The organism is Archangium violaceum, from assembly GCF_016887565.1.
GTDB lineage: Bacteria > Myxococcota > Myxococcia > Myxococcales > Myxococcaceae > Archangium > Archangium violaceum_B.
In genome coordinates, this window is record NZ_CP069396.1 from 8448010 (window position 1) to 8562798 (window position 114789).

Here is a 114789-nt window from a genome sequence, read left to right on the forward strand (position 1 = left end):
CGACTCGCCCGCCCACGCCCATGGCATCGGCCCCCACTTTCCAGGCACCTGACAGCTCCAGCGAAATGGGACCGTCTTTCACGGGCACGGGCTTGTGACTGCCCATCTTCATGCCGGGAAGAAGGGCCTTTGCGCCCCTACCTCCGAGGCGAATGCCCAATTGACCGGTCATGGTCTCGACAGCACCGGCCGGGCACGCCTGGGGCGCGGGCTCCTTACGAACCTGGGCACCGGGACAGGCCATGTTGGCGGCAGCGGCCACGGCGAACAGCACGTTGGCCCCAGTGGAGCCGTTGCCCTTCTTCTCTCGCTCCGCCTGTGAGCCGGGGGCCTTCTTCTTCATGCGAGTCGTTCCCGAGCTGAGCGTCATGGTGGTGACGGGCGCAGAGTAAATGCTCGCCCGAGCCCGTCGTGACGTGAGCGCCGAGACGTGAGCATGTCCGTCGTCCCCAAGAAGGAGGCGGAAGAGATGGACATGAAGGAGCAGGCGGAGAAGTTCCGGAAGGTGGTGCAAGAGCGGGGAGGAGTGGGCCCGAGAGCGCGCTACACGGAGGAGCAGAGACAGGAAGCGTTGGAGTACGTGCGAGCGCGCCAGCAGCAGGGGGCGAGCGTGGAGGAAGCGGCGAAGGAGTTGGGCATGAGCAGCTGGACGCTCAGCCGGTGGGGCAGCGCGGCGCGCCGAGCCACCCAGCAGCAGCCCGCGAGGGAGGCGCTGGTGCCCGTCGAGATAAAGGCCGAGCGTGCCCAGGCTCGAGGAAGGGGGCTGGTGGTGCACGGGCCGGGGGGAGTCCGGGTGGAGGGGCTGTCGCTGGAAGACGCGGTGCGGTTGCTGAGGGGGCTGCAGTGATTGGCTCCACGCGCAGGCTCGCGGTGTACGCCTACGGGCAGCCGTGCGACATGCGCAAGAGCTTCGATGCGCTGTGCGGGCTGGTGACGCAGGCGCTGGGGCGCGACTTCCTCTCGGGAGACGTCTTCCTCTTCGTCGGACGGGACAGGAAGAGGGCCAAGGCGCTCTTCTGGGACGGCACCGGGCTGTGCTTGTACGCCAAGCGGTTGGAGAAGGGACGCTTCGCCCCGCTGTGGCGGCGCGAGAGTGGCGCGCAGCCGCTTGAGCTGACGGTGTCGGAGCTGGCCCTGTTCCTGGAGGGCAGCGAGATGGTGGGGCGAGCGCCGCTGTCGCCCGAGCCGTACAAACTGGTGCCTCTCTTCCAAGCCCAGACAGTGCAGGGGGTGACTTCGTGAGTCACGCTGCACGGACTACTTGCGCGGGAGGGTGAAGCCATGTCACTACCGGGGGCATGAGCTTCCAGCTTACGACGGAGAAGGACGTGGAGAGGCTGCGCCAGGCGGCCCTGTTGCTGGAGGCGGAGAACAAGCGCCTGGTGGCGCGCGTGGTGGAGCTCACGCGCAAGCTGATGAGCGCGCGGGGCCAGGACGCCGAGGAATTGCAGTTGCGCTTGCAGGAGTTGGAGCGGCAGCTCGCGCAGCGCACCGGCGAGCTGTTTGGCCGCTCCAGCGAGAAGCGCCCCCGCGGCGAGCAGGACGAGGGGAAACAGGCCGGGCCGGCCGAGCCCGCGCGCGGCCACGGCCCGCGCACCCAGCCCACACTGCCACTGCTGGAGGAAGTGCACACGCTGGAGGAGCCAGACAAGCAGTGTCCCGAGTGCGGCGGGGCGCTGACGGAAATGAAGGGTTGCTACGAGGAGGCCGAGGAGGTGGACGTGGTGGAGCGGCGCTTCGTGCTGCGCCGCCACAAGCGACAGAAGTACCGCTGCGGGTGCGGCGGATGCGTGGAGACGGCCCTGGGCCCGCCCAAGCTTCAGCCCGGCGGGCGCTACTCGGTGGACTTCGCCGTGGAAGTGGCCGTGGCCAAGTACCTCGACCACATGCCGCTGGAGCGGCAGGTGAGAACCATGCAGCGCGAGGGGCTGGCGGTGGACAGCCAGACGCTTTGGGACCAGATAGACGCGCTGGCGCGGCTGCTGTCGCCCGCGCACGAGGCGCTGCACCAGGCGCTGCTGACGCGGGAGATTCTGGGGGGAGACGAGACGCGCTGGCCGCTGCTGGGCAGCAAGAGTCAGACGCGCTGGTACGCCTGGGCACTGTGCGCTCCTGACGCCGTGGTGTACCGGATACAGGAGGGCCGGGACGTGGAGGCCGCGCGCAACATGCTCAAGGACTTCCGTGGAGTCCTCATGACGGATGGGCTGAGCACATACGAGAGCGTGGCGGGCAAGAGCGCGGGCATATCTCTGGTGAACTGCTGGATGCACGCGCGGCGCAAATTCGTCGAGTGCGCGGAAGCCTTCCCCCAGGCGAACGAAGCCCTGGACATGATTGCCGAGCTGTACGCGGTGGAGCGCGAGTATAAGCAGGGGCCCGAGAACCTGGCGCGCCTGCTGGAACTGCGACAGCAGAAGAGCCGTCCCATTATCGAGCGGCTGCACCAGTGGGCGTGCGAGCAGCGCGTCCTGCCCCAGTCGGCGCTGGGCCAGGCAATCAAATACATGAGCAACCGGTGGACGGGGCTGACACGGTTTCTGACGGACCCGCGGGTGCCGCTGGACAATGGAGCCACCGAGCGTGCCATGCGCGGGCTGGCGGTGGGCCGCAAGAACCACTACGGCAGCCGGAGCCGGCGCGGCACCGAGGTGGCGGCCCTCTACTACAGCCTGATGGAGACGGCGAAGCTATGCGGGGTGGACCCCAAGCGCTACCTGCGAGAGGCCGCGCTGGCGGCCCTGCGCGGGGAAGCGCTCCCCCTGCCCAACCAACTCGCTCAGCCCGCCGAGGGCTGACGCGCTACGCTACTCATTCCCACCTGTCTCGAGCTGACCGGGCGCCGCGGTGCTTGTTGCACTGCGGTGAGCGCCCCCTCACGCCCTCCATTCGTCGTCAAGCTCTTCGACCACGGGGCTCGGCGAGCATTTACGGTGCAACAGGTGTCACGCTGGCTACCGGGCAAGGCCGTGGAACTGGTGGCGGACAGCGCTTACGCCTGCCGGGAGGTGCTGCGCCACTTGCCACAAGGTGTTGTTTTCGTGGGAGCCATGCGCGCGGATGCTTCGCTGCACCGTCCGCGCACACGCCCGTGCCGCTCGCCTGTCACCGGCCGACGGCTCACCCGGGACATCCCCCTGCCCAAGCCCGAGAAGCTCGCCCAGGACAAGAAATTCCCCTGGCTGTCCATGACGCTCACCCTGTATGGCAAGCCGACGCAGGTGCAATACAAGGAATTGGTGGCGCGCTGGTCGCATCCCGCTGGGAAGACACTGCTCAAAGTAGTCATCGTCCAAGTGCTTCGCGGAGAACTGCCTATACGCGTCTTTTTTTGCACGGACTCGAGCCGTACCGCTCGACAGGTCATTGAAAGCTATGCCTGCCGGTGGGGAATCGAGGTGCTCTTCCGCGACCTTAAGCAACTGCTGGGCTTCTCCTCCTCGCGAGCGCGCTCCCGCCTGGCGGTGCTGCGGACGGCTCCCTGGGTGGGAATGTGCTACACCCTGCTGGTCATCTGGTACATGGAACTGAAATGGGACACGACAGCCATGGGGCTGCCCGTGCGTCCCTGGTACCGAACCAAACACACTATCAGCTTCGCGGATATTCTTCGCATGGCTCAGCGCACCCTGGCCTCTGCGGACTGGGTCAACCCACGTCTCCTTCTCGCCAAGTCGGATGACCCCATTTCACTGTCTCGGCCGAAAGCCGCATGATTGAGCGGCTCGTTAGCCCAAAAATGGCGAAAGTCGAGTCTGACGGTAAGTTCGACTTCCTCCGTACCACCGACGCCTACAAACGCGCGATGGACTGCGCACGCGACCGCTTCAGCTGGTCCAAGCAGACGTTCTGAAGGAGGGGCCGGAGGGGGAGAGCCCACCGCCAGTGGCAGCGGTGGGGCGGAGCCCAAGAAGACTCGGATGCCAGCCGCCCTACCCGCTCCATCTTCCGAAATCCGAGGGCGTCGGTGGGTATCAGCTCCTGAGCCCGGGAATTCATCCCGGCCACAGCCAGGAGTCCCGAATGGTCTTCCTCCCCATCATCGCCAACAACCTCGGCAAGATCGCCGCCGCGGCTGCAACCACCTTGGGCATCGTGGGTTACGTCAACCGCGACCGGCTCGGCCGCTGGCTCTCGGACGAAGAGCCCGACGCGAAGGAGCGGAAGCAGGGGCACCTCCAGGACGCGGGCGTGCTCGAGACGGCCGAGTCGATCAAGAACCTCCATGGCCAGCTGGCCCCGGACGAGCTGGACAGGAAGCACACGGAGCTCTTGGAGAAGCTCACCGCGATGAACACCAAGACGATGAGCGACTTCAGGGTGCTCATCAACGAGGCGCAGTCGGAGGTCATCACCTCCATGGCCGAGTTCGAGGGCCAGCTCGACGCCCAGCGCAGCGAGACGCGGGCGCTCGGCGAGGAGCTGCGTGAGGCCGTGGCAGACCTGGCGCGCCGACAGGACGCGGTGGAGCAATTTCTCCACGGAAAGGACCAGGGAGAGGTCTTCGCTGTGCCCGGGCGCCAGCGCACCGCCACTACGACTCCGAGCAAGCCGGAAGAGACCGGCAAGAAGCCCTCCCCGAACGGCAGGCGGAGGGGCAACGGGAGCACCGCGCCCGAGACGCGTGCCCCCTGACACGCTCCCCCGCTCTCTCGCAGCTGCATGCCGGTGATGGCCCACGAGCCCCCGGCATTTTTTGGCCTCCGCAGCCCGTGCAGCTGCGGTGCCGCGAAGCATCACCAGCCCAGTGCGACATCACACAACGCGCCGCTCTCCGTGAACCGGCACACCAGCTCGTTGCGGCCCTTCTTCCCGTGCGCCACGGGGGTCTGCCGCTCTACCGACAGCAGCGCTTTGACAGTGGGTGAGCCGCACATCTCCGGCAACATGGTGAGGTGCCGCAGCAACGAGCGCGACTCCACGCCTCGCCCTACAAGATGACCCATTACAGCGTGTCGCGGTTGAAGATGGCCAGGGAGTGCCATATCAGCCCGTCTCGGCCATAGAAGAACAGGATGAGACAGTAAGGACTGTCTGACGGCTCATCCGGATGGGGCGTCCACGCTAGCCGGAGACCATCCAGAACCCTCGGACCCACGTCCGGAGAGTAGTTTTGGCACTCCGCTGCGAGTGCGTCTGTCGGGTCGAGTCGCCGGAGATCCCGCCACTCACCGGCTGGACTGGAGAGAAGTGTCCTCAGAACTTCCTGATGGCGCTTCATGCCAACGATGTCGCCAGAAACGAGTTCCAGCACCACCTCCAGACTCATGGGTTCCATATCACCTCCCGAAGAGAGACTTGAATGCATTGAACTCGTGCTCGGTAGCCAGCCGGAGAACACCACTTTGGACTCTACTCCTGTGCGCAGCCGCGCTGCGCCCAGCTACAGTCGTAACGTGCGTACCGTTCTGCTCGAAGATGTGTTCTCGACCGTTCGGACCCCGAACGACGAATCTGCCGTTCTCCGACTGAATGAAGACATCGGCAGGGCGAGCGTTCCTCGCATCGTTGAACGCTGTCCCGACAGGCCGGCCTTCCATCTGTCGCTGCCGGGCATGCTCGGACTTCGATGGCCCGTTCACCGTCATGGCCACGATATTGGCGGGAAGGACGACACTGAAGGTGCCCTCGGCCACGGCGACCTTCACCTTGTCCGCCTCCTGCACGGCCGTCAGCACGTCTCGGATGCCGGCATGGGACTCGAGTGCACCGGCGGCTTTCGCGAAGCCCGGCAGCTTCGGAGCCTTGGACACGAGCGCCGCCGTCTTCCCCACCGCCGCCGTGCCCAGCAGGAGGAGAATCCGCACGCTGTTGGGCCCGATGACCTTGCCGAAGCGGTCTCCCGCCTCGCGCAGCTCCGCGAACGTGCTGGCCTCCGCCGCCTCCTCCCATAGCTTGAACCAGGCCCGTACCAGGTCGAAGAGCTCCCAGCCCAGGTAGCCCCACATGAGCAGGGCCAGTGCAGCAGCGACACCTTTAGAAACGGGCTCGGGTGCCGAAACCAAGGCGAGATATCCAATGATGGTGAGGCTCAGCGTCGTCCACAGCTGCGTCGTGGAGAACATGGAGCGCAGCTCCGCGTCCCGGGCCTCCAGTGCCGCATTCACGGAGAGCGCCAGGGCGAGGTCGCGCTTGTCCTCGCCGCTCAGGCCCGGCCCGTCCTTGAACAACTCGAGGCAGTCGCCCGGCGTGCCATTCCGCTCGCAGAAGCTCCCGTAGGACCGCGCCAGGGGCGTGCGCCACTCCTCGCCCGTGAGCGGGAAGGAGGCCAGCGCCAGCTTCCGGTGGAGGTAGAGCGGGAAACTGGAGCCGGCCACCCGCAGCGGCATGTTCAGCACCAGGGTGGCGAGGGCTTCGTTAAGCTCGAAGTCGCTCACCTGCACTGCCCCGAATCGGGTGGGCAGGGAGACGTGAACCAGCGCGTCCGCGGCCTCGCCCTCCTCCACCTCCTCAGCTTCCGTTTCAGCCGTGGAAAGCCGGGCATCCTCATGGAAACGGGGTGTCGGTGGCCGGTAGGACGAACCCACCAGCAGGCCGCCCCGAGGAACACTCGTGGCGCACGCTGCGTGGAGGAAGAGGAGGATGAGGGCCCAAGTACCCAACCAGGGGCGCTGCCGCGTGCCTGCCGGGCGCGAACCAACAAGACGGGTGAACATGCCGCACCTCCGATCAAGGTGACTGGCCCCAGGATTACAGGAGGGTCCGACAGGCACGACAATCCATCAGGTGGGTGAAGGTATTGACGACGTGAAGGATAGGACCCCGCGCCATGAAATGAGCCGAGCGGGATGGTCGCCGACGGCTCCACCACCGCTCACGGCTGCGTGCCGGGACTCACCACTGCTGGGAGTTGCTCATCGCACGATCCTGCCCTTTGCGGTAGAGGGAGCCTCATGGACGAAAAGCAGCGACACGCGCTGGGGGACGCGGCCCGAGCTGCTCGCCTCCGGCTGGGCCTCACGCAGGCGGAAGTAGCCAAGAAGGTTCGCCTGAAGTCCGGGGTCTATGGCCGGGTCGAGCGCGGCGCGATGGTACCGAGCGTGCCGACACTTCGGCGGATCTGCGAGACCCTGGGCATCTCCTCAGACGTGCTCCTGTCCCTGGGGACTCGAGCCCACGAGGTGACGACACCGGCCCCTCCGCCCGCGGCTGGCGAGCACCCGGAGCTCAGCCGCATCATCCACATCTTGCAGGAGTGGCCGCCGGAGCGGTTGGCGCTCCTGCGCAAACTGCTGGAGACGGCCGACACCCACCTCGCGGACGAGGGCTAACGGGCCTCGGGCGGCACGAGGCTACGCGCCACGTAACCGACAGTCGAGAGCTGCTTGTCGTCCAACTGGCGCAGGGTGCGGAGCAGGCGGCGCAGTCGCGGCGACTCTTCCGAGGTGGGCTCGGGCTCCTTCAACCAGGCCGTCGCCTCGCGGCCATTGAGATTCAGGACGGCGTTGGCATCTACCCGGAGAGCCACGCACAGCCGCCGCAGACTGGGGACACTCGGGGTCAGGTTGCCCCTCTCTACCCGCCCGTAGACCTCAGTGGCGACGCCCACGCGCTCGGCTACGTCCGCCTGGGTCAGCTCGGCCTTGAGCCGGGCCTCTCGCAGGGCCGCGCCCAGGTGAACGGTCAACTTCTTCTTCGTCAGGTGGTTGCTCTTCTTCATGGTCACTCGCTCCGGTCCGTCTTCTCCTCCTCCGTGACTTCCTCCTCGGCCGTGGCTTCCTCCTCGGGGGTAGGCAGTACGCCCCTCTCGATGGGAAAAGCGCGCGTCTCCTGAGGGGCGGGCTTCTCGCGCATGAGGGCTCGCAGTTCCGCCGCTGCCCTGGCGCGTCCGAACCGCTTGCCCTGGATGCTCAGCCACGCGCACAGCTCGTCCCTCATCTCACCGCCCGTCTGGTAGCGCTCGTCCGGATTGCCGCGCAGGGCCTTGTGCAGGATGAGTTTGAGCGGCTCGGGCACCTTCCGGGCCACGCGCTCCACATTTTCCGGGCCGAAGCTCAGGACGCGGTCGGCCAGCTCCCCCACGCTCGTCCAGGAGGGACGCTCGGCGCGCACGCGGGCGTTGTACCGGTTTGCTTCCGGAGTCTCGCGGAACGGCAGCCTCTCGTCCGGTGAGTCCAGCGGGTACTGGCCCGACAGCATCTCCAGCAGCACCATGCCCAGCGAGTAGAGGTCGGCCCGCCCATCGGGCTCCTGGTGGCGCATCACCTCGGGAGCGGCATAGTCCAACTCCGCGCGCAGCACCTTGGAGGGTGTGTCCAGCCGTCCGACCATCCGCGAGTACGCCACCCCGAAGTCGGTGAGCTTCACCCGGCCGCTGGACTCCAGCCGGATGCTCATGGGGCTCACCGCCCGGTGGACAACGTGCAGCGGTCGGCCCTCCTCGTCCTGGCTGTTCCAGGCGTAGTGGAGCGCGTCGGCCACCTGGGCGGCGATGTAGACGGCATGGGCCGGTGCGAGCGTCTTGCCCAACAGCAGCGCCGTCTCCATGGCCGTCGCCAGGAAGAGGCCCGGGGAGTGCTCCATCACCACGTAGGGCTCGCCCTGGTGCTCCGCCAGCTCGTACACCTGGGCGATACCGGGGTGCTGCAACCGGGTAGCAAGCCGAACCTCCTCTACGGCCCGCTGGCGGCGCTCCTCCTCGGGGGGCATCTGCACCCGCTTGAGGATGACGAGGCACGGAACGCTCTCCCCGAGCAAGGAGGTGCGCCGAGCGATGGCCATGGGGTCATGTGCGTCCGCCAGCGGGGCGACGAAGGTGTAGCGGTACTCGGGCCCCTCGAAGAGAAGACCGTCAAGACCTGTGGGGTGGATGGGGAAGCTGTCGCTGCTTGATGGCTCTTTCACGAAGATACCTCCTGAACCTTTCAGGCACTCAGATTCAAAAATGAGTTCCTTTCAGGTAACACAGGAGACCATCGAAAGAAAGCACCGGCCAACCAAGCAGGTCAGCGCCCAGACTCAACCTGCTGGAGCGGGGGAGCTTCTACGGGAACGTCACGCCGCCGAGGGCGAGGCCCTCAGCTCCGGCCTCTGCCGCCCACAGTTTGAGCGTGAAGGTACCCCGGGCCTCGCTCTCCGCCGCGTTCAGCTCGACCACGATGCGTTTCGACTTCCTCGGCGGGATGGGCTCCAGGGGCCACACCGTCAGCCCCGTCAGCTCCTCGTGCTTGGAGCCCACCAGGGCCGCTCCCGAGGGCGTCCAGGTCACCGTTCCCCAGTTGAACAGCTCCATCTCCACGGCCACTCGTCCCCGCCCATCAGGTCCAACGGCCCGGTAGCTGATGACCTTCCATGCGGCGAGGGGATCCCCTGGGCGCGAGGTGACGGCCTTGAGCTCCCGGGCGACAACGCCCTTCTTGCCGAGCCATCGGTTGACGATGAGCCCCATGAGCCCACCCTGCCCACTGCACTCGGCCTGGAGACGCGCCTTCTCCTCCCGGCACTGCTGGGCCTCGGCTCGTGCCTGCTGCTCGCCCTGCCGGAGGGAGGCCACGGTACGCTCGTGGCGCGATACCTCTACCTGGCGCTCCGCCTGGGATGGGTGGACCACCAGCACGAAGGTGGCACTCGGTGGCGCCGCGCCGTCCTCGAAATAGACCGTCACCGGCACGCGCTCCCCATCGTGCAGCGCCTCCGAGGCCACGAGCGTCAGGGTGTCGTCCACCAGCTTCACCCGGCGGAACCGCTCCTGCCCCTCGACCTCCACGCTCGCGAGCTTCGCGTCGAAGAACAGCGTGAGGGACAACTCCGGCCGGATGCACACCTCCGGCGTCTTGCTGGGGGTGTCCGCCGTCAGCTCGATGTAGCGCGTCCCCGCTTCGCAGGTGGGGAGCGGCGCCCGCTCGGTAGCCTCGACGGGTGCGGTGAACAGGGCCAGCCCGAGCAGGGCGGTGGAGGACAAGGTGAACACGGAGCGGGAACCTCCAGGAAGAGACCGGAGACGTGGGCCTCTAACACACCTTCCTGCCCGGTAATGCGCGAGCCGCCTGGGCTTCCAGCCCGCCAAGCCCCGGGATGGCGCTACTCGAACCGCTCCACCGTCTTCACCTCTACGCGGGGGTGGACCTTGATGGCGCCACCGTCAGATTCGATCTCAAGTCCGCGCTCCTCGTCGAACTGGCCGATCAACTCCATGCAGACGGTGAACCTGTCCCCGGTGGGCGTGACGGCCTGGGTGATGCGTCCGTAGACGCGCTTCTCCCCGATGCAGAGCTGTCCGGTGAGGTGGGTGCCACTCGGCAGTGCCGTGCGCCCACCCCGGCCCATGGCATCGGTTCCCACGTCCCAGTCGCCAGCCAGCTCAACGGAGATGGGGCCCGCCTTCACGGGGACGGGCTCGGAACTGCCATGCTTCTCACCGGGCATGCCGGCACCGTGTCTCTCTCCAAGGCGGAGGCCGAGCTGGCGAGTCATGGTTTCAACGGCACCGGCTGGGCATACCTGAGGCGCGGGCTCCTTGCGGACCTGGGCGCCGGGACAGGCCAGGTTGGCGGCAGCGGCCACGGCGAGCAACACGTTGTTCCCGGTGGAGCCGTTGCCCTTCTTCTCCTTCTCCGCCTGTGAGCCGGGGGCCTTCTTCTTCATGCGCGTTGTTCCCGAGCTGAGCGTCACGGTGGTGACGGGCGCAGGGGTGTCCGCCCTCGGAGGCGCTGCGCCTGCGTCAGCTTCGGGCGGCTTCCACGGGGGCGCCACTTCATGGACGTACGTAGCCCATGGCGTCGGGCCATCGGGTGAGAATTCCGCAGGTACAGGGGGCGTCAACACCGGCTGGCCTGGAGTCGGTGTGGAAGGCGGCGGCTGGAGTTGGCCGAGGAGATGAGCCAGCCCCAACCCCACCACCGCAAGCCCCACCACGGCCATCAGGACAGGAGCGGCCCGCCTCACTCGGGTGCGAAGCGTGGGGACGGTTGCCGCGGTGGGCGGCTCGGGTGGGGCGGGAGCCACGGTGGGAGGAGCGGGTGGCTCAGGTGAGGCGGGAGCGACTACGGGAGGAGCGGGCGGCTCAGGTGGGGCGGGAGCGACTACGAGAGAAGCAGGCGGCCTGCCCCGCTTGGGCTTTTGCCGGATCCACCTGCGCAGCCACGCCTGGCTGTCGTAGCCCAACAGCTCTGGCGCGTCCTCGGTGGTGCGTCCGTCCACCGTCCAGCCGTAGCACAACGGCATCTCCCAGCGGCGGGGGTCCGCCTTCGCCTCCTCCAGCAGCTTCTCCAGCGCCACGCACAACGCCTCGTCATCCGGTACGCGGGCGTTCGCCTTGGCCAGCAGGCGCAGACACAGCTCACTCAAAGGCCGGGGTACGCGGGAGTTGCGCACGTGCGGCGGCTTGGGGTTGCCCGCGAGAATCTCCCCCATCAGCTCGTCGTCCGGGCCGTTGAAAGGGTACACGTCGACGGCGAGCACGTAGAGGATGACGCCCAGGGCGTACAGCTCGTCTGTCACCGCGTAGTCGTAGCTCTCCCCCCGCTTTCGGTTTTCGCGCAGGAAGAAGGACACGGCTTCGGGGCTGCGGTAGCGGAGGTTGGCCGGGGCCAGGGCTCCTGTAACGCGCGGAGCGCCCGGCATGGCACCGGCTCCAAAGTCCACCAGCACCGGCCCTCCGTTCCCATCGCGAACTAAGACATTGTCCCCCTTCAAGTCGCGGTGCTTCACATCCTTGGCGTGGACCGCCATCAACGCCCGAGCGAGCGGCAGCAGCTTCTCCACCAGCTCGCGGGCGCACGGATTGTTGTCCCTCGCCCACTGATAGAGCGTCACTCCCGGCACGTACTCCATGACGAGCACCAGGTACTCTGGCTTCTCCTCCGGCCATTTGAAGTGACTCAGCAGCTTCACCACGTTGGGGAACTCGTGACGGAGCATGATGAACAGCTCCCGCCAGCCCCATTCCCCGACGCTCTCCAGGTGGATGAACTTGAGGGCACACGGGCTGCCGTCACGCCACGAGAGGAACACCTTGCCGAAGCCCCCAGCTCCCAGCTTCTTCTCGATGCGATAGCCGCCCACCACCATGTCCGGCCGCACCACGTCCTCCAACGTGGGCTTCATGGTGCCGCTCCAGCGGGAGCACGGGCCCGTGACGGTAGGAGTTCGATCATGCGTTCAACCTCGGGAGTGGGGAAGCTACCAGAACCATGCGCCTCCCGTGCCTGAGGACGTGTCCGGCCCCGGCTGTTAGGTGCCTAGCTGGCCGGGGCGGCGGCTACCGCCCTGCGAGCACAATGCCCTGGGGTGACGTGAGCGCCCCTTGTGCCAAGAGGCAGGCGTCGTCCACAGCGCCCGCTTTCTTTTGGGGGCCGTGCTGGATCATGCAGTGAAGTCCCTCCTCCAAGAGCACAAACACCATCAGGGCAATGCTTCGAATCTCCATTCCCGAGCCATTCGCGCGACCTTGCACTTTCAACACCGGCCTCGGAGAGCGATCTCCGGGGCCGGTGCGTTTCTCCCCCACGTTTCCGTGACCTTCGCCGCTCGACGAGCCCGCCGCGCGCGTGGACCTCGTTCGCGCAGAGAGCGCCGTGGGCGAGAAGGAGCGCGCACGACGAGGGCGTTCTGGGCGGCGTTCGCGCTCTCTGTCCTCCGGGGATAGAGAAGCCGAGAGCGTTCAACAGCGGAGGGCCTTCGGGCAGGACGGAGCCGTTGATGGTTAACTGGCCACTGGGCGAACGCGGGCGAAGCGGGAGGGCGCCGCCTCGTGCTCGCTGTTGATCGCCGGGTCACCAGGGAGGCGCCGGCTCCCGCCCGCAGAACCGCCTGGCGGGCGTTCAAGCCCTAGTCGTTCGCGAGGTCATGCTGAGCCGCCCGGCGATGGGATGAAGCCCCGCCGCCCCTGATCGTTCCCGGTGAACAGCACTACGTTCACGTCACCGATGGCGCCGTCGCTGGGGAGTTGCCTACGGTTCTCGATGATGATGACCTGCGCATCTCCGAAGGACGACTTCACGCTGTCCCAGAAGTGTTTCTTGATGTCCTGCGGGAACTCGGTCTCACCGGCATCCGGCTTCTCGTACACGATCAGCGGCGAGTCGATGAGCACGAGGTTGGGGAACGGCCTCTCCTCTCGAACGCAGTACCGAAGCAACGCGAGGTTGAATGCCGCGCGGAAGATCGCTCGGACACCCTTTCCATGCGTTCGCCGCGCTCGACCGGAGATGACGACGTCCTGGTCCTTCTCGCTGAAGGTGACGCGATCGAGGTTCGGGTAGCGCCACTCACGAAGAAGCGACTCCACCTCCTTGCTGAACGGCTCGGCTTGACCGGTGCTGACGGTGGATGCCGGACCTTCGGCGCGCTCCCTCTTCTGCGGGGTGTTGGCCTCTGCCAGGAGGCCTTCCAGTTCCTGCACACGTTCAAGAAGCTCCAGGGCCTTCTTGCACGCATCACGGCGTGCGCGGATGTCGTCGACCTTCTTGGCGGCGACGTCCACGCGTTGCTCAAGTACGGTCTTCAGTTCCGCCGCGACCGCATCGAACTCGCCTTGGAGCACATCCCGCTCGCTCGTCAGTTGCTCCACCTCGGCGGCGGTGGTCGCGCGCGTCGACTGGAGGTCCTGGAGGAGCCTGATGGTCTTGGCGGATTCGGCCTTACAAGCCTGGGAAACATCCGCAGGTGCGAGTCGCTCCATCCGATGTGAATTGTCGTGGTGTTCCGCCTGCGCACCGCACATCGGGCACCGCTCCTCCTTGAGCTGGTCGAGCCTCACGCCGGCCTCGGAGATCGCCTCCAGACGTCGCAAGTCGGACGCGTACTGCTCATGGAGGAGGTCGAATCGCTTCTGCAGCTCCGAGAGCACGTTGAGCTTCGATTCGGATGCTCGCAGCCGCTGCCATGCACCACGGCGCTTCGCCTCCAACGGGGAAGCATTCTTCTGTTCCGCGTCCCGTTCCGCCATTGCCTGCTGGAGGGCCGCCTCAAGTCGGGCGAGCCGATCGCGCTCGTCGAGGAGGCTTCCCACCTCGCCGACATCGGCCAACCCCTCGCGGGCTTTCTGCAGCAGCACCTCGAGGACCTCGGCCTTTCCCTCTTTCCGCCCCTTCGCGACCTTCGGGTCCTCCTTCGCGATGACCGAAGAGTCATCCGTGCCCGTCAGCAGAAGGCGGAAGACACCGCTCTCAACGGTCTTGTGAATGACCTGCCCACTCAGGACCGGCGACGTCTCCTTGATGACGGTTTCTTCGTCGATGAGGATGAGTGGCGCGATGTCCCGGAAGCTCAGCGGGCGCGTTGTCCCCTGCTTGTTGATGCGGACCTTCTTGCTGCCGAGCCCGGACAACTCAAGGAGGAACTGCGAGACCGTGTCCTCTTTGCCGCCTTGGTGCTTCGCCGCGAGGATGCGATCCGGCTCGCCCTGCGTCGTGAGGCGGATGTCTCCTCCGCGAATGCTTCGCTCGAGCGTGAAGATGCGCTTGTCGTGGTTCGACTCGATCTCGAGGATGACGGTCGTGTAGCGCTCGACCTCGGGGATTTCCTTGGGCGGCTCACCGCTGCCCAACGCATAGTCGATGCATTGGGCGATGAAGCTCTTCCCGGAGTCTGAAGGCCCCGCGATCACGTTCAGCCCTCGCGTGAACGCCACCTCGGCGGCCGGCAAACCGGGCCCGGTGAGAACAAGTCGTCGAAGGGCAAAGCCGAACTTCACGACGCCTCCTCTTCCCAGAGCACGGACTCCATCGTGAACTCGGCGCCCCACGTGCCGATGCGCTCACGAACCACTGCGTCGAGCTCGGCGTCGTCGAGCAGTCCGTAGCTATCGACGAGCCAGTCAGCCCTTGCCCGCAGGCCCGTGACGTACTCGGTGCTGAGGGCGTCGAGGAAACCTGCGGACTTGTCCGTGGCCGTGAAGAAGATGCCGCCATCCTGATAGACGCGCTCGATGAGGCCTCGGCTCTGGTAGAGGAGTAGCCCCTCTTGGAGCACGCCGCGCCGCACGAAGATCTCGCCGCCGCGATGAGGGGTCTGCGGGTGAAGGCCTGCAGGGCCGCCGGGCATGTCATCCGAGTGCACGCTCAAGTAGTCAAACACCACGAGGCGTTCGAGCGAGTACGAGGCCGGGTACGCGGCGGTGAGGATGCACAGCGCACGGAGCCCGAGTTCTACCGGCCCGTTGAACAGCGCGACGTCCTTGAGCGGCTTCTCCGACGTCACTTCACCCACCGAACCTTTCCGTCGTTCGCGAGTTGGTGGCAGATGCCGCCACGATCCCGGACGTGAATTCGAGTGTGAAGGGGGTGGGCTGCCAGCGGCAGAATGCGCGCCGTCTTCACCACAGCCACGACACGCCGGTATCCATCGACGTGGACATCGCGCACGTCGTCCTTGATGCCTGCGTGAACCTCGTCTTGAAGCTTCTCGAACTCGCCCGGAGGCAATGTGTCGCGCGAGAATGTGCGCAAGGACTCGGCGCTGTAGAACTCGACGCGGGAATCGGCGAAGTGCTCCCGAAGGTCATCGCGCGCAGCGAGGTCGTCGACGTCGTTCACGTCCTGCTTCAGATGATCGCCGTACGCCCGCAGGAGTTCGCGCACGAAGACTGACTCAGTCGCCCCAGGCAAGACTGGAGGCGTGAGGGGGGCGGGGCGAAGCGGAAGTCCGCCGCCAAACCGAGCCGCGTGCCACCGGGTCTTCGCGTGCCCGTCGATGATCCGCAGTACCGGCGTGGCTTCGAAGATGGAGAAGTCGAGGCTCGCGATGTGCGCCTTCATCGCTGCGTCGCAGTCGACCTCCTCAGTATTGGTGATCCCCTCACGACAGTATTCATCCCAGTTCTTCAGGAGCCCATCGCGAAGGTCGTCAGCCTTCTTCAGCAGGTTCGACAACTTCGTGCCAGCCCCCTGCGGCGCGATGAAGCGGTATCGGCGCGGATAGGTGTAGTCGCCTCGCTTCGTGTAATAAGCGAGCTTCCCCAGCTCGACCCAGATGTCCGTGGGCTTGAGCGACTCCTTGTAGTGCTTGCACTGGTAGTTGTCCCACGCCCCGTTCCCGCCCTTCACGGTCGCAATGACGTCTCGGCCCATGTCGCCGGCGCCACCACACCGCTCGACGAGCTCGTACTCATCGCGAAGCGAGTCGACCCACTCGTGGACGAAGACCTCCCACTGCGACGCGCTGAACAGCTTGATGCGGTCCTCGGGATGGACCGGCAGACCCGACGCCACGACGTCAGCAGCCAGTCCAGGCGGCGGCGTCGGCGGCTGCGGGATCGGAGCGGGCGGCGGAATCTTTTTCAAGCAGTGACCTCCGAATCGTCGAGGTGCAGCACCTCGATGAACCGCGCGAGGTGCGTCGTCGTCTCCGCGTCCTCGGGCGTGAGCAGGATCGGCTTGAACTTCGGGTCGTAGCTGACCGGCGACAGGCGAGCCCCCGTCGGCGTCAGTTCCCAGCGCTTGAACGTGAAGCCGCCGAGGCGTGGATCGTCCGGGTCCTCGCGGCGCACGAGGAGGTACTCGCCGGGCGCCGGAGCGGGCGCGCCAGCCGGGCCAATATGCTGCCAGAGGCACCACGCGCCGTCCGGCGCGACGCGGTTCATCGAATTGCCAACGACCCTGGCGACGAAGAGCCCAGGCCGCTTCGCCTTCCTGGCCTCGAGGTAGACGCGGCCGAGCTCTTCCGGGTCTTGGCCCTCGGAGAACGCCGTGGCGGCGGCCTTCAGGTCGTAGACCAGCACGGCCACACCCGTCGGCTCGCTGGCAATGGCCATCTTCTTCTGCTTGGCGGCCGACCCGCGCGACTGCCAGTACTTGTCGACCTGCGGGCTCACAAACCGGTAGTCGATGCCGAGCGTCGCGAAGTAGCGCTCAGCGAGCACGAGCTTGCGCCCCTCGTTGAGGAAGCGGAGCTTGTTGAGGTCGTCGCCACCCTTCGTCTCGCGCACCAATTCGAGCGAAATCGGCGCTCCCTTCTCGTGCCGGAGCACGCCCCAGTCCGGGTTGTAGTTGCCGATGATGCGCGGCAGCCCGATGCGGAAGCGCGGCGGGAACTTGAAGTAGACGACGAGGTTCTCCTCATCGGGTCGAAGATGCTCGTTGACGAACTTGCGCTCGACGTCCGAGTCGACCTGGACCTTGTCGTAGAGCGAGGTCGGCCCGCCGTCGATCAGCTCGCGCTGCACCTGGTCCAGCTCCGGCGGGAAAGCCAGTTCGATCGGCCCGATGTCGTCTTCGCGCGTGCCGGTATCTCGGAAGCGAAGCCGGTCGACGATATGGTCCTTCACCGTGTCGCCGACGATGCGCACGAAGGTGTTGGCCCAGCCTTCTGGGTGCGCGTGGAGCGTCACTTTTTGCTCCTGGCTTACGCCCTGGAAGATTCGCCAGAGCGTGGCGCGAGTCAGGAACGTCTCCTCGGCGGCGCGCCCGAAGAAGTCGGGGATCGGTTGGTCGACGTGTGCGGCCGCGACCTCGCGGGTGGGGTTGTTGTCGAGGCGGGTGCCGGAGAAGTGGTGGGTCTCGCTCTCGCTGATCTGCACCTCGTTCGTGAAGCGGACGCGCATCTCGCCGAGGTGGCGACCGATCTCCATCACCTTGAAACCACGCAGGTGCGGGTTGTGCGTCACCTGCGCGAGGTCCGTGTCCACTTTGACATTGACGATCTTCTCTTCGGCCGGGACGAGTCCGAGGTGCAGCTCCTCTGCCTCCGACGACAGCTCGCGGATGCGGAGCTGCGCGCCGTCGGTCCCGATCGCCTTCACGAACTCCAGCGTGTACTCGACGACAACAAAGCGCCCCTTCGTGACGGCCAGCATCGGCTTCGGAAAGGGCGTCGACGCCGGGTCATTGAGCCGGTCCGTTGCCTCCTTGATGAGCGCCTCGGTGTCGATGTCGATCGTGTACTCGAGGCGCTGGCAGAGCTTGTCCCAGAACTGCTTGAACTCGGCGTTCTGCGCGAGCGTATCGCGGCGCTTCGCGACGGCCTTCCCGGGCCGCGTCGGGGCCGGAGGCGCTTGATCGCCCGCCTCGCGGTACTCGGTCTGCAGCGTGCGGACGTAGGTCTCGTAGCTCTCGTTGGCGATGACGGTGAGCACGTTGAGCGCCGGATCGGTGAGCCGCTCGCCCTTCTGGTTCACACAGAGGCGCAGGCCGCGCCCGATCTCCTGGCGCTTCTTCATCACGCTCACCGTCTGGTTGAGCGTGCAGATCTGGAAGACGTTCGGGTTGTCCCAGCCCTCGCGCAGCGCAGAATGCGCGAAGATGAAGGCGACCTTGCTGCCCGGGTCCTTCTCGTTGGGGAACGAGAGCAAGACCTCCTTCTTGCGCATGATGAGCTCGAAGGCCTCCTTGGCCTCCTTCGAGTCCTCGCCCACCTCGTCGAGGAAGACCTCCTCCTCGGCGCCACCCTTCTTCTTCTTGGTCGTCTTGGCGAAGTAGGCCTCGCGGACCTCCTCGGCATCGAAGTGCTTGAAGTCAGGCTCCTTCTTCTTCAGCGCGTTGAAGCACTCGTCGAAGAGGTTCTTGATGCGCGGCGTGTCGCCCGTGTAGTTCGCGACGCGGTCGATGAAAAAGAGCGAGAGCACCTTTACGCCGTGCTTCTTCAGCTCGCGCTGGCGCGCGAAGTGACTCTTGATCGTCTCCTCGATCTGGAGCTTCCACGCCTGCTCTGACGACCCCTGAAGGTCGTCCTCGGTGGTGAGCATGCGCCCGCCGTCGCCGCCGCCATCCAGCTCGATGGCGGCGGGAAGCCCTTCGCCAGCGGCGCGGATGTTCGCGACCTTGAGCCCCTCGTGCTCAGGAAGCTTCGTCTGCTTGAAGATGCTCTCGCCCTGTTTGAAGGTCAGTTCCTTCGCGCGGGTCTCGTTGTTCCTCTCGAGGCACAGCGCGCGCACCTTGGCCACGGGCTTGGCCCCGCTGCGGGTCACGTCGAGCAAGCGCAACGTCGACTTGCCAGAGATGCCAAGCTCCGCGATGCCCGTGACCTGTACGTGCTTAACGAGACCGAGCCGGAAGGCCTGCACGGGCGTGAGCCGGTAGACAGGGTTTGGCTGGTCGTCGGCCTTGTGGGTCGCCGAGTAGCGCAGCACGAAGAGCGGGCGCAGCGTGCGGATCGCCTCCTTCGACTTCTCCGAGCCCATGTTCTGCGGCTCGTCGAGGATGACGATGGGGCGCGTGCGCTGAATCCACTGGTACGGCTTCAGCTCGCTGATGACGCTGTCGTTCGCCTTGTAGAGGTTGTTGCTCGCGCGGCTGAATGACTGAAGCGTCATGATGAGCAGCGACGGGAACACGTCGCGCGCGAAGGCCGGGACGATGCCGGGCTTCCCGCCGTCATAGACACGGCGCGAGAAGTTCGTGGTGCCGAAGAGGGCCTTGAAATGGTCCCTCATGTCGTCGAACGCTTTCTTAACGCCCTCGAGGATGGCGACCGAGGGCACCACGACGATGAACTTCGTGAAGCCGTAGCGCCGATGCAGCTCGAGCATCGTGCGCAGGTAGACGTAGGTCTTGCCGGTGCCCGTCTCCATCTCGATGGTGAAGTGCGGGCATGAGTGAGCATCGACACTGACGCCGTCGAGCATCACGCCGTCATCGCGCGTGAGGCGACCGACGGCGAGCGAGGCCTCGGGCTGTTCGGCGTTGTGGGCGTTCTGGATGCGGCGGAGGTTCTCCTCGATGAGGTCGTCGGCGAGGTCGTCCCACTCATCGGCGTTGCCAATGATGTCCTCGATGTTGAGGAACGACGCGGCGGCGCGCTTGTCGAGGCCATCGAAGAGTTCGGCGACGTTGTTCACCGCCGCGAGCTGGTGCGGGAGGTCCGCCTGGAAGGTGAAGAAGCTCATGCGCGCGCCACCTCAGAGGACCTTGAACGTGGAGTCGGCGAGCTTCAGCGCGTCGTAGAACCGGGCCTTGGCGACGTCGGTGAGCGCTTCGTCACGGCAGACGAAGATGTGGTTCTTCTTGTCGCGGAGCGCGTCGAGGAGGTCGTCGTCGACCTTCGGGTCGAGGCAGAGGAGCAGCGGCTGCGGCACGCGCGGGTTCTCGAAGCGCCAGAGCGTGTTGGCCGAGTCCTGCGGCACCTGCTCGCGCTTGGCGTCGAGCGGAAACCCGAGGAGCAACAGCACCTCGGTGAAGAGGTCGGCGGGCTGAATGTGCGCGAGCTTCTCCTTGAACATCGCGAGCTGCCCCTTCTCGAGCTGTTCGGCGGCGAGGTGCAGGGGGCGCGCGAGCGCGGGCGAATCCTCCTTGAAGACCCGGAAGCCGAGATCGCCCTTCACGCCCTCGGCCTTCATCGCGGTCGAGGCGCGGCGCAGGCGCTCGCAGGTGATTTGGTCGATGGTCTGGTAGTCGGACCCATCTACGCCCTCCGGAACTTGCACGAGGATGAAGCGCCGGGTGCCGCCGTCTTCGGCGTTGTGTTGGAAGACTGCATCGCCGGTGGTGCCCGAACCGGCGAAGAAGTCCAAGATGATGTCGTCGCCGCTGCTGACGTGCTCGATGATACGGCGGATTAGCTGTACGGGCTTGGGGTTGTCGAAGACTTTCCCTGGAACTCGGACGGCAAGGTCCCGTGTGCCATCGTCGGTGTTGCCGGCGTACTTGTGGTCCCAGAAGTTGATGGGCGTGAGTCCACGACTCTCGGATAGAAACATCTTGATGCTGGGCACGGCCGAACGTCCGTCTTTGCCCCAGTAGAGCAATCCCTCGCTCTGAAGGCGCTGAAACTCCTCCTTCGAGCGGCGCCATGCGTTCTTGGTAGGGAGCGTGGTTTCTCCTGTCGTGGGGTTCACGAGCGGGTAGCAAAGGTTGGGGCGTTCGTCTGGCGTCGCAGGATTCAGAAAGGACGCGCCTTTCCAAGGCCCTCGTGGATCGTTATCCGGGTTGGTGTATCGCGCGTCCGCCTCATCGCTTCTTGGGAGCAAGTTGACTGTGAACGCGTCTGAGCGCGCGTACACGAGGATGTGCTCAACAACCGTCGTGAAATCCACGGTGTTGTTGCTCCGCGTGTACCTCTTCTGCCAAATGACGTCCGTCTTGAAGTTCTCGGCGCCGAAGATCTCGTCCATGAGGTGGCGAAGGTTGTGTACCTCGTGGTCGTCGATCGAAATGAAGATCGCTCCGTCGTCGCGCAGGAGGCTACGAGCCACCCGTAGCCGTGGGTACATGAAGTTCAGCCAGTTCGAGTGGAATCGCCCGCTCGTCTGCGGGTTCGACACGAGCCGGCCATGGAGATCCGCCTGCCGCGTGTCTTGCAGGTACAGCTCCTCGTCAACGGCAAAGTTGTCTTTGTAGATGAAGTCGTTGCCGGTGTTGTACGGCGGGTCGATGTAGATGAGCTTGATCGAGCTCGCGTAGCTCTTCTGCAGCGCGAGCAGCACCTGCAGGTTGTCGCCGACGATCACCATGTTGCCGGTGGTGTCTTCGTCGACGCCCGCCTTGGGCACCGGGCGCAGCGTCACGTGCGGCGGCTGGTTGGCGAGCCTGCGCGCCTGCTGCTTGCCGGGCCATCTGAGGCCGTAGTGCTCGGTGTCAGGAGCGTCGCTCGCGCTGTCCTCAAGGACCTCACGCAGACGCTCGACGTTCACTCGGCCGTCCGTGAACACCTCGGGAAACAGATCGCGGAGCACTTCGAGGCGCTCTTCGCTGCTCGGACGACGTTCGATCTTCTCAGGCTTCATGCGCTCGTTCCCTCGTCTTCCACATCGATGCGCGCGGTCGCGGTCACGCCGCTATCGCGCCAATCCTGTTTCTCGGCGTCGCCGCCGAAGTCGGCGCTCGCGTCGCGCAGCGCCTGGTCAGCCCGCCCCGGCGACTGCGCGCGCACGAGCTGGCGGTACGAGGCGCAACCGAAGCGCGCGTCGCAGTTCAGGCACACGTCCTGTGCGAAGGGCACCTTGCCATCGGGTCGCGATGATGCCTTCAGCACTTCGAGGCTGGGCGGGCTGAATTTGCGGTCCTCGATGAGGTCGACGACGCGCCCGAAGCTCTCCATCACCTCGGCGACGACGTTGCCATCCACGGGCACCTCGAGCACAGGAGCCCACGCCTCCATCGCGGCCTGGATCTTCGCGGGCTCCCCGGCGCGCAGCGCGCGGTAGAGGGGCCTCGTCGGGCGCGTGGCGATCACCGCGACCTTGTCGAGCTGCCTACCACGCAGCCCCTTCCAGATGTGCGCGTAGACGTTGAGCTGGCGGTAGTGCGGCTCGACGTGATCGCGCGCGGCGTCGGCGTCGAGGTACGTCTTCAGGTCGTACATGACCGTCGACGAGCCGTCCTCGACGATGTCGACCACGCCCTCGAGCGTGTACTGGCGACCGGCGGGGCTCGTCTGCTCGGGCAACACGAGCCGCACTTCGGTCTCCTCGACCTGCGCGGCGAGCTCGCGCAGGCGGCGGTAGTAGAGCAGCACCTGCTGACGCGCGGACTCCTTAATGAACGGCGCGAGCGACCTGCCGCTCTCCTCGCGCAGTCGCTCGAAGTTCGCCTCGAAGGCCTCCATCAGGAAGCGCTCGTCGTCGGTCAGCGGCATCTCCCAGCTCATGCCGCACCTCCTGCCTGCTGCGCGGCCTTCTTCGCCTTGCGGGCCGCGATCATCCGGTGGTGCAAATCTTCGAGCGTCGCGTGGACGAGGCTGCCGAAGAACATCGTCTGCGTGCGGCTCGCCGCGAAGCCGTAGCGCTCGAACAGCATGTACTGGCGAGGGCACCGCTGGTACGCGAGGTAATCGCTCGTGTAGCTGAAGCGGCGCACGGCGGCGTCGGGCTCTTGCTTCGCCTTCGGCACGGAGCGCACGTCGAAGCCGGCGATGGGCGCGGCGGTGCGCATCAGCTCGTGAAACTCGGCGTCGACCTTCTGGCCCTGGCCCTTCGGATGCGCGAGGACAAGGAGGTTCTGTGCGCGAGAGAGCGCCACGTAGAACATCCGCATCGCGTCGAAGCCAGGCATGCGGTCGAGCGGCTCGCCACCGGGTGGGAGGAACGGGCGCACCAGCTCCTCGACCTTGCGGGCGCGACGCTGCGTGCGCGCGCTGCCGAGGACAACGACCGGGAACTCCAGCCCCTTGCTCTGGTGGATGGTGAGGAACGGAATGCGACCGCGCGGGAACGGATCTTCGGCGTCCTCGTACTCGCCTTCGCCCATGCGGAAGAGGGCAAACAGGAAGGCTTGGTAGAAGCCCCGCTGAAGCATCTCAGTCGCGAGGCCCTGACCGGTGATGAGCGGCGGGAACGTGTCAACGTAGCGCGCGAGCAACTGGCTGGTCAGCGCGAGGTTGCAAACCGGCGCCTCGTCGGTGCCGCCGTCGGCGAGGTCGATCATCTCGCGGAAGCGCTGGAACCCGAGGAAGCGGTAGAAGAGATCGAGCAAGCCCCAGTCGGCCGTCGTCGCCCGGTTGATGACGTTGCGGAGGCTGAGCGGGTTGTTCTCGGCGAGGCGCTCCTTGTAGAGCTTCTCGAGGCCCGCACCGCCGAGCGCGCGCCGCGCGTCCGCCGAGAGTCCCGCTGCGTTGAGGAGCGGGCGCTTGTGCGTCACGGGATCGTAGGCAGCGTCCTCACTCCAGCCCGCCTGTTCGAGCACCGCCTTCAGCGCGGCGTAGTCCCGCTTGATGGCGTTCAGTTCCGAGACGCGTTGGTCGACGAAGTCGCGCAGCGTGGGGTCGCTCGCCATGAGCGCGTCGGCGACCGTCGTGGCGCTGTCGAGCCAGGAGTGGAACTCGCCGTACTCACCACGGTCGAACGCCTCGTTGCGCGGCGGGCGCCCCAGCACGCGCGTGAGGAGCCCGATGATGAGCGTCGGCTCGTCGGCCTCCAGGAAGCGCTTGGCGCGCGGCGCGTAGACGCGGAGGCCCACGCGACCAAGCGCCTCTTCGAAGCGCTCGACGATGGTGCTCTTGAGCGTGGGGAACAGGAACGCGATCTGGTTCGGGTCGGCGACGACCTTCTCGTCGATGAGCCGACGGCACAGGGTCGCGATCTCGTCGACCAGCTCGACGGGATTGCTCGGAGCAGTCGCCACGACCGAGACGCCGTCGTCGGTGCTGTGGGCGCGCACGCCCTTGTCGTGCAGGCGGAACTGCCCGCCACCCGGCCGGGACCAGTCGTGCTCGGTGACGAACGACGTGTAGGCCTGCACGATGCCGCGCCGGGAGCGGTAGTTGATTCCGAGTTCGATGCGGCGCGGCTCGACGCCGAGCACGCTCGCACAACGCTTGGGGAACTCGACGAAGTTCTCGACCGTCGCGCCGCGAAATCGATAGAGCGCTTGGTCATCGTCACCGACGACGCAGACGTTCTTCGAGCCGCCCGCGAGGCGGAAGAAGATGCGCTCCTGGATGGCGTTCGTGTCCTGGTACTCGTCGACGATGACGTGCTTGAACCGGTGCATCGTGCCGTCGTTTGCGAGCAGGGCGCGGTACGCCGCACGCTGAAGGAGCGAGAGGTCGACGCGATTCTTGCCGAGCCGGTCGCGGTAGAGCTGGTACAGACGGAAGAGCGATGCGTACTCGGTGGGCGCCTTCTCGAGGATCTCCTTCGGGTCGAGGTCTTCCTCTGAAAGCCGGTTGAATAGCGACTGGAGGTTCACCACCGCCTTGTGGCGGCTTGCCGACGCGGGCGGGTCGAACTGCGCGTTCAAGGTCTCGCGGAACGCGGGCCGCTCGCCCTCGAAGCCGAGCTGCTTTATGGCCTCGGACCAGAACGAGCCCTGGGCCAGCGTGAAGTACTGATCCAGCTCGTCGAGCACGGCGGGCGCGGAGGAGCGCTCGCGGTCGGCCACGAAGGTGCGGTCCTGAAGCAGGCGGTGGCAGAGCGAGTGGACCGTGCCCACGTACATGCCGGAGAGGTCGTAGGGCTTGCCGGTCTGCTCACTGGCGAGACCGAGCAGCGACACGAGCCCGTCCTGGAGCTGCTTCGCGGCCTTCTCGGTGAAGGTGCTGAGGAAGATCGACTCCGGCGAGACGCGGTGGAACACGATCATGTTCACGACGCGCCAAAGGAGGACGCGCGTCTTGCCGGAGCCCGGACCAGCGACGAGGAAGAGCGGGCCATCGAGGTGCTCGATGGCGTGGCGCTGGCTCTCATTCGGCGAGAAGCCCACACGGGCAAAGAGGGACTCGATCACTTCCGGACCCCCTTTGGCCGCCGTGGCCCCTCGGTCTTCTTGGTGGTCCTCGCGACCTGCGAGGCCATCCACTCCTCGATGTCGGCACGCCGGAACCGCCACTGCCCGCGCACCTTGAACGCCGGGATCTCCCCCTTCTGGGCCATCGTGTAGACGGTCTTGTCCGCGACCTTCAGCAACTGGGCGATCTCGGGCAGTGTGAGAATCTCGTCCTGCATCGGGACCAAGCTCCACCTGGGTAACGGTTGGCAGATGTTGCCAGCCGGCGCCAAGGTACACCAAGTGCGCTTGAGCCAGCAACGCCTCTGGCAGGGAGCTTCGTCGCCAGCTGGTGGCGAATCAGCCCAGGTGGCCCATGATCTCCCTCGCCCTCAACACCGGCCTGCGCATCGGCGAGCTGGCCGCGCGCTCCTGGGACTGCGTGGACATGGCCTCCGGGCGGCTGCTGGTGAAGCGCAACGTCTTCCGGGTGCACCTCGGCACTCCGAAGGGCGGGCGCGAGCGAGAGGTGCCGCTCAACGAGCGGGCGCTGAAGGCCCTACGGGACTACCCCCGGCGCATCGACACGCCATGGGTGTTCCCCCAGCGGGACGGCGGCTTCATCCGCAATCCCCAGCACACCTGCGCGGAGGCCATCCTCCGGAACGCGGAGCGGGCGGGCATCCGGCCCATCGGGTGGCACACGCTGCGCCACACCTTCGCGAGCCACCTCGCCATGCGTGGGGTGCCGCTCAAGGCCATCCAGGAGCTGATGGGGCACGCCACCATCGAGATGACGATGCGCTACGCACACCTGAGCCCGGACGTGAAGAAGGACGCGGTGCGGGCCCTCGACGTGCGCCCCAACGGCACATTGACGGCACATATACAGGAGGCGTAGCCCGGAAAATGAAAAAGCCCCCGAGTCACTTGGACTCGGAGGCTCTTTCGGAGTGCCCAGGGCGGGATTCGAACCCGCACACCTTTCGGCGCCACCCCCTCAAGATGGTGTGTCTACCAGTTCCACCACCTGGGCTTTTCCTCCGCGGCCCCTACCGCCGTGCCGCGTCGGCAACTTCGACGCGGCCTCTAGTACCACGAACCGCGCCTTGTGCAACATTGATTTTTAACCGCATCGCCATCCGGCTTCTTCCGCCGGATGGCCGCCCGCCTGGCTACGGAGCGGGAGGGGCCGCCGGAGTCTCCGCCGGCCGCGGCGTCTCCACCGTGCTCGGCGTACCCGGGGCGTTCTGCTGCGCGGGAGCCGCACCCGAGGAAGGCGCCGCCTCCTGCGGATTGGCCGGAGGAATCTGGCCCGCCGGAGGTGCCCCGCTGCCAGGCTGCGCCGTGCCCTGCTGCGGCACCGCCGGCGCCTGCTGCTGCGCCGCCGGCTGCGCCACCGAGCCCGCCGCCACCGAGGTGCGCATGCCCACGAAGGACAGGCCCAGCGACGTCAGGAAGAACAGCGCCGCGCAGATGCCCGTCACCTTGCTCAGGAAGGTCGTCGCACCGCGCCCACCGAATGCACTCGTCGCCGCACCGCCACCCAGGGCAGAGCCCATGCCCGCGTCCTTCCCGGGCTGCAACAGGATGACGAAGATCATGAACACGCACAGGAGGACGTGCACGATCGTCACGAAGGTCAACATGCTTTAAACTCTTCTTTCCGGTCCTGGATGAAAGGCCGCGCAGCCTAACCGAACGGCCCTGGCGGTGACAATCTTCCTGCGATCAGACCCCGCCCCGGATGATCGCCAAGAAGTCCGCCGCCTTCAGGCTCGCCCCACCCACCAGCGCCCCGTCCACGTCCGCCTGCCCCATCAGCTCCGCCGCGTTGTCCGGCTTCACGCTCCCGCCGTACTGGATGCGCACCTGCTCCGCCGTGCCCCGGTCGTACAGCCGGCCGAGCTGCTCGCGCAGGGCCCGGTGCACCTCCTGCGCCTGGGCGCTCGTGGCCGTCCGGCCCGTCCCAATGGCCCACACCGGCTCGTACGCCAGCACGAAGCCCGCCACCTCGGCCGCCGAAAAGCCCTTCAGCGCCCCCGCCACCTGCCGCTCCACCACCTCCAGGGTACGGTTGGCCTCGCGCTCGGCCAGCGTCTCGCCCACGCAGATGATGGGCTTCATCCCCGCGCCCAGCACCGCCTTCGTGCGCTTGTTCACCGTCTCGTCCGTCTCGCCGAAGTACTGCCGGCGCTCCGAGTGGCCGAGGATGACGTAGGCGCACCCCACGTCCTTCAGCATCGCCGCGGACACCTCGCCGGTGTACGCGCCGCTGGCCTCCCAGTGGCAGTTCTGGGCCGCCAGCTTCAGGGGGGAGCCCTCCAGCTCCTTCGCCACCGCCTGCAGCGAGACGAAGGGAGGCGCCAGGGCGATCTCCACCCGGTCTCCCGGAATCGAGGCCACCAGCCCCTTCAGCTCGCGCACCAGCGCGAGCCCCTCGGGGATGGTCTTGTTCATCTTCCAGTTACCGGCGATGAGCTTGCGTCGCGCCTGTGCCGCCATAGGACTCCCTCCCTGGGTGTTGTGTGCGGGGGACTACTTGGTCTCGAGCGCCTTCACGCCCGGCAGCTCACGGCCCTCGAGGAACTCCAGCGAGGCGCCGCCGCCCGTGGACACGTGGCTCAGCTTGCTGGCCATCCCCATCTCGTTGACGGCCGCCGCGCTGTCTCCGCCGCCCACGATGGTGATCGCGTCCTTGTTGATGGCCATGGACTCGGCCACCGAGCGCGTGCCCGCGGCGTACTTCTCCACCTCGAACATGCCCATGGGCCCGTTCCACACCACCGTCTTCGCGCTGCGGATGTGCTCGGAGTACATGGCCCGCGTCTTGGGGCCGATGTCCAGGCCCATCAGGTCGGCGGGAATGGCCCGATCCGCCACCTCGCGCGCCTCGCCCTTGTCCGAGGGCTCGGTGCTGCAGACGTGGTCGACGGGCAGCACCAGCGAGGTCTTCAGCCGCTGCGCCGCCTCCAGCATGCGCGTGGCCAGCGACAGCTTGTCCTCCTCCACGCGGCTCTTGCCCACTTCGATGCCCTGCGCCTTGAGGAAGGTGTAGGCCATGGCGCCACCGATGAGCAGCGCGTCCACCTTGGGCAGCAGGCTCTCGATGACCTTGATCTTGTCGCTCACCTTGGCGCCGCCCAGGATGGCCACGAAGGGCTTGGCCGGGTTCTTCAGCGCGCCGCCCAGGTACTCCAGCTCCTTGCGCATCAGCATGCCGGCGCCCTTCTCCTTCACGAAGGGCACCATGCCCGCGGTGGAGGCATGGGCGCGGTGCGCGGTGCCGAAGGCGTCGTTGATGTAGACGTCGGCGAAGGAGGCCAGCTCGCGAGCGAAGGTCTCGTCGTTGCCCTCCTCCTCCTTGTGGAAGCGCAGGTTCTCGAGCATGAGCACCTGCCCGTCCTTCAGGTCCTTCACCAGCTTGCGCACGCCGTCACCCACGCAGTCGTCGGCGAGGATGACCTCGTGCTTGGGGCCGAGCAGTTCGATGAGCCGGTTGGCCACCGGCTCCAGCGAGAACTTCGGCTCGGGCCCCTTGGGGCGCCCGAGGTGGGAGGCCAGAATCACCTTTCCGCCCATCTCCAGCGCACGCCGGATGGTCGGCAGCGCCTCGCGGATACGGGTGTCATCGGTGATGCGCTTGCCCTCCAGGGGAACGTTGAAGTCCACCCGGATGAAGACGCGCTTTCCGGTCAGTTGCATGTCGTCGATGTAGCGGATCATCTCGGTCCTCCCACTCGGAACGCGAACTGCGACTAGAAGCCCTTGGACACGAGGAACTTCACCGTATCCACCATGCGGTTGGAGAAGCCCCACTCGTTGTCGTACCAGGCCATCACCTTGAGCAGGTTGTCGCCCACGATCATGGTGTTGGTGGAGTCGAAGATGGAGGAGTGCGGGTTGCCGTTGTAGTCGACGGAGACGGTCTGCTCGTCGTTGTACTGGAGGATGCCCTTGAGGGGGCCCTCGGCGGCGGCCTTGAACGCGGCGTTGACGGCGTCGGCGGTGACGGGCTTGCTGGTCACCACGCTCAGGTCCACCAGGGACACGTTCGGGGTCGGCACGCGCACCGAAATGCCGTGCATCTTGCCCTTGAGGGCCGGCAGCACCTCACCGATGGCCTTGGCGGCACCCGTGGAGGAGGGAATCATCGACAGCGCGGCGGCGCGGGCGCGGCGCAGATCCTTGTGCGTGAGATCCAGGATGCGCTGGTCGTTGGTGTAGCTGTGGATGGTGGTCATCACGCCCTTCTCGATGCCGAAGTTCTCCAGCAGCACCTTGCTCACCGGCGCCAGGCAGTTGGTGGTGCACGAGGCGTTGGAGAGGATGTGGTGCTTCTTCGGATCGTACTGGTCGTGGTTGATGCCGTAGGCGATCGTCAGGTCCGGGCCCTTGGCCGGCGCGGAGATGATGACCTTCTTGGCGCCCGCGGCCATGTGCTTCTCGGCACCCTCGCGTTCCGTGAAGCGGCCGGTGCACTCGAGCACCACGTCCACGCCCATGGACTTCCAGGGCAGCGCGGTCGGCTCCTTCTGGGCGGTGACGGCGATCTCCTTGCCGTCGATGACGATGCCCTTGTCCGAGGCCTTCACGCTCCCCGGCCACATGCGGTGCACGGAGTCGTACTTGAAGAGGTGCGCCAGTGCGGCCGGCTCGTCGAGGTCGTTGATGGCGACGATCTCGATGTTCTCCTTGCGGCTCAGCGCGGCGCGCAGCACGCAACGACCGATGCGACCAAACCCGTTGATGGCAATCCTGGTGGCCATGTCACAGTCTCCTTGGATGATGAAAAGCGCACGACGGGCCGTACGCCCTCCCGCCGTGGGAAAGGGCGGCCGACCGTAGGCATGTGACGCTCGCGAGTCAACGCTCAGTGAAGCCCGAACGACGATGCGCGCGCCGCAGATGAACAATCAGGAGCAGCAACAGAGATGAAATGGACGCGGTTCCCCCGCTCGCCCGGCAGCCGCAGCCGGTCTCCGCGTTGACATAGGAATCAGGAATCCGGTCCAGCGAGCAGGGTGCGCCGGAGCCCACCAGCGTGGCCGGTGCCCCCGGAGGCAGGAGCTCCTCCCCCTCGGGCGGCGTGGGAGCCGAGGCCAGCACGCCCGCCCGGGCGAGGAAGGTGCCCATGAGGTAGGTGCGACGCGCGGGACTCACGAGGCCCTCGAAGGGCATCCCCAGGAAGAGCACGTGCCCCCCCGCCGTCGAGGCCACGCCCGCGGCGGAGCCCGTCCCCGCATAGCCCAGCACGGGAGCGCCCCCTTCCAAGGGGATGAGGGCATCCGGCACTCCCACTGGATAGGAGCCCCGCAGCCCGTCATCGAGCAGCGAGCCGGCGAGGCCCGGGAACCATCTGTCCGAGAGCCCGTTCACCAGGAGGGCCGACGCGCTACAGCCAGGCAGGGCGCGGAGGAACTCGGTGAGGAAGGACTGGTCCGCCGGACCGCCCGCGGCGAGCGCGGACGCCACATGGCTGCCCGAGAGCAGCAGGTGCCCGCCTCCGGCGACGAAGGTGCGCATCAGCGCCTGCTCGGCGGCGTCGGGACCCGCGCCCCCCACCCCACCCCGCCCGGTGAACCAGTCCAACACCCGGTAGCCCACGGGCGTGAAGAGACCCGCGGAGAGCGCCTCGCTGGTCGCTCCGTCGAACGCCACCCCGAGCTGCGACACCGCGTCCCCGTGACGCCGCAGGGCCGTTCCGTCGTTCATGGACTCCAGCAGCGCGCGCAAGGGCGAGCCCAGGTCATACACCGAGAGGTTCTCGGCGCGCGCCAGTGACGAATCCAGGCGGCGGAAGGCGTTGACCACGAGCACCTGCGCGCTCCCGCCCGCCTCCGGCACGCGCACGCCCACCACGTCCGAGGGGAACGACTCGCCTCCGGCGTTGAAGGCAGCCACGCGGAAGTAGCGCGTGGCTCTCGGCGACAGGGAGAGGGAGAAGGTGGTGGAGTCCGTCTCGGTGCCCTCGTCCCAGGCCAGCCCGTCCGCGCTCTGGTAGAGGCGGTAGCCGGTGGCCGGGAACTTCGCGGGCACGTTGCCATCCGGGTCCGGAGGCACCACCCACTTCACCTCGACCTTGCCGCTCCCCGCGTTGCGCGCCACCAGGGCGGGAGGGGCCTCGGGAGGCAGTTGCACCGCCACGCCGTCGCGCACGGCGAAGTACTTGATGATGCCCTGGAGGAAGGCGCGCGCGGCGATCCGCCGGAAGGCGGGCTCCTTGAGCCGCGCGGCGTCCAGCGCGTTGTCGTGGTAGGCCACCTCCATCAGCACGGAGGGGAACTCCGGGTTGTGCCTCGGGTTCACCTCGCCCAGGTTGGCCGAGCGCAGGTTGCGCACCCGCCAGGCGGGCTCGACCTCCCGCTGCAGGTCCGCCTTCAGCTCGTCCAGCAGACTCTGCGCGAGTACCTCGCTGCCGGGCACCCCGGTGAAGTTGTACGTGCCGTCCACGGGATTGGGGCCGTAGACGTAGGCCTCGGTGCCACGCACGGTGCCGTTGCTGGAGGCGTTGGTGTGCCAGGCGACGTAGATGGCGTCCTCACCCTCCTCGTGCAGCCAGGAGGCGAAGCGCGGGCGCGCGGAGACGTCGTCGTTGCGCTCGTTGGAGAGCGCGTTGGTTCCCGAGGGCGCGAACACATCGGGCGGCGCACCGCTGAACTGGGTGTGGTAGCGCGCACACTCCTCGGCGCGGGCCCGCGGCAGGGCACCCAGGGCGGCGTCACCGATGGCGCCACTGCCTCCACCGAAGCGCACCGCGTCCAGGGAGATGCTGCCCGCTTCCGCCGAGTCGTTGAGCGCCACCACCGAGGCCGTCTCGGGGTGCTGGCCCGCCCGGAAGTAGAAGCGGCCCAGCATCAGCCACGTCCCGCCGTGGCGGCGCTGGTTCACCCGGAAATGGCTCTCGCCCCCCGCGTGCCTCACCATGTAGTGCGCATCCGTGACACGGCCCGGGTCCGCGCCATACGAGACGTACACGTGGTAGTAGCCGTCGGCCGGAATCGAGGGCGCCCAGGTGGCACGCGCGGTGGCCGTGGACGCGGCCGTCAGCACCCGGTGGTCTCCGAGCTGGAAGGGCCGCACCGCGTTCCCCATGGGCGAGGGCGGCGGACCCCAGCCGGAATTGGGGCTGGCGGTGGAGAAGAGCTCCGCGGCCCCCTCCTCCGAGTAGCCCTCCCGGCCGTTGTCGACGATGGCCATGTGCGGATTGAGGTCCGACTCGCGCACGGGAATCACCGTGGCGCCCGCCCCCATCAGCATCGGCATCAGGTACTGGTCGAGCGTCTCGAGGGACACCAGGTCCTCGACGACGTCGTTCGTGTTGCCGCGCTGGGTCGCCCACCGGCCCAGGGGCGCGCTGCGGTAGAAGCCGTGCCCCGGGCTCAGGTAGATCGTCTTTCCCGACAGCGCCCCGGTACGCACCCGCGTCTGTGGCAGACCCGAGAGCGCGGAGACCCCGCCCGGCGGGTCCTCCCGCCGCACCAGGGGCGGCTCCGAGGAACGCCACCGCGTCTCGTGGGGCCTCGGGCCCGGCAACGGCACATAGACGGCATCTGGGGACTCCAGGCCGCAAGCATGGGAGAAGGAATCATCCTCCTGTGCGAGGACCCTGCTCGGCAGGCAGAGCAGGGAGACCAGCGCGCAGGCGGTGGCACGTACGTGAGCAGGAAGGGCCATGAGGGGGCGGACGTTAGGCCTCGGCGCGAGGGCACGGCAATCAATCCGTGGTGCCCGCCTGCTCTCCCGCTAACCTGTCCACGATGAGTTCCCCGGCCCTCTCCCCCCAGCCTCCGCCTCCTTCCGAGAAGAAGACGCCGCCGTCCTATCCGCCTCGCGGGGGCTCCGGCATGCTCGCTTCCTTGTGCCATGCGTGGAACGGGCTCATCCACACCGTCGTCCACCAGCGGAACATGCGCGTCCACCTCGTCTCCGCGCTGCTCGTGGGCCTGGTGGGCAGCGGCATCGAGCTGGGGCTCGCCGAGAAGGTGACGCTCATCTTCTGCGTCCTCCTCATCTTCTTCGCGGAGATCCTCAACAGCGCCCTCGAGCACCTGGTGGACCTCGCCACCCGGCACTTCGACGAGAAGGCCCGCCTCACCAAGGACGCGGCCGCCGCGGGTGTCTTGGTGCTCGCCGTGGGCACCGTCGTCATCTTCGCCGCCATCCTCGTCCACAACTGGGAGACGGTGATCAACAGCGGACCGCAGATCGCCCGGCAGGTCGCGCTCGGGTTGCCTCTGGCCCTGTGCGTGATGGTGCTGGTGATGCCAAGGCCGCGCTCCGCCTGGGTCGACAGGGTGGCCTTCGTGGGAGGTGCCGTCCTGCTCGGAGCGCTCGCGCCACGCACCGCCAGCTCCGTCTTCACCGCCATGGACGCGGGCCTGCTCATCGTCGCCGGAGCCGCCGCCCGCCAGCGCCGCCGCGAACAGCCGAGGAGCTGAAACGAAAAAACCGGCCCTCGGGCCGGTCTTCCTTGCTTGCCGCCTAGGGGCGCTCGAGCCCCGGGACCTGCCCGGAACCCGTCCGCCCGCTAGGGACGGGGCCATTCTAACGCCTCAGGCCTCCTGCCGGAAGTCCTGCCGGGCATCCGTCGGCTGGACGACACCTTTGTCGACTCCCTTGAGGTCCTCCGTTACCAGGTCCAGCAGTTCGGTGGCCATGCCGATGATCTGCATCGGGGTGTAGCCGCTGGCGCGCAGCTGGTTGAAGAAGGTGCGTGCAAGGATTCGAGTGCCCTGCTTGTCAGTACTCAAGGACGTGTCCTCCGGAAGCGGTGGGACCGCGTAATCACTGGGGTGTAGCTCTTCAACCCCCGTGCCAGCCGTCACCTTCCAGACGAATTCCCCATGACTCTCGGGGAGTTGAGAGAGTCTGGGGCCTCGTGGCACCTCCCGGAGATGCGAAGGGCCCTTCGCACCTCCCAAGAATCCCCGGGGGACCGCATGAGCGGGGTGCATCGTCAAGTTCGCACCCACCCTCCCCTCGGGTGTTCAACAGCTTGCATTTCAGGGCTCGGACGGCGCACATACGCGCCCCCTTTCCCCTGCTTCAGGAGAAGAGAGCAGCGCATGGCGTATCGGGTGAACAACATCGGGCTGTGGTTGGACGAGCCGGAAGAGCTGCTCGGCCAGCGCGCGGCCGAGAAGCTGGGCGTGACTCGGTCGGACCTGGCGTCCGTGCGAGTGGTGCGCGCGGTGCTGGACGCGCGCAAGAAAGGCAGTCCTCGCTACATCTATACGCTGGAGGTGGAAGTGGCTCCGGGGCGCAAGCTCGGGCGCATACCTCCGGACGTGAGCGAGACGCCGCCGCCTCCCGAGCCTCCCGAGCGCGTGAAGCCGCCGGAGCGCATGCCGCTCATCATCGGCACCGGGCCCGCCGGCCTCTTCTGCGCCCTGGGCCTGCTGGAACGCGGCGTTCGCACCATCCTCCTCGAGCGTGGCAAGGAAGTCGTGTCGCGGCGGAAAGATGTGGCGAAGCTGATGCGGGACGGCTCGTTGGATCCGGAGAGCAACATGAACTTCGGAGAGGGTGGGGCCGGCGCTTATACCGATGGGAAGTTGTCCACGCGCATCAACCACCCGATGGTGCGCAAGGTCATCGAGACGTTCGCCCGGTGCGGCGCGCCGGACCACATCCTCATCGAGGGCAAGCCGCACATCGGCTCGGACCTGCTGCCGGGCGCGGTGGCCACGCTGCGCGACGAGCTCATCGCCGGGGGCTGCCAGGTGCTCTTCGAGCACAAGGTGGAGGAGGTGCTCTACCGGGACGGCCGGGTCGCGGGCCTGAGGCTCACGGACGGGCGCACGCTGGAGAGCGACCGGGTGGTGCTCGCCCCGGGCAACTCGGCTCGCGAGCTCTATGAGCGCTTCGCCGCGGACGGGCGCGTGGTCATCGAGCCCAAGCCCTTCGCCCTCGGCTTCCGGGCCGAGCACCCCCAGGGGCTCATCAACTCCATCCAGTACGGGAGCGCGGCGAAGAACCCGAAGCTGCCCCCGGCCGACTACAAGCTGGCGGAGAACCTGGAGGTGGATGGGGAGGTGCGCGGCATCTACTCGTTCTGCATGTGCCCGGGCGGCATCGTGGTGCCCACGCCCACCCAGGACGGGCTGCAGTGCACCAACGGCATGAGCAACTCGCGTCGGAATGCGAAGTACGCCAACGCGGGCATCGTCGTGACCGTGTCCGTGCAGGACTTCGAGCGCGAGGGCTTCCGCGGGCCGCTCGCGGGCCTCGAATTCCAGCGCCACTGGGAGGCCAAGGCGTACGAGCTGGGTGGCGGGAAGTTCTTCGCTCCCGCTCAGACGATTCCGGACTACCTGGCCGGGCGCGTGAAGAAGGACCCGGGTGGCACGAGCTACCGGCCGGGGCTGGCGCATACGGATTTGAACAAGCTCTTCCCGCCGAGCCTCACGCAGTCGCTGAAGCAGGCACTGAAGGCGTTCGACCGGAAGATGCGCGGCTTCATCAGCGACGAGGGCAAGCTCATCGGCATCGAGAGCCGCACCAGCTCGCCGGTGCGCATCACGCGCGGCGAGGACATGCAGTCCGTGTCGATGCGGGGGCTCTACCCCGCGGGCGAGGGCTGTGGCTACGCGGGCGGTATCGTCTCCTCGGCCATTGATGGACTGCGCGTGGCGGAGCAGATTGCGCGCGAACTCGCCTGAAACACGGGAGGGCGCCATGCGCTACCGCGTACGCACGCCGGACGGAGAGCTGGGATACTCCACCCTGAGGGACATCGAGGTGGCGTACACCCAGGGTCTGGTGGGCCCCGAGGACGAAGTGCTCGAGGAGGGCCACACCACGTGGCGCAAGGCCTCGAGCATCCCGACGCTCGCCCGGGCCCGGCCCCCCGCGAAGGGGCTGTCCAATCGGGGTCAGTGGGTGGGAGTCGGCGTCGCGGTCGTGCTGGGCATCTGTGCACTGGTGCTCATCACGAGTGACTCCGCGACCCGGCGGGGATTGGGCTTCGTCCTGGCACTGGCGACGGGCGTGGTGCTCATGAGGGTGACGACCAAGGCCTTCAAGCGACCAGGACCACCGAGAGGCTGAGTAGTGGCACAGGGAGCAGGGTGACGACCCTCACCCCGTCCCTCTCCCAGGGGGAGAGGGTCCAACCTGGTTCCTCACCGTGCATGCCCCCTCTCCCCCTGGGAGAGGGCTGGGGTGAGGGTCTTCCCTCCCCCGCTCCCCTGCCCTCCGACGGAGCATCCTCCCCCTCCCCGCACCCGGCCCCCACCGACCGCATGTTCCCCTCCAAGGAAGCACACGGCGCGTGGCCGGAGACTCGGCCCACGCACAGGGGAGGATGGCCTTGCTCAACACCTACCTTTCCCGCGAGGCGGCGCGAAGGCTGAAGCACGGGGCGCCCTGGGTCCGCCGGGAGGACATCGTCTCGATGGAAGGCACTCCCTCCGTGGGAGAGGCCGTGCAGCTCCGGGACGAGGACGGACACGTGCTGGGTCTGGCGGACGTGGACCTCGAGTCCTCCTACGCGGTGCGCCGGCTGGGGCTGCCCGAAGAATCCGCGGAGGGCCTCATCCCCCGCCACGTGCGCCACGCCTTCGAGCGCCGCGCGCGCATGGTGGATGACCCGCGCTTCTGCCGCACCATCAATGACGACGGCGACGCCCTCCCCGGCCTCATCGTGGACCGCTACGACACGCACCTCGTCGTCCAGACGCTCACGCGGGCCATGGACGCGCGCCTCCCGGAAATCACCCGCGCCCTCGTGGAGGTGGGCGGGGCCGAGTCCGTACTGCTGCGCAACGACACCGCCCGGCGTCGGCAGCTCGGCCTGCCCGTGCAGCGGCCCCATGCCCTGTACGGCAACCCGCCGCGCTGGAGCCGCGTGCTGGAGATGGGGGCCCGCTTCACGGTGGACCTCACCTATGGCCCGGGCGTGGGCTACCCGTACGACCAGCGCGAGCTGCGCCGCTTCATCTCCCGCCTGTCCCAGGGCGCCCGGGTGCTGGATCCGAGCTGCCACGTGGGAGGACTCTTCGTCCACGCGGGCCGCCATGGTGCCCGCTCCATCCTCGCCTTCGACGCCGACGCGGACACGGCGGACCTCGCCCGGGAGAACGGCGAGGCCAACGGGCTGCTGGGCCGGCTCCAGGTGCAACGCGGCGACGCGCTCTCCGTGCTGCGCGGCCTGCACGACACCTTCGACCTGGTGCTGCTGGACACCCCGGAAGCCTCTTCCTCCGAGACCTTCATCGAGCAGGTGCGCCTGGGCCTGCACGCCACCCGCCACGGCGGCTATCTCCTCCTCGTCGGCTACCACCCGCCCCTGGCCACCGGCAGCTTCGATGAGCTGGTGGCCGCGGCGTGCGAATTCGAGGGGCGCGTGGGCTTCCGCTTCGCCCGGCTCGGCCTGCCGCCGGACCACCCCACCCTGGTGGGCTTCCCCGGCACGGACTACCTGTCGGGCATCGCTCTCGAGGTGAGCTGAGCCACTACTTCTTCGTGGCGTACTTGCGCACGGCCCGGAGCACGTCCGGCACGGACGTCTTGTTCGCCCGGTCGGCGATCCACCGGGGCAGCGAGCCTCCCGGGTCCGTGTAGAGGTAGTACGTGACGAAGGTCTTCTTCCCCTCCTCGCGTGGCTCCAGCAACCAGTAGCCTTTGTTGAGTTTCACACGTACCACCCCCTCGCGCTCGGGGGGCAGCCCCTCCGTGGCCAGCGTCCACGTCGTCTTCAGGAAGCCCTTGCCGTCCTTCCAGTCCGACTCGTCGACGATCCGGATGATGAAGTCGCGCTTGTCCACCAGCGGCGCGTTCACCAGGCAATGGAACACGATGACCTTCCCGTCCTGCTCCGAGGACAGCACGCGGCTCTCCTCGGTGTAGGGCATCGTCTTCTTGTAGTTCGGGTAGTCACGGATGACCCGCCACACGTCCTGGGGCGGGGCATCCACCAGGGCGGTGGCCTTCACCTCGGCCACCGAGCCCCCCTCGGGGGTACGGGCCAGCACGGTGATGCCGTCATCACGGGTCACCTGTTGCCAGGCCGGTTCACCGGCGCCAGCCAGCAGGACGAGCAGGGGCAGAGCGGGAAGGAGGGACATGAATCCCATCCTAACCGCCCGGGTGGTGCTAGTGTCGCCCGCCGAGATGACGACCGACAATCAGGCCGACAATTCCCCCAACGCCTCCCCCGCCGGCGCACCCGAGGAGATGGTGCGCAAGGTCTATGCGAAGGACCTCCGGGAGAAGGACCAGGTCAATACCGTCTTCCGCGTCACGAAGAAGGACCGCGTCACCGCGCGCAGCGGCAAGGTGTTCCTCTCCGTGGTCCTCGTGGACAAGAGCGGAGAGATCGACGCCCGCGTCTTCGACAAGGTCGAGACGATCGAACCGGCGTTCAACATCGGTGACTACGTGCTCGTCCGTGGCAATGTCATTGGTTTCCACGGCAAGTCGCAGGTGGTCATCGAGTCGCTCGAGAGACTGGACCCCGAGCCGCTCGATCCCAAGGAGTTCGAGCCCCCGGCCGCCCCCCCCACGCCTGCCGCGCGCGAGGAGCAGCCCGCGCCCAAGGCCGCCGCTCCCGCCCGCGAGCCCCGTGAGGTCCGCGAGGAGCAGGCCGCGCCCCGCGAGGGCAAGGAAGGCCACGGCGGCGCCCGCGCCGTCGGGCAGATCCGGGAGATCGTCACCGAACGCGTGAACGATCCGAACGTGAAGGCCCTGCTGCTCGCCTTCCTGGACGATCCGCAGATCGCCGCGGGCCTGCCCAACGCCCCGGCCGCCAAGGGCGTCCACCACGCCTACCGCGGCGGACTGGCCGACCACCTGCTCTCCGTGATGCGGCTGACGCTCCGCGTGGCGGACCACTACCCCATGGCGGACCGCGACTTGCTGCTCGCCGGCGCCCTGCTCCACGACGTGATGAAGGTCGCGGAGATCTCCCCGGAGAAGGGCTTCGACTACACCGACGAGGGCAAGCTGGTGGGCCATCTCGTCATGACGGCGCAGAAGATTCGCGAGAAGTCGCTCGCCATCCCCAACTTCCCCCCGCTGCTCGAGCAGCACCTCACCCACCTCGTCCTCGCGCACCATGGGCGCCTGGAGTACGGCTCGCCCAAGCTGCCGATGACTCTCGAGGCGCACATCGTCCACGCGCTGGACTCGCTGGACTCGCGAATCGCCTCCTGGGTCGAGGCGATGCAGCGCGACCCCAACGAGCGGTGGACGGAGAACCTGCGCCTCTACGACCGCCAGCTGTGGAAGGGCCCGGCGCCCACGCAGCGCGGCCGAGCGCCGGTGGAGACGCGCCGCAAGAAGGACAAGGAGAAGAAGCCCAAGGAGCGGCCGGAGAAGACGGGCGCCCCCGCGGGCGACGGCCAGCAGGCCCAGCGTCCCGAGAGGCCGGAGCGTCCCGAGCGGGCGGACAGGCCGCCTCGCGAGCCCAGGCCGCCTCGCGAGCAGCGTGAGGCCCGCGAGCAGCGTGAGCCGCGCGAGCAGCGTGAGCCACGCGAGCCCAAGCCGCCTCGCGACCCGGTGAACGTTCCCAAGGAGCTGACGTTCAAGCCCTTCAGTGTGCTGACGGCAACGAAGTCGGAGCCCGCCGCCAGACCCGAGGAGGGCTCGGACACGGAAGGCTGACATGGCGAAGAAGCTGGGCGAGCGCCTCGTCGAAGCGGGGCTGGTCACCACCGAGTCCATCGCGAAGGCATTGGAGCACCAGAAGATCACCGGCCACCGGCTGGGGGACTGTCTGGTGGAGATCGGCCTGCTCCAGGAAGCGGCGCTGCTGCGCTTCCTGGCGGCCGAGTTCCAGACGCGCTTCGTCTCCGCGGAGAAGCTGTCGAAGGCGAAGATTCCGACGGAGGTGCTGGACAAGGTGCCGGTGCGGCTGGCGGAGGCGCAGAACGTGCTTCCGCTGGCCATCGATCCGGAGCGCAAGCTCTTGTCGGTGGTGGCCGCCGAGCCGCAGAACAAGAAGTTGATGGACGAGATCGCCCTGGTGACGGGCATGTCCGAGGTCTACGCATACGTGGGCCTGCGCAGCACCATCGCCGCCGCCATCCGCAAGCACTACTACGGCGACCCCACGGCCTTCGCCTCGCTGGAGGCGGGCTCCCAGCAGCTGCGAGCGGACGTGTCCGCCATGGCCAACGCCTACGAGAACACCTCGGGGACGAACCCGAAGACCAGCCTCCAGCTCCGCCTGGAGACGGACGCCCGGGCGCGGCTGGGCCGCCAGGGTACGCAGGTGCGGCACAACACCGCTCGCGGAGAGACCCCGCTGACCTCTCGCGGGGCGGTGTCTGACAAGGACTACATCGAGACGCTGAACATCCTGGTGACGATGCTGGAGCGGGATCGCAAGCACCACCGGGGACACTCGGCGCAGCTGGCGCGGCAGGCGGCGGTGGTGGGCCGGCGCCTGGGAATGCCGCCCAGGGACGTGATGGCGTTGACCATCGCGGGCTACCTGCACGACCTGGGCAAGCCAGCCGAGCACCACTTCTGCCTGGCCAACAACGCGGTGAACCCGGAGTGGATGGCCGAGGCCAAGCGCTTCTGCCGGCTCCCCTCCAAGCTCTTCGAGACGGTGAACCTGCCGGTGCAGGCCAACACCATGCTCGCGCAGCTCTACGAGGCCTATGACGGCTCGGGAGTCCCGCAGGGGGCCAAGGGCGACGACATCACCCTCGGCGCGCGCATCCTGGCGGCGGTGGACAGCTTCCTGGAGCTGACGAAGAACCCCACCAATGCGTACGGGAAGGCGCTGACCAAGGAGCAGGCGCTGGAGCACCTGCGGGACAACTCGGGCAAGCTGTACGACCCGGTGGTGGCGGACATCGTCATGCAGGTGCAGAGCGGCGAGCTGCTGCGCCACCGCATCGCGAACGACGGGCGACAGGTGCTCATCGTGGAGCCCGAGGAGGGCACGCGGACGGACCTGCTGGACTCGGTGCACCGGCTGGGACTGGTGGTGGACTCGCTGTCGTCCCTGGACGGGGCGTATGACGCGCTGGTGAACCAGGACTGCGACGTGCTGGTGGTGGGGCTGAAGTTCGGGCTGGAGGAGGTGCTGGGACTGCTGCAGGCGGTGCGCGTCTCGCCCGAGAACGCGGGCCTGCCGGTGGTGGTGCTCGGAGACCCGGACCCGGGCACGCGCGAGCGGCTGATGATGGGCGGAGCCACGGCGGTGGTGCCTCCCGCGGAGCCGGACGCTGCGGCGAAGACGGTCCGCACGCTCTACGACGAGCGCATCCAGCACAACGGTCCGGCGCGCATGGTGCGCGGCAGCCTGGACGAGATGCCCGCACCGGAGCTGCTGAAGCTGCTCGGCTCGGGGAAGAAGTCCGGACGGCTGTACCTCAAGTACCACGCGCACGAGGGCTTCCTGCACCTGGAGCAGGGGCGCGTCGTCTTCGCCACCATCGCGGGACAGAACGGCGAGCAGGCCTTGCAGACCCTGCTGGGCTTGCTGCAGGCCGACTTCCGCTACGACCCGGACTCGCTGCTGCTGGACGTGCCGCAGCTGGACAAGGATCTGATGGTGCTCGCCCAGCAGGCCGCGATGCGCAGGCCGTCCATCTCCACGCCCTCGGTGCCCTCGGCCAGCCAGGGCTGACGCCGTCTCAGACGGAGAAGCCGAACAGCGCCGCCGCGTTGGCCGTCGTCACCTCGGCAGCCTGGTCGAGGGACACGCCCTTGAGCTCGGCGATCTTCTTCGCCGTCTCGACGACGTACGAGGGCTCGTTCTTCTTGCCTCGGTAGGGCACCGGCGCCAGGTACGGGCTGTCCGTCTCCACCATCAGCCGGTCCAGCGGCGCGAAGCGCACGGCGTCCTGGAGCGCCTCGGTCTTCTTGTAGGTGACGACACCGGACAGGGACAGCAGGAAGCCCAGATCCAGGTAGCGCCGGGCCGCGTCCGTGTCCCCGGTGAAGCAGTGGATGACACCCCGGCGGACGCCCTCCTCCTTCAGGATGGCCTCGCAATCGAGGTGCGCGTCCTGTCCCCGCGTCGACTCGCGCACGTGCACCACCAGCGGCTTGTCCAGGCGCTTCGCCAGCGCGCACTGCATCCGGAACACCCGGGCCTGAATCTCCCGGGGCGAGTGGTCGTAGTAGTAGTCGAGCCCCGCCTCGCCCACGGCGTGGATCTCCGGGCGGGCACAGGTGCGCTCCAGGTGCTCGATATCCGCCTCGGTGGCCCGGGCCGCCTCGTGCGGATGGATGCCGAGCGTGGGCGTGAGGAAGCCCGGGTGCGCGGCGGCGACATCCAGGGCGATGCCCCAGTCACCCGGGCCCTGGAACTGGCCGACGATGACGGCATGCACCAGCCCGGCGGCACGGGCGCGATCCAGCGCGGCCGTCACATGCGCGGAGTCGGCACGGTCGAAGTGGCAGTGGGAATCAACGAGCCTCATGACATCTCCTCGATGAGCTCGGTGAGCTCGGCACGGGCCTCCTGGGAGAACGAGGGCAGCACCGCCCGGACGCGGTCGCGGCCCTCGGGGACGCCGAGCACCCAGAGGCCCTCGGCGGCATCGAGCCGGAAGTCCTCGGGGACTCCGGGCTCGTCGAGCAGGGCGAGCAGCCACGGCAGGGCCTTCGGGTCTCCCAGGCGCCCCAGGCCGCGCGCGGCGGCTCCCCGGCAGTCATCCTTCGGGTCGGAGATGATGGTGTGCAGGCGCTCCAGCGCACCCGGGGCCTTCACCTCGCCACACAACTCCACGGCGAGGGCCCGGTCCTGGGCCCAGCTCCACCGCCGCCGCCGGCTGCGCTCCAGGAGCCAGGTGGCCCCCTCGGCGTCTCCCAGCTTCGCGAGCACGCCAGCGGCCTGCGTCCGGTCGAAAGCGGGCAACATCCACCGGTGGAACAGGCGCTGGACGGCGGGCAGCGCGCGCGTGTCCCCCAGCTCGGCGAGCGCCCCGAGCGCGCGGAAGCGGAGCAGGTCCTCGTCGAGCGCCTGGATGAGCACATCCAGGCCCGAGGGATGCTTGAGGGCGGCCATGCCGCGAGCGGCCTCGAAGCGGACCTCGAAGACGGGGTCCTCGAGGGCCTGGGCCAGCGTCCCCCGGTACTCGGGCCGGGCGATGTCCGCCAGCCGGCCCGCGGCCTCCAGGCGCACCAGACTCTCCTCGTCGGCGAGCCGCGTGGCGAGGAAACGGGGCAGCTCGTCGGCGGAGAGCACCACGGTGGCCAGGCCCACGGCGGTGCGGCGCACGGCCACCTGCTTGTCGGAGAGCAGTTGCGAGAGCACCGAGGAGAACTCGGGCGCGCGCGAGGCGTCCTCCGCGGCGAGGTGGAAGAGGAGCTCCGCCGCCTCGGCGCGGACACCCGGGTGCCTCCCGTTCTCGAGGGCGAGGAGGGCCCGGTCTCGTTCAGCGCGCCAGTCCGTCACGCTCACGCCACCCCGGAGCCGGGAGGCAGGTCCCCCGGATCCACCAGCGACAGGCCCTTGCCCTCGGCCTTGGCGGCCAGGAGCATCCCGCGCGATTCGATTCCCCGCAGCATGCGCGGCTTGAGGTTGGCCACCACCACCACCTTGCGCCCCACCACCTGCTCCGGCGCGTAGTGCTCGGCGATGCCGGCGCAGATGGTGCGCGGCTGCGCCTCACCGACGTCCACGGTGAGTTTGAGCAGCTTGTCCGCCTTGGGCACGCGCTCGGCGGCGAGCACCTGACCCACCCGGAGCGCCACCTTGGTGAAGTCGGTGATGTCGATCTCCCCCGGCGCGCCCTCGGCGGGCTTCGCCTCCGCGGCGGCGGCCCCCTCGGCGGGCTTGGGCTCGGCGGCCTTCTTCTCGGCCTTGGCGCCCTTGCCCTCCTTCTTGGCCTCCTTGGTTTCCTTGGCCGGCTCGGCGGCGGTGGGCGCCTGTTCGACGATGGCGTTGACGCGCTCCTCCTCCAGGCGGGGCAGGAGCGGCTCGGGGTTGCCCACGGGCCGGCTGCGGTCGAGCAGCGGGTAGCGCGCGGTGGCGAGCGCCTCGAAGGTGAGGGGCGGCGCGTTGAGCTGCGCGAAGAGCTTCTCCGTCACCCGGGGGATGACCGGCGTGAGCAGCGCGCCCAGCAGGTAGGCCACCTCGGCGGCGTCGCTCAGGTCGGCGCGAGCGGCCTCGGCATCGGTCTTCACCTTGGCCCAGGGCGCCGCGGTCTGGAGGAAGCCGTTCGCGGACTGGGAGATCTCCGTGATGATGCGGATGGCATTGCGGAACTCGAGCTTCTCGAAGGCCTCGCGGACCTCGGGGACACGGGCCAGCGCGGCCTCCACGAGCGCCTTGCCGGGACCCTCCTTCGAGGCGGGAGCGAGCCGCTTCTCCAGCGCCGCGCCCGCGAGCATGGACAGGCTGCGGTTGGCCAGGTTGCCGATGTTGTTCACCAGCTCGCCGTTCACCCGGAGGCGGAAGTCCTTGAGGCTCAGGTCGAGGTCCTCGACCCCGGGGCCGAGCGTGGCCGCGTAGAAGTAGCGCAGGTAGCTCGGGTCCAGGTGATTCAGGTAGGAGCGCACGGCGATGAGCGTGCCGCGGCTCTTGGACATCTTCTCGCCGTTCACCGTGAGGTGGCCGTGCACCTTCACGCTCTCGGGCCGCTTGAGGCCGGCCACCTTGAGCACGGCGGGCCAGAAGAGCGCGTGGAAGTAGACGATGTCCTTGCCGATGAAGTGGATGACGCGGGCGTCGCTGTCCTCGGCCCAGAAATCCAGGGCGCTCTTCGCCTTGCCCGTCGTCGTCGCCCACTTCTCCGTGGTGGCGATGTACCCGATGGGCGCATCCAGCCAGACGTAGAAGTACTTGTCCGTCTCACCCGGGATGGCGAAGCCGAAGTACGGACCATCGCGGCTGATGTCCCAGTCCGCCAGACCGGACTCGAAGAAGCCCTGCAACTGGGTGGCGAGACCGGGGTGGAGGAAGCCGGGCTTGCGCAGCGTCTCCTGGAGGAAGTCCGCGTGGCGCGACAGCTTGAAGAAGAGGTGCGAGGACTTGCGGCGCACCGGCGGCGTGCTGCACAGGGCGCACCGGGGCTCGATCAGGTCCGTGGGGCTGTAGGCCTTGCCGCACTTCTCGCAGGCGTCACCGTACTGGTCCGGCGCCTTGCAGTTGGGACAGGTGCCCTTGATGAAGCGGTCCGGGAGGAAGCGCTTGTCCTTCTCGCAGTAGGCCTGCTCGATGTCGCGCTTCTCGATGTCCCCGTGCTCCTTCAGCTTGCCGTAGATGTACTCGGCGTAGTGCTTGTTCTCGGGCGAGTTGGTCGAGTGGAAGTAGTCGACGCTGATGCCGAGCTCGCGGAAGTCCGCCTGGTGCGAGTCGTACCAGCGGGCGACGAACTCCTCGGGCTTGAGCCCCTGCTTCGCGGCGTTGATCTCGATGGGAGTGCCGTGGGTGTCGTCGGCGCAGAAGTAGACGACGTCCTTGCCGCAGGAGCGCAGGAACCGCACGTAGATGTCGGTCTGGACGTACTCGACGGCATGGCCGATGTGGATGGGGCCGTTGGCATACGGCAGCGCGCTGGTGACGAGGATTCTCTCCGCCATGGGTTCTCCTGAGGGGCGGCGGACATTAGCCGCTCGGAGGGCTCCGGTCATCGAGAAGAAACGAAGGAAGGCGACAGGTGCATGGGGGCCCCGGAGCTGTTATCGACCCCACACGATGTGCACCCTCGTCATCCTCCGCCACGTCCACCCCGAGTGGCCGCTCGTCCTGGCCGCCAATCGAGACGAGATCCTCGCCCGGCCAGCCGTCGGTCCCCAGGTGCTGGCCACCTCCCCCCGGGTCGTCGGAGGACGTGACCTGGAACGCCAGGGAACGTGGATGGGAGTGACGGACGGTGGACTCTTCGTGGGACTGACGAACCAGCGGGGTTCCGCGAACCTGACGAAGGCCCCTCGCTCCCGGGGCGAGGTGGTCCTGCGCGCGCTACAAGCCGGCAGCGTGGAGGGGGTCGAGCGCTACCTCGCGGGGCTGCACCCCGGGGAGTACAACCCCTTCAACCTCCTCTACGGCAACACCGAGGTGCTCCGGGTGGCCTATGCCCGCCCGGACGCGGAGCGGCTGACCCCGGAGGACGTGCCGCCGGGTGTCCACGTGCTGCCCAACGACGTGCTCGACAGCCCGGCCCTGCCGAAGGTGGCGCGGGCGCGGAAGCTCGCGGAGGCGGCGGCGAGGAAGCCCTGGCCGGAGTCCGTCCGGGCGCTCCAGGCGATGCTGGCGGACCACGTGCTGCCAGAGCGGGCACCGGCGGTCCTCCCCGAGGAGGAGGCCATCCCGGAGATCCACGAGCGCATCCGCCAGTACCAGGCGCTGTGCATCCACACGCCGGGGTATGGGACGCGCTCGTCGGCCATCGTCGCGCTGGCGCCCGGCCGGGTGGCCCACTACCTGGCGAGCGATGTCGCCTCGTGTCAGGGCACGTACCGGGACGTCACCTCGCTGCTCTACCCCGGGTAGCGGCTGGAGTTGGAGCCGGTGTGAGCCCCTCGCCACCTTGCGTTCCCCACCGGGAGCGTGCGGTCCTGGGGACGCGTCCACACTCCGACGCGGGGGAGTTCATCATGAACAGCAGTGCACGCAGGTACAGGCATGCCGTGGTCATCGGCGGCAGCATGGCGGGTCTGGTGAACGCCCGGGTGCTGGCGGACCACTTCGAGAAGGTGACGGTGCTCGACCGGGATGAGCGGCCCGAGGGCCCGGAGCCGCGCAAGGGCGTTCCGCAGGGGCGGCACCTCCACGTCCTGCTGGAAGCTGGCAAGCGCGTACTGGACGGACTCTTCCCCGGCCTCATCCGGGAGCTGCAGCGGGAGGAGGGCATCAAGGTCGTCGACCCGTGCAGGGATGCCGTCTGGCAGCACTTCGGGGTGTGGAAGGCACGAGCCGACAGCGGCATCGAGATGGTGCTGTGCACCCGTCCCTTCCTGGAGTGGAACGTCTTCCAGCGGGTGAAGGCCCTGCCGAACGTGGAGTTCCGGGAGCGCGTCACCGTCGAGGAGCTGCTCACGGACGCGGCGAGGGGGTGCGTCACCGGCGTGAAGGTGAAGGGGCCGGGCGGCGAGGAGACGCTGGAAGCGGACCTGGTGGTGGACGCGAGCGGCCGGGGCACGCGAGCCCCGAGGTGGCTGGAGGAGCTGGGCTACGGCAAGCCGGAGGAGGAGAAGGTCGGCATCGATCTGGCCTACGCGAGCCGGCTCTACAAGCGGCCAAAGGGCTTCCGGGACGAGTGGAAGCTGCTGGTGCAGTACCCGCGCTCGCCGGAGGGATGGCGGGCGGGGCTCATCTCGAGCGTGGAGAACGATCGGTGGATCGTCAGCGTGAACGGGTACTTCGGAGACCACCCGCCCGCGGATGAGGCGGGGTTCCTGGAGTTCGCCCGCTCGCTGCCGAGGCCGGGCCTCTACGACTACCTCCAGGACGCCGAGCCGCTGACGGCCCCCGTCACGCACAAGATTCCGACGAGCCGGTGGCTGCACTACGAGCGGCTGCCGCGCTTTCCCGAGCGGTTCATCGTCACGGGCGACGCGGTATGCGCCTACAACCCGATCTTCGGACAGGGGATGACGATCGCCACCCTGGAGGCGAAGCTGCTGGGGGAGTGCCTCTCCGAGCAGGAGCGGCGCGCGCCGGGAGAGCTGCGCGGGCTGGCGGACCGGTTCCGCCAGAGGGTGCCGGGGATCGTCTTCGTCCCCTGGTTCATGACCTCCACCATGGACAAGCACTACCCGCAGGCCACGGGGGAGCGGTCGCCGGGCCTCGGGGCGCTGCAATGGTTCTTCTGCCGGCTGATCGAACAGACCTCGGTGGACGCGGCGGCCTACCACCGGTTCCTGAGGGTGCTGCACATGCGCGACGGGATGGAGGCGATGCTGAAGCCGGGGATGGCGCTGCCGCTGCTCGCCTACGCGGTGAAGAGCCTGTTCGTTCCCCTCCCCCAGCGGGCCAACGTGGACCGGATGCCGACGCTCCGAGCATGAGGGCGAGCGGACCCTTTGTCAGGAATATCCGGGCCCTTTCGTCCCTGATGGCAGCTGCCCGGCCGGAGATGCCGAACACGCACTGGTAATCGCCTGTAAAGCGAGAGCGGTTCGAATCCGCCCAAGGCCTGGAAAGGTCACCCAAAAAACGGCTTCTCCACTCGGGCAGCACCCTTTTCCCCGCGGAATGGGGGCCTGGATCCAGGGGTTGGATCGTCAACCCGCGGACATGGGGGCTCTTTTCAGAGGGCCCCCCCTAGGCATCCGCCAGGAAATGTGTCACACGGCAATGGCCGCACTCCCGTTGGGATCGGCATCCGGCTGAACTCATGAAGCCGGACAAGAAAGAAGACGAGTAGAGTAATGGCAATCGGTACCGTGAAGTGGTTCAACGACGCGAAGGGCTTCGGTTTCATCACGCAGGACGGCGGGGGCGAGGACCTCTTCTGCCACCACACTGCGATCCAGACCGAGGGCTTCCGCAGCCTGCAGGAAGGCCAGCGGGTTGAGTTCGACGTCGCCCGTGGCCCCAAGGGCCTCCAGGCGCAGAACGTTCGCCCGGTCTGACGCGCTCTCGCGTCTGAACCCGCAGTAACACGGCTCAGCCTCTTCGTGAGGCTGAGCCTTTTTTTGTTTTCCGCTCCCTACCCCACCAGGCGCTCGAGCGACCTGGAGGCATCGAGGGCACGCTGGAGATCGGCCCAGAGGTCCTCGGGGTTCTCCAGGCCCACGCTGACGCGGAGCATTCCCTCGGAGATGCCGCTGGACTCGCGGGCCCGCGCGTCCACCACGCGATGCGTGAGGCTCGCGGGGTGCTGGATGAGGGTGTCCACGGAGCCGAGACTCACCGCGGGGGTGAGCAGCTCCAGCCGCTCCATCACCCGGGCCGCCGCGCGCCCTCCTCCGGCCAGTTCGAAGGAGATGAGACAACCGGGTCCCCGCATCTGCCGGCCGATGAGCCCCTCGGGATCGCCCCCGGCGAGCCCCGGGTACCAGGTGCGGGACACGGCGGGATGCGAGGCCAGACGCTCCGCGAGGAACGTGGCCCCCCGCTGCGCCTCCCGGACGCGGACGGGGAGCGTCGCGAGGCCCCGGTGCAGCATGTAGCCCGCCTCGGGGTGGAGCACACCGCCGGTGGCGATGCGCACCTGGCGCAGCCGCGCCGCCCAGGCCGCGTTCGTGGCCACCACGCCGCCCATGACGTCACCGTGCCCGCCGAGGAACTTGGTCGCGCTGTGCAGCACCATGGCGGCGCCGTGCGCGAGCGGGTTCTGGAGGACGGGCGTGGCGAAGGTGGAGTCCACCAGCACCGGGACGTTACCGGCCTGGGCCACCACCCGCGCGATGTCGATGAGCGCCAGCGTGGGGTTGGCCGGGGTCTCGATGACGACGAGCGCCGTGTCCGGACGCAGGGCCTGGGCGACGTGATGGGGATGCGTCCAGGTGACCTCCAGCCCCAGCAGGCCGCTGTCCAGCAGGTGGTCCGTGCCACCGTAGACGGGACGGCAGGCCACCACGTGCGTGCCGCCCTGGCGCGCCGCGAGCAGCACCGCCGTCAGCGCGGCCATGCCCGAACCGAAGGCCACCGCCTCCTCGGCGCCCTCCAGCGCGGCGAGGGCCTTCTCGAAACGGACCACGGTGGGGTTGTGCAGCCGGGCGTAGATGGGGTTGTCGCGCAGGGGACCGCCCTGGGCGAGGGCGTCGAAGCACTCGCCGATGCCCCCGAGGCTGCCCACGGGATAGGTCGTGGAGAGATCGATCGGCGGCGCATGGACGCCCAGAGAGGACAGATCCTCACGGCCGGAGTGGACCGCACGCGTTTCGAAGCCGAGCTGCTTCATCCGAATTTCCTCCCGCGAACAGGGTGGAAAAAGGAATACGCTTCCGTGCATGGAAGGGACATCGAATAGGCTGCGGAAGACCCCGGCGGAAGCGGAGCTGGACCGAATCGACTTCGCCATCCTGGAGGCCTTGCAGAAGAATGCTCGGCTCTCGAACAAGGAGCTGGCCGCCGAGGTGGGGCTGGCGCAGTCGAGCTGCCTGGCGCGGGTGGCCCGGCTCCGGGAGACCGGCGTGCTCAAATCGTTCCACGCCGAGGTGGACGCGCGAGCGGTGGGGATTGGCCTCCAGGCGATGATCGCCGTGCGGCTCCGGCAACACTCACGGGAGCTGGTGGAGGAGTTCCGCCGCCACGCGCTCTCGCTGCCCCAGGTGCTGGCCGTCTACCACGTGGCCGGAGCGAACGACTTCCTCCTGCACGTCGCGGTGCGGGACGCGGACCACCTGAGGGACCTGGGCATGGACGCCTTCACCACCCGGCCCGAGGTGGCTCACCTGGAGACGTCGCTCATCTTCGAGTACGTCCGCAGTCCCGGAATGCCCCTCTACGAGCCCACGGAGGCCCGGCGGGCCCCGGCGAGGAAACCCGAGGCCCTCAAGCGGCCCCGCAGACCGTCCAGAGCAACCGCTCGATGACGAGCTTGCCGCTCGCGGAGGACTTGAGCGACAGGTCCGCCTCGGCGCACGCCACCAGCGCGTCGAGCAGCTCCCGCCGCTTGTAGCGCGCCGCGCCCTGCATCGCGAGGAAGGCCGCGTAGGGGTGAGGGGCCTTGCCCTTCGCCGCCTTGGCCTCCTCCTCCACCCGGGGGAACACGCGCGCCTTGAAGTCCGGGAACGAGCGCGGCACCGAGCCTCCCGCGTACTTCTCCAGCCGCTCGTGGTTCTCCAGCATGCCGCGCGTGATGGAGGCCACCGCGCCCAGCAGTTGCAACCCGTGCACGCCCTGCCCCATCGCGTCCATCGTGTAGGCCAGCGCCGCCTTGAAGTCGCGGTTCTGCAGCGCCTCGGACAGCTCGAAGAACTCCTCCTCGCGCGTGTGCGCCACCAGCAGCGCCACGTCCGAGGACTCGATGGTGTTGCCCTCCGCGTACGTGGCCAGCTTCTCCAGCTCGGACTGCAACAGCCGCACGTTGCCGCCGATGCGCTCCTTGAGCTGCGCCGCCGCGCCCTTGCCCAGCTTCTTCTTGAAGGGCCGCAGGAACTCCTCGGCCAGCGGCTCTATCTCCAGGTCCTTGTGGCGCGCCGCCACCTTGCGCTCGACCACCCGCCCCTTGTCCGCCGCGAGCTTCACCAGCGGGTTCTTCGAATCCACCTCCGAGGCCGCCATCACCAGCGCATGCCCCGGTGGGACACCCTTCTGGAACAGGTCCAGCAGCGCGCTCGTGTCACCCTCGGGCGCGGTGATGCGCTCCTCGCGGCAGAACGCGGCCACCTCCTTGAGGAAGACCAGGTCCGCCTCGGCGAGGTCGACGTTCAGCTCCTCCTTCCACTGCTCCACCGACGGGGCCCCGCGCGCTCCCGGATCGATCTGGTCCGCGCCCCACCCGGCCCGCGCCGCCAGCGCCAGCAGCCGCCGCGCGCCCTCCTTGCGCTTGCCCGCCTTCCACGCCTCGCGCGCCTTGCCCAGCGCGTCCCCCCTCCCCTTCTTCGGCGCGAGGAACTCCGGGTCCCTCACCAGCACCACCTTGCGCCCGGGGAAGAGGGGCAGCGTGGCCAGCTCCTGCGCCACCTCGCGCGGCGAGCCCGCGTCCAGCACCGCGAAGTTCAACCCCGCCGAGGCGTCCGGCAACAGCACCTTCACCAGCTCGTCCGCGCCCCGGCGCACCAGGTACTCCTCGCCCCATAGCAGGTAGAGCGGCTGCACCTTGCCGGCCTTCGCCTCGTCCAGCACGTCCTCGATGTCCGCGCTCATCGCCCCTCCAGCAGCTCGATGAGCATCCGCTCGAGCTGAAGCCTCGGCGCCCCATTGCGCTCCACGATGATGGCCTTCGTCTTCTCCAGCAGCGCGTGCCGCCGGTGCAGCGTGGACTCGTGCGTACGCTCCGCCACCTCGCGCGCCAGCGTCTCCAGATCCCTGTTGGCCAGACGCTCCACGCCCGCTCCCGCCAGCGCCACGTCCCGCGTCCACAGGGACAGGATGGAGAGCGCCTGCTCGGCCAGCTCACGCGTGGCGCCGAACGTCTCGGCCCAGCGCAGCAGGGCGCCCATGTCGCCGGGCTTCAGGGCCTCGAAACCGCTGATGACCTCCTTGCGCGCCGCGAGTGCGTCGACATCCAACGCCATCGCGCGCCCCAGACTGCCGCCCGCCATCACCGCCGCGAGCTCCGCCGTCTGGGGGTCCAACTTGCGCTCCTTCTGGAGACGCTCGGAGATGAGCGCCACGGGGAGCGGGCCGAAGTACACCTTGCTGCACCGGCTGCGGATGGTGGGCAGCAGCTTGTCCGGTGCCGAGGCCAGGAGGATGAGCGTGGTGTCCGAGGGCGGCTCCTCGAGCGTCTTGAGGAACGCGTTCTGGGCCTGCTGATTCAGCGTGTGCGCATCGACCACGATGGCGACCTTGCGCTTGGACTCAAGGCCGCGCAGGGAGATGCGCTCCAGCAGGCCGCGGATCTGCTCCACGCGGATCTCCCGGCTGGGCGTGCCACTGAAGTCCGAGCGCCCCGCGAGGCCGCGCTCCACGCGCTCGGCATCCGGCATGAGCCAGGTGACATCGGGGTGGGAGCCCTTGGCGATGCGGGAGCACCCGTCACAGGAACCACACCCTTCGTTGGGCTTCTCCGGGCAGGTGAGCGCCTGGGCGAGCCCGATGGCGGCGAGCTCCTTGCCGACGCCCTCGGGTCCGGCGAAGAGGTAGGCATGGTGCACCGAGCCACTGCGAAGCGCCGCCTGGAGCGCATCAATGGCGCGAGGCTGTCCGACGACCGAGGCCAACGTCATGGCGCGTGTATCCCCGCTCGGGCCGCACCCGTCAACCACTCATGGGGTAGCCCATCCCTCTCCCGCCGGGAGAGGGTCGGGGTGAGGGTACCTCGCCTCCCAGGTTGACCCCGTGTATGCCCCCTCTCCCTCTGGGAGAGGGCTGGGGTGAGGGTCATCACCTTCTCCCCCGAGCCCCCTTCGTCCCACTCCGTGCCCGAGCTGTCTTCTGTCCCACGGAGCAAGCGGGAAGCAACTTGCACCGGGAGCAATTCTCCGGAACGGGCTGGGTGGGGCACACGCCGCTCATGCCGTAGTGACACAGGGCGAAGTCGAAGCGGACGGGGTCCTCGGCATCGAGCGCGCGCAGGGAAGCGGTCACCTCCTCGGCGGTGCGCCAGCTCAGGTCGTTTCGGCGCGTCAGTCCAAGGTGCTTCGAGATGCGCCCGATGTGCGTATCCAGGGGGATGAGGAGCGCGGAGGGGCGAACGGTCTTCCAGACCCCGAGGTCCACGCCATCCGGCCCGCGAACCATCCACCGGAGGAAGAGATTCAACCGCTTGGCGGCGCCGGGTCCGAGGGGCGAGGGCAACAGGTGATGCAACCCGCGCTCGGGCCCGAGCGCCTCGCGCAGGGGCGCCATGGGCACCTCCCGCAGGGCCGAGGTGAACGCATCCAGCGCCCCATGCCAGGAGCCACGGGCCTCGAGACCCCGGACGAAGAGCGCCTCCAAACTACCGTGCTCGCGCAGAGCGCGCCCCATGCCCAGCAGCAGCACGGCGACATCCGTCCCCACGTTGAAGCGATAAACGAACCCCTGGAGCAATTCACGCGCACGAGGCACGTCCAACGCACGAACGAACGCCGCTGGGGACGAGCCCATGCGCTGGAGCAGTGCGTCCACCTTGGGCCGGAAGAGGTCCGCGCGCCCGTACGCCAGCGCCGCCGCCAGCAGTGCGCTCACCTCGATATCCCGCGGGTCGCGGTAGCGGTGGGGAAACTCGAGCGGGTCGAAGGCGATCCGCGCCCGGCTGTCGGTCGATGCCAGGAAGGCATCCAGGCACGGGCGCAGGCGCTCGGCCTCTCTGGGGCTCAGCCCTGTGTGTTCTCGCGTTCGCCGGGGCATGGTTCAGGAGACTCCGTAGCCTGGAGGAACCGGTTCCGCCACGGAGTTCATCCCCGAGGAGCGCCCGGAGGACAGAACCTCCGGGGTAGACGCTCCCCCTGGACCGACCTCACGGGATGACGGAGGGAACACCGTACCGCGACTGGATGAGCCGGGCCGGACCCGACGGAGGAATCACGACCACCATGAGGCGGTCGTACTCGGTATCGGGGATGGGCTGGATACGAAGCCCGGCGAGCGCCTCGATCAACGAGGGGAGCGTGTTGCTGTGCTCCACCACCAGGACGGTCCTTCCCTGGTGCTGGGAGAGGATCTCCCGGGCCACCTCCGAGGCATGCGCCTGTGCGCCCGTCTTGATCTCCCGCACGGTCACGGGCACTCCTACCTGGTCCGCCAGCGGCTGGGCCGTGTCACGCGTCCGGCGATACTGGGTGGCGTAGATGGCGCTCACGCCCGCGTTGCCGGCCACCTGGAGCAGCGCCTCCGCGCGCTGCTGTCCGGCCGGAGTGAGGGCCGGATCATCCCCGCCCTCGGTGGCCTTCTCCGCGTGCCGGACCAGCACCACGACGGTGGACGCGCTCGGCGGAGACGAGGGCTCGACCCGCGAGCTCGTGGAGTGAGCGCCGGTGCAGGCGGCCAGCGGCAGCAGGCAGGCCAGAAGCAGGAGACGGGGAGTGGTGGTGCGCATGCGAGGACTCCTGGGAAGCAGGGTGGACGCGCCGAGGATATCCGGGCCTTCTTCCGACCGTTGCGCAACCGGACGGCCTGAGAAGCGAGCATTCATTGCCGTCCGCGGACGCCATGCGCATGTGATGGAGTGGACGGCCGGCAGGCCCCTTCTCCACTCCGAGGGCCTCATGCACGAAAGCCCCCCGCTGGCTTCCTCTTCATCTCACTCGCTCCTGGAGGAAGCAGGGGTGGCGGTGGGTCCGACCCCCCAACAACTCTCCCTGTTGGGGCCGGGCGCTCACCTCTGCCTCATCTACGAACGAGTCGAGGAGGAGGTGGCGGCGCTGGTGCCCTACTTGCGGATGGGGCTCGAGCAGGGTCAGCGATGCATCTACGCCCTGGACGAGCACATCGCGGACGAGGTGGCCGCGGTGCTCGAGGCGCACGGAGTGGACGTGGAGGGCGAGCGGGCACGCAAGGCCCTCATCTTCCTCACCCAGCGCGACGCCTTCCTCCAATGGGGGGAGTTCGTCCCGGAGCGGATGATCGATTTCCTCCATCACCTGGAGGAGCAGGCGCTGGCGGAGGGCTTCACGGGGCTGCGCACCTCCGGGGAGATGACGTGGACGCTGCACTCGAAACCGGGCTGCGAGAACCTCATCCGCTACGAGTCGCAGCTCAACCGCTACTACACGACGACCTTCCACTCGCTGACCATCTGCCAGTACCACCGGAGCCGCTTCCGGCCGGAGATCATCCGCGACGTGATGCGCACCCACCCGCGGGTCCTCATCGGCGACGAGGTGTTCGACAACCTCTACTACGAAACACCGGAGATGGTGTTGGGAGAGGAGTCGGCGGCTCGGCGCGTGGAGTGGATGATGGGGCAGCTCAAGCGGATGAGGGCGGCCGAGCGCACGCTGGTGAAGCTGGGGACGCAGGTGGAGAGACAGGCGGAGGAGAACGCGCGGCTGTACGAGGAGGCGCGAGAGGCGGTGCGGGTCCGGGACGATTTCCTCTCGGTGGCCTCACACGAGCTGAAGACGCCGCTGACACCGCTCAACCTGCGGTTGCAGGCGTTGCGGCGCGAGGCGGAGACGAATGCCACCGACTTCGTACCCCGTGAGCGCGTGGTGCGCATCGTGGAAGGCGCCGAGCAGCAACTGCGCAAGCTGACCTCGCTGGTGGACGACCTGCTGGACGTGTCGCGGTTGGTGGCGGGCAAGCTTCAGCTGAACTGGCAGGCCGTGGACCTGGCCGAGGTGGCTCGGGAGGTGGTGGCCCGCTTCGCGCAGCAGAGCGAGAAGGTGGGTTGTGAGATGGAGGTGCTCGCCGAGACGCCGGTGTTCGGGCAGTGGGATCGGCTGCGGTTGGATCAGGTGATGACGAACCTGCTGTCCAACGCGCTGAAGTACGGCGCGGGCCGGCCCGTGCGTGTGCGGGTCGAGGCGGGGCTCGAATGGGCCGTCCTGGAGGTGCGGGACGAGGGAATTGGCATCGCGCCCGAGCACCTGACGCGCATCTTCGGCAAGTTCGAACGGGCCGTCTCGGGGCGCCATTACGGCGGGCTGGGCCTGGGGCTCTACATCACGAACCAGCTGGTGGAGGCCATGGGAGGCCGCATCCAGGTGGAGAGCCAGCCGGGGCGAGGCTCCACGTTCCGCGTGGAGCTGCCTCGCCGGCCCGCGCACACCGCGTGAATCAACCCGCGTCCACCCGATACCCTCACCCTGTCCCTCTCCCGGAGGGAGAGGGGGGGTTGGGTTGGGTTCAGCGCGTAAGCTCTCGCACCGCGTGACCCAGCTCCGGCAGGATGAGCTTGCGTAAACCCAGCTTCACCGCCTTCGGCGAGCCCGGCAGCGCGAAGAGGATCATCCCCTCGTACGTCCCCGCTGTCGCTCGCGACATCATCGCCGCGCTGCCGATCTCCTCGAACGACAGCATCCGGAACAGCTCGCCGAAGCCCGGCAGCGTCTTCTCGAACAGCCCCTGCAGCGTCTCCACCGTGCTGTCCCGGCGGCTGATCCCCGTCCCGCCGTTGAAGATCACCGCCCGCGCCCCCGCCTCCCGCGCCTCCTTCAGCGTCGCGCGGATCGCCTCGGGCTCGTCCTTGATGACCTTGTAGCCACTCACCGAGTGCCCCTCGGCCTCCAGCAGCTCGCGCAGCACCCGCCCGCTCTCGTCCGTCGACGCGTCCCGGCTGTCCGAGCACGTCACCACGAACGCACTCACGTGCACCGGCGCGTGCGCCTTGTGCTCCCCCACCGTCCCCGACCCGTGCTCGTGACCGTGGTGATGCTCGTGGCCGTGCTCGTGCCCGTGGTCATGGTGGGGATGACCATGGTCATGGCCGTGCCCATGATGGTGGTGGTGTCCGTGGTCATGACCGTGCCCGTGGTCATGGTCGTCGTGATCGTGTCCCTCGTGTGCCATCCCGCTCCTCCTGACTACAGGTCCTTCTCGGGCAGCTCGACCACCAGCTCCCCGTCCGCGTCGACCTCGAGCTCCACCGTGGGCTGGTCGTCGCACACGCCTGGCGAGGTCTCGTTCTTGCCCGTGTCCATGTCGAAGCCGACCTCGTGGCAGGGACAGACCACCATGTTCCCTTCCAGACGGCCACCGGACAGCAGGCAGCCCGCGTGGTTGCACCAGTCGTCGAGCCCCTTGTAGCGCCCGTTGATCCTGGCAATGCACAGGCTGCGCTTACCCACCTCGTAGCCCCGCATCTCCTTTTCGGCGAAGTCCGCCGGTCCGAGCTTGATCTTCATCGGTTGCGTCTCTCGTGGTTCCCTGGAGCCAATACCTGGGCGTCCTTGTATCCCGACCCGGCTACCCCCGGGGAGGTCTTGCGCGTGAAACTCGCGTTTCCGCTCGCCTGCACCCTCGTTCCATGGGCATTAATTTCCCCCCGTGACGCTCGCCGACAAAGCCACCGTGGTCCAGGTCCTCCGGGACATCTCCCTCCTCCTCCAGATGAAGGGTGAGAACCCCTTCCGCAGTCGCGCCTACGACACCGCCGCCGACCGCATCGCCGGCCTCTCCGAAGATCTCGGCGCCCTCGTCCGCGAGGGCCGCCTGAAGGAACTGCCGGGAATCGGACAGGCGATCGCCGACAAGGTCTCCGAGCTGCTCACCACCGGCAAGCTCGCCTACCTCGACGCGCTGCGTGCCGAGTTCCCCCCGGGCGTCCTGGAGCTCGTCCAGGTGCCCGACCTCGGTCCGAAGAAGGCCCTGGTCCTCGCCCGCCAGTTGGGGGTGGACGGCGTGGACGCGCTGGAGAAGGCGTGCCGCGAGGGCCGCGTCCGTCAGCTCCCGGGCTTCGGCGAGAAGAGCGAGGCGAAGATCCTCGCCGGCGTCGAGCTGTTCCGGCGGACCCGGACGCCCCGGCGGCTGCTCGGGGAGGTGCTGCCCGTGGCGGAGAAGTTGCTCGAGTCCATCAAGGCCACCCCCGGCGTCGTCCGCGCGAGCGTCGGAGGCAGCCTGCGCCGGCGGGCCGAGACCGTCGGGGACGTGGACCTCATCGCCTCCGCGCCCGATGCGAGCGCGGTGTTCGATGCCTTCTCCCGCTCGCCCGAGGTGGCTCACATCATCGGCCGCGGCGAGAGCAAGTGCTCGGTGCGGCTGCACGAGAAGGACCTCCAGGTGGACCTGCGCGTCCTCCCGGACGAGGACTTCGCCACCGCCCTGCACCACTTCACCGGCTCCAAGGCCCACCACGTGCGGCTGCGCGGGCTCGCCCATGAGCGCGGGCTGAAGATCTCCGAGTGGGGCCTCCACCGCGACGATGGCTCCAAGGTGCCCGTGCCCGACGAGGCCACCCTCTACCGGCTGCTCGGCATGCAGTACATCCCCCCCGAGCTGCGCGAGGACACCGGGGAGATCGAAGCCGCGCTCGCGGGCCGGCTGCCCGAGGACCTGGTCACGCTGGAGGACGTCCAGGGCGCCGTGCACGCGCACAGCACCTGGTCCGATGGGAAGAACTCGCTCGAGGAGATGGCGCGGGCGGCCCAGGCGCTCGGCCTGAAGTTCCTCACCGTCACCGAGCACAGTCAGGCGGCCATCTACGCCGGGGGTCTCAAGGAGGACGACCTGCGCCGCCAGTGGGACGAGATCGACCGCGTCAACGACACCGTCAAGGGCGTCCGGCTCCTCAAGGGCATCGAGGTGGACATCCTGGAGAGTGGCGCGCTCGACTATTCGGACGGCATCCTCGAGCGGCTCGAGGTCGTCATCGGCTCCATCCACGTGCGTCACTCCATGGACGAGGAGCAGATGACGCAGCGGCTGCTGAAGGCCTTCGACAACCCGCACCTGCACATCCTCGGGCACCCCACCGGCCGCCTCCTCCAGAATCGCGACCCCTACCCCGTGCGAATGGAGGCGGTGCTCGACAAGGCCGCCGAGCGCGGCGTGGTGGTGGAGGTCAACGGCAAGCCGGAGCGGTTGGACCTGAAGACGGAGCACGTGCGCCAGGCGCTCCAGCGCGGCGTGAAGCTGGTGGTGAGCGCCGACGCGCACAAGGCCTCGGACCTGCGCAACCTCGCCTTCGCCGTGGCCACCGCGCGCCGGGGCTGGGCTCGCAAGGGCGACATCCTCAACACCCTCCCCGCCGAGCAGTTCATCTCCACCCTCCGGAAGCTTCGCGCCGCCTGACGCGGGCCGGTACCGGTGCTAGGCTCGCGGCGCCTTGCCGCGTCCCCTGCTCGCCCTCGTCCTCGTCCTGCTCGCCACCGGTGCCTCCGCCGAGGATCGCCCCTCCCGCGCCGATCTGCAGAAGGCGCTGAGGCTGTACGAGCGCTCCGTGGTGCGGGTGCGAGGGCCTCGCGAGGCCGGCCCCGGCGTCATCGTGGGCACCGAGGGACAGGTGCTCACCTCCGTGCGCCATGTGAGCCTGGAGGCCGCCCAGGTGGAGTACGACGGGCGGACGTTGCCGGCCACGGTGGTGCTCGCCAACGGGTACCTGAAGGTGGCCGTCGTCGCCGCCCCTGCCGGTGAGTACCCAGCCGCTCCCGTGCGGGTGGCCACCGGGAGCCCCGTCGGCCAGTGGCTCATCGGCATCATCCCGGGGCGGGGCAAGCAGAAGGAGCGGCCGTCATCGGCCCTGGCGCGCAAGGCTCCCGCCCCCTTCTTCGACGTGGACCTGGCACTCCCGCCGGGCAGCCCGCTCTTCGACACCCAGGGCCGGCTGGTGGCCGTCTCCGTGCAACGTCGGGGACGCGGTTGCCGGGCGCTGCCCCTGGATGTCGTCAAACAGCAGCTCGCCACGAAGGTGGCCGCACCGTGAGCACCGCCTCCTCGGCCGCCCCCTGGCGCCCCAACGCCGTGCAGGAGGCAGTGGGCCTCTGGGCCCTGGGCTTCCTGGGCATCATCGTCGCCTTCCTCCTCTTCGGCGGCTCCGGCATCCCCAAGCTGGTGGCCACCGTGGGCTTCCTCTACCTGCCGCTCATCCCCATGCGCTGGCGCGGGGAGGACTACCGGGACTACGGGCTCAGCCCGCGCACCTGGCGCCAGGACGTGCGCCTCTTCCTGGGCATGAGCCTGGTGGTGTTCCCCCTCTTCTTCGGGGCCTTCGTCCTCTGGACGCAGGTGATTCTGCCGAACCTGCCCCTGGAGCTGGCGCGCCTGCTGGCTCCCTTCCGGGGCGCGGCGCACTTCACCCCACGGCTCCCGCCCCGCTTCGGCGAGTGGGTGGTGGATCAGCTCTTCGTGGTGGCCCTGCCGGAGGAGTTCTTCTACCGGGGCTACATGCAGGCCCGCCTGCGCGACGCATGGCCCCAGGGACGGCGCTTCCTCGGCGTCCGGCTGGGGCCGGCCTTCTGGCTCACGGCGGTGCTCTTCGCGCTCGGCCACCTGGCCATCTTCCAGGTGTGGCGCCTGTCCGTCTTCTTCCCCGCCCTGCTCTTCGGCTGGATGCGCGAGCGCACCGGCAGCGTGGTGGGCGCCGCCCTCTTCCACGCCGCCTCCAACCTCTTCGTGCGCTTCCTCGAGGTGTCCTTCTTCGGGGTGTGAGCGGCTACGGCGTGAGGTGCCGCACCTGGAGGTCCGAGCCCACCACCAGCGTGGTTCCCTCGGCCAGCTCCACCCAGCCCGTCGGGCGGGTGAGGTGCGTGGCCACCACCACCGAGCGCCTGCGCCGGTGCGCCGCCACTCCGGGCTGCGTCTCGGGCGAGCTGGGCGTAATCCCGCACACCTCGCAGCGATCCGTGCCCTCCAGGCGCGTGTAGTACAGCGGCTGGGCGCCCACCCGGGTGGCCACCAGGACGTAGCCGTTGGTGGCCAGCAGGTTCACCGTGGAGACGCGCGCGGCCCCCGCCTTCACCGAGGCCTTCGACAGCGCCTGGGCCGTGTCCGCCAGCAGCCGGCCCGCCACCTCGGCCCCCAGCCTCGGGTCATCCGCGTGCCCCGTGGCCCACAGCCGCTCGAGGAAGAGCGCGAAGGCCACCTCGCTTTCCGTCTCTCCGCGGATCTGCCGCTGGAGGAAGTCCGGCACGCCGGCCAGCAGCCCCGCGCGGATGCTGGGGAAGTCCTGGATGCTCCCCTGGTGGGCGAACAGCCAGCGGCGCGAGCGGAACGGCTGCGTGTTCTCCTCCAGCGACAGCCCCACGGGCAGCCGCCGCGCGTGGAAGAGCAGCGCCTCGGACTCGTCGCGAGGGGCGAGCGAGTCCAGGCTCAGGTTCGCGTCCCCGGGGAAGCGCCTCAGCAGGACGTCGTCCTGGGCATAGGCGCCAATGCCCACGGCATTCGAGCGTCCCTCCCCCTGGAGAGCCACCTGCCCTTCCAGCCGATGCAGCTCGCACCGCATCAAGTTCGGGTCGGACGTCAAGACGGCCAGGGCAACGGACATGCGGATGAACCCCCTTGTTCAATCCATAGATAATGACGGCCCCCCGCCCCCTCAAGCCAGTTCCCGGCCCGCCGGAAGTCACTCCAACCCCTTGAAACGACTGGGGTTTACACACACGGAACGTTTGACAGCCCCGGTGCGAGGTGCCTAACATCCCGGCGCCTCCCGGAGGGTCCAGTATTGGACGACCCTCCCCTGGCTCACCGGAGACGGAATGTCGGACGACATCGCGATCGGCATCGACCTGGGCACGTCCACCTCGTGCGTATCCGTGGTGCACGAGGGTCAGCCGTTCGTCATCCCCAACGAATGGGGTGAGACGACCCATGCCTCGTGCGTGTCCTTCCTCGAGGACGGCTCGGTGCTGGTGGGCAACGCGGCCAAGCGCAACATCATCACCAACGCCGAGTCCACGGTGTACTCGGCCAAGCGTCTCATCGGGCGCTACTTCTTCTCCGACGAGGTGAAGAAGGCGCAGGCGGTGATGCCGTACCGCATCGTCGAGGGCGACAACAACTCGGTGCGCATCGCCGTGCGAGGGCAGACGTACTCGCTGCCGGAGATTTCGGCGCTCGTCCTCAAGGAGATGAAGGCCATCGCGGAGACGTACCTGGGCCGCGAGGTGCACAAGGCCGTCATCACCGTGCCGGCCTACTTCAACGACAACCAGCGTCAGGCCACCAAGGACGCGGGCCGCATCGCCGGGCTGGAGGTGCTGCGCATCCTCAACGAGCCCACCGCGGCGGCGCTGGCCTACGGCTTCGGCCGCGACGTCAACCAGCGCGTGGTGGTGTACGACCTGGGCGGCGGTACCTTCGACGTCTCCATCCTGGAGATCGGCAAGGACGTCTTCGAGGTGCTCTCCACCGCCGGTGACACGTACCTGGGCGGCGACGACTTCGACGACCGCATCATGACGTGGCTGGCCGACGACTTCCTCAAGCGCACGCGGCTGGACCTGAGGCAGAACAAGTTCTGTCTGCAGATGCTCAAGGACGCGGCCGAGCGGGCGAAGATCGACGTGGGCGGCACCGGCGTGGCGGACGTGAACTGCCAGGGCATCTGCCAGGACGCCAGCGGCCAGGTGTTGGATCTGACGGCGAAGCTCACGCAGGACCAGTTCAACCGGATGGTGATGGACCTGGTGCAGCGCACCTTCAAGGTGTGCGACGAGGCCCTGCAGTCCGCGCGCATGACGGCGGCGGACATCGACGCGGTCATCCTGGTGGGTGGCCCCACGCGCCTGCCCATCATCCGCAACTCGGTGCGCCACTACTTCCAGAAGGAGCCCAAGGAAGGCATCAACCCGGACCAGGTGGTCGCCATGGGCGCGGCGCTCCAGGCCAACGCGCTGCAGGACTCGGCCACCGAGACCTTCCTGGTGGACGTGACGCCGCTGTCGCTGCGCATCGGCACGGTGGGCGGCTACACCGAGAAGATCATCGACAAGAACACCCCGGTGCCCATCGACCGCTCGAAGACCTTCACCACCAGCCGCGACGGCCAGGAGAAGGTGAAGATCCGCGTGTACCAGGGCGAGTCCAACCGCGCCGACGAGTGCGAGATGCTGGGCGAGTTCGAGTTCTCCGGCTTCCGCATCGGCTACCGGGGCGAGGTGAAGATCGACGTGACGTTCGAGATCAACACCGACGGCATGGTGAACGTGTCGGCGATGGACCAGGAGACGGGGCAGAAGACGTCCACCACCCTCACCATGTCCTCGGGCATGTCGGAGGCGGACATCCAGCGCTCCATCCAGGCCAACAAGCAGACGCAACTCGCGGGGCACGGCAACAACGACCTGCCCGCCGTCGCCAGTGGGAGACGGAGATAGGCCCGCACGATGTCCCAGCCTCCCCAGAACGGTGCCGGTAAACCTCCCGCTCCACCCGTAGCGTCCCAGCCCGCCACGCCAGCGAGCTCCCGGGCCACTCCGGCGGCCCCCTCGCCCGCCGTGCCCCAGGCTCGCCCGCCCGTCACCGGGACCGCGCCGGCCGTGCCCCCCGTGCGGCCCTCGGTGCCCGGCACCGCCGCTCAGCCCCCGGCGCGTCCGCCCGCGGCGCCCGGCACGCCTCCGGCGAGCGCCAGCGGCGTCCGCCCGGCCGCGCCTCCGCCTCCGCCCGCGACGCCTGGCGCGCCCACGCCGGGAGTGCGTCCGCCTCCCCCGCCGCCCGCCGAGACCGTGCCCTTCGGCGTCCGCCAGGCGGCAACTCCGGGAGTGCCACCACGTCCGCCCGGAACGCCCTCGGGGACGCGCCCCACCGCCAGCTCACTCCCGAGCGTTTCGCCCGTACGCCGTCCTCCGTCCGGCTCCGTCCCGGTGGTGCCGCCAGCCCCGCCCGTGACGGGCGCTCCGCCCCCCGCGCCGGCCGCGGCCACGCCGCCCCGCCCGCCCACGCTGGCCCCGGGCGCTGTGCCTCCCAGCACCCCTCCGGCCTCGGGGACGCGTCCGCTCGTCCGGCCCACCACGTCCCTGCCGGCCGTGGCGCCCGCGGGTACCGTGCCCGTGCGTCCTCCCTCCGGGCCCAGGGTGGCTCCACCGCCGCCGCCCGCCGCCGCGCTTCAGCCCCCGCCCCCGCCCATCCCCTCCATCGCGCCCGTGGCTCCCGCCATCGCGCCGCTCGTGCCCTCGGTGGCGCCCGTGGCTCCCGCCATCCCGCCCGCGGTGGCTTCGACGCCTCGCTCCGGGGCCACACCCGCCGTCCCGCCCGCGGCCCCCGGCTCGCCGCCTCCCCCTCCCCCTCCGGCCACCGCCAAGGGCGTGGAGCTCGACGCTGCCCAGATGGCCGCGCTCACGGAGCGCTGCGCCCGGCTCGACCAGATGGACTACTTCGAGGTCCTCATGGTGGAGCGGACGGCCACCCCCGCGGACATCAAGAAGGCCTTCTACCGGGAGAGCCGCGGGTACCACCCGGACCGCTACTTCCACCTGCAGAACAAGGAGCTCAAGGAGCGGGTCAACGAGCTCTACAAGCGCGTCACCGAGGCCTACTACGTGCTCAGGGACGACGCGAAGCGCCGGCAGTACACGGCGGACATCTCGGGCCCCGAGCGCGCCCAGAAGCTGCGCTTCACCGAGTCCTCCGAGGCCGAGACGCGCGCCGCCTCCAAGCGTCAGGTGGAGGAACAGATTGGCGTGCACCCCAAGGGGCGCCAGTTCTACCAGACGGGCGCGGCGGACGCGGACGCGGGCCGCTGGGCCTCGGCCGAGCGCAACCTGAAGATGGCGCTCACCTATGAGCCAGCCAACACCCGCTACAAGGAGAAGCTGGCCGAGGTGCAGAAGGTTCTGCAAGAAGAGGCGCGCAAGCAGGGAGACGCCTTCAAGATCCGCTGACGGACACCCGGCGAGCGGGGGAGCCCATGACCATCGATCTCATCATCCTGGGGCTGGTGCTCTTCTTCGCCGTGGTGGGCGCCCTCACGGGCGGCGCGAAGCAGATCGCCAACATGGTGGCGCTGGCGGTGGCGTGGTTCGTCTCACGCAAGCTGGGCCCGTTCGTGGGGCCGAAGCTGGCGGAGGCGCTCGGCGGCGTGCCGCTGCTCTTCGGCGTGGTGGTCGGCTCGCTGCTCATCTTCATCGGGGTGCTGGTGGCGGTCCGCTACGCGCTCACGTCCCTGCTGCAGCGGCTCTTCGGCGCCAGGAACCCGGAGAACCGGGGCGTGGACGGCGCCATCGGCTTCGTGCTCGGCGGAGCGAAGGTGGCGGCCATCTCCTACATCGTGCTCAGCGCGCTCGTCTTCGTCGAGCAGAACGTGGTGGTGGCGGGCAAGCGCCTGGGCGTGTCCCCCAAGGACTCGCTGAGCTTCGGGCTGGCGCGGCGCTACAACCTCTTCGAGATGACCCAGTTCGCCGCGGTGAAGGACCTGGTCGCGGTGAGCCAGGCGGCGACGAACCCGGAGAAGGCCCGGCGCATGTCGGACGACCCGGCCTTCAAGTCGCTGAAGCAGGACCCGCGCTTCCAGCGGGCCCTGTCGGACAAGCGCCTGCGCGAGGCCATGGAGCGAGGCGACACGCAGGCGGTGCTGCGCAGCAACCTCGTCCTCCAGCTCCTGCAGGATCCCCAGTTCGTGGCCCGGCTCGGGGCCGCGGCGCGGGCCTCCGAGCACGAGTGAGCCCCGGGCTCAGACGCCCAGGCTGGCGCCCGCCTCCAGCCCCGACAGACGGGCCCGGACGAAGCCATCGTCCACGGTGATGTCGCGGCGGCGGTGCTCCGGGGCCTCGAACATCACGTCCGCCATGACGTGCTCGAGGATGGAGCGCAGACCGCGAGCCCCCAGGCCCTTGTCCACGGAGAAGCGCACCACCTCGCGCAGGGCGCCCTCGGTGATCTCCAGCTCGATGCCGTCGAGCCCCAGCAGCTCCCGGAACTCCCGGACGATGGAGTCCGGGGGCTCGGTGAGCACGCGCAGCAGCTCCGGCTCGCCGAGCAGATCCAACTGCACCACCACCGGCAGGCGTCCGAGGAACTCGGCGAGCATGCCGAAGTCCACCAGTTGCTTGGTGGTGATGCGCCGGCGCACCTTGGAGGGCTCCTGGGCGCCGAAGCCCAGGGGCCGAGAGTCGACGTTGCCGCCGTACTCGTGCAGGTCGGAGAAGGTGCCCGCGCAGATGAAGAGGATGTCCCGGGTGTCGATGGGCACGAAGTCACCGCGATTCCACGCCTGGGTGACATTCATGGGGACGAAGACCTCGCGGCCCTCGAGCAGCTTGAGGAGCGCTTGCTGAACTCCCTCGCCGCCGATGTCCCGGCTGCCCGCCCCGTTGCGGGCGCCCTGGGAGCGCCGGGCGATCTTGTCCACCTCGTCGATGAAGATGATGCCCCGCTGGGTGTCCTCGACGGAGTGGTTGGCCTTGAAGAGCAGGTCGGCCACCATCACCTCCACGTCCTTCCCGTAGTACCCGGCCTCCGTGTACTCGGTGGCGTCCACGGTGGTGAACGGCACGGAGAGGATCTCCGCCAGGTTGCGGGCGATGTGGGTCTTCCCGCTTCCCGTCGGCCCGATGAGCAGGATGTTGGACTTCTTGAGCAGCGAGGTGCGTCGCATCCGGCGCGCCTGGACGCGCTTGAGATGGTTGTGGGCCGCGATGGCCACGGCCCGCTTGGCCGCGTCCTGCCCGATGACGTACCTGTCGAGCCGCTCGTAAATCTCCCTCGGGGTCATCAACGGCGAGTCCCTGCGTGCGGATGACTCCATGTACCCTCCCCTTGGCTCCATACGGGCTCTCGGACCTCCTTGGGGGAAGGGTAGGAATCCGATGGAGGACAGCCCACCCACGGCGCAGAGAAGGGGGGAGCCGCTGGGGCCGTTCGCCTGCCTGCCCCTCAACCAGGAGTTGAATGGCGGGGGGATTCCCGATACTTCCCGCGTCAATCGTTGTTGCAGCAAGTCCACCCATAGACCGGGAGAGCAGGAACGCCGATGCCACCGAACACCCCTCCGCACCGCTGGACCATCGCCGACGCCCAAGAGACGTACGGTATCCGCAACTGGGGCTCGCCCTACTTCGGCGTCAACGAGAAGGGTCACGTGTGCGTCCACCCGGACGGTCCCTCGGCTCCGAACATGGACCTGAAGGAGCTGGTGGACGAGGTGCGGCGCCGGGGTATCGGCCTGCCGTTGCTGATCCGTTTCACGGACGTGCTGCGCCACCGGGTGATCCACCTGAACCAGGCGTTCCGCAAGGCCATCGCCGAGCACAACTACAAGGGCCTGTACCAGGGCGTCTACCCCATCAAGGTGAACCAGCACCGGTACGTGGCGGAGACCATCGTCGAGACCGGCAAGCAGTTCGGCTACGGCCTGGAGGCCGGGAGCAAGCCGGAGCTGCTGGCGGTGATGGCGCTGCTGGACCAGGAAGACGCGCTCGTCATCTGCAACGGCTACAAGGACGAGGAGTACGTCGAGACGGCGCTGCGCTTCTCGCGCCTGGGCCGCAAGGTGATTCTCGTGGTGGAGAAGCCCTCGGAGCTGCCGCTCATCGCCGAGGTGGCGCGCAAGACGGGCATCCAGCCGCGGCTGGGCATGCGGGTGAAGCTGTCCACCCGCGGGGCCGGCAAATGGGAGGCCTCGGGCGGAGACCGCTCCAAGTTCGGCCTGTCCTCCTCGGAGCTGATGAGCGCCATCGGCTTCATGAAGGAGACGGGACTGCTGCCGTGCTTCGAGCTGCTGCACTTCCACCTGGGAAGCCAGATCTCCAACATCCGCAACGTGAAGAACGCGTTGCGCGAGGTGGGCCGCTTCTACGTGGAGGTGGCGCGCCTGGGGGCTCCGCTGAAGTACCTGGACGTGGGCGGCGGCCTGGGCGTGGACTATGACGGCTCGCAGACGAACTTCACCTCGTCCATGAACTACACCACGGAGGAGTACGCCAACGACGTGGTGTTCTCCGTGATGGAGGCGTGTGACAGCGCGGGTGTGGCGCACCCCAACCTGGTGTCCGAGTCGGGCCGCGCCGTGGTGGCGCACCACGCGGTGCTGGTGGTGGACGTGCTGGGCACCAGCGAGTTCGATCCGGTGAGCGTGCCGGAGAAGGCGGACGACAAGGCGCCCTCGGTGGTGCGCAACCTGATGGCCACCTTCAAGGACGTGACGAACAAGAACCTGCTGGAGGCCTACCACGACGCCCAGGACTACAAGGAAGAGACCCTGACGCTCTTCTCCCTGGGACACCTGTCGCTGGAGCAGCGGGTGATGGCGGAGAACATCTTCTGGGCGCTCTGCCACAAGATCATGCGGATCGCGCGTGAGTCGGGCGAGGTCCCCGAGGAGCTCGAGGCGCTGGAGAAGCAGCTGTCGGACACCTACTTCTGCAACTTCTCGGTGTTCCAGTCGCTGCCGGACTCCTGGGCGATCGACCAGCTCTTCCCCATCATGCCCATCCACCGGCTCAACGAGCGGCCGTCGCGGCAGGCGGTGCTGGCGGACATCACGTGTGACTCGGACGGGAAGATCGACCACTTCATCGACAAGCGCGAGGTGAAGGACGCACTCGAGCTCCACCCGCTCAACAACGATGACTACTACCTGGGCATCTTCCTGGTGGGCGCGTACCAGGAGATCCTGGGAGACCTGCACAACCTCTTCGGAGACACGCACGCGGTGCAGGTGTCGCTGGCGCCGAACGGGGGTTACCTGATCGACCACGTGGTGGAGGGCGACACGGTGACCGAGGTGCTCAACTACGTGAGCTACAACAAGGACGACCTGGTGGCGAAGCTGCGCAAGTCCACCGAGGTGGCGCTGCGCAACGGCCGGCTGACGCTGGACGAGTCGCGCCAGCTGCTGCGTTTGTACGAGGAAGGCCTGACGGGCTACACGTACCTGGAGCGCGAGGTGGACGCGTCCTTCGTCGCGGGCCACGGGCAGCAGCTGCGCCTGGTGCCGCAGGACGCGGGCGCTCCCGGCGGCAAGGCCCCCGTGCCGCCCACCGGCACCTGAGCCAGACGTAGCGCACAACAGCTGTAGCGAGAGCCCCGGGCACCCTCAGGTGTCGCGGGGCTTTCTCTTGGAACGCGAGGGGCCGAATTCGGGCAATCCACGGAATATCAGTTTAAGGTGTCGAGCATGACCCGACCCCTCTTCCGCCGAACAGGATTCGCCTTCCCCGGGCCCGCGCTGCTCTTGCTGCTCTGGAGCCTGCTGCCCGGCTTCCTTCCCACCGCATCCGCCGCCACCGGAGATGGCAACCCCTCCGACACCAACATCGTGTACGTCGGGCGATGGGACAAGAGCGTCGCCAACGCCTACAAGAGCTACTGGTCGGGCGCCTACTTCCGGGTCAACTTCACGGGTACGAGCGTGCGGCTCCGGCTCGCCGCGGCCGCCCACCTGCATTTCAGCATCGATGGCAGGCCCGACGTCGACCTTCCCGGCGCCACCGGGACCGTCAATCTGACGCCCACGCCGCTGGCCGCGGGGGTCCACACCCTGCGGGTCGCCGTCCACTCCGAGTTCGATGTCATGCAGTTCCAGGGACTGGTGCTGGACGCCGGGGCGACCACACAGGCGCCCGCTGCCCGGGCCCATCGCATCGAGTTCATCGGGGACTCCATCACCGCGGGCTGCTGCGCGCTGAGCGAGTGGGCCCTGAGTGATTACGCGTGGCGCGTGGGGGAGATCCTCAACGCCGACCACACGCAGATCGCCTACTCCGGAATCTGTCTGCAGAACGGAGTCAAATGCTCCTCTCCGAACAGCCTCGGGATGAGCCAGCAATACTTCAAGCTGCAGACCGTGGACTATCCGTCCTCGCCCGCGTGGGACTTCAGCCGGTACCAGCCCGATGCCGTGGTCATCAACCTGGGCACCAACGACCACAACTTCGGAGTCTCCGACGCCACCTTCCAGGCCACCTACACCACGTTCCTGCAGGACCTCCGGGCGCGCTACCCCAGTGCCTGGCTCTTCGCGGTGCGCCCCTTCGGCGGGTACAAGGCCGCGTCCACGGTAGCGGCCGTCAATACCCGCATCTCCGCGGGAGACACCCGCCTGGCCTACGTGGACACCACGGGCTGGGTCACGGTCGGCACCTCGGACTACAGCCCTAACGACAACCTCCACCCGTCCGACAGTGGCCATGTGAAGATCGCCAACCTTCTGGCGCCGTTCATCGCCAAGACGGTCCGATGGGATGTCCCCTTCTCGGATGACTTCACGGATGGCAACGCCAATGGCTGGCAGACCTACGGGGGCGCCTGGTCCGTCTCCAGTGGCAAGCTGACCGTCGCGGCCAACCCGGGGGCCAAGGCCGTGGCCTACGGCCCCCAGTTCTCCAACTTCACCTACGACGCCGATGTCTCCCCGGGAGCCACTGGCAACGCGGGACTGGTGTTCCGCGCCAGCCGGTTGGCGATCGGCCCGGATGCCTATCAGGGCTATTACGCCGGCATCAATGCCAACACCGTGGTCCTGGGCCGGGCGGATGGCGGCTGGACCGTCCTGTCGGCCGTGGCGATTCCCACCTCCACGAATCCCACGCGGCATCTGCGCGTGGTGGCCGTGGGCTCCTCCTTGAAGGTCTACGTCGATGACATGGTGACGCCCCGCATCTCCGTGACGGATGCCACCTTCGTGTCCGGAGCGGTGGGCGTCAGGACCTTCGAGGCTCAGGCCACGTTCGACAACCTGTCGGTCCGCGCCCCCTCCCGCTTCGAGTCCTCCTTCCAGGGCTATTTCATTCGCCACCAGGACTCACGGGGGAAGATCAGCAACTTCATCTCGCCCGCGGAAGACGCGGAGTGGAGGCTCGTCCCGGGTCTGGCGAACGCCTCGGCGATCTCCATCGAGTCCGTGAACTACCCCGGCTACTACCTGCGGCACCGCGACGGCCAGATCTGGATGGACGCCAACAACGGCACGGCGCTGTTCCAGGCGGATGCGACCTGGTGGAAGCGCGCCGGACTGGCGGACAGCACGCGGATCTCCTTCGAGACCTACAACTTCCCGGGCAGCTACATGCGGCATCGCGGCGGCCTGCTCTACTCGGAGCCCATCTCCACGAGCCTGGATCGCAGCGACGCGACGTTCCGCGAGTATTGAGCGGGAAACACGCGTCAACACGGGCTGCTCGGACACCCGGGCGTCTTCGCCACCAAGACGGACTGCGACTACACCGAGTACAACTGGCCGCATGGGAGTGATCGGCCCACCCGCTCCCGCCAACTCCACGCCGTAATCGCCCCCTGAGCTCATCATCGAGGGACTCGAGCTGACGCGCTACAGTTCCACGCGCAGCAGGAAGAGGCGGCCGCGGCTCGCCGTGACGCGTGTCCCTCCCAGCTCGGCCTCACCCCACACCGTGCCGAGCACGAGGAGCGCGCCGTCCGGCAGCGGCGCCACCTGGGCCACCCTGACGCCCGACTGGCCCTCGCCGCCCACCGCATGCAAACGATGAGTCGCGAGCAGCTCCGTGGTGGCGGAGCGCCGCCGGAGGATGCTGCCCGTCCCCGCCTCATCGCCCGAGAGCGTCACCACCTCCGCCGAAGGCGAGACCCAAAGGATGCGCTCGCCGCGTGGAAGCACCGCCACACTGTCCTCCCGTCCATCCACGTTCCCATGCAGCAGCAGGGGCGCGCAGGGGCTCTCCGTCGAGGGAACGCACTGCACCGGCTTGCCCGCGAAGGTGCTCTCTCCTCCGAAGACCCGAACGAGGGCGAGGTAGTCTCCCGATCGGGTGAAGAGCAGGGGCTCGAAGTACCCTGACAATCCCTTCAGCCCCCCGGAGGCCCGCGGAGTGCCGTCGGGCCCGAGCTGTCTCCACGCCGCATGGCGCCCTTCCGGATCCGACCACGGGGACGAGCCTCCCGCCAGCGCCGTGCCATCTTCCCGCGTCACCTGTCCCGACACGACGATGCCCAGGCTCGGTGCCTGTTTCCGGAAGACGAGTGAGCCCTCGGCGTCGTAACGCAGCACCCCCGCGGGTGGATTTTCATGGACGCAGTACCCTTCGAGCACCGTCACGCTGCCCGAGGCATCCAGGCTCAACGGGCCCGCATCGCACATCGCGTCCTGTCCCCAGAGGGGACGCCCGTCCGGCGCGTAACGCACCAGCAGGTGATTGCTCCTCAGAGGAGAGCTCCCCAGGTCCCCGCCATTCTGCTGGTGGGCCCACAGGAGCACGTCGCCTCCGGAGGTGATGGCGAGCTGCCCCCCGTACCAACCGGCTCCCGTGGTGACAGTCCGGGTCCACACGGGCTTCCCCTGGGGCGTGTACCGGCCCAGGTGGAAGCTGCGAACGGTCTCGGGGTCGGCGAGCCCCGCGGTGAGGGCGAAGCCGCCATCTGGGGCCACCGCCAGACTGTTGCCGAAGTACCCTTCGGGACTGAGCCTCAGCTCAGTCGTGCCGCGCAGTTCGAAAGCTTGGAGCTGGTCACTCCCCTCCACGGGGGGTGAAGGCTGGGGCTCTGGAGAGGAGGGCTGCTCCTCGAAATCCCGCTCCAGCACCTCCGGGCCCTCCGTTCGCGAACAAGCGAGCAGTCCCATCAGCGCGAGGCTCGCGAGCGAGCCGGACCCCCGTGCTCTTCCCCACCTGACCGCCATCGTGCGCCTCCCTGGTGCGTGCGAGACGCTGGGCATCCCCCTGGGTGGCGACAACCTCCGACCGCACGGCGTGTCACGGAGGGCACACCGGGCCGGGTCGGGCTACGGCCGTCTGGCGTGACGGCGGTCCAAGCCAGGTGGGGTAAGTCCTTTCAGGAGGGAGGTCCCGGTCGCGCTCGGGAGCAACTGGTCTGACAGTCAGACCAGTTCGTCCGGAGCGCGCCCGGAAGGTGCCCCATCCTTTCCTGCAAGAGCACCCCTGAAAGAACTGACTCCAGCTGGCTCAGTGCGCGCTCTCCTGGATCTCGGACGAGAGGGTCGGGAGGCCGCCCGGCTGGGTCAGCTCATTCATTCCCCGCCCCAGGTCTTCGCCCAACCGCTCGATGTGCCCGGCGGAGAGGAGCCGCCGCACGAGGGGAAAGAGCATGGAGCGCTCCTCGGCGACGTGCGCTTCGACGGAGGCGCGGAGTTGGACCAGGGCGGGCTCGAACTGCATGTCGCTGACGTCGAGGTGGATCAGCTGCGAGATCAACGCCTTGGCCTCGCCATGGTCATCATAGGCGTGATGAACCAGCTCATCCGTCTCGGCCAGCTTCACCTCCGGGTAGAAGTACCGCTCTTCCAACTGCGTATGCAGGGTGAGCAGCCAGGCGAGACGGTGGAACAGCTGGGCTCGCTCTTCCCCTTTCGCCACCGACACCTGCTGGAAAAGCAGCTCGGCTTCCTCGTGCTGCCGCGTCAAGAGCTCGATCGGGTCCATACCCGGGAGGCTCCGCATCGGAGCGGGGGCGGGCAAGCCGCTCATCCCTGAATGCTGGGCTGCCGGGCTGCCGTGGCCACAGCTCCCCGTCAGCCGTGTTTTACCTCCACCGGGGCGAGCGGCGTACCCTGCGCCGAGAGCCGCTCCTCCAGCCGGTTGCGGATGTAGTCCACGTGCAGGCGCAGGTCGTAGAACTCGTCCATGTAGCTCAGCGGCACCTTCACCCCGCCAATCTCATGATCGAGCTGCTCGAGGAGCTGCAGATCCTTGCGCACCTGCTCGGGGTCGGGCACGCCGCGCAGGCGCTCATCGATGACCCGCAGCCGCGCGTACCAGCGGTAGATGCGCGAGCGAATGCTCCAGCGATACACCGGCGGGGTGAGCCGCAACAGCGGCACCAGCACCACGAAGAGAGGGACGAGCAGGACGACGAACCGGTTGATGAGCGCCGCGAGCCAGAAGGGCAGCACGCGCCGCAAGAAGTCCGGGCCGTGCGTCAGGTAGTACCGCGACTGCTCGTTGACGGGCAGCTCGGTGAGCGTGTCATTGGGGAACGTCCCGGGCTCGCTGAGCAGATCCCCTCCCCGGTGGATCTGGACCGCGGCCTCGGCCAGCAACGCGACCACGGCGGGATGCACGTTCTTGCGCGCCACCAGCACCGCCGCGGGCGCCACCATCCGCACGTCCCGTTCCGGCAGGTTGTGCGCCAGATCCAACGAGCCGGGGTGCAACGTGACGGGAGACAGATAGCGGAACCGGCGAGCGTAGGAGTGGGCCTGCTCGAAGCTCATCAACCGCACCCCGGGCGTGGCCAGCAGCTCGGTGAGGAAGTGCGCGGTGGGCCCCACGACGAAGAGGGCCGCGTCGACCGACCCCTCACGCAGCGCCGCCACGGCCTTGTCCCCGCCCATGTCGACGAGCGTGGTGCCGGACTTCTCGCCCAGCGCTCCGCCCGCTTTCAGCAGCTCCAGGGCCAACGGCCGCACGCCACTGCCCTCCGCTCCGACCGCGATGCGCTTGCCCGCCAATTGGTCGATCCGTCCCAGTCCGGGCTCTCCCCGGTAGAACACCCACACCGGCTCCAGGTACAGGCTCGCCAGCGAGACCAGTCCCCGCCGGCGCTCCTTGTCGACGGGAGCCGTTCCACCCTGGACGATGGCGACATCGACACCGGAGTCCGGATCGCCCAGCAGCGCGTAGTTCTCGAGCGAGCCGGCCGTCTCCCGGACGACGAGCTCGATCCCCGCTGCCGCGAAGTGCTCGGCGTACTGCTGGGCCACCGCGTGGTACATGCCGCTGGCGGAACCGGTGGCGATGACGACCTTCCTGGGCGGAGCCGGTTCGACGAACTGCCACGTCACGGCCACCACCACCGCGAACACCACGGCCACCAGCGCGGCCACGCGCACCATGTCCAGACGCGACATCAGTGTCCGAGGACTCACGCTACGTTCTCCCTGCACAGACCCTCCTTCGGCTCCGGCCATTCTAGCGTGCGGGGCCCACCCATCTCCTGGGACTGGTCGCCCGACTGCATGGGAGGCAACTCCTCGGGAAGGAAGGAGCGCGCTGCTCATCACCCGACGGCTCGAAGTGACGTCCTCCTCACAGGGCGCGGTTCCAGGCGACAACGTGGAGCGCGAACCCCGGCTCCGAGCGACACACTCCCCTGCTTGGTACAATCGTCGCCGCAAGCATCCCGAGGAAAGCGCGACACATGGCTCGCAACATAAAGTGGGGGCTGTTGGCGATCGGCCTGGCCCTGGCTGGCTGCGGTGGAAGTGGAAACACCGGGACGGACGGAGGAAGCAACACGGACGGCGGTGGCAACTCCGGAACGAACGGTGGGGGGAGTCCCAGCGGCGACATCGGGGCCTCCCCTTCCATCCCCTGGATCAACGGCTATTCGGCCTTCGATGACACCTTCGACGCGTTCGATGCCACGCGTTGGCGCCGCTCGGACAACTGGGCCAGCAGCGAGGATTTCAACGCGGGCTGGCGCGAGGACCACGTGCGCTTCTCGGGTGGGAAGCTGGAGCTGCGGCTCGACGACCAGCCGTGCTCCACGGGAGGTGGGTGCTCTGGCCGGCCCTATGCCTCGGGCGAGTTCGCCTCCACCCGCTTCCACGGTTACGGGCGCTACGAGGTGCGGATGAGGCCCGCGCACGCCTCGGGCACGTTGACGGCGTTCGCCATCACCACGGGCCCGTTCGAGTGGACGCGCTGGGATGAGATCGACATCGCCTTCGTCGGGCTCAACACCCGCCGCTTCCAGGCGAGCTACATCACCGACGGGCAGCGGCGTGACACGGGCATCGACCTGCCCTTCGACGCCGCGGACGACTTCCACACCTACGGCATCGAGTGGACGCGCGAGGCCATCCATTGGTACGTCGACGGCAAGCGCGTCCACACCGAGACGGGGACTCGCGGACCCCTGCCCTCGCAGCCCGGAAGAATCCTCGTGAACTTCTGGCCCGGCGTCGGCCCCGCGACCGAGTCCTGGATGGGCCACTTCACCTACCCGGGAACGCCGCTGGCCTCCGTCTACGACGAGCTCCGCTACGGCCCGGCCGCGCCGACCGAGCTGCTGGAGGACTTCGAGACCTCCGGGCTCTGGAAGCAGGACGACCCGGGGGCCCAGATGAGTACCTGGCACCAGGAGGGACATCAGGGGCAGGCGCTCGTGATGAGCTACTGGGTCAAGGACTCATCGCACCCGAACGTCGCGCGCACCTTCGACACGCCCCGGGACTGGCGCGGAGCGCGCCATCTGAACTTCTGGTTCCGAGGCACCAACACCCAGGACCCCTTCCGTCTGGAGCTGCGCGACAACGGCGGCGGACTCGCGACGGCGGAGCGCTTCGAGTACCGCTTCCGGGATGACTTCGTCGGGTGGAAGTGGGTGAGCGTGCCCCTGAGCGCCTTCACCCGGCGGACGGACTGGCAGCCTGCGGGCGCGCCCAACGACGGGCTCACCCTGTCGGCCGTGCACGGCCTCTCCTTCGAGCCCCTGAGCGGCAACGGCAACACCATCCTGCTCGACGACATCCAGTTGGAGCGCTGAGCGCCGGTGCCGCCCAAGGGTCACGGGCCGTCTACGCGGAGCTCGCCACGCGCGCCGCCTTCCCGTCGAGGAACGCGAGCGTGGCGGCCCGCCCGTTGCTCACGAGTAGATCGATCTGCTGCTGCGTCAGATCGAAGTCCGTCGTCGGGATGTTCGCGTTGTCGATGAAGACGGTGCGCTCGAGTGCCTTCTTGTCGAGGTGCAGCCGGGTGGACTCGTTCAGCATGAAGCTGAAGAGCCCTTTCACCATCCCCTCCATGTTGGAGATCTCCACCGGCAGGGGCGTCCAGTCGTTGCGCTCGGATTGAATCTGGGCGGCGGTGCCGAGGCTGAACCCGAGCGTCCGCATGTCGAGGGCGTTCGCCACGGCCGTCAAGATGGGGCGCGAAGGCAGTCCGATCACTGGCCGATCGATGACGCCGTCGAACAGGTCGATGGGGTAGTTCCAAGACACGCCCCCGTCGACGTAGAAGTTGCCACCGGAGCTCACCGCCTCGAAGAAGAAGGGAATGCTCATCGACATCCGGACGGCCAGGTACACCGGGACATCGGGCGTCGATTCGGCGGAGAAGACCTCGGGCATCTGGCGGGTCAGGTTGGTGCTGACCGTGTAGAGCTCACGGAACACCCCGGGCTTCTGCGCGGCGAGCGCCCGGAGCTGGCCGAAGGTCATGTCCGGCTGCGCCCGGCCCGTGGCGCGCTCCGTCAGCATGGAGATCTGCTGGCGCATCCACTTCTCGAACGCATCCCCCTTGTAGAGGCCGTAGTGCGACAGCAGCCGCACGGCATCCCCGATGAGCCACCCGCCGCCATCCATGAACGAGGAGAACGAGGTGTTGCGGAGGACGTGGTCCAGGTCCTGGCTGGTGGCGCCCATCGCCAGCAGGGCCGCGGTGATCGATCCCGCCGAGGTGCCAGCGACGTAGTTGACATCGCTCATCAGCCCGCGCTGCTCGAGCACGTCGATGGCACCCACGTAGGCGATTCCCTTCACCCCTCCCCCCTGAAACACGAGATGACGGATCCTCATGACCGCTCCTCTTTCGTTGTCCGGCGCACGAGGGGAACCAGTTCCTCCTCGCGCCCGGAGTCGATCATCCTACGAAAGCGGAGCGGACGCGCTGTGACCGCCCTCACATCCCTGCCCCAGGCCGCTCGCCCGTCAGCGCCGGCGCCAGCTCATGATCCGGGCGAGGAACACCGTCCCGAAGACGAGCACCGTGAAGGCCGCCGTGTAGCCCAGGAAGACGAGCCATCCCGTGGTGGCTCCGGGGATGCCCACCGAGGGGCTCATGTCCTGGAACTGCGCGCCGGAGAAGAAGCCGCAGGCCAGGCTGACCGGCAGGAAGACGAACACCAGGATGCCCACCATCCGGTCGAACTGATCCCTCTTGTACTGGTCCAGCTCCGAGGCCTGGTCCCTCATCGCCTCCACCGTCTCCTGCAGCCCGTGCAGCGAGTGCCAGGCGAGGTAGCGCGCGTTGATGTCCGGATCCTCGCTCACCCGCGTGTGCCACAGTGAGTTGGTGAACAGCATCACGTCCGAGCGGACGCTGCGCGCGGGCCGCAGGTTCTGCCAGCGCGAGGTGCGGTAGCGCTGCTCCACCTCGGCCATGCGCCGGCTGGTCTCGAAGGCCGAGTACCTCTGGCCAATCGTCAGCAGGAAGAGGAGGAAGTCCCGATCGCACGCCAGCGGGCCGCGCTCCTCCTCCTCCAGGAGGAACTCGAGCCGCGCACCGCCCGTCGAGGTCAGCCAGTGCTCCGTCTCGCCGGAGGCATCCCGGAGCACCCGCCGGCTCTCGGCGGCGGCCTCGGAGGGCAGCTTCTCCAGGGTGGTCTCCGTCCCGGAGGCGAGCGCGTGGAAGAGCCCCTGCATGGAGCGCGAGTCATCCAGCATCGACGAGCGGCCGCGGGAGATCCGGTAGGCGCCGTAGACGAGCCACCGCTCCGGGCCCAGCGGCGCGAGCCAGGGGGGCAGCCACCGCAGGGGCTCGAGCTCCCACAACTCCCGGCTCTCCACGAGCGCCGACTGCTCCTGCACGAGCGTGTACAGCGAGGTCGCCGCCTTCCGGGGCCGCTCCACCCAGACGACGACGAGCCGGTTCGGGTAGACGGAGACGCGGACGGTGTGGCCCTCGGTGGGCTTCTCGTAGTGCAGCACGTCCGCCTCGTGCGTGGCCCCCAGGAAGGAGTTGACCACCGCGGGGTGGAAGGCCCCGCCCTGGTTGGAGAGATCGCAGCGGCGGAAGCCTCGGGACACGAGCTCCGCGTCGGGCGCCGGGCCCCTCCACAGGAAGGGCCGGGCGAAGACGGTATGCGCCCGGAGGACGTGGACGTTGCGTCCCACGTTGAACCGGCTCCAGAGCGCCTCCCACAGCTCACGGCGGGACAGCCGGGTGCCCGAGTACGGAGCCGCCACCATCGTCGAGCGGCCCACCGGGCTGGCATAGCCGTCCGAGTACCACGGGTCCGAGTAGTCGTTGGGCTGGCGCTCGAAGCGCCGCTTCCCCGTGGCCCGGGGCGTTCCATCCGGCAGCTTCGGCCCCTCGAGCTCGTCGAACCATCCCGCCAGGTCCGCGAGCGTCCCCGCGCGCTCGGGGGTGATGGAGAAGGAGTGCCACGCCCGGGCCTGCTCCTGCCGGGCGATGTGGATGGCCATGAAGTCGAAGCCCTGGCCGTAGTGGGTGTTCTCCGAGTCGCTGCGCGCGAGCAACCGCAGGACGGTGACGTCCTGGAAGGAGGACAGGAAGAGCGCGTCCACCCGGCGCACGGACGCGTCCTTCCCCTCGCCAATCGGGATGTCGAGCTGCACGCGCTGGGCGCGCGACAGCTCGGCGCGGTACAGCAGCGCGTCCGCCTTGAGGCGCCGGGAGATGACCGGGGGGACGAGCGTCTCGGACAGCCTGGCCAGCTCCGCGGGGAGCCGCACCGTCCGGAGCACGGTGGCCATCAACTCCAGCACCTCGCGAGCGGGGCGGCCGTCCTCCTGCGAGGGCCAGAGCTTCAGGGCCGCGTAGAACACCGTGCCCAGGGCCCGCTCGTAGTCGCCCACCGTCTCGGTGTGGCCCTGCTCCCACTCACCCAGGTACGCGCCGAGCGCGTCGGCGCCCTCGGGCCAGTCCTGGTGGAGGAGCCGGTATACGGCCAGCAGCGTGGCGCAGACGACGTCGAGCGTCGGCTCGTGGACGCGCAGGGTGAGGGGCGCGAGCGAGCCCTCCGGCTGCCCCTGGCGCAGCTCCTGGGAGAGGACATCGAGCTCGGCGGCGGAGTGGAGGACGGCCTCGGTGGTGGAGCGCACCGAGCGCCGGGTCCACTGCGGCAGCTTCCACGCCAGCATGCGCGGGTGGGGCGGCAGGGCCTCGGCTCGCGAGCCCACGCTGATGAACAGCTCGCGCGGGCCCGGCTCGTCTCCGGGCCTCGGCTTGGTGGGGGTCCACGCCACCTTCCCCTCCTCCACCAACGCCTCCACCACCTGTCGCAACTTGGAATCCATGGGGGGCACCTTATAGGCGCAACCCCCGCCAGAATCCCGTCTCCTACCCCCGCCCGTTGGAATGGGCCGGAGTGAAGCGAACCACGGCGCGCTCTCCCGGTTCGAAGAAGGCCTCTTCCGAGGCCTGCTGGCGCAGCCGCTCCAACGTGCGCCGCTGCTGCTCCGTCCGGACGATGAGCGCCGCGAAGTCGAAGCGGGCCAGGCGCTCGTCCTTGCGCGCCAGCCGCCGCAGCGTCCGCCACATCGACAGCCGCCCCTCGGTGCCCAGGCACAGCCCTTCCAGCTCCACCAGCCGGCTCAGTGGCGAGTAGCCCGTGAGCTGTCCGTTGAGCTTCAGCCGTCCCAGCTTCTCACCCAACCAGGCGGCACCCTGCTTCAGCGTGTCGCGCGCGAGCCCCAGCGCCGACATCACGCTCAGCAACGTTCCGCGATCCTCCCGCAGCTCTCCGATGAAGACATCCAGGTACTCGCCCACGGAGTTGCCCGGGTTTTCCGCCCGAGCGCGGCGTGCCAGCTCCAGGCCCATGACCGAGCCCGCCAGATGGTCGTTCAGGTAGATCTTCAACAGCGCCACGTTCACGCCGCCCTCCTCGCGCTTGCCCCCACCCCAAGGCAGGGTCGGCACGCCCGGGCCCCGACGCAGGAGGCAGCGCCCGGGCGTCTGGAGACCGGGCGGCGGAACGAGCCTTCTCCCGCCTACCGGGGCTCATCCGGGTAGCGGAAGGTCACCGGCAGCTTCACGTCCGGGTGGAGGCTGCGGGTGACCGGGCAGCCGTGCGCCACCTCCTCCAGCCGGGCGCGGTGGGCGGCCGACAGGCCCGCGGGCATGTCGATCTCCAGCACCAGCTCGCCGATGCGACGCGGCGGAGGCGTCATCCGCTTCTCCACGCGGGCCTTCGCCTCACCGAAGGGAATCCCCTCGCGCGAGGCCGCCAGCGCCATGGTGGTCAGCGCGCAGGAGGCGAGCGCCGCGCCCACGAGGTCCGTGGGAGAGAAGGACATGCCGGTGCCGCCATTGTCCTTGGGGGCCTCGGTGGCGATCTTCGTGCCGGACGGGCCGTGCTCGAGCCGGCAGGTGAAGCCGGGCGCGCTCACGACGTTCATCACGACGCCGGTAGGGGGAGTGGTGGGCTGGCTCATGGTCGTGTCTCCTCGGGACGCGGCTTCAGCGGACGTAGGCGGTGTGCTCGTCCGGGTTGGGCTTCTCCTCGTCGGGGCTCCAGTCGATCGTCTTCAGGAGCGACTTGCGGCGCTTCTGCACGTCCTTGTCGAGGAAGGTCACCGCCTCCTGCATGACGTCCATCAGCCGGCGCGGCTTGCGCTTCATCTTCGAGTCGCTCAGCAGCGCGTGGGTGAGCCACGGGAAGACGGCGGTGACGTCGGTGTGCACGTACATGGAGCCGGCCTCCACCGCCTCCATGGACACCTTGCCCCAGGTGTGGCCCTCACCGGCCGGACAGCTGGAGAGCGCGCCGTTGTCCACCGGGTCCACGCAGAACTGCACGTCGATGTCGAAGCCATCGGTGGGCACGCCCAGAATCTGGTCCAGCAGCGGCTCGCCCTGCAGCGTGTAGTTCTTGGGCACGCCACCGCCGAGGATCCAGATGGCCATCTTGTTGGAGAAGTGGTGGCGGCAGTAGTGCTGGAGCGCCGCCATCCAATAGACGTCGTCGTTGATGTCGATCTCGAACTTGAACTCGGGCCCGAGCAGCCGCTTGAGCTTGACGGCGTTGAGGAAGATGGAGCCGTCCTGCACCGCGCCCACGAAGATGGGCACGCCGTGCTTGTAGCAGGTGGACAGCAGCGAGGGCTGCTTCACGCCGAGCTGCTTCTCGATGGCCTGGATGTTCTTGCCCAGCAGGTAGTGGAACTCGGGCGTGGTCATCTTCCGCTGGAACTCGGGGCGGCGCAGGAGCGCGGAGAAGAGCCGGTCGGTGTCGAGCAGCGCCTCCTCCCAGAAGCCCAGGTCGTAGATGCGGATGATGCGGGCCAGGCGGTACTGGAGGTCACCCGCGTTGGGGTTCACCTCGCGGATGGCGTGGCCGATGATGCGGTGGGCGTCGTGGTAGAGGTTGGCGCCCGTGGTGGTGAGCGCCGAGATGACGCCCTTCTCGATGAGGGGGATGATGCAGCTCTGGTGAAGACCCGCCGGAGTCATCGCGCCCGAGAGCGTGAGGAAGATGGAGGCATCCACCTCCATGGAGCGGCGCATCAGCTCGAACGCGGTGCGCTCCTGACGTCCCACGTAGGCGGAGAAGGCGTGCTCCAGCAGCTCGGTGGGCGACTCCTTGCCGGTGATGGGACGCGGATCCGCCTTGCGAGCGCCCGAATAGTGGGCGCGCAGGTTCTTCTTGCTGTTCGAGGGGGTCTTGGCCATGGCGCGCGATCTACCACCGCCCGCCCGCCGAGGGGAGCACCGGTTTACTTGCGCTTCTTCCCCTTGCCGTTCCTGTCGTCCGCGTCACGCTCGGGCGGGGCCGGCTCGGCGGCGCCCAGCACGCGCTGACGCACCTGCTCGGGCGACAGGTGCCCGGTGTCCGCGATGACGCACGAGAGGTACGCCAGGTCCGCCAGCGCCCGCATCGCCCGGGCGCGCACCGCCTCGTCCTCGGAGGACAGCAGCTCCGAGGCGGCGGAGATGTAGCTGCTCGCCAGTGAATCGAAGAGGTAGACGCGGTTCTCGATGGTGTCGTCCTTCGCCATGGCACTGCCCTCCTGCGCTCAGCGCGATTCGGCGGGCGGACGCGCGGGGGCCTCGGGCGCCGGCTCGGGCACACGCAGGTCGCTCATCGCCAGCCGGTCCAGCGTGGTGTGGCGGTAGACCTCGAGCATCCGCTGCTGGCCCAGCTTCCACACCCCGTACATGGTGCAGCTGCCGGTGGCCTTGCACGAGTCATGGTTGCTGCCGTCCTGGCAGACGTTGACCACCACCGGGCCCTCGACGGCCTCGATGACGTCCAGGAAGGAAATCTCGCGCGCGGGCCGGGCGAGCGCGTACCCTCCGTGCGCCCCCCGCGTGGAGCGAACCATGTTGCGCTCCACGAGCGTCTTGAGGATCTTCGCCAGGAAGTCCTCTGGTACATCCATCCGGCGGGCTATCTCCCGGAAGGGAACCATGCGCTCCATCGGCTGCGAAGCCAGGAAGATCATGGCCCGCATGCCGTATTCGATCTTCCGGGAAATCTGGAATGGGTGCTGCTGCATTGCGGTCGCCGTCGATGAGTCCCAGGTTTATCCCACATCCTATGGGTCGTAAGCGGACCTTTCAACCCGAGCACCTTGGAGCAAGCCGTGATCGATCTGCATTCCCACACCACCGCGAGTGATGGCCAACACTCGCCCGCCGAGCTGCTGGCCCTGGCGGCGAGCGCGGGGGTGACGGCCCTGGCGGTGACGGACCACGACACGGTGGCGGGGCTGGCGGAGGCGGAGGAGGCGGCGAGGGCGCACGGGGTGGAGCTGGTGCCGGGCATCGAGCTGTCGGCGTTCGTGCTGAAGCGAGAGGTGCACATCCTGGGGCACTTCCTGCGGCGGGACTTCCCGGAGCTGGCCAGCTACGCGGCGCGGCTGCGGGTGGAGCGCGAGCAGCGGATGGAGCGAATGGTGGAGCAGATGCGGCGGCTGGGCTTCCCGGTGCGGATGGAGGACGTCCGGGCGGTGTCGGGGAATGCGCAGTTGGGCAGGCCGCACCTGGCGCGGGTGCTGGTGGACCGGGGCTGGTGTCTGGACATGAAGGAGGCCTTCGACCGGTTCCTGGGCGCGGGCAGGGCGGCCTGGGTGGAGCGGTTCAAGCTGGACGGCGAGGACGCCATCAAGCTCATCCACCGCGCGGGGGGCACGGCGACGGTGGCGCACCCGGGCAGCTCGAAGCTGGAGCGCCACGAGATTCGCATGCTGGCCAAGGCGGGGCTGGATGGATTGGAGGCGCTGCACTCGGACCACAACCCGAGCGTGCAGGAGAAGTACCTGAAGTTCGCCAGGGAGTTCGACCTGGTGCCCACCGGGGGCAGCGACTTCCATGGAGAGCAGGTGACGCCGGGGAAACGCCCGGGTGACTCCACCACCCCGCCGGAGAACTTCGCGAAGCTGCGCGCCCGCGCCACGAGCCAGGGTTCACGGCCGGGTTAGACGAACGCTTCCGGGTGTGAGGAGTTCTTACCACTTGGAAAGTGTCCGCTTGACGGAAGAAAAGGCCCTCGTCCAGAATTCCGGTTTACATGGAAACCGCGACGAACCTGCTCTTCCGCCTGCCGCAGAAGGAGACCCACCGGGACGGGATTCCCATCCTCCCCGGCGCTCTGCCCCTGGTGGGACATACGCTGTTCAACATCGGCGACACCCTCACGTTCCTGCGCAACGCGGCCAGGAAGGCCGGTCCGCTGTTCTGGACGCGGGGCATCGGCGACAGGCTGACGCTGGTCTGCATGGGAGAGCCCGGCTTCGAGCTGCTCAAGAACCGGGTGACCAGCAGCGAGTTCATCCGCGAGCAGTCGCCGGACTTCGTCGGTGACTCGCTGCTGTCCCGGGATGGCGTGCCCCACCGCAACCTGCGCTCGGCCATGAGCGGGCCCTTCACGCCCCGGGGCCTGACGTCCAGTGGGGCCGCGGCCATCTCCGCCGAGGTCGTCGAGGCCTGCGTGGCCGGTCTTCCCTCGCAGGGCGCCTTCTCCCTGCTCTCCCACACCCAGAGGCTCGCGCTCGACGTCATCTTCCGCGTCATGGGCATCGACCGGAGCGAGCTGGGGGCCTGGAACGAGAACTACCGCGAGTTCATCCTCGGGGCCCTGCCCTTCAAGATGGATCTGCCCTTCTCGCCGGCCCGGCGCGCCCGGAAGGGACGGATCTGGCTCGATTCCCGCTTCTCCAAGCTGATCACCGCGGCGCGGGGAAGGCCGGACATGCCGGGCACGCTCTCGGCGCTGCTGGCGGCGCGTGATGAGGAAGGGAAGGCGCTTGGGGATGAGGATCTCATCCAGAACCTGCGCCTGCTGGCCCTGGCGGGCCACGAGACGTCCGCGTCGGTGATGGCGTGGCTGGGCATCGTGCTCGCCCAGCGGCCCGACCTCTGGGAGAAGCTGCGGGAGGAGTCGGTGGCGGCGCCGGGCCTGCCCCGCTCGCCCGAGGATCTCAAGCGTCATCCCTTCGCGGAGGCGATCTTCCGCGAGGTGCTGCGGCTGTATCCGCCCGTGTCGTTGACGGCGCGCCAGGCCAACGAAGACCTGGAGCTCTACGGCAAGCGGGTGCCGCGCGGCACGATGATCACCATCCCCATTGGCACCTACGGCTACGACCCGGCGCTCTTCCCCGAGCCGGAGCGGTTCGATCCCTCGCGCTGGCTGGGGAGGCGCTCGCCCCCGTCGGCCATCGACATCGCGACGTTCGGAGGCGGCCCCCACTTCTGCCTGGGCTACCACCTGGCCTGGATGGAGGTGGTGCAGTTCGCCACGGCGTTCGCTCGGGAGATGGCGCGCCGGGGACTGAGGCCCCAGCTCGCTCCGGGAACGGCTCCTCCCAAGCTGCGGTATCTCCCCTTCGGGCAGCCTCCGAAGAAGACGCACATCGAGATGGTCCGGGCCTGACGTCCGCCGACCCTCACCCCGCCCCTCTCCCAGAGGGAGAGGGAGGTCAGCGGTCGCGCGCCACCTTGAACCTGGCGGTCAGCACCGTGAGGCTGTCCGCCACGTTCTGGAGATCCTGCGCGATGCGCGTGGTGCGACCCGTCGCGTCCACGCCCTGCTTCACCAGCTCCGCCACGTTGCGCGCCCCCTGCACCGCCTGCTCGCTGGACTGACGCTGCTGCCGCGTCGCGATGGTGATCTGCCGCGCCGCCTCGCTCGTGCCGCGCGCCAGCTCGACGATGCGCTGGAACACCGCCGAGGCCTGCTCCGCCACCTCCACGCCGCGGTCGCTCGTGGCCATGCCCACGCGCGCCTTGGTGGCCGCCTCGTTGCCCGAGTCCTGCACCTTCTCCACGATGCGCGCGATGTCCCGCGCCGAGGCCGACACGTTCTCCGCCAGCTTGCGCATCTCCGCCGCCACCAGCGAGAAGCCCCGCCCCACCTCGCCCGCCTTCGTGCCCTCCAGCGCCGCGTTCAGCGCCAGCAGGTCCGAACGCTCCGCCACCTGGTTGATGACCTGGGCGATCTTCGACACCTGTTGCAGATCCTGGTTGAGGCCCACGATGGCGTCCGCCACGCCCTTGGACTCCATGCGGATGTCGTTGATGCCCGCCACCACCTGCGCCACCACCGCCATCGCCTCGGCCACCGCCTCGTGCGTGCGCCGCGCGCTGGACTCCACCACCTCGGTGGAGCTGGAGATCTGTTCCGCCGTGCGGCTCAGCTCCTCGAAGGTCGCGGCGATCTGCTGCGCGTACGCCGCCTGCTGGCTGATGACGTGCTCCTGATCCGCGGACGCTCCCGTCAGCCCCCGCGAGGCGCTGGAGAGCTGCTCCAGCCGCGCCAGCAGCTCCGTCACCGTGCCGCGCAGCGTGCCCAGCATCTCGTTGAAGGAGTGCGCCATCAGCCGCACCTCTCCCGCCGAGGCCACGTCCACCTCGCTGAGGGACACGTCGCCCTGCGCCACCTCGTGCGCCGCCTGTGTCATGCGCGTCACCGGCTCGGCGATGGCCCGCCCGATGAAGAACGCGATGAACAGGCCCACCACCGTGGCCCCCAGGTACGCCATGAAGCTCGGCATACGCGTGGCGCCCGCCTCCGCCCTCACCTTGGCGGCGTCCATGCCCACCGCGTAGACACGGCCATCCGGCAGGGAGCAGTACGCCACCGGCGCATCCTGCAGATCCATCGTCTCGCAGCCCGGGCCTGCCTTCAACGCGCGCTTGAGCCCCTGCGGGACGGGGCCGCGATCGAACATCACCGTGCCATCGCTCGCCAGCAACGCCTGGAAGGACACGGAGCCCGACTGCTCCACCCGGTCGAAGATGCGCGTGAGCTGCTTCATCTCCCACGTCTCCGCGCTCTGGGCCCCCGAGGACGCCTTCGACATGGGCTCGCCCTGCTCCATCAGGAGCGCGATCCCATCCGAGGCGAGCATCCCCACGGCCTTCGCGCGATCCTCGAGTTTCCCCAGCCCGACTTCCTCCTGCTGCTTCGGGAAGTAGACGCTGCTGAACAGGGCCAGGGCGAGGCTGGGAACCAGCACCGCGAACGCCACCTGCCAGCGCAAACTGAGCCGACCCCACATGCTCGGGCTCTCTCCTGTATCGATCGGGAAAAGCGCCCCCGGTTGTCGCGGGCGCGCCAGGGTGTGACCCTAGGCGTCCCGTGTGCGGAGCGTCAAACCCCCGCCCCCTGGCCGCTCGCGGAGGAGCAGGCGGGGAGACAGGCTCCTCCACCGGCTTTCCACTGTCATGTCCAGGGGTTGGATCTCCGGGCTTCCCCATTGACACGGCCCCCTTGTGTCCCTAGGGTCCGCCGCGAAATGGATCCCACGACCAACCCCCTCGCCTCCTACCTGCCGCTGGCCGTCGTGCTGCTGCTGGCGGGCGTGCTGGCGCTCGTCATCGTGCAGCTGGCCTCCATGCTGGGCCCCAGGCGTCCGAGCTCCATCAAGTCCACGGCCTTCGAGGCCGGCTCCGAGAGCAGCGGTCCCGCGCGCCAGCGCTTCGCGGTGAAGTTCTACGTGGTGGCCCTCCTCTTCATCGTGTTCGACGTCGAGGCGGTGTTCCTGTACCCCTGGGCGGTGAACTTCCAGGCGCTCGGCTGGTTCGGCTACGTGGAGATGCTGGTTTTCGCGGCGACCCTCGTGGTGGGCCTTATCTATATCTGGAAGAAGGGTGCTCTCGAGTGGGAGCACTGAGAAACGACCATGGCTGAATCCGATATCGCCCCCGTACTGACCACCCGCCGCGATGACGCGATGGGCTTCTTCGAGCGGATGGTCTCCAAGGGCCTGGGCTGGGCGCGCAAGTACTCGCTCTTCACCTACCCGTTCGCCACCGCGTGCTGCGGCATGGAATTCATGTCCGTGTCCGCGGCCCGCCACGACATCGCCCGCTTCGGCGCCGAGTTCCCCCGGTTCTCTCCGCGCCAGGCCGACATGCTGATGGTGATCGGCACCATCAACCTCAAGCAGGCCCCCATCCTCAAGCGCGTCTACGAGCAGATGTGCGAGCCCAAGTGGGTCGTCGCCTTCGGCGTGTGCGCCTCGTCCGGTGGCTTCTACGACAACTACGCGGTGCTACAGGGCATCGACCGCGTCATCCCGGTGGACGTCTACATCCCCGGCTGCCCGCCGCGCCCCGAGCAGGTGCTCGACGGTCTCAAGCTGCTGCAGGACAAGATCGGCAACCAGACGCACAAGGCCGGTCACCGCGCTCCGGCCCCGCACGATCTGCTGGCCGGCCAGTACAACCTCACCAAGTAGGCAGCCGCGCACCGCTGGTGCCGGCCCCGGGCCCCGCGAACCTCCTCGGAGGTGGCGGGGCCCTCGCTTTTGCACCGGATGTGCACACACCCGGGGGTACGTGCGAGGATGCGCGTACACCCCCAACACGGCCGAGACCGAGTGGACGAGTCCAGGCAGAGACGCGCTTCGCTCTCCGAGTTCCTGAGGGAGCCGGTGGGCAAGGCCATCGAGGCCGAACGGCGGCACAACGCCGAGCGGCTGGCGCTGGTGCGCCTGCTGGGCGTGTCCGCCATCCTGGCCATCTCCACGTACCAGGCGCGGGTGCAGGGACTGGCGGACTGGGAGGTGTACCTCGTCCCCATGGGGGCCTACTGGCTGTGCACCGTGGCCACACTGGTGGGTGTGCTGCGCTCGGCGCTCGTGGCGAGCTGGGCCGGACTGTCCCTGGCGGTGGTGGACGCGCCGGCCATCTACTGGCTGCAGCACCTGGCCATCCCCGTCTCCCCTTCTCCCGGAGGCGTGGCCGGCTTCACCCTGGGTATCTACACCGCGCTCATCGTCATCTCCGCCCTGTCGCTGCGCCGCACGGTGACGTTCACCGTGACGGGCGTGGCGGCCCTGGCCGAGTGGTATCTGCAGGCCGAGGCCTCCATCGGCGTGGGCGCGCGCCTGGTGGGGGCGGTGGTGCTGATGATGACGGCGGGTGCCGCGAACTACCTCTTCCACCGCATCCGCATGCTCGTCTCCGAGCTGACGCACGAGGAGCTCCAGCGCGCCCAGCTCGGCCGCTACTTCTCCCCCGCGGTGGCCGAGCGCCTGCAGGACCTGGCCTCGCCGGTGTCCACCCCCGAGCTGCGCGAAGTGACAATCCTCTTCGCGGACCTGCGGGACTTCACCGCGCTCAGCGAGCGGCTGTCTCCCGAGGCGGTGGTGGCCATCCTCAACGAGTACTACGGCCGCATGGTGGAGGTGGTGTTCCGCCACGGTGGCACGCTCGACAAGTTCATCGGGGACGCACTCATGGTGTACTTCGGCGCCCCCCTGCCCGAGCCGGAGCACGCCCGGCGGGCCGTGGAGTGCGCGCTGGAGATGATGCGCGAGCTGGAGGCGGTGAACGGCGAGCGGCTCGCCCGGGGGGAGCCCGGCCTGCGCATGGGGGTGGGCCTGCACACCGGCCGCGTGGTGCTCGGCAACATCGGCTCCACCGCCCGCCGCCTCGAGTACACCGCCATCGGCGACACGGTGAACCTGGCCAGCCGCATCGAGCAGCTCACCAAGCGGCTCGGGACGCCCGTGCTCGTCTCCCGCAGCACCCGGGACCAGGCGGGCGAGGGCTTCCAGTGGCAGGAGCTGCCCCCCACCCCCGTGGCCGGCAAGAGCGAGCCCGTCTCCACCTTCATTCCCGGGCCCACGCGCGCCCGGGGAGGCAGCGGGGCGGCGGCCTGAAATGCCCGTTCCGGCCCACCGGGGCTTCTGCCTCGCGTAAGTAGCGGGGATGGCTGAGGGATTACGTTGACGCCCCCCGGGGGTCATCCTTATAACGCGCCGGATTCCATAGCCAGCATTGGGGCCCCCTTGAGCACTTTCGCACTGGACAGGGTCACCGCCCAGTTCCCAGAGGCGGTGGCGGAGCGCTACCTCGACCGCACTGGCGGCGCCTGGGCCGTCATCCACGCCGAGCACCTGCCGAAGGTCGCCGCGTTCCTGAAGAACGAGCTCGACTTCAAGCTCTTCACCTCGATCGACGCGGTGGATCGTCTCCACCTCGCGGAGAATGATCCGCGCTTCGAGGTCGTCTACTTCATCTACTCGCTGTCGCGTCACGAGCACGTGCGCCTGAAGGTGCGCGTGAGCGAGGCCAACCCGGAGCTGCCCTCCATCACGCCCATCTTCAAGGGCGCCAACTGGTGGGAGCGCTTCGTCTGGGACTTCTACGGCATCCGTTTCACGGGACACCCGGACCTGCGCCGCGTGTTGCTGTACGAGGAGTTCCAGGGCCATCCGCTCCGCAAGGACTACGCGATGCGCGACCGTCAGCCGCTCATCCCCGAGCGCCCCATCAAGGACATCTTCCGCGGCCCCGGCACCAGCGGCGTCTCCTGATCGCCCGCCCCCACCGGCAGCCCCCCAGAGGACATCATGGCGGACACCCACAAGCCCGCGTCACCCCCCAGTCCCGAAGCGCCCAACCCGGACATCGACGCCTACGCCCACGAGGCGGAGCTGGAGACCCACCTCCAGACCAAGCGGATGTACGTGAACATGGGCCCCTCGCACCCCGCCATGCACGGCACGGTGCGCATGAAGGTGGAGCTCGAGGGCGAGAACATCGCCGAGTCCGATTGCGAGATCGGCTTCCTCCACCGCGGCTTCCAGAAGAGCTGCGAGAACGTCACCTGGACCCAGTGCCTGCCGTACACGGACCGGTTGAACTACGTGTCCGCGATGATGAACAACTTCGGCTTCCTCAACGCCGTAGAGAAGCTCATCGGCCTGGAGATTCCGGAGCGCGCCCAGTACATCCGCGTCATCGGGTCCGAGCTGCACCGCATCCATGATCACCTGACGTGCGTGGGCGCCACGGGCATGGAGCTGGGCGGCTTCGCCCCGTTCCTCTTCGCCGTCGAGGCGCGCGAGCTCATCATGGACCGCGTCGCCGAGCTGACGGGCGCGCGGCTCACCACCAACTTCGGCCGCATCGGCGGAATGAACCGCGATCTGCCCGAGGGGTGGATCGAGAAGGTCCACAAGACGCTGGACAAGGTCATGGAGCTGGTCACGGAGATCGACGGGCTGCTCACGCGCAACCGCATCTTCGTGGATCGCACCAAGGACACGGGCGTCATCAGCGCCGAGGACGCCATCGACTACGGCTGGACGGGCCCCTGCCTGCGCGCCTGCGGCATCAACTACGACATCCGCAAGGCCAAGCCGTACTGGGTGTACGACCGCTTCGACTTCGACATCCCCATCGGCGAGAGGGGCGACAACTTCGATCGCTACCTGATGCGCATCGAGGAGATGAAGCAGTCCGAGCGCATCCTGCGCCAGGCGCTGAAGACGATTCCGGGCGGCCCCATCATCCTGGACGACTGGCGCATCGCGCTGCCGCCCAAGCCCGAGGTGTACGGCACCATCGAGGGCGTCATCTCGCACTTCAAGCTGGTGATGGAGGGCATCCAGGTGCCCGCCGGCGAGGTGTACGACGCCACCGAGGCCGCCAACGGCGAGCTGGGCTGGTACATGGTGAGCGACGGAGGCGGCCGGCCGTACAAGGTCCACGTGCGCGCGCCGGGCTACCCCATCCTGTCCGCCGTGCCCTCCATCATCAAGGGCAAGATGCTGGCGGACCTCATTCCCACCTTTGACACGATCAACATGATCGGCGGCGAGGTCGAGCAGTGAGCGACAACGACACCAAGAAGCCCACCGGAGACTCGCAGACGCCCCCCAAGGGCGCGCCCTCCGAGACCCGCGAGGCGCCCGGCTCCACGCCGAAGCACCCGCCCGCGGGCGCGAAGCTGGATACGCCTCCGGCCGCGCACAGCGCCCCCACGGCGCCTCCGCCGCCCCCGGCCGCCAAGCCGGCCGGCCCTCCCCCGCCGAAGAACCCGGGCTTCGTCACCTGCACCATCGACGGCAAGGAAGTCGTGGTGAAGCCGGGGACGAACATGATCGAGGCGGCCCGCATGGTCGGCTCGGACATCCCCTACTTCTGCTACCACCCGCGCCTGTCCATCGCGGCCAACTGCCGCATGTGCATGGTGGAGGCCTCCAACGCCCCCAAGCTGGTGCCCGCCTGCCAGACGCCCATCGCCGAGGGTCAGGTCATCAAGACCACCACCCCCAAGGTGAAGGAGCAGCAGCGCGCCGTCATGGAGTTCCTGCTCCTCAACCACCCGGTCGACTGCTCCATCTGCGACCAGGCCGGTGAGTGCAAGCTGCAGGACTACTACATGCGCTACGACTACCGCCCCTCCCGGCTCGAGGGCGGCAAGGCGCTGAAGAACAAGCGCAAGGTCCTGGGGCCCCGCGTGGTGCTGGACCAGGAGCGCTGCATCATCTGCAGCCGCTGCGTGCGCTTCATGAACGAGATTCCGAAGGAGCCGCAGCTCGGCATCTTCGGCCGTGGCAGCCACGAGGTCATCGACACGTTCCCGGGCAGCGAGCTCAACAGCAACTACTCGCTCAACACCGTGGACATCTGCCCCGTGGGCGCGCTGCTCAGCCGCGACTTCCGCTTCCGCGCTCGCGCCTGGTTCCTGTCCGCCGCTCCGTCCGTGTGCACCGGCTGCTCGCGCGGCTGCAACACCTACGCGGACTTCATGGGCCAGGACACCTACCGCTACCGCCCGCGCGAGAACGAGGCCGTCAACAAGAGCTGGATGTGCGACCACGGTCGCTCGACCTACAAGTACCTCAACACCGGCCGCGTGCTGAGCGCGGTGGTGGGCCGCCAGCAGGGTACCGGCACCGCCCGTCCGGAGGTCGCGCGCAAGGAGGCCATCAAGGCCGCCGCCAAGGCGCTCGCCGACGTGAAGGGCAAGGTGGCGGTGCTCGCCTCGCCGGTCGCCTCCAACGAGGACCTGCTCGCCTCGCTCACCTTCGCCAAGGTGTCGCTGGGCGCCAAGGAAGTGTTCGTCGGTGGCCGCCCGCAGGGCGAGGCCGACCACTACCTCCTCACGGCGGACCGCAACCCCAACCGCAAGGGCCTGGAGCTGATCGCCCAGGGCCTGGGGCTGACGGTCAAGCCGTTCGACGAGCTGGTGAAGGGCATCGACGCGGGCCGGGTGAAGTCGCTCTACGCCGTGGGCACCGAGGTGCCGGTGGGCGAGGAGTCCTTCGCGCAGGCCGCGGCGAAGCTGGACGTCTTCGTGGCGCAGGCGATGAACGAGTCGCCCGTGACCGCGCAGGCCACCGTGCTGCTGCCGGCCGCCGTGCACGTGGAGCACGATGGCACCTTCGTGCAGGTGGACGGCCTCATCCAGCGCTTCCGCAAGGCCTACCCCTCCAAGGGTGACGCCGCGGCGCACTGGGCGCTGGCGGCGGAGCTCACCCGCGAGATGGGTGGCACCGCGGCCTGGACGTCCTCGCGCGACGTGTTCCGCGAGCTGGGCAAGCAGGTTTCCGAGTTCGCCTCCTTCGACTGGGACAAGGCCTCGCCGCCCGACCGGGAGAAGCCGGGCATCAATCCGCTGCCGACCGCCGCCGACGGCAGGCCTCCTGGGTATCGTGAGTTCGGCGCTCCCAGGGTCCGGGGTCTCTGACAATGAAGCGCGTCACCACCATTCTCTTCTGGTTCGGCGTCATGTTCGGCGCCTTCGCCGTGCACATGCTCCTGGCGTACGTGCTGGGTGGCGTGGTCGAGGGCGTCTTCCCGGGCGCCAGCCGGCTCACGAACATGCTCATCCTGATGCTGGCCTTCGTCATGGGCACGGCATCCCTGCTCACGGTGGCCGAGCGCAAGTGGAGCTCGCTGATGCAGAACCGCATCGGCCCCAACCGCGCGCGCATCCACCTGCCGGGCTTGAAGGACAAGGCGCTGGTCGGCATCCCGCACTTCCTGGCCGACGGCGCGAAGATGCTCTTCAAGGAGGACTTCATCCCGGCCACGGCCAACAAGCTCCTCTACAACCTGGGGCCCATGCTGGCCTTCGCGCCGGTGTTCGCCCTGTTCGCGGTGGTGCCCGCCGGCCCCACGGTGAAGGTATTCGACCACACCGTCGACATGGTGGTGGCCACCCCGGACTTCGGCCTGCTCTACGTGTTCGCCATCGCCTCGCTGGCGGTGTACGGCACCTCGCTGGCCGGCTGGTCCTCCAACAACAAGTTCGCCCTGCTCGGTGGCGTCCGCGCCGCCTCGCAGATGATCTCCTACGAGGTCGCGCTGGGCCTGTCCCTGGTGGGCCTGATGATGGCCTTCTCCACGGTGCAGCTGCCCTCCTTCGTGGGCCACGTGACCAATGAGCTGGGCTCGGGCGCCGCCGCCAGCGGCCAGGCCGCCTACCTGTGGCGCTTCACCCCCGAGGGCTCCACCTTCGACTTCGGCATCCCCGCGTGGGGCTTCCTGCTGCAGCCGCTGGGCTTCTTCCTCTTCTTCGCCGCCGCCTTCGCGGAGACCAAGCGCGCCCCCTTCGACACGCCCGAGGGTGAGTCGGAGATCATCGGTTACTTCGTCGAATACTCGGGCATGAAGTTCGGCCTGTTCATGATCTCCGAGTTCGTGGAGATCGTGGTCCTGTCGGGCCTCATCGTCGTCCTCTTCTTCGGCGGCTACCACCTGCCCTTCGGCGGCGAGTGGCTGTCCAACCTGGCGGTGATGAAGGAGTACGGGTGGCTGTACGGCGCCGTGCTCGGCACCGTGTTCTGGGCGAAGGTGATGTTCTTCGTGTGGCTGCAGCTGGCCATCCGCTGGACGTTCCTGCGCTTCCGCTACGACCAGATCCAGACCCTGGGCTGGAAGATCCTCCTGCCCGCCGGCCTCATCAACGTGTTCGCCACGGGCGCGCTCGTGCTGTGGGATCCCTCCCTGCGCGCGCTGGCCCTCTTCGGCCTGCTGCAGATCGGCGTCCTGGTGGCCCTGACGATGTCCTCCGCCAAGAAGGAGGAGGGCACCGAGGGCCATGGTCACGGTGGCCACGGGGCCCACGGACACGGTCACGACGACGCGCATGGCCACGGCCTGCCCGCCCACGCGCATGCCGCCCATGCCGCGGACTCCCATCCCGCCGGTGCGCACTCCGGTGCCACCGCGGCCTCGCACTAGTTCGAGCTGAGAGAAAGACACCATGGCTTACAAGGCAACCCAGGATCCCCGCACCGACATCCGCGAGCGGTCCTACCTGCCCGAGCTGATCCGCGGTCTGGCCATCACCACCCGGCACTTCCTGCGCAACCTCTTCGGGACGCGGGAGGTGGGCACCCCGTTCGAGGATCGCAAGAGCACCAGCCTCATCACCACGGTGCAGTACCCCGAGGAGAAGATGCCGTACCCCGACGGGTACCGCGGTCTCCACCGGCTGGTACCGCGCGACGACGGCAAGCCGCGCTGCGTGGCGTGCTACATGTGCGCCACCATCTGCCCGGCCCAGTGCATCTACATCGAGGCCGGTGAGTACGAGACGGACTCGGCCGACGCGAGCTCGCGGGTCATCGAGAAGTACCCGACCCAGTTCGTCATCGACGAGCTGCGCTGCATCGTGTGCGGCCTGTGCGTGGACGCGTGCCCCAAGGACGCCATCCGCATGGACACGTACACGCACACTCCGGCGGAGTACAACCGGCAGGGCTTCGTCTACGACATCCCCAAGCTGCTCAAGGGCCCGGCCGTCTCCCACCCGTCCGACCCCTGGAACAAGCGCACGGGCTCGGAGCGTCCGGAGCACACGCACAAGGAGGCCCACACCCGCATCGGCGAGGGCCACGAGGAGCACCACGCCCACGCGCAGCTCCCCGCGGGCCACCACGGCCACGGCGAGCACGCCCCCTCGGGCAGCCGCACCGTCGTCTCCAACGACGGCCCGGTGCCCGTGACGAAGTTCCTCAAGTAGCACGCCCGGCGGCTCCCGCCGGCTCCCGGCCCGCCCTCCCCGCTCCTCGCGGTGGACGGCGGGCCGGTGTCGTTTCGGGGGGCGTGCGAGGGAGCGTGGACTCTGGAGTGATGCGGCCCTTTCCAGCACCTCGCGAAGTCCCGTAGGGTGGGCGGTGCATGAAGCGCTACCGCCTCTCCGTGTGCAAGGGCTCGAGCTGCAAGGCCGGCGGCTCCGATACCGTGGCCGCGGCCGCTCGCGACGAGCTGTCCACACGGCGTCTGCAGGCGCGCTGCGAGCTGTACCGCGGTGGTTGCTACGGCTTCTGTCACATGGGGCCCAACGTCGTCATCCGCGAGGAGACGGGGCGCAAGCGAGATCCACTCTCCCCCGAGGACTACCAGCTCATGGGCTGGGAGGGCGAGGCGTACTACTCGCACATGACGCCGGAGAAGATGCGGCGCGTGGTGGCCGAGCACATCGAGCAGGACAAGCCCGTCGTCGAGCTCTTCGGCCACCCGGACGAAGCCGACGACTGAGCTCCACACGGAGCCCGCCTCCCGGGCGCGCTCCGCGCGAACTGGTCTGACTGTCAGACCAGTTGGCGAAAAGCGCGCCCGGCGGGTCCTCCCTCAGTTGCCCTCGAGCGCGAACACGCCGTCCCAGTCCTCCGGCGGCGCCGCCTGGGCGAACTTGCGGCAGCGCTCGGCGTACAGGCCCGCCACCGAGTCCTGGAACTCCTCCACGCCTCGCGTGAAGAGCGCCAGCGCCTCGTCGAAGCGCCGCTGGTGGTACGCGATGAGCGCCTGCTCGTAGAGCGCGAGCCTCTCCTGCCCCTGTGGGTTGATCTCCCCCTTGCGACCCACCAGCTCGTGGATGCGGAGCGGCTCGGCGCGGCCCTTCATGCGCAGCCGGTCCACCTCGCGGAAGACGTAGGCGTCCTGCGCCAGCCGCGCCACCGCGTCCCCCACCAGCACGAAGGAGCCGTATTCGCGATTGAGGCTCTCCAGGAACATGGAGAGCTTCACGGACCCGCCCATGACGGAGTACCGGGCCTCGAGGTCGCTTCCCATGCCGCCCACCAGCACCTCGCCGCTGTCGATGCCGATGCGGCACCGCAGCGAGTGGCCATACGTCTTCTCCCAATACGCCTGGCGCTCCTGCAGCACCGCGTTCACCTTCAGCGCGGCCTCGCAGGCGTGGTGCGCGTGACGATCCGTGCGCACCGGCGCGCCCCAGAAGGCCATCACCGCGTCGCCGATGTACTTGTCCACCTGGCCGTGCGTGGAGCGCACCACGTCCGTCATCTCCGTCAGGTAGTCGTTGAGCAGTTGGATGATCCGCTCGGGCGGCAGCTGCCCCGACAGGCGCGAGAAGCCGTCCAGGTCGCAGAAGAAGACCGTCACCTCACGGCGCTCGGGCCGCGTCAGCACCCGCAGGTCGCGCGTGACGAACCGCGCCACCTCGGGGCTGACGTACCGGCCGAGCACGCCGGTGATGAAGTGGCGCAGCTGCCGCTCGGTGCGCGAGGACTGGACGATGGTGAAGGCGAAGGTGAGCGCCATGGCCAGCAGCGGGGCCGCCATCGCCACCCAGAGCAGCCGGGTGACGAACACGTACCAGGCCACCCCGGCGTAGAGCAGCCCCACCGCGCCCATGGCGAACAGGTACACCAGCACGTCGCCAAAGGAGCGTAGGCCCCGGTTGAAGGTGAGCGCGACGAAGGCGCCAATGAGCGCCAGCCCCAGCGTCAGGAAGAGATCCACCTTCGGCGTGGCGCGGGTGATGCCCTCGGACTGCAACAGGTTCACCAGCGACTGGGCGAGCACGGCCCCCGAGGGCGTGCGCTCGCCGATGGGCGTGTGCTGGAAGTTCATCCCCTGGCGCGAGGTGTCGGTGAAGACGATGAGCCGCCCCTCGATGTCGTGCACCGCCCGGGGTGGCACGCCCTCACGCACCGCGAAGAGGTTGAGCAGCACGTTCCACGCGGGCAGCGCCCGGGACACCGAACCGCGTGAGCCCCGCCCCACCTCGGCCGCGTCCCAGCGCACCAGGCTGTAGCCGGACTCGTCGATGGGAATGGAGAACCGGTCCCCCACGTGCAGCCGGCCGTCCGCGTAGCGGAGCTGGCGCGTGTTCGCCAGGCGCATCGCCGCCACCAGCGGCATCGAGGGCAACACGTGCCGGGCCCCCTCGCGCGAACGGTAGCTCACCAGGTGCGGCACGGCCCGCACCACCCCGTCCGGATCCGCCGGCAGGGTGATGGAACCGTAGAGGCTCGCCGTGCCCAGCAGCGGCGCCACGGGATGCTCCAGCTGGCGCACCTCCGGCAGCAGCGAGGTGTCCAGCCCCTCCACCTGGACCTCCGCCAGGGACACGAAGAGCTCGAGCGGACCCACACGGAACGTGTCATCCGTGGCCCTCCGCTCCTGCACCTTCGGCGGCTCGCGGAGGCCCTGCGCCAGGACCACCCGCTGGCCCTCCTGCTCGCTGGCCACTCCCGCCCATACCTCCACCGCGTTGCCCGCCGGGATGAGGAAGGCCGGCCGCTGATCCGCCAGCACCGACTGCACCCGGCCCCGTGCCTCGGCCGCGCCAGCGAAGGTGCCGAGCCGCACGCGGTACGGCCACAGCCGGCTGCCCGCGGGAATCTCCCGGCCCGGAGACCACGCGAAGGCCAGCACCGACTTCTCCGGGTTGCGGTCCAGCAGCTTGCGGAAGGCGCGATCGTCGTCCAGTCCCTCCAGCCCGGGCGTGCCCTGCGCCAGGCAGGCGCGCGGGCTGAGCTCGGTGAAGGGGAAGTCGAGCATCACCAGCTCGGCGCCCTCGTCGAGGAGTCGGTTGGACAGGCCACCGAGGATCTCCCGGGGCCACGGGTTGGAGGCGATGCCGGGGTGCTGGTCCTGGCGGGCCTCGGCGAGCGTCTCGTCATCGAGCGCCACCACCACCACGCGGTCCGAGCGCGAGGAGCGCGCGCCCAGCGAGCGGACGCGCCAGTCGTACGTGCCGTGCTCCCAGGACTGCACCCAGGCCGAGGGGCGGGCGAGCAGCGCGAGGGGCGTGGCCTCCTCGGCGAGTTGCGAGCGGGGAACCCGGTAATAGACGAGCACCCCGAGAATGGCGCCGAAGAGCGTGGCCTGCAGGAGCGAGATGCCGAGCCGCTGCAGGAAGCGGAGACCGGCCGAGTAGATGGGAAGGCTTCGCACGGGAGCGGCCACCATAGCGCGATCCGCCCACGCGCCCAGCCCTCCCCGCGCCCTGCTATGCTCGTCCGCAGGGCCGACCTTCTGGAATGGTGCAATGAAACGCCTCGTCTTGTCCGCTGCCGCGACTGCTCTCCTGCTCTCCCCCCTTGCCTGCGACCTGGGCAAGACGGGCAATCAAATCCTCGCCGAGAACGTGATGGTGGGGACCCTCTTCTCCACGCCGGACGTGAACGTGTCGGCGGCCGCCATGGCCGGATACGACGCCGGCACGCTGCCCGACGGCGGCATCCCCGAAGGTGAGCGCATCACCATCCCCGGCCAGACGGCCGCCTTCGTCTTCTTCGGCTCGCGCAGCAGCGAGCAGGGCACCCCGCAGCCCCTGGCCAACGCCACCGTCCGGCTCGAGCCCCAGAACGGCAGTCCGCTGAGCCTCGAAAACAAGGGCGCGGGCACCTACGGCCAGACGAGTGACTTCCTCGGAGATGGCGGCATCAAGTACCAGTCCGGTGCCACCTACCGCTTCGTCGCCACGCAAGGCGGCAGCTCGTACGTGGGCGTGGTGGAGGAAGCGCCGGCCCTGGAGCGCATCGCGAGGCTCCACCCGCCCGAGGGCTTCGTCTCGCACACGGCCAACCAGGGGCTCTCGTTGCAGCGGCCGGCGGTGGCCGGCAACCAGGTGCGCACGCTGGGCTTCGTCACCGTCGTCCCCCTGGGCACCAATGGCGAGAAGGGCGAGCCCACCTACACCAACGCTCCGAAGGAGCCGCTGGACTTCCTCGAGATCGTGCTGTCCCCCGTGGAGTGGCAGAAGGAGACCATCGTCATCCCGGGCAGCGCCTTCCCCAAGCCGGGCAGCAACTACCTCGTCGTCTTCCAGACGGTGAAGACCGGCGGCCCCGAGTCCGAGAACCTCTTCGTCGGCAGCGCGCTGCTGGTGGGCACCGCCGACCTCGGCATGGTGCACACGAAGTAGCGCTCACCCCGCCTCCACCTCGAGCTCGAGCCTGCCCTCGAGCTTGAGGCGCAGCAGGTGCCCCGCGAAGCGCTCGGACTCCTCGCGGGTGAGGACGTTGCGGAAACCCGGGCCCTCGGCCACCTCCACCTCCAGCACCGGCCCACGCTGGAGGAGGCGGAAGAAGTCCTCGCCCCCCTCGGGGCGCGGCACGAAGATGGGCAGGAAGCCCTTCACGGGCAGCACCTCTCCCGGTGCTCGTACCCGGGCCATCAGGTCCGAAGCCTCCGGGCGCACCTCGCCCGGCGCGACGCCCTCCTCCGCGTACAGCGGCGCCGGTGGCAGCGACACGTCCTCCGTCGAGTCGTCGAAGAGGAAGCCGTGGCGCGAGGCGAGCCGGCCGGCGAAGAGGAACAGCAGCAGCACCGGCTCATCGCCCCCCACGCGCTCCAGGTGGAGGATGGCGCGCGTGGCGCCCACCTTGCGCAGCAGCAACCGGAGGCGGGGAGGCGCCGCGGCCAGGTAGCGCCGCACCCTGTCCTGGAGCGTGGCGCGGATCTCCCCGAAGGCGGCCTGGTACCGGGCCTCGCTCTCGGCCTCGTCCTTCGCGAGCGCCTCGCGCGCCCGCGCCAGCTTCTCCTCGGCCTGGCGCAGGAAGTCCCGCATGGGCCCCTGCTCGGAGACGAGCGCCGGCTCCCCTCCTGGTGCCGGCCCCTCCGAGGCCCCTCGCTCCTGGCTCGCCGCCCGCACCGCCCCCACCAGGAAGGAGCCCTGCTGCTCCAACCGCCCGCGCTCCTCCCGGAAGCGCAGCCGCGCCGCGCCGTGCGCCAGCCGCAGCTCGAGCCACGCGTCGTAGCCCACCTCCAGTGTCTCCACGCTCCGCACCCGGGCCAGGGCCCCACGCGTCACGGACTCCGCGGCGGCACCGGGCGAAGCTGGCTCCGCCGGGGGCACCTCCGTCCGAGACCTCGCGGGCCCGGGACGCTCCAGCGCGCCCTCCTTCGTGGCGGTCCCCACCGCGGGAGTGTCGCGCGGAGTGTCCCGGCGCAGCAGCGCGGGGACCCGCCAGGGAGGCGCCACGGTGGCAAGCTCTCGCGGTGCCTCGCGCTCCACCCGCCTCGAGGGACCGGGCGACTCCTCCACGGCGGGCACCTCCTTCGGGGTGTCGCGCCGGGCACGCCCCCGGGCCGGCGGCTCCGCCTTCGCGTCCGCACCGGGAGAGCCCTTCCGCGTCGTCCGGCCGCCGCCACGGGCCGGCTTGCGCTCCTTCCTCGACGTCACGCCACGCGCTCCTGCATGAGCGGGAGTCTACCGCCCCGAAAGTCGAAGGGGCGACCCGGAGTGACCGGATCGCCCCCACGAAGGCCGCCCGGGGAAGCCCGGACGGAGGGAATCAGACGCTCAGGCGCCGCGAGACGCGGGCTCGGAGCGCGGCTGGCCGTTGGCGTTGGACAGGGAGTCCTGGCCGTTCTGGAGCCGGCTGCGCAGGTCATCGCGCAGCTGGGCACCGGGCTTGGGCGCCATCAGCAGGCCGAGGCCCGCGCCCACCAGCAGGCCCACGGAGAAGGCTCCGAGCGCGGGCAGCATCCAGTCCGTCGGCCCCTTCTTGGTCTCCAAGCCGATCAGATCGAGCACGTCGTCCTTGTCCATCTTCTTCAGGTCGTTGATGCTGAACATCGCGGGCGCTCCATGTGAGACGTTTGGGAGGGAGAGTCAATCACACCTGGGGACCGCGCGGACCATTGGAACCACCCGCGGAGCCGCCCTCGGAGCCCGTCATGCCGGACATGCCTCGGGCCCCCACCTCGACACCGCGCATCGCCGCCTCGGCCATGCCGAGGAGCTCGTCCTTGACGAGGGGCAGCGCGGCCAGCCGCATCCCCAGGCGGATGACGCGCCCGGTGGTGCGGGTGAAGAGCCCGCCGCCGAGCACGTAGCCCACGCCGAAGGCCGCGGCCAGCATCAGGTACGGGTTGCGCTCCACGCGGCCCTTGAGGTCCATCGTGTCGCGCAGGTCCGTCACCGCGCCGCGGGCATCGTCCCACAGTTGCTGCGCGTCCGAGCCGATCCGGTCCACCCGCTGGCCGAAGCCGCCCTGATCCTGATCGCCCTGTGTCTGGCCGGTGCCATTGCCCGGATTGCTCTGGAAGGTCGCCATATCGGTACTCCGAATCTTCGAGAAAACGGTGACGTGCTCAGCGGCGGGACGCGATGCGCCCGACGATGAATCCCACGGCCACGGCCCCCAGCAGACAGGTGCCCGGATTGGCGCGGATGAAGCTCACCACGCGCGTGTTGAGATCCTCCAGGTTGCGCCGCGCCTCATCCAACTGCGGCACCACGTTCTCCTGGAACTGCCGGGCCTTGTCCTGCAGGTGCTGCGGATTGACGTCCATGGAAGCCATCCTCTTTCGGGGTTGAAGGGTGGAACGAAGGTGTGGCGTCTCAGCGCCTTTGGCTATTGCCGATGAGGAATCCGATGAAGAAAGCCGCCCCCACGCACGCCAGGGGCCGGCTGCGCACCCACTCGCGCCAGTCCGCGCGCCGCGCCACCTCCTCGCGCAGCTCGCTGACGGAGTGGACGAGCTCGGCGCGGGTGCGTGCGATCTCCGCGCGGATCTGCTCGGACGTCGGGGGCGAGGACCTCGCCTTGCCGTCAGCGGCCATTGGAGGACTCCTGGGGAAGCGCCACGGGCTGGGGCTGAGGAGCCGGAGCCTGGGCGAGCGCCGCCACGCTGCGGTTGAGCTCCTCGGTGGTGTTGTCCATGAGCCGGAAGGACTTGAGCCGCGTGGCGGCCCGGGCGATCCCCAGCCCACCTCCCACGAGGTTGGCCACCCCCACCAGCGCGAGCGCTCCGGTCCAGCCGAGCCACCGCGCCAGGAGGGCGGACAGCGCCCCGCAGACGAAGAAGTAGCCCACCAACACGAAGGGCACGAAGGCGGCGATGCGCGCCACGTCCGAGCCCATCAGGCGCGCGTCATCCATCAACTCCACGCGCGCCAGTGTCAGGTGCTGCGTCACCAGTTTGCTGAAAACATCCGTCAGCCGTCCGACGAGCACGCTCAATCCGCGCTCCGTCTGTTCGGTGCCCAAGCCCATCTGCTCCCCGGCCGTCGCTCTCATTCGGAGGCCCCAACGTAGGTCCCCCCCGTTCTCCGCGACAACCCCGTCGCGCAGACATATGTCCAGCGTTCGTCAGCTTCGGCCCTCCGACGCGCTGGAGGGCCCAGCCTAGCCGATGAGCTCGACGGGTGCCGAGCGGGGCATGTGCCCTTCCAGCGGGGCCTCCAGCCGCAGCACCAGCGGCAGGTGGTCCGAGGCCACCTCGGAGAGCGGGGTGCGGTGGGCGTGGAGATCCAACGGCCTCACGCCCGCGTCCACGTAGATGCGGTCCAGCCGCAGCACCGGGAAGCGGGAGTGGTAGGTGCGCACCGGGCTGCCCAGCTCCAGCGCCGCGTCGTGGATGGCCTGGCGCACCAGGCCGGGCACCGCGCCGGGGCCCCAATAGTTGAAATCTCCACAGACGACCACGGGATCATTCCGCACGGCATCCCGGAGGATGTCGGAGGACAACAGCAGCGCCTCCTGGCGCCGGCGCTCGCGCATGCTCAGTCCCAGGTGCAGGCAGAAGACGTGGATCTGCCGGCCATTGCCCAGGTCCAGGTCGCAGCGCAGCGCGCCCCGGGGCTCACGGCGGCCCACGCTCAGGTCGTAGTTCTTCGACTTGAGGATGGGCAGCCGGGAGAGGATGGCGTTGCCGTAGCGTCGGCCGTTGCGCACCACGTTGGGGCCGAAGGCCATGTGCAGCCCGAGCAGATCCGCCAGGTGCTCGGGCTGGTCCTCGCGCGACGTCACCCCCCGGTAGTCCCCCACCTCCTGGAGGGCGATGATGTCCGCGTTGATCTCACGCAGCACCTGGCCCACGCGGTGGAGGTCGAAGCGACCATCCGTCCCGACGCCACTGTGGATGTTGTAGGAGACGAGCGTCAGCTCCACGGCCCTGGCTATCCCTGAACGAGACGGATGCGCTGCGCGGCCAGCCGGACCGCTTCCATGGGAAGGGACAGGAGCCGCCCCGTGGCCTTGGTGGCGTCCTGGATGCCCGACTGGAGGGCGCGGAACTGGCGCAGCGCCTCATCCAGCACGTCCCGGAGCGCATTGCGCGCGACCAGCGGCTCCGCGGCCGCCGGCAGCGCGCCGATGGGCTGGCCCCGGTTGGTCGCGGTGGGCACCACCGGCGCGTTGGGCGACAGCCCCGCCAGCGCCTCGAGCTGCGCGTTCATGGCCCGCACCTGGAACATCTCCTCCGTCTCCGCGTGGTTCCGGCCGTAGTGGATGCCCTCCTTGTCGAAGCGGCGATCCACGGCGCGCCGCTCGGAGAGCTGCTTGCCCCGGCGTCGCAGGCCTCGGCTCGAGGTCGTGGTCTTCGGTACGTTGAAGTGTTCGAAACGGAAGGAACGCGGCATCCGACTATCTCCCCCTCGGAAAACGGATGCGCGGAAGCTAAGAAGCCACGCGAGCACAGTGAACGCTGGGGCTCACGGGGGCCTGCCCGTCCGCCCGCCCCTCGACTGGCGAGGCATGCGCCCCTTCCCCCTCCGAGGGTCGGCGCTGACAGCCACGCGGCGGACACTCGGGGGGTTGTCGCTGTCGGCATTCGTTGACGCTCCCCCCGCCCGCACGCATATCTCGCCCCCGTGCATATCCCCACGCTCCGGAGGCTTCCCTTCCTCCTGCTGTTCCTCGGCCTGTCCGCCCTCGCGTCCGAGGGGCGGCCCCTCCTCTCCCTCCAGCCTGGAACGGCCCGGCCAGGAGACCCGGTGCTCGTCACCGTGCGCGGCCTGAACGAGGCCCCCACTGGCACGCTGGGAGAGCGCCCGCTGCGCTTCTACCCGGTGGGTGACGGTTTCCAGGCCGTCACGGGCCTCCCGGTGGAACAGACGCCGGGACAGGTGGCGGTGAAGGTGACGGTGCCGACCACCGGGAGCGCCGCCCCCGTGGAGCTCTCGGGCACGCTGAAGGTGGTGGCGCCGGGCTGGCCCGCGCGCACGCTGAAGGTGGCCAGCAAGTTCGTGAAGCCGCCGCCAGAGGTGCAGACGCGCATGGAGCAGGACAAGGCCGCCTTCGCCGCCGCCTTCGCCCAGGGCTTCGTCCCCCCCGCCTTCGGAGAGAACTTCGCCTGGCCGCGCCAGGGCCGCGTCACCGCGCCCTACGGCGACCTGCGCACCTTCAATGGCAAGAAGCAGAGCCAGCACTTCGGCACCGACGTGGACGGGGCCGTGGGCACACCCATCTACGCGGCCAACGCGGGCACGGTGGTGATGAAGCGGGACAACTACGCCTCGGGCAATACGGTGCTCGTGTACCACGGGGCCGGCCTCTACACGGCCTACTTCCACCTCTCCGCCTTCGAGGTGAAGGAGGGCCAGCGCGTGGAACGTGGCCAGCTCCTGGGCAAGGTGGGCAACACCGGCCGCGTCACCGGCCCCCACCTCCACTGGGGCGTGAAGGTGGATGACCTCTGGGTGGACGGCGAGACGCTGCTGAAGCTCGACTTCGGCACCGCCCCGGCCCCCGCCGTCACCCAGCGCGACAAGGAGTAGGCCTCACCACGCCTTGCCGATGCCGAGCGCGGCCCGGGCCTCGTCCGGGCTCATCGGCTCGCGGCCGATGTCTCGCGCCAGCCGCACCGCCTTCTCCACCAGCGGCCCGTTGCCCTTGGCCATCTCCTTGCCGGCCGGGTCCAGGTAGAAGTTGTCCTCCAGGCCCACGCGGATGTTGCCGCCGAGCACCAGCGCCGCGGCCACCAGCTTCCACTGCACCCGGGAGATGCCGATGACCTCCCAGGTGTCCTCGGGGCCCACCTGCCGCGCCATGGCCAGCAGGTTCTCCGCCGTGGGCGCCACGCCGCCCAGCACCCCGAGGATGAAGCTGTACTGCTGCGGGCCCTTCAGCGCCCCCATCTGCAAGAGCGGCTGCGCGTTGTGGACGTGGCCCAGGTCGAAGCACTCCAGCTCCGGCTTCACCCCACCCTCACGCATGGCCTCGGTGGCCAGCAGGATGTCCGAGAAGGGGTTGGGGAACACGAAGTCGAAGACGAAGCCCTTCCGCTTCTCCGAATACTTCGCGTAGTTCATCGACCCCATGTTGAGCGCGGCCATCTCCGGCTTCGTCTTCCACACGTAGGCCAGGCGCTCCTTCTTCTCCTCCTCGGACTCCACCCCCATGTTGAAGCCACCGGTGGAGAAGTTGACGATGATGGGCGAGCGCTTGCGCACCTCTTCCTTGATCTGCCCGTAGATGTCCGCGCTCCACGTCTGCTCGCCCGAGTCGGGCTCACGCCCGTGGATGTGCACCACCGCGGCGCCGGCCTCGTAGGCACGGCGGGCCTCCTCGGCGATCTCCACCGGGGAGTACGGCAGGTACGGGCATTGATCCCTCTTGGCCAGCACGCCCGTCAGCGCGCAGGTGACGACGACCTTGTCCTTCGACAGCGGCATGGGGCACCTCCTCGGGGACTTCGGGAACTCAGCGGTCGTTCCACTTCGGTGGACGCTTCTCGATGAACGCGGTGACACCCTCGGCGGCGTCCTCGGCCAGCACGTTGAGCGACAGCTGGGAGGCCAGGTACTCGATCGCGGCCGGCAGGGGCAGGTCCTCGGCGGTGAAGAAGGCCCGGCGTCCGAGGGCCAGTACCGCCTGGCTCTTGCCCGCGAGCTTCCCCGCCAGCCCGCCCACCGTCGCGTCCAGCTCCGCCGCGGGCACCACGCGGTTGAGCAGCCCCAGCGCGAGCGCCTCACGGGCCGGCATGCGCTCGCCCGTCAGCACCATCTCCAGCGCCCGCTTGCGGCCCACGTGCCGCTGCAGCAGCGCCATCATCATCATGGGGAAGAGCCCCACGTCGATCTCCGGCGTGCCCAGCTCGGCGTGCTCGGCGGCCACGGCCAGGTCACACGCGAGCACCAGTCCCAGCCCACCCGCGAGCGCGTGCCCGTTGACGCGCGCCACGGTGGGCTTGCGGATGTCCTGGAGCCGCAGGAGCAGCTGGCCATAGACGCGGCGCCCCTCGTGCGTGGAGAGGAAACCGCCCTCCCCGCCCATCTGCCCGAGGTCTCCCCCGGCGCAGAACACCTTCTCCCCCGCGCCAGTGAGCACCACCACGCGCGCCGCGGGGTCCGCCTCGGCGCGTTCCAATCCGGCCAGCAGCCCTCGCAACACCTCCGGCGAGAGCGCGTTGCGCGCCTTCGGCCGGTCGATGGTCAGGAGCGCTTGCCCGCCTTCGGCCTGGTACCGGACGACGACCTCTCCTGCTTCCATGACACCTCCGCGGAAGTGGCGGCGCCGGGAAGCACGCCGTGAAGGAAGGATTCGGCGATCTGCACCTTGGCGCGCTCCAACGCCTCGGGACTGCGGTCCTCCATCAGCCCCGACACGAAGGCGGTGAGGCCCAGCTCGATGGAGCCCACGAGGAGGGAGGCGCAGAGCATCGGGTCGAGATCCGCGCGCAGCTCGCCAGTGGCCTGGGCGCTGCGGAACATGTCCGCGGCCATGCGGATGGTGTCGAGGAAGGCCTGCTGCCTGCTGACGATCTGCGTCCCCGCGGGGCTGCGGGCGACCTCCAGGATGAGCACCTTCACCGCGCGGGGATCCACCCGGTAGGCCTCGAAGGCCACGTCCGCGATGCCGCGCACCTTCTGCTCGAGCGAGGAACCCTCGCCCTCGACCACCGTGCGCAGGCGCGAGATGAAACCGCTCCACCCCGTCTCGACGACGGTCTCGAGCAGCTCGTCCTTGTTCTTGAAGTAGTGGTAGACGAGCCCGTAGGCCACGCCCGCCTCGCGCGCCACGTCCGCGATGCGGCACCCGTGGTACCCCTTGCGCGCGAACACGTCGATCGCCGCTCGCAGGATGGTGCGGCGGCGCTCGCCCTCCCGGCTCCCTGCCTCCTCCGTCTTACTCTGCCGCTGACTCACGCGGTGTCTCTCCCCGGCCGGTTGATTCGCCAATCAGCCGGGGAGGACGCTACGGATGGAGGGAGCCGGGGTCAATGCCCTTGAACGCTACTTCTCACTCCTTGAAGACACCTTCCACCGTGGGCGCCTGGACGACGGCCTTGTAGCCCTCCACCGGCGAGGCGGTGAAGACGCAGGGCGCGGACACCGAGTAGCGGACCTGGTCCGCCGGGTAGGTGGGCGTGCTGGTGCTGGTGGGGTCGCGCGCGTCGGAGATGGCGTACTGCATGAGCGTGTAGGCCGGGTAGGTGAAGGCCATGCCACCGGTCAGCTTGGTGACGGTCACGGGCCCGACGGCGCCCGCCTCGCACCCGTCACCGTCCTCGTTCCGGGCCAGGCTGTTGAACCAGGGGTCCGCCAGCAGGAACGAGGCGGTGAACGAGTAGAACTTCACGGGCATGTTCTGGATATACCGGACCGGGGTGCCAGTGGCGGGCGGGAAGAGCTGGCGGACCACGCCCCTGGGGTTGCGGGCCGAGACGTCGCGGTCCAGCTCGTGCGGCCAGCCCGTCCAGAGGATGCGCTCCTGGACCCAGATGAGGGTGATCGGATCGTACCTGCCGTTCTTGCCGTCCCAGACGCCGTTGCCGTTGGCGTCGACGAAGCGCTCCTTGGCGTCCCACGTGCCGTTGTCGTTGTTGTCGACGAAGGGCTCGGTGAGGTCGACGAAGGGCTCGACCTCGTCACGCACGCCGTTGTTGTTGAGGTCGTCGAAGGCCTCCTCACCCGTGGTGACGGCGATCATGCTGACCAGGTTGTCGCGGGGGTTGTTCTCCTTGCCCGGACGGATGGGATCCGGCCGGCGCGGCTCCTGGAGGGAGGGCTCCAGGTTGTAGTTGGCGATGGGATTCTCCGTCCACGCGAACGGGTGCATCCACAGCGGCGCGAGGTACTCGCCGGTATGGGTGAGGTCGTTGAGCGGAGTCCAGGTGAAGGTACCCGGGGGCACGTCGTCGGGCAGCGGCAGCGAGGTCTTGTAGAGGACCTTGGCGTTGCCCACCACGTCCGTCACGCTGCTGGCGCTGGGGCCGATGGTGCCGGCCTCGGTGAGGAAGGACACCTGCGCCCCGGCGATGCCGTCGCCGTTGCGATCCGCCACGTGGGCGATGCAGTCCACCTTCACGCCAGCGATGAGATGACGCGTCTCGTCGTAGGCGCCGATCGCATGGACACCACCCGAGCCGGCGCCCGAGACGGAGCCGCACTGGAAGGTGAACTGGCGGGAGGTGGAGGTGGAGCCCGCGAAGGTGACCGCGGGGCTGAGCGCCGTCTTGTCATCCACCCGGGCGACGACGACCACGGAGGACACACGGCCGCCCTTGGCCACCACCTGGGTGGAGGCGATGCCGTTGTCCACGTCGGTCGTGGCCTCGGGAGGATTGAGCTCGACACCCGAGACGGGTGCCTGCACCTCGAAGGCGATCCGAACGCCGGCCTGCGGCTGACCGCGCGTGTCGATCGCCCGGAAGCGCAGCGTGGTGATTTCCCCGAGCCGCGGCTGGAGTGGAGACTGGTCCACGAACTCCAGCGTGGCGGGGGTCGGGGCTTGGCACGCCGCGAGCAACCCGCTCGCGATCGCCACATACACGGCGAGACCCAGACGCATCTGAGATGACTCCTTGAAGAGGAAGAGCGCCGCGCGCCTTTGACGCACAGCCAACACTTCCCATCTTCCCGGTCTCAGATGCGTCCCGTCAAGGACGGCAGCCGATCAGCAGGCTGGGGTCAGGCCTGATTTCAGGCCGCGGAACCGCTGAACATGGCACGAGCCACGCCCAGCAGGCGCTCCACGTCCCGGGCCGTCAGGCCCCTCGCCCGAGCGAAGTCCGACAACGGCCGCAGCAAGTCCTCCGTCTGCGCCGGTGTCTCCTCCGTTCCAGCGAAGAGCTCGCCCAGGCTCACGCCCAGGGCGTTGGCCAGGGCGGCAAGGGTTTCCACATGTGCAACACGCTCGCCCCGCTCGATCATCGACAGGAAGGAGACGCTGATCTGCGCACGCTCCGCGAGCTCCTCCTGTGTCCAACGCTCAGGGCGTTGGGTGCGAAGTTCACGGATGCGCTGTCCAATACGTTTGCCGAGTTCCGACACGAAAGACCTCGTCCTCCTCAGGGGGGGATACAGTCAGGGAGTGAAAGAACCACGCACACGCGCCCGGGATTCCTAACCCCCGGTTCCAAACGTCCCGACTCCGGTGATGGTGAGGTTGGCACCAAAGTCGGGAAACGTTTGCCCCCTTGCGAGCCTGGCTACCCCCTCGATTCGCCAACAGTTGCACGCGGGGCCATACGACACCGCGAACCACTGCTGGCTGAGGGGAGACTCGTTGCGTGCTTGTGGTTGCACGATGGCCTCGTATCTTATCCCAAGACCAAAGCCGAGCGACACTTGTGTCCCCGCTGTGAGGAACTGTGCCCGCTGGGCGCTCGAGAGAGCGGGCCCTACCAGGGCATCCAGGCTCCGGCGCAGGCGATCCGAGCCCACGCCCATCAGGTCGTCGTAGCGGGCGAAGATGGACCCCTGGGGAACGGAGACCTGGAAGTCGGCGCTGAGCTGGGCGATCTCCCGAGTATTGGGGTCGTACCGGATGACCCCGCCGCCGCTGAAGGCGCCCAGGCTGGCCGTCAGCCGGCCGAAGGTGTCGCGGACCGTCTTGTCGTCATCCAGCGCGACGCCCTGACCCAGGGTGGGCATATGACGCGACAGGTCAAACCCCTGCCCCAGGGTCAGGCGGAGGAGCTCGCTCCGGGCGCCGCTCGCCTGGCGTGCGCCGAGCGTCTGGTGCAGCTCCACCACCGCATGGAGGAAGCGGCGCGCCACGCCGGGCGGGGTGACGGGCAGGGCCGCGTCGACCTCGTCGTAGACCTGACCCGGACGTTCCGGCGAAGCACCGGGCGGGGGAAGACCGCCCCAGACGAGGGGCACGTAACGGAGCCGCACCGAGGGCACCAGGGAGTGCCGCAGGGTGCTGCCGCGGAACTGGAAGGTGCGCGCCAGCTCGGAGTCCACCACCAGGTCCAGCATGGGGTAGCCCCGCTGCGCCGCCCGTCCGGAGACCTCGCCCAGATAGAAGTCCTGGCGCAACGAGAGCGCGGGAGACAGCCGCGCATAGGGGCCCAGCGCGAAGGAGGAGGACAGGCGGGGAAGCAGGTCCACCCGGTCCCTGGCCTCGCGATCCGAGGCGTCGAAGAGGCCGTTGCCCTGGGCCGGGTCGGGATCCCTCTGGGTGCCGCTGGGGTTGGTGACGACCAGGAGCCGATCCGGGTCATGGCGTCCGTCCTCTCCCTCGTCGCCGAAGCGGGACAGCAGCGGGGACAGGCGGGTGAACTCCATCTTCATGCCGCCCACGAGCCGGCCGAACAGGGGCCGCTCGGGCAGGGCCCAGGTGAGGTTGGGGAGGCGCTGGAAGGTGCGGGGCGCGGGGGTGAGCTCCTTGTCGAGCACCGCCCCGGCGGGAGCCGTGTTGCTCCCCAGCAGGCCGTAGCCCCAGCGGATGTCCTGGCGGAGGCCCACCTCCAGACCGGCCCAGTGGTCCTCGCCCCGGTGGTAGAGGACACCCGTGCTGCGCAGGTACTGGTTCTCACGGGCGATGATGTCGGCGGTGATGTCGCGCGTGTAGAAGCCGTCGGAGACCACGAAGGCGTCGATGCGGTCGTGGAATCCACCGCCCAGGTCCTGCCGGTGCTGCAGGGAGGCCTCGCCTCGCAGCCCGCGACGCTCGCGGATGAGGCTGCGATCCTCGCCCAGGAAGAAGTCGCCCGTGACCGGGTTGCGCACGGGGTGGAAGTCGTAGAGCAGGCCCAGGGTGGCGCGCCCCTCGGTGCCCGCGGACGGCATGTAGCGGAACTCCGTGAGCAGGCGAGGCCCGCGGATGCCATTCCTGCCCGGCTCGGGTCGGGTGAAGGACTCCCCGTCGAGGGTCCGGGTGACGTCCTTCTCCGCCCTCCCCAGGTAGTAGGCCGGCGTGAGGGTGAGGTCGTAGCTGCGCCCGAGCGTGATGAACACCGGCTGCTCGAAGGAGACACCATTGAGGCCGGAGAACGAGGGCCGGGGGATGAGCAGACCGGAGCGGCGCTCGGCCAGGGGCAGGTACAGCCAGGGCAGCGCGAACACCGGCACCGAGTGCACATACACCACCGGCCATGTGAGCGTGGCGTGCTCGCCCAGCGCCACCTCGGCGCTGCTGGCCTCGAGGCGCCAGGAGGGCGTGCCCGCCTCGCACAGGCACGGAGCGAAGGCGAGCCCGTCCACCTCGAAGGAGTTCTGCCCGGTGCGCTTGATGCGCGTGCCGCTCATCAGCACGGGTGTCTCTCCCAGGTTGCGCAGCTCCTGGGGCGTCCGTGCCTGGAACAGGGCCTCCGGGGAGACGCCCCGCTTCTGCATGAAGAGGCCGCCCTTCACGTTGGCCTCCTGCGACTCCACGTCCACCGTCACCTCGTCGGCCACCGCGGCCATCAGGCCGTTGACGAGCATGACGCTGCCCCTGGCGACGGCGACCTGATTGACCTGGTCGTAGGAGAGCTCGTCCGCGCGCAGGAGCAGCTCACCGGAGCGCAGCACGGTGTGGCCACGCGCGGTGAGGACCTGGCGCTCCGGCTCGTACAGGACGTAGTCGGCGGCCAGCTCCGCGGTCTCCCCCGTGGGGAGTTGGAGTTGGGTGGACAGGGGTAGCTGTGCCGACACCAGCAGCACGGCCACCGGCAACAGGAAGCTCATGACCCTCTCGACGCGGGTGGGGCGTCGCGCTCCCTATATCAGCTCAGCGGCGGGCCGGGCGCTGGAACTCGATGGAGACCTCGTTGCCGTCCTGGCGCGTCTGGTACGACACCTGCTCCTTGAGCTTGATGGCCACGCGCACCGTGCGCGAGGGCCCCGCGTCCGCGTCCACCGAGGCCACCGCCGTGTCGAAGAAGGAGGTATCCAGCGACCGGGTGTTGTTGGACTCGGAGATGCCGGTGTTCTCCAGCTCCAGCACCACCTGCTTGTTGCCCTCGGTGACGGTGTAGCGGACGGGCTCGTTGGTGCGCACGAAGACGCGCGAGGCCGTGGGCTCCTGCTTGAAGCCCACCAGCATCATCGTCTTGCGGCGCGAGGACACACCGGCCCCATCCCCCTGCTCCGGAGCCCGGCGCGGCGTCTCGGCCTGGGCGAGGCGGGACTGGCGGGCCTCCTCCTGCTGACGCTTGCGCTCCTCGGAGGCGGCGCGGGCCTCGTCCTGCTGGCGTGCACGCGACTCGGCGGCGAGGCGCTTCTTCTCCTCGGCCGCGGCCTGGGCGGCCGCCTCCCGGCGGGCCTTCTCCTCGGCGGCGAGGCGCTTCTTCTCCTCGGCCGACGCGGCGGCGGCGACCTGGGCCTCGGCCTGCTGGCGCTTCTTCTCCTCGGCGGCGGCACGGGCCTCGTCCTCGCGGCGCTGCTTCTCGGCGGCGGCGGCGGCCTCCTTCGCCGCGCGATCCTGCTGGAGGCGCTGCTGCTCGGCCTGCTGGGCGGCGAGCCGCGCGGACTCCTCCTGAGCCTTGCGGTCGGCCTCCGCGCGAGCCTGGGCCTGACGCTGGGCCTCGGCGGCGGCCTGAGCTTCGGCCGCGGCCTGGGCCGCCGCGCGCTCCTGCTGCTTCTGGTCCGCCTGGGCTGCCGCCGTGGCCTCCGCCGCCGCGCGCTCCTGCTGCTTCTGGTCCGCCTGCGCCGCCACGGCCGCCTGCTCCGCGGTGCCGCCGGGCGTCGTCGCCGTTCCCGTGCCCGTCCCCGCCGGAGCGGCGGGCCTGGCGGCCACGGCCGCCCCACCACCGCCCACCACGTTCACCACCAGCGAGTTGCCGGTGGCCTGGATGTCCGTCTCCACCTCCCGCTCGTAGCCGATGAGCACGCGGGCGATGGCCGATTCATCCGAGCCGTAGCTGGCCGTGCGAACGCCGGTGATGGTGCCATTGCCAACGGGGAGGTCCTCCTTGACGCCGGAGAAGACGGCCTCGGAGATGTCGATGACGAGGCGCGGCGGGTCCGTCATGGTGAAGGTGGTGAAGTTGGGTTTCTTCGTCCCAACGATCTCCACCGTCCCGCCCCTCACGCTCACGCTCGTGATGGTGTTGAGATTGCCCTGGGCCTGGGCCTGCCCCTCTTGCGCCAGCACCAGGACCGGAACCAGCACGCAGGCAAGCAACGCAAACACACTGGCCTTCATCGGCGACTTCCCTCTGGACGGACGCATTGCGTCTCGAAGCTAGCACGGTGTGCTCGGGCTCCAACTTTCCAGCGTTTCCGCTGCGCACGGCTGTTGAGGCGCTGAAATGGCCTCCCCCCGCCACCGCTCAGCACGCGACATATGACCCGGCGCACACCACCCCTGGATGAACACGAAGCAGGTCACTTGTAGTCATCTACAAGTGAAGACATTGAAATCTTACATATTAGATATGCTAAACTTGTAGATGACTACAAGTGAGGGGTCAGGCAGCCTCATTTCGACTCGAGAGGAATCCTCATGAGGCTGAGCTGGACGGCCGTGCTGCTGCTTCTTCTCCTCACCGGCTGCTCAACCCGCCGTGCCGTGCGCCTGGACACGGGACAGGACCCGCCCCTCCTCCACATCCCCCACGGCGGCGGGATGTTCGTGAGGCTGCGCGAGGACGAGTTCAAGGAGGCACTGGCCAAGGTGGCCCGGGACGTGAGGCCTTCGCCTCGACCCCTGCGGCACGCGCGGGAGTTGATGTTCGAGTCCTGGCAACAGGTGGTGTACCTGGAGTGGACGGGACGGCGGCTGGTGCCCGATTCCCCGGAAGAGCCAAGGCTTCGGCTGACGCGGGAGCAGGACGAACTGACGCGCGGCTATGGACGCTGGTGCGAACACAGGCATCCGCGGCGAGACTGCCTCTCGCTGCTGAAGGACACTGCCACGCTCGACGCGGATGGGCGGTACACGCTGGCGATGGCCATCGCCACGGACGCGGTGTGGAGCGAGGCGAAGCAGTCCTTCGCGGACATGGCGGACCCGGAATCGGTGCGAGCGGCGATCACTTCCGCGCTCGCCATGTA

102 protein-coding genes and 1 tRNA gene (2 of these 103 cut by a window edge) are annotated in these 114789 nt (G+C 68.7%); 41 read left to right on the forward strand and 62 right to left on the reverse strand.

Annotated elements, in window-relative coordinates; translation table 11 throughout:
* Window positions 1-343 carry the 5' portion of a hypothetical protein gene (locus JRI60_RS33515; RefSeq protein ID WP_204219998.1) on the reverse strand. It extends 218 nt beyond the left edge of the window, so the window shows 343 of its 561 coding nt (coding positions 1-343); the start codon lies at window positions 341-343; its stop codon lies off the left edge, out of view.
* Window positions 344-436: 93 nt separating this feature from the next.
* Between JRI60_RS33515 and JRI60_RS54690 the strand changes: the two genes are divergently transcribed.
* From JRI60_RS54690 to JRI60_RS33540, 5 genes are all read left to right on the forward strand, one after another.
* The gene (locus tag JRI60_RS54690; protein WP_204218893.1) at window positions 437-847 is read left to right on the forward strand and encodes a transposase; all 411 of its coding nucleotides are present in this window, start codon (window positions 437-439) and stop codon (window positions 845-847) included.
* Window positions 844-1242, forward strand: a complete 399-nt coding sequence (gene tnpB / locus JRI60_RS33525; RefSeq protein ID WP_204218884.1) for an IS66 family insertion sequence element accessory protein TnpB — start codon at window positions 844-846, stop codon at window positions 1240-1242. The genes JRI60_RS54690 and tnpB overlap by 4 nt, the downstream gene beginning before the upstream one ends.
* Before the next feature lie 56 nt (window positions 1243-1298).
* Window positions 1299-2798, forward strand: coding sequence for an IS66 family transposase (gene tnpC, locus JRI60_RS33530; RefSeq protein WP_204218883.1), 1500 nt, complete (start codon window positions 1299-1301; stop codon window positions 2796-2798).
* A 135-nt stretch (window positions 2799-2933) separates the two neighbouring features.
* Window positions 2934-3716 carry a transposase gene (locus JRI60_RS33535; protein ID WP_239469857.1) on the forward strand — a complete coding sequence of 261 codons (783 nt, stop codon included), beginning with the start codon at window positions 2934-2936 and terminating at the stop codon, window positions 3714-3716.
* A 307-nt stretch (window positions 3717-4023) separates the two neighbouring features.
* Window positions 4024-4635 (forward strand): hypothetical protein, encoded by a 612-nt coding sequence (locus JRI60_RS33540; protein ID WP_204219999.1) that lies wholly within the window; start codon window positions 4024-4026, stop codon window positions 4633-4635.
* Window positions 4636-4736: 101 nt separating this feature from the next.
* On the opposite strand, the gene JRI60_RS33545 is transcribed toward JRI60_RS33540, so the two are convergent.
* Window positions 4737-4922, reverse strand: a complete 186-nt coding sequence (locus JRI60_RS33545) for a hypothetical protein (RefSeq protein WP_204220000.1) — start codon at window positions 4920-4922, stop codon at window positions 4737-4739.
* A 357-nt stretch (window positions 4923-5279) separates the two neighbouring features.
* On the reverse strand, window positions 5280-6656 hold the full coding sequence (gene sitA5, locus JRI60_RS33550; protein ID WP_204220001.1) for a SitA5 family polymorphic toxin: 1377 nt from the start codon (window positions 6654-6656) through the stop codon (window positions 5280-5282).
* 237 nt (window positions 6657-6893) lie between these two features.
* Here sitA5 (JRI60_RS33550) and JRI60_RS33555 point away from each other — a divergent pair, with 237 nt between their 5' ends.
* On the forward strand, window positions 6894-7271 hold the full coding sequence (locus tag JRI60_RS33555) for a helix-turn-helix domain-containing protein (RefSeq protein ID WP_204220002.1): 378 nt from the start codon (window positions 6894-6896) through the stop codon (window positions 7269-7271).
* Here the strand turns inward: JRI60_RS33555 and JRI60_RS33560 are convergent.
* From JRI60_RS33560 to mads1, 12 genes are all read right to left on the reverse strand, one after another.
* Window positions 7268-7660 carry a helix-turn-helix transcriptional regulator gene (locus JRI60_RS33560; protein WP_204220003.1) on the reverse strand — a complete coding sequence of 131 codons (393 nt, stop codon included), beginning with the start codon at window positions 7658-7660 and terminating at the stop codon, window positions 7268-7270. The genes JRI60_RS33555 and JRI60_RS33560 overlap by 4 nt on opposite strands.
* Window positions 7661-7662: 2 nt before the next feature.
* Window positions 7663-8844, reverse strand: a complete 1182-nt coding sequence (locus tag JRI60_RS33565; RefSeq protein WP_204220004.1) for a serine/threonine-protein kinase — start codon at window positions 8842-8844, stop codon at window positions 7663-7665.
* 139 nt (window positions 8845-8983) lie between these two features.
* Window positions 8984-9910, reverse strand: coding sequence for a DUF2381 family protein (locus JRI60_RS33570; RefSeq protein ID WP_204220005.1), 927 nt, complete (start codon window positions 9908-9910; stop codon window positions 8984-8986).
* Window positions 9911-10020: 110 nt separating this feature from the next.
* Entirely contained in the window at window positions 10021-12045 is a 2025-nt protein-coding gene (locus tag JRI60_RS33575; protein WP_204220006.1) for a serine/threonine protein kinase, read from the reverse strand.
* Window positions 12046-12784: 739 nt separating this feature from the next.
* Window positions 12785-14635, reverse strand: coding sequence for an AAA family ATPase (locus tag JRI60_RS33580; RefSeq protein ID WP_204220007.1), 1851 nt, complete (start codon window positions 14633-14635; stop codon window positions 12785-12787).
* Entirely contained in the window at window positions 14632-15150 is a 519-nt protein-coding gene (locus JRI60_RS33585; protein WP_204220008.1) for an ABC-three component system middle component 2, read from the reverse strand. Before JRI60_RS33585 ends, JRI60_RS33580 begins: the two co-directional genes overlap by 4 nt.
* The gene (locus tag JRI60_RS33590; RefSeq protein ID WP_204220009.1) at window positions 15138-16223 is read right to left on the reverse strand and encodes an ABC-three component system protein; all 1086 of its coding nucleotides are present in this window, start codon (window positions 16221-16223) and stop codon (window positions 15138-15140) included. The genes JRI60_RS33585 and JRI60_RS33590 overlap by 13 nt, the downstream gene beginning before the upstream one ends.
* A complete protein-coding gene (locus tag JRI60_RS33595; protein ID WP_204220010.1) occupies window positions 16220-19762 on the reverse strand; it encodes a DEAD/DEAH box helicase family protein in 3543 nt (1180 codons plus the stop codon). The genes JRI60_RS33590 and JRI60_RS33595 overlap by 4 nt, the downstream gene beginning before the upstream one ends.
* Before the next feature lie 12 nt (window positions 19763-19774).
* Window positions 19775-21598, reverse strand: coding sequence for a site-specific DNA-methyltransferase (locus tag JRI60_RS33600; protein ID WP_204220011.1), 1824 nt, complete (start codon window positions 21596-21598; stop codon window positions 19775-19777).
* Window positions 21595-22461 (reverse strand): PD-(D/E)XK nuclease family protein, encoded by an 867-nt coding sequence (locus JRI60_RS33605; RefSeq protein WP_204220012.1) that lies wholly within the window; start codon window positions 22459-22461, stop codon window positions 21595-21597. Before JRI60_RS33605 ends, JRI60_RS33600 begins: the two co-directional genes overlap by 4 nt.
* Window positions 22458-25109: an ATP-dependent helicase gene (locus JRI60_RS33610; RefSeq protein ID WP_204220013.1), complete on the reverse strand. Its 2652-nt coding sequence runs from the start codon at window positions 25107-25109 to the stop codon at window positions 22458-22460. Before JRI60_RS33610 ends, JRI60_RS33605 begins: the two co-directional genes overlap by 4 nt.
* Complete coding sequence (gene mads1, locus JRI60_RS33615) at window positions 25034-25255, reverse strand: methylation-associated defense system helix-turn-helix domain-containing protein MAD1 (protein WP_204220014.1); 222 nt, start codon at window positions 25253-25255, stop codon at window positions 25034-25036. Before mads1 ends, JRI60_RS33610 begins: the two co-directional genes overlap by 76 nt.
* A 137-nt stretch (window positions 25256-25392) precedes the next feature.
* On the opposite strand from mads1, the gene JRI60_RS33620 reads away from it, so the two are divergent.
* Window positions 25393-25917: a tyrosine-type recombinase/integrase gene (locus JRI60_RS33620; protein WP_204220015.1), complete on the forward strand. Its 525-nt coding sequence runs from the start codon at window positions 25393-25395 to the stop codon at window positions 25915-25917.
* A gap of 53 nt (window positions 25918-25970) precedes the next feature.
* Here the strand turns inward: JRI60_RS33620 and JRI60_RS33625 are convergent.
* From JRI60_RS33625 to JRI60_RS33650, 6 genes are all read right to left on the reverse strand, one after another.
* Window positions 25971-26052: transfer RNA gene (locus JRI60_RS33625), tRNA-Leu, on the reverse strand.
* A gap of 139 nt (window positions 26053-26191) precedes the next feature.
* Window positions 26192-26665 (reverse strand): preprotein translocase subunit SecG, encoded by a 474-nt coding sequence (gene secG / locus JRI60_RS33630; RefSeq protein WP_204220016.1) that lies wholly within the window; start codon window positions 26663-26665, stop codon window positions 26192-26194.
* Between the two features lie 82 nt (window positions 26666-26747).
* Window positions 26748-27521, reverse strand: a complete 774-nt coding sequence (gene tpiA, locus JRI60_RS33635; protein ID WP_204220017.1) for a triose-phosphate isomerase — start codon at window positions 27519-27521, stop codon at window positions 26748-26750.
* Window positions 27522-27554: 33 nt separating this feature from the next.
* Window positions 27555-28742: a phosphoglycerate kinase gene (locus tag JRI60_RS33640; protein ID WP_204220018.1), complete on the reverse strand. Its 1188-nt coding sequence runs from the start codon at window positions 28740-28742 to the stop codon at window positions 27555-27557.
* Window positions 28743-28774: 32 nt separating this feature from the next.
* Window positions 28775-29785, reverse strand: coding sequence for a type I glyceraldehyde-3-phosphate dehydrogenase (gene gap / locus JRI60_RS33645; RefSeq protein ID WP_204220019.1), 1011 nt, complete (start codon window positions 29783-29785; stop codon window positions 28775-28777).
* A gap of 97 nt (window positions 29786-29882) precedes the next feature.
* Window positions 29883-32693 (reverse strand): N-acetylmuramoyl-L-alanine amidase, encoded by a 2811-nt coding sequence (locus JRI60_RS33650; protein WP_204220020.1) that lies wholly within the window; start codon window positions 32691-32693, stop codon window positions 29883-29885.
* A gap of 83 nt (window positions 32694-32776) precedes the next feature.
* Here JRI60_RS33650 and JRI60_RS33655 point away from each other — a divergent pair, with 83 nt between their 5' ends.
* The gene (locus JRI60_RS33655) at window positions 32777-33457 is read left to right on the forward strand and encodes a diacylglycerol kinase family protein (protein ID WP_204220021.1); all 681 of its coding nucleotides are present in this window, start codon (window positions 32777-32779) and stop codon (window positions 33455-33457) included.
* 114 nt (window positions 33458-33571) lie between these two features.
* Here JRI60_RS33655 and JRI60_RS33660 read toward each other — a convergent pair whose 3' ends face one another.
* Complete coding sequence (locus JRI60_RS33660; RefSeq protein WP_204220022.1) at window positions 33572-33769, reverse strand: hypothetical protein; 198 nt, start codon at window positions 33767-33769, stop codon at window positions 33572-33574.
* 315 nt (window positions 33770-34084) lie between these two features.
* On the opposite strand from JRI60_RS33660, the gene JRI60_RS33665 reads away from it, so the two are divergent.
* The 3 genes from JRI60_RS33665 to JRI60_RS33675 all read left to right on the forward strand — a co-directional run bounded on the left by JRI60_RS33665 (window position 34085) and on the right by JRI60_RS33675 (window position 37470).
* Window positions 34085-35680 (forward strand): NAD(P)/FAD-dependent oxidoreductase, encoded by a 1596-nt coding sequence (locus JRI60_RS33665; protein WP_204220023.1) that lies wholly within the window; start codon window positions 34085-34087, stop codon window positions 35678-35680.
* Between the two features lie 16 nt (window positions 35681-35696).
* Window positions 35697-36068 carry a hypothetical protein gene (locus tag JRI60_RS33670; protein ID WP_204220024.1) on the forward strand — a complete coding sequence of 124 codons (372 nt, stop codon included), beginning with the start codon at window positions 35697-35699 and terminating at the stop codon, window positions 36066-36068.
* A 262-nt stretch (window positions 36069-36330) separates the two neighbouring features.
* Window positions 36331-37470, forward strand: a complete 1140-nt coding sequence (locus tag JRI60_RS33675; RefSeq protein ID WP_204220025.1) for a class I SAM-dependent rRNA methyltransferase — start codon at window positions 36331-36333, stop codon at window positions 37468-37470.
* Between the two features lie 4 nt (window positions 37471-37474).
* Here JRI60_RS33675 and JRI60_RS33680 read toward each other — a convergent pair whose 3' ends face one another.
* On the reverse strand, window positions 37475-38086 hold the full coding sequence (locus JRI60_RS33680) for an START domain-containing protein (protein ID WP_204220026.1): 612 nt from the start codon (window positions 38084-38086) through the stop codon (window positions 37475-37477).
* A 46-nt stretch (window positions 38087-38132) separates the two neighbouring features.
* Here JRI60_RS33680 and JRI60_RS33685 point away from each other — a divergent pair, with 46 nt between their 5' ends.
* Window positions 38133-39623 carry a 3'-5' exoribonuclease YhaM family protein gene (locus JRI60_RS33685; protein ID WP_204229205.1) on the forward strand — a complete coding sequence of 497 codons (1491 nt, stop codon included), beginning with the start codon at window positions 38133-38135 and terminating at the stop codon, window positions 39621-39623.
* Between the two features lies 1 nt (window position 39624).
* Window positions 39625-41604, forward strand: a complete 1980-nt coding sequence (locus JRI60_RS33690; RefSeq protein WP_204220027.1) for an HD domain-containing phosphohydrolase — start codon at window positions 39625-39627, stop codon at window positions 41602-41604.
* 7 nt (window positions 41605-41611) lie between these two features.
* Here the strand turns inward: JRI60_RS33690 and JRI60_RS33695 are convergent, their stop codons facing one another.
* Genes JRI60_RS33695 through metG form a run of 3 tightly spaced genes read right to left on the reverse strand, consistent with a single transcriptional unit; the run spans window position 41612 to window position 45509 of the window.
* A complete protein-coding gene (locus tag JRI60_RS33695) occupies window positions 41612-42403 on the reverse strand; it encodes a TatD family hydrolase (RefSeq protein ID WP_204220028.1) in 792 nt (263 codons plus the stop codon).
* Window positions 42400-43380 carry a HEAT repeat domain-containing protein gene (locus JRI60_RS33700; protein ID WP_204220029.1) on the reverse strand — a complete coding sequence of 327 codons (981 nt, stop codon included), beginning with the start codon at window positions 43378-43380 and terminating at the stop codon, window positions 42400-42402. Before JRI60_RS33700 ends, JRI60_RS33695 begins: the two co-directional genes overlap by 4 nt.
* Window positions 43381-43382: 2 nt before the next feature.
* A complete protein-coding gene (gene metG / locus JRI60_RS33705; RefSeq protein WP_204220030.1) occupies window positions 43383-45509 on the reverse strand; it encodes a methionine--tRNA ligase in 2127 nt (708 codons plus the stop codon).
* A 115-nt stretch (window positions 45510-45624) separates the two neighbouring features.
* Between metG and JRI60_RS33710 the strand changes: the two genes are divergently transcribed.
* The 3 genes from JRI60_RS33710 to JRI60_RS33720 all read left to right on the forward strand — a co-directional run bounded on the left by JRI60_RS33710 (window position 45625) and on the right by JRI60_RS33720 (window position 48506).
* Window positions 45625-46422: an NRDE family protein gene (locus JRI60_RS33710; RefSeq protein WP_204220031.1), complete on the forward strand. Its 798-nt coding sequence runs from the start codon at window positions 45625-45627 to the stop codon at window positions 46420-46422.
* Window positions 46423-46526: 104 nt separating this feature from the next.
* A complete protein-coding gene (locus tag JRI60_RS33715) occupies window positions 46527-47939 on the forward strand; it encodes an FAD-dependent oxidoreductase (RefSeq protein ID WP_204220032.1) in 1413 nt (470 codons plus the stop codon).
* A gap of 363 nt (window positions 47940-48302) precedes the next feature.
* A complete protein-coding gene (locus JRI60_RS33720) occupies window positions 48303-48506 on the forward strand; it encodes a cold-shock protein (protein WP_204220033.1) in 204 nt (67 codons plus the stop codon).
* 77 nt (window positions 48507-48583) lie between these two features.
* Here JRI60_RS33720 and JRI60_RS33725 read toward each other — a convergent pair whose 3' ends face one another.
* On the reverse strand, window positions 48584-49780 hold the full coding sequence (locus tag JRI60_RS33725; RefSeq protein ID WP_204220034.1) for a trans-sulfuration enzyme family protein: 1197 nt from the start codon (window positions 49778-49780) through the stop codon (window positions 48584-48586).
* A 49-nt stretch (window positions 49781-49829) separates the two neighbouring features.
* Here JRI60_RS33725 and JRI60_RS33730 point away from each other — a divergent pair, with 49 nt between their 5' ends.
* Window positions 49830-50414 (forward strand): Lrp/AsnC family transcriptional regulator, encoded by a 585-nt coding sequence (locus JRI60_RS33730; protein ID WP_204220035.1) that lies wholly within the window; start codon window positions 49830-49832, stop codon window positions 50412-50414.
* Here JRI60_RS33730 and holA read toward each other — a convergent pair.
* The 4 genes from holA to JRI60_RS33750 all read right to left on the reverse strand — a co-directional run bounded on the left by holA (window position 50374) and on the right by JRI60_RS33750 (window position 54508).
* Window positions 50374-51690, reverse strand: a complete 1317-nt coding sequence (holA, locus tag JRI60_RS33735) for a DNA polymerase III subunit delta (RefSeq protein ID WP_204220036.1) — start codon at window positions 51688-51690, stop codon at window positions 50374-50376. The genes JRI60_RS33730 and holA overlap by 41 nt on opposite strands.
* Complete coding sequence (holB, locus tag JRI60_RS33740) at window positions 51687-52715, reverse strand: DNA polymerase III subunit delta' (RefSeq protein ID WP_204220037.1); 1029 nt, start codon at window positions 52713-52715, stop codon at window positions 51687-51689. The genes holA and holB overlap by 4 nt, the downstream gene beginning before the upstream one ends.
* A 157-nt stretch (window positions 52716-52872) precedes the next feature.
* Window positions 52873-53820: a TIGR02757 family protein gene (locus JRI60_RS33745; protein ID WP_204220038.1), complete on the reverse strand. Its 948-nt coding sequence runs from the start codon at window positions 53818-53820 to the stop codon at window positions 52873-52875.
* Window positions 53821-53929: 109 nt separating this feature from the next.
* Window positions 53930-54508, reverse strand: a complete 579-nt coding sequence (locus JRI60_RS33750) for a phosphoglycerate mutase family protein (protein ID WP_204220039.1) — start codon at window positions 54506-54508, stop codon at window positions 53930-53932.
* Window positions 54509-54743: 235 nt separating this feature from the next.
* Here JRI60_RS33750 and JRI60_RS54695 point away from each other — a divergent pair, with 235 nt between their 5' ends.
* Window positions 54744-56189: an MEDS domain-containing protein gene (locus tag JRI60_RS54695; RefSeq protein WP_204220040.1), complete on the forward strand. Its 1446-nt coding sequence runs from the start codon at window positions 54744-54746 to the stop codon at window positions 56187-56189.
* Between the two features lie 70 nt (window positions 56190-56259).
* Here JRI60_RS54695 and JRI60_RS33760 read toward each other — a convergent pair whose 3' ends face one another.
* Together JRI60_RS33760 and JRI60_RS33765 are read right to left on the reverse strand one after the other, a co-directional pair.
* Window positions 56260-56727, reverse strand: a complete 468-nt coding sequence (locus JRI60_RS33760) for a MogA/MoaB family molybdenum cofactor biosynthesis protein (RefSeq protein WP_204229206.1) — start codon at window positions 56725-56727, stop codon at window positions 56260-56262.
* 209 nt (window positions 56728-56936) lie between these two features.
* Entirely contained in the window at window positions 56937-57257 is a 321-nt protein-coding gene (locus JRI60_RS33765; RefSeq protein ID WP_204220041.1) for a Rieske (2Fe-2S) protein, read from the reverse strand.
* Window positions 57258-57399: 142 nt separating this feature from the next.
* Between JRI60_RS33765 and polX the strand changes: the two genes are divergently transcribed.
* From polX to mrtX, 3 genes are read left to right on the forward strand one after another with little or no spacing between them, the layout of a single operon-like run.
* Window positions 57400-59142 carry a DNA polymerase/3'-5' exonuclease PolX gene (gene polX, locus JRI60_RS33770; RefSeq protein WP_204220042.1) on the forward strand — a complete coding sequence of 581 codons (1743 nt, stop codon included), beginning with the start codon at window positions 57400-57402 and terminating at the stop codon, window positions 59140-59142.
* A 34-nt stretch (window positions 59143-59176) separates the two neighbouring features.
* A complete protein-coding gene (locus JRI60_RS33775) occupies window positions 59177-59773 on the forward strand; it encodes an MXAN_2756 family trypsin-like serine endoprotease (RefSeq protein ID WP_204220043.1) in 597 nt (198 codons plus the stop codon).
* Entirely contained in the window at window positions 59770-60498 is a 729-nt protein-coding gene (gene mrtX / locus JRI60_RS33780) for a myxosortase MrtX (RefSeq protein ID WP_204220044.1), read from the forward strand. Before JRI60_RS33775 ends, mrtX begins: the two co-directional genes overlap by 4 nt.
* Before the next feature lie 4 nt (window positions 60499-60502).
* Here mrtX and JRI60_RS33785 read toward each other — a convergent pair whose 3' ends face one another.
* Window positions 60503-61333 carry a class II glutamine amidotransferase gene (locus JRI60_RS33785; protein WP_204220045.1) on the reverse strand — a complete coding sequence of 277 codons (831 nt, stop codon included), beginning with the start codon at window positions 61331-61333 and terminating at the stop codon, window positions 60503-60505.
* 214 nt (window positions 61334-61547) lie between these two features.
* On the opposite strand from JRI60_RS33785, the gene dnaK reads away from it, so the two are divergent.
* The 3 genes from dnaK to JRI60_RS33800 are packed head-to-tail and all read left to right on the forward strand — an operon-like array spanning window position 61548 to window position 65449.
* Complete coding sequence (gene dnaK, locus JRI60_RS33790; protein WP_204220046.1) at window positions 61548-63167, forward strand: molecular chaperone DnaK; 1620 nt, start codon at window positions 61548-61550, stop codon at window positions 63165-63167.
* A gap of 9 nt (window positions 63168-63176) precedes the next feature.
* Window positions 63177-64670 carry a J domain-containing protein gene (locus JRI60_RS53710; protein WP_239469859.1) on the forward strand — a complete coding sequence of 498 codons (1494 nt, stop codon included), beginning with the start codon at window positions 63177-63179 and terminating at the stop codon, window positions 64668-64670.
* A gap of 26 nt (window positions 64671-64696) precedes the next feature.
* Window positions 64697-65449 carry a CvpA family protein gene (locus JRI60_RS33800; RefSeq protein ID WP_204220047.1) on the forward strand — a complete coding sequence of 251 codons (753 nt, stop codon included), beginning with the start codon at window positions 64697-64699 and terminating at the stop codon, window positions 65447-65449.
* 9 nt (window positions 65450-65458) lie between these two features.
* Here JRI60_RS33800 and clpX read toward each other — a convergent pair whose 3' ends face one another.
* The gene (clpX, locus tag JRI60_RS33805; protein ID WP_204220048.1) at window positions 65459-66532 is read right to left on the reverse strand and encodes an ATP-dependent Clp protease ATP-binding subunit ClpX; all 1074 of its coding nucleotides are present in this window, start codon (window positions 66530-66532) and stop codon (window positions 65459-65461) included.
* A gap of 225 nt (window positions 66533-66757) precedes the next feature.
* On the opposite strand from clpX, the gene speA reads away from it, so the two are divergent.
* Complete coding sequence (speA, locus tag JRI60_RS33810) at window positions 66758-68776, forward strand: biosynthetic arginine decarboxylase (RefSeq protein ID WP_204220049.1); 2019 nt, start codon at window positions 66758-66760, stop codon at window positions 68774-68776.
* Between the two features lie 126 nt (window positions 68777-68902).
* Window positions 68903-70876 (forward strand): AbfB domain-containing protein, encoded by a 1974-nt coding sequence (locus JRI60_RS33815; protein WP_204220050.1) that lies wholly within the window; start codon window positions 68903-68905, stop codon window positions 70874-70876.
* 177 nt (window positions 70877-71053) lie between these two features.
* Here the strand turns inward: JRI60_RS33815 and JRI60_RS33820 are convergent, their stop codons facing one another.
* The 3 genes from JRI60_RS33820 to JRI60_RS33830 all read right to left on the reverse strand — a co-directional run bounded on the left by JRI60_RS33820 (window position 71054) and on the right by JRI60_RS33830 (window position 74581).
* Entirely contained in the window at window positions 71054-72376 is a 1323-nt protein-coding gene (locus JRI60_RS33820) for a hypothetical protein (protein WP_204220051.1), read from the reverse strand.
* Window positions 72377-72659: 283 nt separating this feature from the next.
* Complete coding sequence (locus JRI60_RS33825) at window positions 72660-73136, reverse strand: hemerythrin domain-containing protein (protein WP_204220052.1); 477 nt, start codon at window positions 73134-73136, stop codon at window positions 72660-72662.
* A gap of 89 nt (window positions 73137-73225) precedes the next feature.
* Window positions 73226-74581, reverse strand: coding sequence for a TAXI family TRAP transporter solute-binding subunit (locus JRI60_RS33830; RefSeq protein ID WP_204220053.1), 1356 nt, complete (start codon window positions 74579-74581; stop codon window positions 73226-73228).
* Between the two features lie 272 nt (window positions 74582-74853).
* On the opposite strand from JRI60_RS33830, the gene JRI60_RS33835 reads away from it, so the two are divergent.
* Window positions 74854-76203, forward strand: a complete 1350-nt coding sequence (locus JRI60_RS33835; RefSeq protein ID WP_204220054.1) for a family 16 glycosylhydrolase — start codon at window positions 74854-74856, stop codon at window positions 76201-76203.
* A gap of 31 nt (window positions 76204-76234) precedes the next feature.
* On the opposite strand, the gene JRI60_RS33840 is transcribed toward JRI60_RS33835, so the two are convergent.
* The 7 genes from JRI60_RS33840 to JRI60_RS33870 all read right to left on the reverse strand — a co-directional run bounded on the left by JRI60_RS33840 (window position 76235) and on the right by JRI60_RS33870 (window position 82900).
* Window positions 76235-77233, reverse strand: coding sequence for a patatin-like phospholipase family protein (locus tag JRI60_RS33840; RefSeq protein WP_204220055.1), 999 nt, complete (start codon window positions 77231-77233; stop codon window positions 76235-76237).
* 132 nt (window positions 77234-77365) lie between these two features.
* Window positions 77366-79696, reverse strand: a complete 2331-nt coding sequence (locus JRI60_RS33845; RefSeq protein ID WP_204220056.1) for a hypothetical protein — start codon at window positions 79694-79696, stop codon at window positions 77366-77368.
* Window positions 79697-79739: 43 nt separating this feature from the next.
* Window positions 79740-80321, reverse strand: a complete 582-nt coding sequence (locus tag JRI60_RS33850) for a hypothetical protein (protein ID WP_239469861.1) — start codon at window positions 80319-80321, stop codon at window positions 79740-79742.
* A gap of 71 nt (window positions 80322-80392) precedes the next feature.
* On the reverse strand, window positions 80393-80836 hold the full coding sequence (locus tag JRI60_RS33855) for an OsmC family protein (RefSeq protein WP_204220057.1): 444 nt from the start codon (window positions 80834-80836) through the stop codon (window positions 80393-80395).
* A 25-nt stretch (window positions 80837-80861) separates the two neighbouring features.
* Complete coding sequence (locus JRI60_RS33860) at window positions 80862-82073, reverse strand: deoxyhypusine synthase family protein (RefSeq protein ID WP_204220058.1); 1212 nt, start codon at window positions 82071-82073, stop codon at window positions 80862-80864.
* A 44-nt stretch (window positions 82074-82117) separates the two neighbouring features.
* A complete protein-coding gene (locus tag JRI60_RS33865) occupies window positions 82118-82399 on the reverse strand; it encodes a hypothetical protein (protein ID WP_204220059.1) in 282 nt (93 codons plus the stop codon).
* Between the two features lie 18 nt (window positions 82400-82417).
* On the reverse strand, window positions 82418-82900 hold the full coding sequence (locus JRI60_RS33870) for an RrF2 family transcriptional regulator (RefSeq protein WP_204220060.1): 483 nt from the start codon (window positions 82898-82900) through the stop codon (window positions 82418-82420).
* Between the two features lie 87 nt (window positions 82901-82987).
* Here JRI60_RS33870 and JRI60_RS33875 point away from each other — a divergent pair, with 87 nt between their 5' ends.
* Both JRI60_RS33875 and JRI60_RS33880 read left to right on the forward strand, forming a co-directional pair.
* Complete coding sequence (locus JRI60_RS33875; RefSeq protein ID WP_204220061.1) at window positions 82988-83824, forward strand: PHP domain-containing protein; 837 nt, start codon at window positions 82988-82990, stop codon at window positions 83822-83824.
* An 89-nt stretch (window positions 83825-83913) separates the two neighbouring features.
* The gene (locus tag JRI60_RS33880) at window positions 83914-85275 is read left to right on the forward strand and encodes a cytochrome P450 (RefSeq protein WP_204220062.1); all 1362 of its coding nucleotides are present in this window, start codon (window positions 83914-83916) and stop codon (window positions 85273-85275) included.
* Window positions 85276-85321: 46 nt separating this feature from the next.
* Here JRI60_RS33880 and JRI60_RS33885 read toward each other — a convergent pair whose 3' ends face one another.
* Window positions 85322-86902, reverse strand: a complete 1581-nt coding sequence (locus tag JRI60_RS33885; protein WP_204220063.1) for a methyl-accepting chemotaxis protein — start codon at window positions 86900-86902, stop codon at window positions 85322-85324.
* Window positions 86903-87139: 237 nt separating this feature from the next.
* Here JRI60_RS33885 and JRI60_RS33890 point away from each other — a divergent pair, with 237 nt between their 5' ends.
* The 9 genes from JRI60_RS33890 to JRI60_RS33930 all read left to right on the forward strand — a co-directional run bounded on the left by JRI60_RS33890 (window position 87140) and on the right by JRI60_RS33930 (window position 96134).
* Window positions 87140-87517, forward strand: coding sequence for an NADH-quinone oxidoreductase subunit A (locus JRI60_RS33890; protein WP_204220064.1), 378 nt, complete (start codon window positions 87140-87142; stop codon window positions 87515-87517).
* 9 nt (window positions 87518-87526) lie between these two features.
* Complete coding sequence (locus JRI60_RS33895) at window positions 87527-88084, forward strand: NADH-quinone oxidoreductase subunit B (protein ID WP_204220065.1); 558 nt, start codon at window positions 87527-87529, stop codon at window positions 88082-88084.
* 141 nt (window positions 88085-88225) lie between these two features.
* On the forward strand, window positions 88226-89512 hold the full coding sequence (locus JRI60_RS33900; RefSeq protein WP_239469862.1) for an adenylate/guanylate cyclase domain-containing protein: 1287 nt from the start codon (window positions 88226-88228) through the stop codon (window positions 89510-89512).
* Window positions 89513-89656: 144 nt separating this feature from the next.
* On the forward strand, window positions 89657-90169 hold the full coding sequence (locus tag JRI60_RS33905; protein ID WP_204229209.1) for an NADH-quinone oxidoreductase subunit C: 513 nt from the start codon (window positions 89657-89659) through the stop codon (window positions 90167-90169).
* 36 nt (window positions 90170-90205) lie between these two features.
* Window positions 90206-91471 carry an NADH dehydrogenase (quinone) subunit D gene (nuoD, locus tag JRI60_RS33910; protein WP_204220067.1) on the forward strand — a complete coding sequence of 422 codons (1266 nt, stop codon included), beginning with the start codon at window positions 90206-90208 and terminating at the stop codon, window positions 91469-91471.
* Window positions 91468-93333: a 2Fe-2S iron-sulfur cluster-binding protein gene (locus tag JRI60_RS33915; RefSeq protein WP_204220068.1), complete on the forward strand. Its 1866-nt coding sequence runs from the start codon at window positions 91468-91470 to the stop codon at window positions 93331-93333. The genes nuoD and JRI60_RS33915 overlap by 4 nt, the downstream gene beginning before the upstream one ends.
* Window positions 93334-93335: 2 nt before the next feature.
* Entirely contained in the window at window positions 93336-94832 is a 1497-nt protein-coding gene (locus JRI60_RS33920; protein ID WP_204220069.1) for a complex I subunit 1/NuoH family protein, read from the forward strand.
* A 22-nt stretch (window positions 94833-94854) separates the two neighbouring features.
* Window positions 94855-95616, forward strand: coding sequence for a NuoI/complex I 23 kDa subunit family protein (locus JRI60_RS33925; protein WP_204220070.1), 762 nt, complete (start codon window positions 94855-94857; stop codon window positions 95614-95616).
* Window positions 95617-95774: 158 nt separating this feature from the next.
* Window positions 95775-96134: a (2Fe-2S) ferredoxin domain-containing protein gene (locus tag JRI60_RS33930; RefSeq protein ID WP_204220071.1), complete on the forward strand. Its 360-nt coding sequence runs from the start codon at window positions 95775-95777 to the stop codon at window positions 96132-96134.
* A 93-nt stretch (window positions 96135-96227) separates the two neighbouring features.
* On the opposite strand, the gene JRI60_RS33935 is transcribed toward JRI60_RS33930, so the two are convergent.
* Entirely contained in the window at window positions 96228-98801 is a 2574-nt protein-coding gene (locus JRI60_RS33935; protein ID WP_204220072.1) for an adenylate/guanylate cyclase domain-containing protein, read from the reverse strand.
* A gap of 94 nt (window positions 98802-98895) precedes the next feature.
* On the opposite strand from JRI60_RS33935, the gene JRI60_RS33940 reads away from it, so the two are divergent.
* The gene (locus JRI60_RS33940; RefSeq protein WP_204220073.1) at window positions 98896-99774 is read left to right on the forward strand and encodes a hypothetical protein; all 879 of its coding nucleotides are present in this window, start codon (window positions 98896-98898) and stop codon (window positions 99772-99774) included.
* 3 nt (window positions 99775-99777) lie between these two features.
* On the opposite strand, the gene JRI60_RS33945 is transcribed toward JRI60_RS33940, so the two are convergent.
* The 8 genes from JRI60_RS33945 to JRI60_RS33980 form a co-directional block, all read right to left on the reverse strand.
* Window positions 99778-101034: a hypothetical protein gene (locus JRI60_RS33945; RefSeq protein WP_343213352.1), complete on the reverse strand. Its 1257-nt coding sequence runs from the start codon at window positions 101032-101034 to the stop codon at window positions 99778-99780.
* 120 nt (window positions 101035-101154) lie between these two features.
* Window positions 101155-101430 carry a YtxH domain-containing protein gene (locus tag JRI60_RS33950; RefSeq protein WP_204220074.1) on the reverse strand — a complete coding sequence of 92 codons (276 nt, stop codon included), beginning with the start codon at window positions 101428-101430 and terminating at the stop codon, window positions 101155-101157.
* Between the two features lie 40 nt (window positions 101431-101470).
* A complete protein-coding gene (locus tag JRI60_RS33955) occupies window positions 101471-101911 on the reverse strand; it encodes a hypothetical protein (protein ID WP_204220075.1) in 441 nt (146 codons plus the stop codon).
* A gap of 37 nt (window positions 101912-101948) precedes the next feature.
* On the reverse strand, window positions 101949-102149 hold the full coding sequence (locus JRI60_RS33960; protein ID WP_204220076.1) for a hypothetical protein: 201 nt from the start codon (window positions 102147-102149) through the stop codon (window positions 101949-101951).
* A 49-nt stretch (window positions 102150-102198) separates the two neighbouring features.
* A complete protein-coding gene (locus JRI60_RS33965) occupies window positions 102199-102420 on the reverse strand; it encodes a DUF3618 domain-containing protein (RefSeq protein WP_204220077.1) in 222 nt (73 codons plus the stop codon).
* Window positions 102410-102877, reverse strand: a complete 468-nt coding sequence (locus tag JRI60_RS33970) for a phage holin family protein (RefSeq protein WP_430384332.1) — start codon at window positions 102875-102877, stop codon at window positions 102410-102412. The genes JRI60_RS33965 and JRI60_RS33970 overlap by 11 nt, the downstream gene beginning before the upstream one ends.
* A gap of 108 nt (window positions 102878-102985) precedes the next feature.
* The gene (locus JRI60_RS33975; protein ID WP_204220078.1) at window positions 102986-103750 is read right to left on the reverse strand and encodes an endonuclease/exonuclease/phosphatase family protein; all 765 of its coding nucleotides are present in this window, start codon (window positions 103748-103750) and stop codon (window positions 102986-102988) included.
* An 8-nt stretch (window positions 103751-103758) separates the two neighbouring features.
* Window positions 103759-104220 (reverse strand): hypothetical protein, encoded by a 462-nt coding sequence (locus JRI60_RS33980; RefSeq protein WP_204220079.1) that lies wholly within the window; start codon window positions 104218-104220, stop codon window positions 103759-103761.
* 237 nt (window positions 104221-104457) lie between these two features.
* On the opposite strand from JRI60_RS33980, the gene JRI60_RS33985 reads away from it, so the two are divergent.
* Window positions 104458-105357: a M23 family metallopeptidase gene (locus tag JRI60_RS33985; protein ID WP_239470872.1), complete on the forward strand. Its 900-nt coding sequence runs from the start codon at window positions 104458-104460 to the stop codon at window positions 105355-105357.
* Window positions 105358-105360: 3 nt separating this feature from the next.
* Here the strand turns inward: JRI60_RS33985 and JRI60_RS33990 are convergent, their stop codons facing one another.
* The 7 genes from JRI60_RS33990 to JRI60_RS34020 all read right to left on the reverse strand — a co-directional run bounded on the left by JRI60_RS33990 (window position 105361) and on the right by JRI60_RS34020 (window position 113905).
* Window positions 105361-106254, reverse strand: coding sequence for a 3-keto-5-aminohexanoate cleavage protein (locus tag JRI60_RS33990; RefSeq protein WP_204220081.1), 894 nt, complete (start codon window positions 106252-106254; stop codon window positions 105361-105363).
* 28 nt (window positions 106255-106282) lie between these two features.
* On the reverse strand, window positions 106283-107071 hold the full coding sequence (locus tag JRI60_RS33995; RefSeq protein WP_204220082.1) for an enoyl-CoA hydratase/isomerase family protein: 789 nt from the start codon (window positions 107069-107071) through the stop codon (window positions 106283-106285).
* Window positions 107014-107727 (reverse strand): TetR/AcrR family transcriptional regulator, encoded by a 714-nt coding sequence (locus tag JRI60_RS34000; protein ID WP_204220083.1) that lies wholly within the window; start codon window positions 107725-107727, stop codon window positions 107014-107016. The genes JRI60_RS33995 and JRI60_RS34000 overlap by 58 nt, the downstream gene beginning before the upstream one ends.
* Window positions 107728-107821: 94 nt before the next feature.
* Complete coding sequence (locus tag JRI60_RS34005) at window positions 107822-109372, reverse strand: Ig-like domain-containing protein (protein ID WP_204220084.1); 1551 nt, start codon at window positions 109370-109372, stop codon at window positions 107822-107824.
* Between the two features lie 131 nt (window positions 109373-109503).
* The gene (locus tag JRI60_RS34010) at window positions 109504-109854 is read right to left on the reverse strand and encodes a helix-turn-helix domain-containing protein (RefSeq protein ID WP_204220085.1); all 351 of its coding nucleotides are present in this window, start codon (window positions 109852-109854) and stop codon (window positions 109504-109506) included.
* A gap of 72 nt (window positions 109855-109926) precedes the next feature.
* Window positions 109927-112479 (reverse strand): LPS-assembly protein LptD, encoded by a 2553-nt coding sequence (locus tag JRI60_RS34015; RefSeq protein ID WP_204220086.1) that lies wholly within the window; start codon window positions 112477-112479, stop codon window positions 109927-109929.
* A 43-nt stretch (window positions 112480-112522) separates the two neighbouring features.
* Window positions 112523-113905, reverse strand: a complete 1383-nt coding sequence (locus tag JRI60_RS34020) for an AMIN domain-containing protein (protein ID WP_239469864.1) — start codon at window positions 113903-113905, stop codon at window positions 112523-112525.
* 333 nt (window positions 113906-114238) lie between these two features.
* Here JRI60_RS34020 and sitA5 (JRI60_RS34025) point away from each other — a divergent pair, with 333 nt between their 5' ends.
* Window positions 114239-114789, forward strand: the 5' end (the start) of a protein-coding gene (sitA5, locus tag JRI60_RS34025; protein WP_204220087.1) for a SitA5 family polymorphic toxin. It continues 742 nt past the right edge of the window; 551 of the gene's 1293 nt are visible here — the first part of the coding sequence; the start codon lies at window positions 114239-114241; its stop codon lies off the right edge, out of view.

Coding starts and splice junctions, on each gene's coding strand:
- clpX (WP_204220048.1), bottom strand. CDS start 66,532: ATGGAGTCATCCGCACGCAGGGACTCGCCGTTGATGACCCCGAGGGAG.
- JRI60_RS33785 (WP_204220045.1), bottom strand. CDS start 61,333: ATGTCCGTTGCCCTGGCCGTCTTGACGTCCGACCCGAACTTGATGCGG.
- JRI60_RS33865 (WP_204220059.1), bottom strand. CDS start 82,399: ATGGCGAAGGACGACACCATCGAGAACCGCGTCTACCTCTTCGATTCA.
- JRI60_RS33970 (WP_430384332.1), bottom strand. CDS start 102,877: ATGAGAGCGACGGCCGGGGAGCAGATGGGCTTGGGCACCGAACAGACG.
- JRI60_RS33840 (WP_204220055.1), bottom strand. CDS start 77,233: ATGAGGATCCGTCATCTCGTGTTTCAGGGGGGAGGGGTGAAGGGAATC.
- JRI60_RS33880 (WP_204220062.1), top strand. CDS start 83,914: ATGGAAACCGCGACGAACCTGCTCTTCCGCCTGCCGCAGAAGGAGACC.
- JRI60_RS33690 (WP_204220027.1), top strand. CDS start 39,625: ATGGCGAAGAAGCTGGGCGAGCGCCTCGTCGAAGCGGGGCTGGTCACC.
- dnaK (WP_204220046.1), top strand. CDS start 61,548: ATGTCGGACGACATCGCGATCGGCATCGACCTGGGCACGTCCACCTCG.
- JRI60_RS33595 (WP_204220010.1), bottom strand. CDS start 19,762: ATGAGCTTCTTCACCTTCCAGGCGGACCTCCCGCACCAGCTCGCGGCG.
- metG (WP_204220030.1), bottom strand. CDS start 45,509: ATGGCGGAGAGAATCCTCGTCACCAGCGCGCTGCCGTATGCCAACGGC.
- JRI60_RS33710 (WP_204220031.1), top strand. CDS start 45,625: ATGTGCACCCTCGTCATCCTCCGCCACGTCCACCCCGAGTGGCCGCTC.
- JRI60_RS33725 (WP_204220034.1), bottom strand. CDS start 49,780: ATGAAGCAGCTCGGCTTCGAAACGCGTGCGGTCCACTCCGGCCGTGAG.
- mads1 (WP_204220014.1), bottom strand. CDS start 25,255: ATGCAGGACGAGATTCTCACACTGCCCGAGATCGCCCAGTTGCTGAAG.
- JRI60_RS33870 (WP_204220060.1), bottom strand. CDS start 82,900: ATGCAGCAGCACCCATTCCAGATTTCCCGGAAGATCGAATACGGCATG.
- tpiA (WP_204220017.1), bottom strand. CDS start 27,521: ATGGCGGCACAGGCGCGACGCAAGCTCATCGCCGGTAACTGGAAGATG.
- JRI60_RS33965 (WP_204220077.1), bottom strand. CDS start 102,420: ATGGCCGCTGACGGCAAGGCGAGGTCCTCGCCCCCGACGTCCGAGCAG.
- JRI60_RS33995 (WP_204220082.1), bottom strand. CDS start 107,071: ATGGAAGCAGGAGAGGTCGTCGTCCGGTACCAGGCCGAAGGCGGGCAA.
- JRI60_RS33640 (WP_204220018.1), bottom strand. CDS start 28,742: ATGATCCGCTACATCGACGACATGCAACTGACCGGAAAGCGCGTCTTC.
- JRI60_RS33600 (WP_204220011.1), bottom strand. CDS start 21,598: ATGAAGCCTGAGAAGATCGAACGTCGTCCGAGCAGCGAAGAGCGCCTC.
- JRI60_RS33980 (WP_204220079.1), bottom strand. CDS start 104,220: ATGCCGCGTTCCTTCCGTTTCGAACACTTCAACGTACCGAAGACCACG.
- JRI60_RS33750 (WP_204220039.1), bottom strand. CDS start 54,508: ATGCGCACCACCACTCCCCGTCTCCTGCTTCTGGCCTGCCTGCTGCCG.
- JRI60_RS33650 (WP_204220020.1), bottom strand. CDS start 32,693: ATGGCCCTTCCTGCTCACGTACGTGCCACCGCCTGCGCGCTGGTCTCC.
- JRI60_RS33825 (WP_204220052.1), bottom strand. CDS start 73,136: ATGGACCCGATCGAGCTCTTGACGCGGCAGCACGAGGAAGCCGAGCTG.
- JRI60_RS33800 (WP_204220047.1), top strand. CDS start 64,697: ATGACCATCGATCTCATCATCCTGGGGCTGGTGCTCTTCTTCGCCGTG.
- JRI60_RS33955 (WP_204220075.1), bottom strand. CDS start 101,911: ATGGCGACCTTCCAGAGCAATCCGGGCAATGGCACCGGCCAGACACAG.
- JRI60_RS33765 (WP_204220041.1), bottom strand. CDS start 57,257: ATGAAGATCAAGCTCGGACCGGCGGACTTCGCCGAAAAGGAGATGCGG.
- JRI60_RS34005 (WP_204220084.1), bottom strand. CDS start 109,372: ATGCGTCTGGGTCTCGCCGTGTATGTGGCGATCGCGAGCGGGTTGCTC.
- JRI60_RS33815 (WP_204220050.1), top strand. CDS start 68,903: ATGACCCGACCCCTCTTCCGCCGAACAGGATTCGCCTTCCCCGGGCCC.
- JRI60_RS33820 (WP_204220051.1), bottom strand. CDS start 72,376: ATGGCGGTCAGGTGGGGAAGAGCACGGGGGTCCGGCTCGCTCGCGAGC.
- JRI60_RS33715 (WP_204220032.1), top strand. CDS start 46,527: ATGAACAGCAGTGCACGCAGGTACAGGCATGCCGTGGTCATCGGCGGC.
- JRI60_RS33575 (WP_204220006.1), bottom strand. CDS start 12,045: ATGAAGCCCACGTTGGAGGACGTGGTGCGGCCGGACATGGTGGTGGGC.
- JRI60_RS33950 (WP_204220074.1), bottom strand. CDS start 101,430: ATGTTCAGCATCAACGACCTGAAGAAGATGGACAAGGACGACGTGCTC.
- JRI60_RS33835 (WP_204220054.1), top strand. CDS start 74,854: ATGGCTCGCAACATAAAGTGGGGGCTGTTGGCGATCGGCCTGGCCCTG.
- JRI60_RS33845 (WP_204220056.1), bottom strand. CDS start 79,696: ATGGATTCCAAGTTGCGACAGGTGGTGGAGGCGTTGGTGGAGGAGGGG.
- JRI60_RS33895 (WP_204220065.1), top strand. CDS start 87,527: ATGGCTGAATCCGATATCGCCCCCGTACTGACCACCCGCCGCGATGAC.
- JRI60_RS53710 (WP_239469859.1), top strand. CDS start 63,177: ATGTCCCAGCCTCCCCAGAACGGTGCCGGTAAACCTCCCGCTCCACCC.
- JRI60_RS33920 (WP_204220069.1), top strand. CDS start 93,336: ATGAAGCGCGTCACCACCATTCTCTTCTGGTTCGGCGTCATGTTCGGC.
- JRI60_RS33930 (WP_204220071.1), top strand. CDS start 95,775: ATGAAGCGCTACCGCCTCTCCGTGTGCAAGGGCTCGAGCTGCAAGGCC.
- JRI60_RS33890 (WP_204220064.1), top strand. CDS start 87,140: ATGGATCCCACGACCAACCCCCTCGCCTCCTACCTGCCGCTGGCCGTC.
- JRI60_RS54690 (WP_204218893.1), top strand. CDS start 437: ATGTCCGTCGTCCCCAAGAAGGAGGCGGAAGAGATGGACATGAAGGAG.
- holB (WP_204220037.1), bottom strand. CDS start 52,715: ATGACGTTGGCCTCGGTCGTCGGACAGCCTCGCGCCATTGATGCGCTC.
- speA (WP_204220049.1), top strand. CDS start 66,758: ATGCCACCGAACACCCCTCCGCACCGCTGGACCATCGCCGACGCCCAA.
- JRI60_RS33990 (WP_204220081.1), bottom strand. CDS start 106,254: ATGCCGCTGTCGAAGGACAAGGTCGTCGTCACCTGCGCGCTGACGGGC.
- JRI60_RS34015 (WP_204220086.1), bottom strand. CDS start 112,479: ATGAGCTTCCTGTTGCCGGTGGCCGTGCTGCTGGTGTCGGCACAGCTA.
- JRI60_RS33555 (WP_204220002.1), top strand. CDS start 6,894: ATGGACGAAAAGCAGCGACACGCGCTGGGGGACGCGGCCCGAGCTGCT.
- JRI60_RS33655 (WP_204220021.1), top strand. CDS start 32,777: ATGAGTTCCCCGGCCCTCTCCCCCCAGCCTCCGCCTCCTTCCGAGAAG.
- JRI60_RS33695 (WP_204220028.1), bottom strand. CDS start 42,403: ATGAGGCTCGTTGATTCCCACTGCCACTTCGACCGTGCCGACTCCGCG.
- holA (WP_204220036.1), bottom strand. CDS start 51,690: ATGAGCGCGGACATCGAGGACGTGCTGGACGAGGCGAAGGCCGGCAAG.
- JRI60_RS33925 (WP_204220070.1), top strand. CDS start 94,855: ATGGCTTACAAGGCAACCCAGGATCCCCGCACCGACATCCGCGAGCGG.
- JRI60_RS33855 (WP_204220057.1), bottom strand. CDS start 80,836: ATGAGCCAGCCCACCACTCCCCCTACCGGCGTCGTGATGAACGTCGTG.
- JRI60_RS33730 (WP_204220035.1), top strand. CDS start 49,830: ATGGAAGGGACATCGAATAGGCTGCGGAAGACCCCGGCGGAAGCGGAG.
- JRI60_RS33670 (WP_204220024.1), top strand. CDS start 35,697: ATGCGCTACCGCGTACGCACGCCGGACGGAGAGCTGGGATACTCCACC.
- nuoD (WP_204220067.1), top strand. CDS start 90,206: ATGGCGGACACCCACAAGCCCGCGTCACCCCCCAGTCCCGAAGCGCCC.
- tnpC (WP_204218883.1), top strand. CDS start 1,299: ATGAGCTTCCAGCTTACGACGGAGAAGGACGTGGAGAGGCTGCGCCAG.
- JRI60_RS33745 (WP_204220038.1), bottom strand. CDS start 53,820: ATGCCCCGGCGAACGCGAGAACACACAGGGCTGAGCCCCAGAGAGGCC.
- secG (WP_204220016.1), bottom strand. CDS start 26,665: ATGTTGACCTTCGTGACGATCGTGCACGTCCTCCTGTGCGTGTTCATG.
- JRI60_RS33560 (WP_204220003.1), bottom strand. CDS start 7,660: ATGAAGAAGAGCAACCACCTGACGAAGAAGAAGTTGACCGTTCACCTG.
- JRI60_RS33685 (WP_204229205.1), top strand. CDS start 38,133: ATGACGACCGACAATCAGGCCGACAATTCCCCCAACGCCTCCCCCGCC.
- JRI60_RS33540 (WP_204219999.1), top strand. CDS start 4,024: ATGGTCTTCCTCCCCATCATCGCCAACAACCTCGGCAAGATCGCCGCC.
- gap (WP_204220019.1), bottom strand. CDS start 29,785: ATGGCCACCAGGATTGCCATCAACGGGTTTGGTCGCATCGGTCGTTGC.
- JRI60_RS33960 (WP_204220076.1), bottom strand. CDS start 102,149: ATGGACGTCAATCCGCAGCACCTGCAGGACAAGGCCCGGCAGTTCCAG.
- JRI60_RS33680 (WP_204220026.1), bottom strand. CDS start 38,086: ATGTCCCTCCTTCCCGCTCTGCCCCTGCTCGTCCTGCTGGCTGGCGCC.
- JRI60_RS33885 (WP_204220063.1), bottom strand. CDS start 86,902: ATGTGGGGTCGGCTCAGTTTGCGCTGGCAGGTGGCGTTCGCGGTGCTG.
- JRI60_RS33720 (WP_204220033.1), top strand. CDS start 48,303: ATGGCAATCGGTACCGTGAAGTGGTTCAACGACGCGAAGGGCTTCGGT.
- JRI60_RS33860 (WP_204220058.1), bottom strand. CDS start 82,073: ATGGCCAAGACCCCCTCGAACAGCAAGAAGAACCTGCGCGCCCACTAT.
- JRI60_RS33620 (WP_204220015.1), top strand. CDS start 25,393: ATGATCTCCCTCGCCCTCAACACCGGCCTGCGCATCGGCGAGCTGGCC.
- sitA5 (WP_204220001.1), bottom strand. CDS start 6,656: ATGTTCACCCGTCTTGTTGGTTCGCGCCCGGCAGGCACGCGGCAGCGC.
- JRI60_RS33605 (WP_204220012.1), bottom strand. CDS start 22,461: ATGAGCTGGGAGATGCCGCTGACCGACGACGAGCGCTTCCTGATGGAG.
- JRI60_RS33940 (WP_204220073.1), top strand. CDS start 98,896: ATGAAACGCCTCGTCTTGTCCGCTGCCGCGACTGCTCTCCTGCTCTCC.
- JRI60_RS33665 (WP_204220023.1), top strand. CDS start 34,085: ATGGCGTATCGGGTGAACAACATCGGGCTGTGGTTGGACGAGCCGGAA.